The organism is Streptomyces sulfonofaciens (assembly GCF_014656295.1).
Classification (GTDB): domain Bacteria; phylum Actinomycetota; class Actinomycetes; order Streptomycetales; family Streptomycetaceae; genus Streptomyces; species Streptomyces sulfonofaciens.
In genome coordinates this window covers 1-115,343 of sequence record NZ_BNCD01000004.1, presented here as the reverse complement: position 1 = coordinate 115,343, position 115,343 = coordinate 1, and the positions used below count along the sequence as shown (strand labels likewise).

Here is a 115,343-nt window from a genome sequence, read left to right as displayed (position 1 = left end):
CCTGCCTTGAGCCCCGGACCACCGGTCGGTGATCGGTTCGAGGCGGGGTGGTGCAAGGGGGCCCGGGTCGCTCATCCAGTGCCTCGGCCACAGCGCGTCCCCCTCGACCGCTGCTGACCCGTCGAACCGCACCGAGCACGGCTCCGGGCAGGCCCCGGACAGCCCTAGACGTGGTTGCGCCAACTGTGCACCGGCGCGTAGCCGAGCAGGCGGCGGGCCCTGGCGGTGGACATCAGCGACTCGTTGCGGCCGAGTTCGCCCCTGATCTCGACGTCCGGGAACTCGGCGGCAGCCAGTTCCGCCGACGGCGTGGACATCACCGTGTCCGGGCTCGCGATGACGAAGACCTCCGCCCCGGTGGCGTCGTACTCCAGGCCCCGGCGAACGGCCTGGGCGCCGTCCCTGGCGTCGATGTACGACCACAGGTTCCAGCGCCGCAGCCGGGGGTCGGCGTCGAACGCGGGGAAGCGCGCGTAGTCCGGCACCTCCATCACGTTGGAGAACCGCAGTCCGACCATCTTCAGCTCCGGGTCCCACCGGCAGAGCTGCGCGGCCATCTGCTCTTCGAGGTGCTTGGCCAGCGAGTAGTTGGTCTCCGGCCGGCCCGGGTACTCCTCGTCCACCGGCAGGTAGGGCGGCGGCGTCTCGAAGGGCAGGCCGAGCACCGTCTCGCTCGACGCCCAGACCACGTTGCGGACGCCGGCCAGCCGGGCGGCGGAGAAGACGTGGTGGGTGGCCGTGATGTTGTTGTGGAACACGGCCGTGTTCGGCAGCAGTCCGGGCGCCGGCACGGCGGCGAGGTGCGCCACGGCGTCCACGCGGTCGTAGCGGTCGTCGACCGCCGTCAGGGCCCCCACGGTCTGCCCGTAGTCGGTGAGGTCCACCCTGACGAACGGGCACAGCCGTTCGTCCGGTGCCACCCGGTCGAGGTTGACCACGTCCCAGCCGTGGTCGAGCAGTTCCCTCACGACGGCGCGGCCGAGCTTGCCGCTCCCGCCGGTGACGACGACACGGGACACCGGATCACACACCTTTGCGCACGGGGGTTCACACCGGCATCAGACAATCACACCGGATCCGCCCCGGCACAGTGCCCCGCACGGGAAGCCGGCGCACACGCGCGCCGGAAGGCGGCACGGTGCCCCGCGCGGGAGCGGTGCGGGCGGCGCGGGCCGCGCCCCCGCGTCAGCCGGGCGGCGGCGAGGACTCCCCGCGCGGCACCGCGTAGCCGGGTATGGAAGGCCACCGGACGGTCAGCACCACCGACTCCTCCTCCGCGAACCAGGAGTGGTCGACCCCGCGCCCCCACACGACGTAGTCGCCCTGCCGTTCGAGCACGACGCTGCGACCGGGCAGCTCGACGCGGAACCTGCCGCTGACGAGCACCAGGAAGGCCGTCCTCGCCTCGCCCCGCACCCACTGCGCGCGCCGGTCGCCGCGCGGGTGCACGCTCCACTTGACCTCGACGTCCTCGCTGCGGCGGGGGTCGCCGGGGTCCCTGAAGTGCCCGAGGAGCCAGCCCCGGTCCAGTGCGCCGTCCCTGCCCGCGTTTCCCACGTACACGGTGTCGTCCACAGGCCGGGACGCTAGCAGCAGGGCGCGGCCGTGCTCTCAGGGGCGCCACAGGCGGTGCTCGCGCTCCGCCCAGGCACGGCTGACCCAGCCGGTGCGCATACCGCGGCGGGCCTCGGGGTCGGCGAAGGCCATGCCGATGTGGCCGGCGAGGACGATGCCCACCGCGAGCGCGAGCCAGTCGTGGACGAAGGTGGCGCCGACGCGCAGCACCAGGGGTGCGAGGCGGGTGAACCACATCAGCAGTCCGGTGCCGAGCATCACCAGCACGGCCCCGGCGATCCACGCCGCGTAGACCTTCTGCCCGGCGTTGAACTTCCCGGCCGGGCGTGCCTCGGGCCGGGAGTCCCGGCGCCGGGCCGCTCTGAGCCATCTGCGGTCGTAGGGGGCGAAGCGGTTGAGCCGCCGCAGATCGGCGCGCAGCGCGCGGGAGACCAGCCCGGCGAGCAGCGGCAGGGGCAGCAGCAGTCCCGACCACTCGTGGACGGTGACCACCAGGACCCGGCGTCCGACCAGCTCGGCGAGCTGCGGTATGTACAGGAAGGCCGCGGTGAGCACGCACACGCCCATCAGAGCGCCGGTGCTCCGGTGCACCCAGCGCTCGGCCCGGCTGAAGCGGCGCACCCGCGCGGGGCGCTGCGGGGCGGTGGCCGTGTCCGTCGCCACCGGGGCGTGCACCGCGCCCGCGGCCGGCGCACCACCCGTCGCGGCACCGCCGCCGGGCGCGTCCTCAGACCGTCGGCGCATCGTCGCGTCCGTTCGAGCGGCCCACCCAGCCGTCCACGTCGTAGCCGTAGTGCTCCCAGTAGCCCGGTTCCACCCGGTCGGTGACGGTGATGCCGGAGAGCCACTTCGCGGACTTGTAGAAGTACATGGGGGCCACGTACAGGCGCACCGGGCCGCCGTGCGCGTGGCTCACCGGCTTGTCCTGCATGCGCAGGGCGACGAGCACGTCGTCGCGGCGGGCCTGGGGGAGCGTGAGGCTCTCGCTGTACGCGCCGTCGAAGCAGGTGAACCGCACGGCCCTGGCCGAGGGCCGCACGCCGGCCGCGTCCAGCAGCCGGGACAGCCGCACGCCCTCGAACGGTGTGCCGGGCACCCGCCAGCCGGTGACGCACTGGACGTCCTTCACCAGCCGGGTCTGCGGCAGTCCGCGCAGGTCGGAGAGGCTGTAGGAGCCGGGGTGGTCCACCAGGCCGTCGACGGTGAGCCGGTAGTCGGTGGCGTCCTTGGTCGGCACGGACGCGGCGACCGAGTAGTAGCGGAACCCGCCGCCGTTGGGCAGCAGGCCGGTCAGGCCGGTCGGGTCCCTGTCCGCCGCCGCACCGAGGAACGATTCGAGGCCGTCCTGGAGCGGCCGGGCGGCCGCCACGCCCAGTGCGCCCAGCCCGACCATGCCGAGCACCAGGCGCCGCCCGACGGGTGTACCCCGGTGGTCGCGGTCGAAGGGTTGTTCTGAGGTCACCCCCCGATTCGACCACCCGGGCCGCCACGGCACCAGGGCGGGGTGCCATCCGTCAGCATTCCGTCATATGTCGCCCACGAGGTCGGCGACCCGCTCCAACTGGAACGCCTGGTTGCTCAGCCCGATCCGGGTGTAGACCTGCGGCCGCACCGAGCGCAGCACCAGCCCCTGCACCAGGCCGGCCACCGCGGCCGCGCCGATGATGCCGGGCAGCAGCCAGGTGAGCCCCGAGCCTGGCCCCGAGCCGACCAGGACGTCGAAGTCCCTGACCGTGAAGCCCACGATCACCAGCAGTGCGGCGCCTGCGACGCCCGAGGCGACCAGCCGTCCGAGCTGCGCGCGCCCCGCGCCGCGCCGTACGAAGAAGACGATGACGGCGAGGGAGGCGACGGCCATCAGCAGCAGCACGCCGAGCGCGCCGACGTTGGCCATCCAGGTGAACAGGTGCAGCACGGGGGCGGTCGGGTCGCCGGCCGGCCCGTCGTCGTGCAGGGCGAAGGCCCCCACGACCACCCCGGAGACCACGCTCTGCAGCAGCGAGCCCGCCGCGGGCGCACCGCTGGCGCTGCGGGTGCGCGCGAAGAAGCGGGGCAGCAGCCTCTCGCGGCCCATGGCGAAGGCGTAGCGCGCGACGACGTTGTGGAAGCTGAGGGTGGACGCGAAGATCCCGGTCACGAAGAGGACGTGCAGCACATCCGTGAAGGTGCCGCCGAGACCGGCCGTGGCGAGCGAGAACAGCAGACCGGCGCTCTCCCGGCGGGCGGCCGGCACGATCTGCGCGGGTCCCGCCGCGACCGTGAGCGCCCAGGAGCTGAACGCGAAGAACACCGCCACGCAACCGACCGCGAGGAACATCACCCGGGCCACCACGATCTGCGAGTGCCGGGTCTCCTCCGAGTAGACGGGCGCCTGCTCGAACCCGAGGAAGCCGGCGACGCAGAAGCACAGGGCGGTGCCGACTCCGGTGCCGGAGAGGGTGCGCGGGTCGAAGGCGCGCAGCGACAGGCCCCCACCGCCGGGGTGCGCCAGCGCGGAGACGTCGAAGACGACGACCACGAGCACCTCGGCCAGCAGCAGGGCGCCGAGCAGCCGGGCGTTGACGTCGACCTTCAGCCAGCCGAGCACGCCCACCGCGGCCACGGCCGCCAGCGCCGGTATCCACCAGGCCACGCGCGTGTCGAGATAGGTGGCGAACAGGCCGGAGACCTCGTAGCCGAAGATCCCGTACACCCCGCTCTGCAGCGCGCTGTAGGCGACGAGCGCGACCAGGGCCGCGCTGGAGCCTGCCGTGCCGCCGAGGCCGCGGGCGATGTAGGCGTAGAAGGCGCCGGCGTTGTGGACGTGGCGGCTCAGCTCCGCGTAGCCGAAGCTGAAGAGGGCGAGCACCACGCCGAGCAGGACGAAGAGCAGCGGCTGGCCGACGACGCCCATCACACCGAAGGTGGTGGGCATGACGCCGGCGACCACCATGAGCGGTGCGGTCGCCGCCAGGACCGACAGCAGCAGGCCCGCCGTGCCCAGCCGGCCGGCGAACAGCGCCCGCTCCCCGCCTCCCGTGCTGCCCTCGCCCACGGTGCCGGCGGCCCGGGGCGGTACGGCGCTGCTTCGTCTCGAATAGCCCGTCGACATGGGGGTCCTTTCACCAGGGCTTCTCCGCCTGCTCGCCCGTCCGGGCCCGGGGTGCGGGTCAGGACGGGCCGAGCGCGGCGTCACGGGCGGCACGGAAGGCCTCGTACGGGTCCCTGTCGGGGTACGACCAGGGGGCGGGCGTGGCGTGCGGTCCGATCCGGTGGAACAGCGCCGCGGCCTCGGCGGGTCTGCCCTCGCAGAACTTGGCGTGCGCGAGGAAGTTGAGGTCGACGCGGTTGCGGGGGTGGTCGTCGCGCTCCCACTCCAGCCACCAGTCGAAGGCCGCCTTCATCACCAGCCGGGCCCGGCGGCCGAGCCAGTGCGGGCAGCCGGCCGGATCCGGGGGTTCGCTGCCGACGGCGGCCAGCACCCGATAGCGCTCGGCGTGGGCGACGACCGGCAGGATCGCCAGCGGCGAGTGGGCCGGGGCCTGTTCCGCGGCCCAGGAGGCGAAGTCGTAGACCTCGTGCAGCGGGTCCTGGCCGACCTCGGCGCGGCGCTCGGCGAGCCGGGCGACCATCAGGTGGTGTGCGTGGTGGTGCTCCGGGTGGCGGTGGCGCACCTCGTCGAAGAGCCGCAGGACGTCCTCCTCGCGTCCCATGGTGCGTTCCAGGATGAGCAGCGCCAGCCAGGGGGTGGGGTCGGCGGGCGCCAGCACGGCGGCCTCGTGGCAGGCGTCGCGCGCGACGTCGGGGCGGGTCCTGCCGGCAAGCGCACGGTAGACGGTGGCGCAGGCGAGCAGAACGGCGGCGTCCCTGGAGTCCGGCTCGGTCAGCCGCCAGTCGCCGGCCCAGGCCGCGGTGCCAGGTTCCTGAGCCAGGACCGTCAGCCGGTGGCCCCTGCGGTCCCAGTCGTCGCCGGTGGCCGCGAGCAGCGCGCGCACGGCGGTCCAGCGGCCCCCGGCGAGCGCGCTGCGGGCGGCGACGAGTTCGGGGTCGTCGAGCGCGGCGTCGAAGGTGTGCGCGAGGCGCTTGCGCGAGCGACCGAGAGGCGGGGGTGGGGGCACCGCGGAACTTCCTCACGACGCGGCTAGCGAGCAGATGATCACGCACAGCAAACCGGTAGGGATGACTCCAGTCAAGGCCCGGGACGATGCCTACACGTGTCAGCCCGGCCACGCACAGCAAGAATTGACCGGTGCGATGCGTTCCGGTACGTGCCGGGAAGGGCCCCTCGTGCGGTACGGGTGCCGGGCCGCGAGCTGCCGAACGCGGGGCCGCCGCAGGGCCGGGGCGCCGTGGGGCCGGCCCGCCGTGGCCGGGCCGCCGTGGCCCGACCGGTTCGGGGACCGCGCATCGGGCCTGGCCTCGCACGTTAGGGTCCTCACCCCGGCCCCGTGCGCCCGGCCCCGCGCGCCCCGGCGCTCAGCCCACCGCGCGCGCCGCGGCCCGTCCTGCCGTGCGTCCCGAGAACAGGCAGCCGCCGAGGAAGGTGCCCTCCAGCGAGCGGTAGCCGTGTACCCCTCCGCCGCCGAAGCCCGCGGCCTCTCCGGCGGCGTAGACGCCGGGCAGCGGGTCCCCGCCGTCGGTGAGCACCCGCGAGGACAGGTCCGTCTCCAGGCCGCCGAGCGTCTTGCGGGTCAGGATGTGCAGCTTCACCGCGACCAGCGGGCCTGCCGCCGGATCGAGGATGCGGTGCGGCGCCGCGGCGCGGATCAGGCGGTCGCCGAGGAAGGCGCGGGCGCCGCGCAGGGCGGTGATCTGGAGGTCCTTGGTGTAGGGGTTGGCCACCTCGCGGTCCCGGGCGACGACGGTACTGCGCAGCTCCGCCTCGTCGATCAGGGGCTCCTCGGTGAGCGCGTTCATGCCGCGCACCAGTTCCGCAAGGCCGTCCTCGACGACGAAGTCGGCGCCGTTGTCCATGAACGCCCTGACGGGCCCGGGTACGTCGGCACGCGCGCGGTCGATCACACCGCGTATCGACCGACCGGTCAGGTCCGGGTTCTGCTCGGAGCCGCTGAGCGTGAACTCCTTGCCGATGATCCGTCTGTTGAGCACGAACCACGTGTGGTCATGGCCCGTGTGCATGATGTGGTCGAGGGTGCCGAGGGTGTCGAAGCCGGGGAACAGCGGGACGGGCAGCCGGTTGCCGCGGGCGTCCAGCCAGAGCGAGGAGGGCCCGGGCAGGATGCGGATGCCGTGCCCGTCCCAGATCGGGTTCCAGTTCTGCACGCCCTCCGTGTAGTGCCACATGCGGTCGCGGTTGACCACGCGCGCGCCGGCCTTCTCCGCGACGCCCAGCATCAGCCCGTCGACGTGCGCGGGCACTCCGGTGACCATCGTCCCGGGGGGTGTGCCGAGCCGCTTCGGCCAGTTCGCACGCACCAGGTCGTGGTTGCCGCCGATACCGCCGGAGGTGATGACCACGGCCTGGGCGCGCAGGTCGAAGGAACCGGTGACCGTGCGGCTGCTGGCCCGCCCGCGCTCGGCGTCCGAGGGTTCGAGTATCTCGCCGGTGACGGTGTCGACCGCGCCCGCGCTGCGTGCCAGTGCGGTGACCCGGTGCCTGAACCGCAGGTCGACCAGGCCGCGCGCGGCGCCCGCCACGACCCTGCGCACGAACGGCGCGAGCAGGCCGGGGCCCGTGCCCCAGGTGATGTGGAAGCGGGGCACCGAGTTGCCGTGGCCCGTGGCGTCGTAGCCGCCCCGCTCCGCCCAGCCGACCAGCGGGAAGAACCGCACGCCCTGCGCGCGGAGCCAGGCGCGCTTCTCGCCGGCCGCGAAGTCGACGTAGGCCCGCGCCCACTGCCGCGGCCAGTGATCCTCGTCACGGTCGAAGGCGGCGGTCCCCATCCAGTCCTGGAGCGCGAGCGCATGGCTGTCCTTGATGCGCAGGCGCCGCTGCTCGGGCGAGTCGACGAGGAAAAGCCCGCCGAACGACCAGTGCGCCTGGCCGCCGAGGGACTGCTCCGGCTCCTGGTCGAGCAGGATCACCCGGCGGCCCGCGTCGACGAGTTCGGCGGTCGCCGCGAGTCCGGCGAGACCCGCACCGATCACGATGACGTCTGCGTCATAGGCCATGGAAACATCCCTCTCGCCCCGGCGGCGGAGTGTCGTCCGTGCCGGTTACCGATCAGTCGGATGCTGGTAGATGCTCGATGAAACAGCGCGTCCACGTCAATGCGCCGCTCCCGTCACCGGGCGGGCGGTACGGCACCCGGGGCGCTATGGTCGGCTCAGGAACACATCCCCGCCGGGTCCTTGGACCCCGCCGGGCCCTTGGACCCCGCCGTCGTGAGGTGCGCCTCGTGTCCGCTCTCGAAGTCATCCTTGCCCTCTGTTCCGCCTGCTGCCTGGGCTTCGGATTCGTCCTCCAGCAGAACGCGGCGCAGCGGGCGCCGCTGCGCGACTTCCTGTCCTGGCGGCTGATCCTCGACCTGGCGCACTCCCCGCGCTGGCTCGGCGGCATCGGCCTGATGATCTGCGGTATGGCACTGGGCGCCGTCGCGCTGGGCCGCGGCGAGATCTCGCTGGTGGAGCCCCTGCTGGCGACGAACCTGCTGTTCGCCCTCGCGCTCTCCAGACACCAGACGAAGCAGCCGCTGGGCCGTCAGGGCTGGTCGGGCCTCGGCCTGCTGGCCGGCGGCGTCACGGCGTTCATCCTGGCGGGCCAGCCGCAGGGCGGCGACGCCGTCCCCGACCCGCTGCGGCACTGGCTGATCATAGGTCTGATGGTGGGCGGAGCACTGGCGCTCACGGCAGTGGCGAAACGCAAGCCGCTCGCGGCAGGCCCGGTTCTCCTGGCCGTCGCGGGCGGTCTGCTGTACGGCGTACAGGACGCTCTGACGCGGGTGTGCGGGGAGCGGCTCGCGCACGGCGGCTGGCCCGCGGTGTTCGGGAGCTGGCAGCCGTACGCCATGATCACGCTCGGGGTCGTCTCGCTGATCCTCGTGCAGAGCGCCTTCGAGACCGCGCCGCTGAGGATGTCGCTGCCCGCGCTGACGGCGACGCAGCCGCTGGCGGGCATCGCCTGCGGGGTGGGCTTCCTCGGTGACCGGCTGCACACCGACGTGGGCGCGCTGGCCTGGGAGGCCGGGGGCCTGGCCTCGATCGTGGCGGGGATCGTGCTGCTCGGCCTGCATCCGGCGATGCCCAGCGGCTGCGCGCCGGTGGAGCGCGTACCCGATCTGCAGTCCCACTGAGCGCCCCCGTGGACCCGGCGGAGGAGATCCTCGACGTCGTCGACGCACACGACCGTGTCGTCGGGCAGGCCCCGCGCGGCGAGGTGTACGCGCGCGGCCTGCGGCACCGCTGTGTGTTCGTCCAGGTCCGGGATGCCGAGGGACGGCTCTTCGTGCACCGCAGGACCCCCGGCAAGCTGGTGTTCCCCTCGATGTACGACATGTTCGTGGGCGGGGTCGTCGGCGCCGGCGAGTCGTACGACGACGCGGCGCTGCGGGAGGCCGAGGAGGAGCTGGGCGTGGCGGGCCTGCCACGGCCGGTGCCGCTCTTCAGGTTCCTCTACCCGCCCGGCGGCGACCCGGGGCCAGGCGGTCCCGGGTCGCCCCGCGGGGTACCGGAGGGAGGCGGCACCTGGTGGTCGGCGGTCTACGAGGTCCGCTGCGAGCTGCCGGTGCACCCGCAGGCCGAGGAGGTCGCCTGGCACGCGTTCCTCACCGAGGCCGAGGTCGAGCGGCGGCTCGGCGAATGGCCCTGGGTGCCGGACGGCCTGGCCGCGTACCGGCGGCTGAAGGACCTGCGCTCCGGGGGCCGCGAGTAGGGTGCGCATGTGATCGACCTCCGGCAGTCCGTTCGCCTCTGGTTCGCCCCGGCCCGCATCTCCGAGCAGGGCGAGACGCCCGACTACCGCTTCTCGCTGGCGAACGAGCGGACGTTCCTGGCCTGGTTGCGCACCGCGCTTGCGCTGGTCGGCGGGGGTTTCGCGGTCGACCAGTTCCTGCCGGGGCTGCGCTCCGGCTGGCGGCTGGGGCTGGCCCTCGCACTGCTGGCGGCCGGCGTGCTGTGCGCGCTGCGGGCCATCAACCACTGGGTTCGCTGCGAGCGTGCGATGCGGCGCGGCGAGGACCTTCCCGTCTCCCGCTTCCCGGCACTGATGAGCGTCGTGGTCGCCGCCGTCGCGGTGGCGATGGTCGTCGTGGTGGTCGGGGGCTGGGCCGGGTGAGGCGCTCGGGCCGCGACCCGGGACTCCAGCCGGAGCGCACCCGGCTCGCCTGGCGGCGCACCACCCTGGCCTGCACGGTCGCGGCCGTCCTCGCCGCCCGTGCGGCACTGCGCGGCGGGTCGCCCCTGGCCGGGGCGCTGCTCTGCGCACTCTGCCTGTCCGTCTGGCTGGCCTTCCTGGCCTTCGCCCACCGGCGCATCCGCGCCCTGAGCGCCTCCGCACCCCGGCTGCTCGCCCCCAGGCTGGCCCTGGCCGCCACGGCCTGCACCGTGGCACTCGCCCTGTGCGCGGCGGCCCTGGTGCTGTGAGGCCGCGCGACGGCGCCGCCGGGCGGGCCCCCGGCGCTGCCCGCCAAGGACGGGCGATCCGCCGCACTGGACGGCATACCGACTGGTCGGCATGATGTTCACGGCGCCGTCATCCCGGTGCCACTGCACGGTCGACCAACCGGGACAGGGCCACAGCGAGCACAAGGAGCGAAGCATGGGCGCAGACCATCCGCCGGGGCTCGATCCCCTGCGGCTGCGGGAGCTGCTGGACCGCGAGCGGCCGGAGCTGCTCGGGGGGCCGCTGACCGTCCGGCTGATCGAGGGCGGCAGATCCAACCTCACGTACGACGTCGGCGACGGGCACTCCCGCTGGGTGGTGCGCCGGCCGCCGCTCGGCCATGTGCTGGCCACCGCCCACGACATGCGGCGCGAGCACCGGGTGATCAGCGCCCTGCGGCCGACGCCGGTCCCGGTGCCCCGGACGGTGCTGCTGTGCGAGGACGAGACGGTGCTCGGGGCCCCGTTCTACGTCATGGAGCACATGCCGGGAACGCCCTACCGGACGGCAGGACAACTGGCGCGGCTGGGCCCCGCGCGCACCCGCGCCGTGCTCCTCGGCCTCGTCGACACCCTCGTCGACCTGCACGCCGTCGACCCGCAGGCGGTCGGCCTCGGCGACTTCGGCCGCCCGGAGGGCTTCCTCGACCGGCAACTGCGCCGCTGGGGCAAGCAACTGGCCGCCTCCCGCAGCCGCGACCTGCCCGGCGTCGACGAGTTGCAGGCGGCCCTCGCCCGGGCCCTGCCCCACTCCCCCGCGCCCGCCGTGGTGCACGGCGACTACCGGCTCGACAACGTCCTGATCGACGAGGACGACACCCTCACGGCGGTGCTCGACTGGGAGATGTCGACGCTCGGCGACCCGCTCACCGACCTCGGCCTGCTGGTGATGTACAGCACGCCGCTCGGCCTGCCGCACTCCCCGATCAGCACCACCGCCGCGGCGCCCGGCCACCCGGACCCGGCCGAGCTGGTGGAGCGGTACGCGGAGCGCTCCGGGCGCGATGTGTCGGCGGTCGGCTGGTACACGGCGTTCGCGTGGTTCAAGCTCGCCGTGATCCTGGAGGGCATCCACTACCGCTACACGCTCGGGCAGACCGTCGGCGCCGGCTTCGACCACATCGGCTCCCTGGTGCCGGTCTTCATCGAGCACGGTCTGACCACGCTGCGCGGCCGCCCCGCGCCCGCGGCGCCCCGCACCCCCCGCGACCCGCAGAAAGGCTGACCGGCCATGGACTTCGCGTTCGACGCGCGCACCGAGGAACTCCGCGAACGGCTGCTCGCCTTCCTGACCGAGCACGTGTACCCGGCGGAGGCCGTCGCGCAGGAGCAGCGCGCCGCGCTGGACTCCCCCTGGCAGACCCCGCCGGTGGTGGACGAGCTGAAGGCGCAGGCCCGCAGGCAGGGCCTGTGGAACCTCTTCCTGCCCGACGAGCGCTACGGCGCGGGCCTTGGCAACCTCCAGTACGCCCCGCTCGCCGAGCTGACCGGCCGCTCCCCGCAACTGGCCCCCACCGCCCTGAACTGCGCCGCGCCCGACACCGGCAACATGGAGGTGCTGGCGCAGTTCGGCGACGAGCAGCAGCGCAAGCAGTGGCTCGAACCGCTGCTCGCCGGTGAGATCCGCTCCGCCTTCGCGATGACCGAGCCGGAGGTGGCCTCCTCGGACGCCACCAACATCACCACACGTATCGAGCGGGACGGGGACTCGTACGTCATCACGGGCCGCAAGTGGTACATCTCCGGCGCGATGAACCCCGACTGCCGGATCTTCATCGTGATGGGCAAGACCGACCCCGGCCACGCCGACATCCGCCGCCAGCAGTCCATGGTGCTGGTGCCCCGGGACGCTCCCGGTCTGACGGTGCGCCGCGCCATGCGGGTGTACGGCTACGAGGACCACTACCACGGCGGGCACGCCGAGGTCGTCTTCGACGGGGTGCGGGTGCCGGTGGGCAATCTGGTCGGCGAGGAGGGCGGCGGCTTCGCCATCGCGCAGGCCCGCCTCGGCCCCGGCCGCATCCACCACTGCATGCGGCTGATCGGGATGGCCGAGCGCGCCATCGAGCTGATGTGCCGGCGGGCCGTGTCCCGTACCGCGTTCGGCAAGCCGCTGGCCGGGCAGGGCGTCGTCCAGGAGTGGATCGCGGACGCCCGGGTGGCGGTCGAGCAGTTGCGGCTGCTGGTGCTCAAGACAGCCTGGCTGATGGACACCGTCGGCAACAAGGGCGCGCACACCGAGATCCAGGCGATCAAGATCGCGACACCGCGCACCGTGGCCGACATCCTGGACCGCGCCGTGCAACTGCACGGCGCGGGCGGCGTCAGCCAGGACTTCCCGCTGGCCGAGCTGTGGGCGGCGGCGCGCACCCTGCGGCTCGCCGACGGCCCCGACGAGGTGCACCAGCGCTCCCTGGCCCGCCGCGAGCTGCGCGCCTACCGCTGACCCGCGGCCCCGCACGCCCCGGACCCGGCGCGCGCCGCTCCCCACCGTGCTGGGGAGCGGCGCGCGCCGGCCGTTCGAGCGGGTGCCGCGGGGCCTGCCGGGCGCCCTCAGGGCCGCAGCGCGCGCAGCAGCAGGTCGGCCAGGTGGTCGGCGACCTGCTGGGGGGTGAGCGGCCCGTCGGGGCGGTACCAGGTGGAGAGGTGGTGGACGGAGCCGAAGTGGTAGTCGACCACCAGATCGGCGGGGGTGGCGGTGGAGAAGACGCCGGTCTGCTGGCCCTCCTCGATCAGGGCCCTGAAGCGCTCGTGGTAGCGGCGGCGCTCGGCCCGCACCTGCCGGTTCTTCTCCGGGCTGAGGTGGTGCATGGAGCGAAAGAAGATCGCCGCGTCGTCCAGGTTGTCGATGGTGGTGACGACGACGTCCGCCGCGGCGTCCCGCACCCGCCGCTCCACCGGGGCGTCGGCGTCGGCGAAGGAGTCGAGGCGCTCCTGCTGGAGGCGCAGGACGCGCGCGTAGACCTCCTGGAGCAGATCCTCCTTGGACCCGAAGTAGTGGTACAGCGCGCCCTTGGTCACGCCGGCCGTCTCGACGATCTCCTGCACGGAGGTGCGGTCGTAGCCGCGGTCGGCGAACAGGCGGGTGGCGGCCGCCAGCAGACGTTGAGGGACGGGTTCGCCGTTGCCGTCCGTCGTTGTGGGCACTGCCGCCACCTGCCTTCCGTGTCGTCTCAAGCGTCCGGGCGCCGCTGTACCGCCCGCTCCGTCGCGCGCCCGTCCTGCGGCGTGCGGACGGCTGCGTCACGCAGTTCCCGCCGGAGGATCTTCCCACTAGTGGTCTTCGGCAGTTCGGGCAGGATCTCGACGCGCCGCGGGTACTTGAACGCGGCGAGCCGCTCGCGGCAGTGGGCGACCAGTTCGCCCGCGTCCGCAGCGGCGCCCGGACGCAGGCTCACGTAGGCCAGCACCGTCTCGCCGCGGTACCCGTCAGGCACGCCCACGACCGCGGCCTCGCGGACCGCGGGGTGGCCGTAGAGGACGTCCTCCACCTCGCGGGGCCAGACCTTGAACCCGGAGGCGTTGATCATGTCCTTCTTGCGGTCCACCACGTAGAGCCAGCCGTCGGCGTCCATGAAACCTATGTCACCGGTGCGCAGCTCCCCGTCCGGGAAGGTCTCGCCGGTGGCCTCGGGGCGGCGCCAGTAGCCGGGCACCACCTGCGGGCCGCGCACCAGGATCTCGCCGTGCTCGCCGAACGGCACCTCGCGTCCGGCGTCGTCGACGATCCGCACCACCGTGTCGGGCCCCGGCACACCGACGGCGAGCGTGCCGGAGACCGGGTCGACGGGGGCCTCGCGGCCGGGTGGCACGGACGCGCAGGGCGCGGTGCACTCGGTCAGCCCGTAGCCGTTGTGGAGGTAGGGGCCGAAGCGGCGGCGGAACGCCTCGACCAGGGCCGGCGGCAGGGGGGCGCCGCCGGAGGAGATGGTCGAGAACGACGCGAAGTGGTCGCGGCTGACGGCCGGGTGGGCGGCGAGCGCCATGAACGCGGTGGCGGGGCCCACGGTGTACGCGGGCCGGTGCTCGGCGAACGCGTCCAGGACGGTGCCCGGCTCGAACCGGTAGGTGAGGACCAGGGTCCCGGCGTTGGTGAGACCGGCGGCGAGTTCGCAGACCATGCCGGTGATGTGGAAGAGCGGGGCCAGCGCGAAGTACACCGAGCCGGCGGGCAGGCCCTGGCCGGTGCGCTGCCGCTCGACGTTGTACATGATGTTGCCGTGGGTGTTGGTGGCGCCCTTGGGGGTGCCGCTGGTGCCCGAGGTGTAGCTGATCAGGGCGGTGTCGCCGGGGCCGGGCAGGGGGGTGGCCGGAGGCCGGTGGCCTGCGCGTGCGACGGCCACCAGGTCGTCGGCGACGTCGGCCACCGGGCGCCGCTCGAAGGACAGCACCCGCGGGTCGTCGCGGCTCTGCAGGTCACGCTCGCAGGCGGTGAGCACGATGCGCACCGGTGTGCCCGCGGCGGCCTCGCGCAGATAGCCGTCGAAGGCCCGGTCGGCGCAGACCAGTGCCGTCACCTGCGCGTCGGTCAGCACGTGCCGGACCTCGGCCGCCTTGTACATCGGGTTGACGGGGACCACGACCGCTCCGGCCTTCCAGGCGCCGAGCAGGGCGATCACGAAGTGCGGGCTGTTCTGGAGCATCAGCGCGACCCGGTCGCCGGGCACCAGCCCGCGGGCCGCGAGGTGGCCGGCGACGGAGTCGCTCAGCTCGTCGGTCTCGCGGTAGCCGAGCCGTCCGTCGAAGTAGGCGAGCGCGGTGCGCTCGGGCGCCGCGCCGACGGCGGCGGCGAACGCGTGCAGCAGCGAGTCGGGCGGGTCGACCGGGGCGCGCTGTGCGGCGTTGAGGACGCCGAGCCAGGGCTTGGCGGCGTAGTGCGAGGAGGTCATGCGCCGTTCGCCTCCCACTTCTGGTGGAGCCGGTTCATACCGTCCAGCCAGCGATCCGGTTCGGCGGCGCGGGCCCGGACGTACTCGGCGACCTCCGGGTGCGGCAGGATCAGGAAGCGGTCCTCGGCGATGCCCGCGAAGAGCGCGTCGGCGACGTCCTGCGGGTCGACGGCGGTCGGTGCCAGCAGCAGCTCGCCCGCCGACCCGGCGGCGGTGAGCATGTCGGTGCGCACGCCCTGCGGGCAGATCGCGTGGACCTTGACGCCGCGGTGCCGGTAGGTCAGCGAGAGCCACTCCGCGAAGGCGAACGCGCCGTGCTTGGTGACGCTGTACGGGGCGGCGCCGACCATGGTGAGCAGGCCCGCCGCGGAGACCGTGGAGACGAAGCGGCCGCTGCCGCGGGCCAGCCAGTCCGGCAGCAGGACGTGGGCGGCGCGCACGTGCGCCATCACGTTCACGTCCCAGGCGTTGGCCCACACCTCCTCGGGGGCGGCCTCGCTGCCCTCGGAGCCGACGCCGGCGTTGGCGCAGTAGACGTCCACCGTCCCGCCCAGGGCGTCGCGCGCGTCGGTCACGGTGGCGGAGGCGTCGCCGGGCACCGGGATGCCGCCGCACTCTGCGGCGACGGCGGCTGCCTTGTCCGCGTCCAGGTCGTTGACGACCACCCGTGCGCCCGCGGCGGCGAAGGAGCGCGCCAGGGCGGCCCCGATACCGCCGCCCGCGCCCGTCACCACCACACGCGTCCCGTCCAGGCTCCCTTGCAGGGTGTCCACCATCGGTCTCCCTCGACTCGGCTGCGAGGTCAGACTAAGCGGTCGGTCAGGAGCTGGGGAAGGGGGGCGGTGCGATCGGGCCGCCCCGCCTCGTTCCCCCTGCGGAGCCGGCGCGCTAGCGTGCGGGCGGACCGGCTTGGCGATCACGTCCCCTCACGGTCCCGTACGGAGGTCACCTGATGAACCTGAACAGACGCAGCCTGCTCGCCGCCACCGCGGCATCCGTGGCCGCGACGGCGGCCGGCGCCGCACCCGCGGCGGCGGACGACGGCCCCGGCGGCCGGCGGCTGCGCACCGGCTTCGAGCGGCTGGCCGACGACGGCTTCGCGCTGCTCGACGGGCAGAAGGTCGGCATCGTCACCAACCCGACGGGGGTCACGCGCGACGTCCGGCACATCGTGGACGTGATGCACGCCGACCGGCGGGTGAACCTGGTCGCGGTCTTCGGCCCCGAGCACGGCTTCCGCGGCACCGCCCAGGCGGGCGGCTCCGAGGGCCGCTACGACGACCCGGCCACCGGGCTGCCGGTCTACGACACCTACCAGGTCAGCGGGCAGCCGCTGGCCGACATCTTCACCACGTCCGGCGTGGACACCGTCGTCTTCGACATCCAGGACGCGGGCGCCCGTTTCTACACGTACATCTGGACGCTGTACGACTGCATGGAGGCCGCCGCGCTGGCGGGTAAACGTTTCGTCGTGCTGGACAGGCCCAACCCGGCCACCGGCCGCGACGCGTACGGCCCCGTGCTGCACGAGGAGTTCGCCAGCTTCGTGGGCCGCAAGCCGATCGCGCAGCAGCACGGGATGACGGTGGCGGAGCTGGCTCGGCTGTACAACGGCGAGTTCCTGGCCAAGCCGGTGCCGCTGGAGACCGTGCTGATGACGGGCTGGAAGCGCACGGACTTCTACGAGGCGTCCGGCCTGCCGTGGGTGCTGCCGAGCCCGAACATGCCGACCACCGACACGGCCCTGGTCTACTCGGGGACCTGTATGTTCGAGGGCACCCTCCTCTCGGAGGGCCGCGGCACCACACGGCCCTTCGAACTGCTGGGCGCCGACGGCGTCGACCGCCACTGGGCCGAGGCCGCGAACGCGCTCGAACTGCCCGGCGTCCACTTCCGCGAGGCCTACTTCGCGCCCACGTTCAGCAAGTTCCAGGGCAAGACGGTGGGCGGTCTGCAGATCCACGTGCACGACCGCGCCGCGTACGACCCGGTGCGCACCGGGGTCGGCCTGCTGGTGACCGCCAAGCAGGTGTGGGACGGCTTCGGCTGGCGGGAGGACAACGCGATCGACCGGCTGACGGGCAGCACCCTGGTGCGCACGATGGTCGACGCGGGCGCCGGCACCGACGACATCGTGGCGGCCTGGCAGGACGAGCTGTCGGCGTTCCGCGCGGTGCGCAGGCACTACCTGCTGTACCGGTAGGAGCCCGGCGGCGCCGGTCGCACCGCGGACGGGGCCGGGACGCGGGACCGGGACGCGGCGGCGGACCGCCGCGGCCCCGGTCCCCGGGGCCGCGCTACCTGTGGTCCGGGAACTCCACCACCTGCTGGTACGTCGGCCGGTTCTGCCACTGGATCGGGTCGTGCTCGATGCCGCCCAGCGGCCGCTGGATGATCGCGTCCGAGCACCACTGGTCGCCGGCGTCACAGGAGTCATCGCCGGGGTACACGGTCGTCGCGGGCTCCGCGGCGGCCTCGGCGAGGCTGGTCAGCAGCGCGTCGCGGCAGGCGTCGAGCGCGCCGGCACCGCAGTAGGCCGTCCCGAGCGGTCCGTCCACGGGCTCTCCCAGCACCTTCCGGATGTCCTTGTCGACATATCCCCACCATCCGTACTGGAACGAGGAGCCCGCGTGCCCTCCGGTGGGCCCGTGGCTCGCCGACGGGGACTCGTCGACCGTGAGATCCCTGGTCAGCGCGTTCCATAGGGGGTCGCCGAGACCCGGCCTGAACTCCGCCTCCACCAGCTTCGGCCACCAGGCGTCCATGATCCGCACCGCGTCGGCGTGCGCGTAGCGGTGCGAGCCCGCGGAGGTCTCCCTGCGCTGTGCGCCGTCGTCCCGCCAGGACTCCAGCCGCTGCACGGCCGCGCCGAGGGCCGGATCGTCGATCGGCTTGCTGCGCAGCACCTTCAGCAGTGCGGGCAGCACCCGCTCACCGCGCAGGTCGGTGAGCGCGGCGTCCTCCATCGCCCGGGTCAGCGCGGCCCTGGTGACCCCGCCCTGCCGGGTGAGCCGCCGCACCCGTTCGTCGAGCAGGTCCGCGCGGTGCACGGCGCCGAAGCTGAAGGAGGCGGCGGAGTAGTCCTCGGCCTGCTTGTTGTTCCAGGAGATGTAGTAGTCCTGGTCGATGGAGTTCGGGTGCTGGGCGTCGGGCGTGCGGGCGGCGGTGTTGTCGGTCGGGTCGAAGTCCTTCCACTCGTAGGCCGGCTCCGCGTCGACCGGGAAGGACGGGTCGACGCCGGGGGCGCGCTGCGGGTTGGCGCCGCTGTTGAAGTACGCGATGTCGCGCGAGTCCGCGTAGAACCAGTTGAAGGTGTAGTTGATGTGCGCCGCGGCCTGCTCGAAGGTCCTGGCGTCGGTGACGTACGACGGGTCGTTGAGCATCTGGAAGCCGATGATCGAGTCGGCCTCGTGGCGGTAGGTGGAGCGCAGCAGGGTGTAGGCCACCGGCTTGCCCCCGACGGTGGCCCGGTGCGTCACGATGCCGTAGTTCGTCCGCAGGACCTGCATCCGGTAGGAGCCGGCGGCGGTGGAGTCCGCGAGCGTCGGCTTCCAGGAGTTGGTCCGCTCCAGCTTCTCCATCGGGGTGCAGGTGCCGTGGTAGAGGTAGCCGGTGGACTGCTTCGTGGGCGCTCTGCCGTCCGGCTCGCACAGCCGCACCGCATAGGTGTCGATGATGTCCTGGGCCGCCGTGGTCGCCGACCAGGCGTAGTCCTGGCCCCTGCCGAGCTCCACGTACATGCCGATGCCGGCGAACGACACGCCGTGCGCGCTGATCCCGGGGCCCTGCAGCTCCTGCATCATCAGCAGTTGCGGGGCGAAGTAGCCGGTCTGCGGTCCGAAGACGGCGACCGGGTGGCCGCTCGCGGTGTGCGCGCCGGAGACGAGCAGCGCGTTGGACATGCCCTTGACGGCACTGGCGTCGCCCTGCCGCGAGAACAGGTCGGCGGGCAGCACCCCGCGGTCGAAGAGGCCCCGCAGCGGTTTCAGCTCGGCGCTCGCCCCGACGGGGTCCTTCCTGTGCCGTGCGCCCTGCTCGGCGGAGCCCGTGCGGTCGTACACCAGCGGTTCCGCCTCGACGGAGCCGGGGTCGGGGAGCGCCTCGCCCCGCGGCTGGTCCGGCCTGCCCGCGTACGGGAAGGAGCTGCCGTCGTGGACGGTCAGCACGGCCTCGGGGTCGTTGCGCCCGCGGAACGACTCCCAGATGCGGGTGCCGTCCGTGACGCCGTACTTCTGCTGGGCGGCGAGCAGGGAGAGCGCCGCGTCGACCTCCCCGCCGCCGCCCCCGCCGAACAGGCTGCCGACCACCGAGGCGAGCGCGATCATGTCGGTGATCCTGAAGGGCTCGATCTCGCCTGCGTTGGTGATGGGGTCGATCTTGCCGGTGAGGTCGTACTCGCCGGGGAAGGTGCGGTCGTATCTGGCCTTGACCCGGTAGGCGTTCAGGCCGTCGATGTATGCCTGGGCGTCGGTCATGGCCTGCGCGCCGCGCGCGCCGCCGTGCTCCCTGATGTAGTCGACCTGCCTCTGCAGGTCCTGCTCGGTGTACGGGGCCTGCGGCCAGAACTGCTGCTCAAGGCCCTGGTTGGCCGCGGCGCCGCCCGCGAAGGAGGTCAGCTCGCCGCGCCCGATGTGCCGGAAGAGGTCGATCAGCCAGAGCCTGTCCTGCCCGGCCGCGTAGCCCGCCCCGAACTCCGTGCCGTAGCGGGTGGTGCCCCGGACGTGCGGGACGCCGAACTTCCTGTCCCGGGTGATCGTGACGTCGTCGCGCGGGCGGGTGACGGAGGCCACCTGGCCGTCCGGGACTCCGAAGGACGAGTCATTGAAGAACTGCGTGAGTGTGTCATCGGTCAGGGACGGGTAGCCGGAGGACAGGGCATCGTACGGCCCGAGCTCGTCGTCGGCATGTGCCGGCTGGGTGCCGAACACCCGGTTGGCCAGGATCTCGGCGAGCGTGGCGCTGCCGTTCGCGCCCGGCGGCAGGATGTCGGCGCACTGGCCGGCGCAGTAGTCGCCGTTCGCGGGACCGTCGGCGGCGGCCTGGCCTGCCGGGGCCCCGAGACACAGAGTGATCACAAGAACAGCGGTGGTGCCGAGCGATCCGAGGGGTCTTCCCGAGCGCAGTCGGCCTTTCCCACCGAATACGGCGCCGAGGGCGGTACGTGGGGTGCGGCGGCGCATGTGCGGCTCCTCCCGACGATGGTGAGCCGGAAGGTTACCGGTGGTATCCAGGGTGGTGAAGATGAGCACACGTCACGTTTTCGCCATCCCCGCGGTGCCGGCGGCGGGCGCCGCGGCGCGGTGCGGTGACCACCGGGAAACCGGAGGGAGCCGATACGCGTCGCGATACGTCTATTCGACGGCGTTCGACTGGTCGGCACGTCGGGCGTCGCCGTGGAACACAAGTGCAGGTGTGACGGAGGTGCAGGGCGATGGCCGGTTTCCGGAGTCTCGCGAGACAGGTGCGCGACCCGCAGTGCGACATGGCGCTGCGGCGGTACTCCCTACGGAAGTGCCTGGAGAGATTCGCCCCCTACGGGCATCGGGCGACATGGGACCACCTCTGCTCCCGCACGGGCATGGACCCTGAGGACAGGTCCCCCGATCCGGCCAGTCTGGTGGCCGCGCTCGACGAGTTGGAGGAGGCGCGTGCGGTGTGGCTGGCCTACGAGGCCAAGTTCGCCGAGCGCCGCAAGCGGGAGAAGCACGACGGGCTGCGCAGCCCGGGCAGCATCGACGACTGGCACCGGCTCACCTGGGGCGGTTGCGGAGTGGCCTGGTGCGACGACCCCGGGGTGCACCCCCACGAGCCGCTGGCCGAGGTGCTGCGGCGGTTGATAGCGGGACTGGAACGCAAGCCGGGCGCAGCCTGCCCGGTGTGCGAGGACACCCGTCTGACCTGGAAACACGGGCTCGCGCACGAACCCTCCTCGGGTCCGGTCTGCACCCACTGCGGCATCGTGGTGCCGCGGCCGGTCCTGACCCAGAGGGCGCTCGCGGAGGCCCGGAGGACACGTCTGCTGGTCTCGGCCTGACCCCCTGACCCCCAGACCCCATACCACAGACCCCGATCACAGACCCCCGATCCCAGGACCCGCCCGGCCCGGCACCCGAGCTGCCCGGCCGATCCCGCGGGTCCCGGAACGACGCCCGGCGCGTCCGGCCCGATCGTGTCCTGCGCGGTTGGCGACCCGCGACATCCGGCAGGGCCGCGGTCCCGGCCCGCCTGTGCTGCGGGCCACCCGGGGCCGGTCCGATCGCCCAGGGCCGCACGGTCACCGGCGCGACGGTGGGACCGCCGGCCCGTACCGGTGGGGGCCGCCGGCGCGTACCGGTGGCACGAGGAACGGGGCCCACCCGCCCTGGCCTTCCTCGCTTCCCGGTCCCTTCCCGGCCACGAGCCGGGACGCGGACCCGGACCCGCGCCCGCCGGAGGCGTCGTCCAAGTCCGGCACGTCCGCGCCGCTACGCGCGAAGAACCGCCCGCCGATGCGTCCACGGAACCTTCCTCGGGGGCCTTCGGCACTCCGGGGACCCCGCCGACGCCCGCCCGGCGGCCCGCGTTGACATCCTTCCGCCGCCCCAGCATGCTGAGCAAGCGCTTAGGCAAGTGCTGGACTGAACGGTGCCGGGAGGCCAGGGAACATGGCAGAGCCGAGGATCTTCACTTCCCCCGACGAGCTGCGGGCCGCGGTCGGCGAGCAGTTGGGGCACAGCGACTGGCTGGAGATCGACCAGAAGCGGATCGACCTGTTCGCGGAGGCGACGGGCGACCACCAGTGGATCCACGTCGACCCGGAGAAGGCCGCCGCGGGCCCGTTCGGCACCACCATCGCGCACGGCTATCTGACGCTGTCCCTGCTGCCGGTGCTCGTGCCGCAGATCATGGCGGTGCAGGGCGTGACCATGGGCATCAACTACGGCACGAACAAGGTCCGCTTCCCCGCCCCCGTCCCGGTGGGCTCGCGCGTGCGCGGCACGGCGGTGCTCAAGGAGGTCGCGGACGCGGGCGGCGGCGTGCAGGTGACCGCGCTCGTGACGGTGGAGCGGGAAGGACAGGACAAGCCGGTATGCGTGGCGGAGTCGGTGTCGCGCTACCACTTCTGAGGGCCGGCGGCCCGGACGCCGGGACGTCCGGGGCGGGGCGCCCTCGCGTGCCGGGGGCCGCGGGCGGGCGCTACCCCTTGGCCCCCACCATCCGCAGCACGAGGTCGGCGTAGAGCGCGCCGACCTCGTCGGGTGTCCGGCGGCCCGCGGCGTTGAACCAGCGGGCGACGTCGACACAGAGCGAGAGCACCGCGAGCGTGGTGCCCTCGACGTCGTGCACGTCGAACTCCCCGCCCCGGGCGCCGTCCTCGATGAGGTCGCGGATCACGGCGTCGGTCCTGCGGCGCAGCGCCATGATCTCGGCGCGCGCCTCGCCGCCCAGCGCGTCGAGCTCGTACTGCACCACGCGTGCGGTGGTGGTCTGCGCCGCGTGCCAGCGCACGAAGGAGCGGACGGCGTCGGCGAGCCGCTCGGCCGCGCTGCCCGGGCGGTCGGCGGCGGCCCGCAGGATCTCCAGGGCCTTCTCGTGGCCGATCCTGCTGATGCGGTGGAGCAGCTCCTCCTTGGTCCTGTAGTGGATGTAGAGCGCGGCCGGACTCATACCGGCCCGGCCGGCGATGTCGCGGGTGGTCGTCGCGTGGTAGCCGCGCTCGGCGAAGGCGTCGACGGCGGCGATCAGCAGTCGCCGGGCCGCGTCGGGGCCGACCTCCGCCCACGGCCCGCCCTCGTCGCCGGCCGTCCGCTCCACCGCGCCCATCGCAGCCCCTTCCCGTGGCAGGACGCACACGATACCGGAAGGCTGAGCGAGCGCTTAGATGGTCCACGGCCCGGGTGCGGCGGCCCCGGCGGGGGCGCCGGGGCCACGCCCGAGCGGCCCGCCGCCGCCCGCGGGCGGCGCCGTCGTGCTCCTCAGAACGCGGAGACTCCGGTGAGGGCGCGGCCGATCACCAGTTTCTGTATCTGGCTGGTGCCCTCGTACAGGGTCATGACACGGGCGTCGCGGAGCAGTTTGCCGACCGGGTACTCATCGATGTAGCCGTAGCCGCCGAAGACCTGGAGGGCGTTGTTGGCGGCGCGCACGGCCGCCTCCGAGGCGAAGAGCTTGGCCTTGGAGGACTCGGTGGCGAAGGGCTCGCCGCGGTCGATCAGGTCGGCGACACGCCAGGTCAGCAGCCGGGCGGCGTCGACGTCCACCGAGATGTCGCTGATCAGCTCCTGGACGAGCTGGTGCCGGGCGATGACCCCGCCGAACTGCTCGCGCTGGGTGGCGTAGCCGACGGCGGCGTCCAGGGCCGCCTGCGCGATGCCGACACAGCCCGCGGCCACCGACATCCGGCCCTTGGCCAGCGCGGACATGGCGACCGCGAAGCCCCGGCCCTCGGGAGCGAGCATCGCGGACGCGGGCACGCGGACGTCGTCGAGGACGAGTTCGGCGGTGGCCTGGCCGCGCAGGCCGAGCTTGCCGTGGATCGGCCGGCGGGCGAGGCCCGGGCTGTCGGCGGGAACGAGGAACGCCGAGACGCCCTTGTGCCCCGGCGCGTCACCGGTCCGCGCGAACAGCAGCACCACATCGGCCCAGGTGCCGTTGGTGATGAACATCTTGGTGCCGGTGATCCGGTAGTCGCCGCCGTCGCGCACCGCACGCGTGGCGAGGTTCCCCGCGTCGGAGCCGGTGCCCGGCTCGGTGAGGCCGAAGCAGCCGACCAGCGAGCCGGAGGTCAGCCCCGGCAGCCACCGCTGCTTCTGCTCCTCGCTCCCCCACTGCCCGATGCTCTTGGCGACGAGGCCGAGCGAGACGGAGACGATGCCGCGCACCGAGGAGTCCCCGCGCCCCAGCTCCTCCGTGACCAGGCAGTACGAAAGGTGGTCACCGCCCGAGCCGCCGTACGCCTCGTCCAGGGTCAGGCCCAGGAAGCCGACCTCGCCGAGCTTGCCCACCACCGACCTGTCCACGGCCTCGGCGCGGTCCCAGGCGGTGGCGTGCGGAGTGACCTCGCGGGCCACGAAGTCCTTCGCGAGCTGCCTCACGGCATGCTGCTCCTCGCTGAGTTCCAGGTTCACTGCACGGCACTCCTCGGCGCGGGGGGTTTAATTAGCACTGCTAGTTTGTTGTCGGCAGCCCTACTATGTGCCGCATGGCCCGACCGCGCAAGCCCCTCCTGAGCACCGACCGCATCGTCGCCACGGCCCGCGCGCTGGTGGACGCGGAAGGGCTCGCAGCGGTCTCGACCCGCCGGCTGGCCGCCGAACTGGGCGTCAGCGGGCCCTCGCTCTACAACCACTTCCGCACCAAGGACCAGATCCTGGAGGCGGTCGCGGACTCGGTGAGCGCCCAGGTCGACCTGTCGATGTTCGAGGACGGGCGCAACTGGCGGGACGCGCTGCGCGACTGGGCGGTCTCCTACCGCGCCGCCCTCAGCGAGCACCCGCACATCGTCCCGCTGCTGGCCTCGGGGCCCGGCCGCCGCCCGGCCGGCCTCCGGCTCGCGGACGCGGTCTTCGGGGCGATGGTGGACGCGGGCTGGCCGCCCGCGCACGCCACCTCCATCGGTGCCCTGATGCGTTACTTCGTGATGGGCTCCGCCATCGGGTCGTTCGCGCGGGGCTTCGTCGACGACGCCGCCGCGTACGACCCGGCCGACTACCCGCACCTCGGCCAGGCCCATCTGCTCGCCGAGCGCCGGCAGAAGATCGACGAGCGTGCCTTCGAGACCGGCCTCGACGCCCTGCTCGACGGGCTGTCCCTCCAGTACGAGAAGGTGGCGGACGGCGGGCGGCGGTAGCCGGTCCCCGCCGGGGTGCGTCCCCGCCGGCGTGCCCCCTTGCCGGGGTGCGGCGTTGCGGGAGGTGCGTCCCGGTGGCGTCCGTACGGCACGTGCTTGGGCACGGGCCGCCCACGGTGGGCCGGGTGCGGCGGCCGGGTGCGGCTCCCTCCGTCAGGCGCCCCTGCCGTCCGGGGCAGGGTCGGAGTCCGCCGGGCCGGGATCCGCCGGGGCAGGGTGCGCCGCGGCGGGGGGCGTGGGGCCCGGGGGCACCGGGCCGGGGACCGTCGCGGTCCGCCGCAGCGGGGTGGTGTGCCGCGGCGCCGCCATGTGGTGCGGGAAACCGACGCGCAGCACCGCGGCGGCCGCGGCGGCCGCGAGGACCACGGCGGCGGCGAGGGCCAGCGCCTGGTGGTAGCCGTGCCCGAGCAGCGGCGCGACGGCCAGGGGACCGAGGATCTGCCCGACGGAGTACCCGGCGGTCAGCAGGGCGACCGAGCGCTTGAACCGCAGGTGGGCCCCCGTGGCGAGGGCGAGCGTACTGACGCCGATGAACGTCGCGCCGAACAGTGCGGCGGAGAGCAGGGCGGCCGCCACTCCGCCGACCAGGGCGGGCAGCGCGATGCCCGCGGCCTGGATGACGAGTGCCGCAAGGAGCAGGTCGGGGCGGGACCGGCGGCGCCCGAGCCAGGCCCACAGGGCCGAGGACGGCACGGCCGCGAGGCCCACCAGCACCCAGGCTCCGCTGCCGAGCCGCCCCGGGGAACCCTGCTCGATCGCGGCGACCAGGAAGGTGCCGGCGACGATGTAGCCGACTCCCTCCAGCGTGTAGGACACGAACAGGGCGGTGAACCAGCGGTGCGTGCGCGGCGCCCTCGCGCCGGCCGCCGCGCTGCCGGAGTGCGGGCCTGCCGTGCCGGACGCCTCGGGGCGCAGGTGCCACGCGGCGGCGGCGAGGAGGGCGGCGAGTGCGGCCGAAGCCCACCAGGCGGCCCGCCAGTCGGCGGCCGAGCGCAGTGCGAGGACGAGCAGGCCGGACAGCGCGATCCCGGCACCGACTCCACCGAACGCCCAGCCGGGCAGGTGAGCGGGGTGCTCACGCAGGTGGCTGAGGAGGGAGCTGACCGCGATGACGAAGATCAGGGCACTGGCCGCCCCGGCGAGCAGCCGCAGCACGATCCAGACCGCCGTGCTGTGGGTGCCCGGCATCAGGGCCAGGCTGGCGGTCAGTACCAGCAGGCAGACGCGCAGGAGCGCGGAGGAGCGGACCAGCGCGGGGGCCAGCGTGCCCGCGAGCGCGCCGGCGAGATAGCCGACGTAGTTGGCCGTGGCCAGGTTCGCGCCGGCGCCCGCGGACAGTCCCGCCTGGGCGTGCATCAGCGGAAGGATGGGCGTGTAGACGAAGCGGCCGACCCCCATGCCCGCGGCCAGTGCGGCGGCGCCCCGGACGACATGGCCCCAGGGCGAGGGGGCCGGGGTGTCTGCGCGGGCCGAGGGGGCGTGCGGGGGGCGTGCGGTCATGGCGAGTTCCTTGCGGGGGCGTGTCGGGTCGAGAGGTGGCGCGTGCTCGTACCGGTGGGGCGGCGTCCCGTCGGCGGCTCCGGGGCCGCCCGGACCGCCGGTCCGCCGCGAGCGCCGACGGCACCGAGGACGCCGAAGGCGGCAACTGCCCGGCCGCGGGCCACCGGGTCCCGACCGGCGCCAGGGATCCGACCGGCACCGCAGGGCCGCGCACGAGCCGGATCGCGACCGTCCGCGGGCCCACCGGGCCACCGGCCGGCGGGCCACCGCCCGCCGTCCCGTGCCGGCTGCCGGGGCCCCGCGGAGCCGCGGTGCGCTCGCACGACGGCGTGCCGTCCTGCGCTCATCCTCCTCCCGCGACCGGGCGGGACGCCACGACCTGCGCCCTCCCTGCTGATAGGCGCAGCCTCCCACCGGACGTACCATGACGGGCGTGGAGCTGCGCCAACTGCGGTACTTCGTAGCGGTCGCCGAGGAGCTGCACTTCGGCCGGGCCGCACGGCGGCTCCTGATCGCGGGCCCGTCGCTGTCCCAGCAGATCAAGGCGCTCGAAGGCGACCTCGGCGTGCGGCTGTTCGACCGCGACCGCCGCTCGGTGTCCCTCACCTCGGCCGGTTCCGCCCTGCTCCCGCACGCACACGCCCTGCTGGAGGGGGCCGAGGACCTCCAGAACCGCGCCCGCCGGCTGTCCGGCTCTGAGCCGGTACGCCTCGGCTGCGTCAACTGGCTCCCTGCCGACCTGGCCGTCCGCGCCTCCGCGGTGGCCCGGCTCCACGTCGACACGTGGATCGCCCCCTCGCACGTCCAGGCCGCCCGGGTCGCCGACGGCAGCCTGGACCTCGCCGTGTGCTGGGTGCGGTCGAAGGACCTGGAACGGCACGGCCTGCGCGCCCGGCTCATCGGCGCCGACCGGCTGCACGCCCTCGCTCCCGCCGGCGGCACCGGCGACGTGGCCGCCCGGGACACCGCCGTCCTCCTCGACGACGACACCGCCTCCTGGTCGTCCTGGAACGCCTACGCCGAGCAACTGGCCCACGACACGGGGGCCCGTGCGATCCGCGTCTCGGACGGCGGCGTCACCGGCCCCGCGTTCTTCGACCACGTCCGCCGCTGCGGACGTCCGGTCGTCAACTCCCCCAAGGGCCAGACCGCCGCGCTCCCGCCCGACCTGGTCCGACGCCCGGTCGTGGCACCGGAGATCTACTGGACCTGGTCCCTGGTGCGGCGGCGCGGCGAGGTCCGCTCCGCGGTCCTCGCCGTCGTCGACGCCCTCTGCGACGGCGTGGGCGACCTCGGCATCCACGGCCCGGGCGCCTGGCTGCCGGACGGCGACCCCTACCGGCGCTGAAGTGTCACCCGGGCGCCGTCCCGCCGGCCCGCACTCGCCGTCGGACTGAGCGTGCCGGTGAAGCGCACAACAGGAGCACCGGTACATCAGCCACTACCGGGTCCCGCGCCTCGACCGACCCGCCAGGCTCCCTCGATTCGAACTCTTGCCCTAATAACGGTGCCGTGCCAGGCTGCTCGGCGTGGCGACGCCCTCCCTTCCCGCTCAGCTCGTCCGCACCGGGTGCTTCACGCACGGCGTGCCGGGACAGTTCACCCTCACCGAGGACGAGGCGTCGCTGCTGTTCCTGCGCGGCCGCACGGGAGACGATCCGGTGGCCTGCCTGTGGGCACTGGACCTCGACACGGCCACGGAGCGGCTGCTCGCGGATCCCGCCGGACTGACCCCCTCCCCCGCTGCCGGGATCGGGGCCTACGCCACCGACCGGGCCGCCCGGCTGGTCTCCTTCGCACTGGCCGGCGGGCTGTGGACGCTGGACGCCGCGGGCGCGGGCGCCACCCTGCTGCCCGCGAAGGCCCCGGTGAGCGATCCGCGCCCCGATCCCGCCGGTCGGCACCTCGCCTATGCGGGCGCCGGCGCGCTGCGGGTGATCGGGGCCGACGGCACCGGGGACCGCGCGCTCGCTGCGCCCGAAGGGCCCGGCATCGCCTTCGGTACCGGAGAGCACACGGACGCCACCTCCGCGGACGGTCCGCGCGGTTACTGGTGGGCTCCGGACGGCAGCCGCCTGCTGGTGGCCCGCGTGGACACCACGGCCGTACCGCTCTGGCACCTGGCGGACCCGGCGGAACCCGGCCGGCCGCCGAGCGCGCTGCGGTACGCGGCGGCCGGCACCGCCCATGCCGAGGTCTCGCTGTGGATCGCGGGGCTGGACGGGGCGCGCGCCGAGGTGCGCCTGGACCGGAGCGCGTTCGCGTACGTGGTGGGCGCGGGCTGGGACGGCCACGGCCCGTACGCCGTCGTGCAGTCGCGAGACCAGCGCACCGTCCGGTTCCTCGGCATCGACCCGGACAGCGGCCGCACCACCGTCCTGAGCGAGCAGCGCGACGCACGCTGGGTGCACCTGGTCCCGGGGCTGCCGGCGCGCACCGCCGCCGGCGCCCTGCTCGCCCACACCGACGCGGCGGGCACCCGGCGGCTGACGGTGGACGGGGTCCCGGTCACGCCGCACGGGCTCCAACTGCGTGCCGTGCTCGGCACGACCGGCCAGGACGTGCTGTTCACCGCGTCCGAGGACCCGGCCGAGACCCATCTGTGGGTGCTCGGGGCCGGGGGCGGCATCCGGCGGCTGAGCGCGGAGCCCGGCGTGCACACCGGGGTGCGCCGCAGCGGCAGCCTGGTGCACACCGCCCGCGGCGCGGACCGGCCCGGCGGGCGGACGGTGGTACTGCGCGAGGGGCGGCCGGCCGTCCCGGTCGCCTCCCGCGCCGCGCGGCCGGTGCTCGCCCTGCGCACCCGGCACCTCGTCCTCGGGCCGCGCCGCCTGCGGGCGGTGCTCCACCTCCCGTCCTGACACCGCCCGGGCGACGTGCCGCTGCCCGTCCTCGCGGACCCGTACGGCGGTGCCGGCAGCCAGCGGGTCACCGCGGAGCTGGACTGGCGCTGCCTCGTCTCGCAGTGGTTCGCCGAGCAGGGCTTCGCGGTCCTGGTGGCCGACGGACGCGGCACACCGGGCCGCGGCCCCGAGTGGGAGCGGGCCGTGCACGGCGACCTGTACACACCGGCGCTCGACGACCAGGTCAGCGCCCTGCACGAGACCGCCCGCCGGCACCCCGAACTGGACCTGGGCAGGGTCGGCATCCGCGGCTCGTCCTTCGGGGGCTCCCTCGCCGCACTGGCGGTACTGCGCCGCCCGGACGTCTTCCACGCCGCGGTGGCGTCCGCGCCGGTCACCGACCAGCGGCTGTACCACGCCCACTGGCGCGAGCGGTTCCTCGGCCACCCCGACGAGTTCCCCGAGCGCTACGACGCGGCATCGCTGGTGGCCGCGGCCCCGCGGCTGACCCGTCCACTGCTGCTGGTGCACGGCCTCGCCGACCGGAAGGTGCACCCGGCCCACACGGCACGGCTGTCCGGCGCACTGCTGGCCGCGGGTCGTCCGCACGAGGTGCTGTTCCTGCCCGGCGTGGGCCACCGCACGGTGGGCGGCCCGGTCACCGAGCAACTGCTCCACCACCAGGCGCGGTTCCTGCACCGGCACCTGGACGAGCGCCCCGCGGCGCCGGCCGGCGACCCCTCGCCGGCCGGCGACTCTTAAGACGGCGGACGGCGAACGGCGTCTAGAAGACCACCAGCGCACGGCCGCCCTTGCCCGCGAGCATGTTCTCGAAGGCCAGCGGGATGCCGTCGAGGCCGATACGGTCGGTGACGAGGAGGGCGGGGTCGAGCCGGCCGGCCCGGATGTGCTCGGCGATCACCGGCAGGTCGCGGGCCGGGTCGGAGTTGCCGTAGACGCATCCGGAGAGGGTGCGGGACCAGTGGAACAGCTCCAGCGCGTTGAAGGTGACATGCTGGTCCTTGCCGCCGATGCCGACGACCGTGGTCCTGCCGCCGCGCCGGGTGGACTCCCAGGCGCTGCGGATGGTGGCGGCACGCCCCACGCACTCCACGGCGACGTCGGCGCCATGGCCGCCGGTGAGCCCGCGGACGTCCCTGGGCGTGCTGTCGGAGGCGACCACGAACGCGGTGGCACCGGCCGCCAGGGCCAGCTCCTCCTTCGCCGGTGAGACGTCCACCGCGATGATCGTCCCCGCCCCCGCCGCCCGGGCCGCCTGGAGCGTCGCGAGCCCCACTCCGCCGGCCCCGAGGACCACCACCGACTCGCCCGCCCGTACCCGGGCGCAGTGGTGCACCGCGCCGTAGCCGGTGAGCACCGCGCAGCCGAGCAGTGCGGCGTCGGTCAGCGGCACGCCGTGCGGTGCGGGCAGCACGCAGCCGGCCGCGACGACGGTCTCCTCGGCGAAGGCGGCGACGTTCAGGCCCGGGTACAGCTCGCTGCCGTCGGCGCGGTGCGCGTGGACGCGGCGGGCGCCGGTGAGCGCGCTCTCGCAGAGCCACACCTCGCCGAGCGAGCAGGCGTGGCAGACGCCGCAGGACGGGGCCCAGTTGAGGATCACGTCGTCGCCGGGGCCGACATGGCCGACACCGTCCCCGACGGAGACGACGGTGCCCGCGCCCTCGTGCCCGAGCACGGCGGGCACCGGCACCCGCATGGTGCCGTTGGCCAGCGACAGGTCGGAGTGGCAGACCCCGGCCGCGGCGAGGCGCACCCGCACCTGGCCGGGGCCGGGTTCGGGCAGGTCTATCTCGGCCGTCTCCAACGGAGAGCCGACGGCTGGCAGGACAGCGGCGCGGACCACGATCACATACTCCTGGGGTGGGTGCTCGGAACTGGCGGGACCTGGTCGGGAGGGCATCGGCGGGCCCCGTGCGCCCCCGGCGCGCGGCCCGCCCCTGGGAGCCCTTGGCCGCGCGGGGGCGCGGGCACCGCAGCGCGGGCGAGAGCCGCCGCCGCGGGTGCCGGTCCGACGGGCGCCCGCGCGCCAGGCGGAGGCGGCCGCCTCCGTGTCGGCCCGGGCCCGTGCCCCGCCTCGGGGAGGCGCCGGACGGCCCGGCGGCGCGCGGGCGGCCGAGAGCCGCCGCCCCTCACCTCGGTCCCGTCTGCGTCGCCGGCGGCTGAGCGGCCGCCAGGTGCACGCGTACTCCGTTGAGCACCGCGGTTCCGGAGAGCGGGTCGAGGAGCGTGCCGTCCAGGAGCTGGTTGACGTTGGCGCCGGGGTCCTCGGCTGCGACGGACATCCGGGTGCCGGGGCGGTCGTGGCCCCAGCCGTGCGGCAGGCTCACCACGCCCCGGCGCACGGTGTCGGTGATCTCGGCGGGCGCGGTGATCTGCCCCCCGGCGCCCGTGATCCGCACCGGACCGCCGTCCGTGAGCCCGATCCTGGCAGCGTCCTCGGGATGGACCTGGAGGGTGCAGCGGTTGGAACCGCCGGTGAGGGGGCGGACGTTGTGCATCCAACTGTTGTTGGAGCGCAGGTGGCGGCGGCCCACGAGCAGCACGGTGCCGGGTTCCCCGCTGCCGTCGCCCGGTCCGCCGCCCGGTGCGTCGGCGAGTGCGTCCTTCAGCCGCGGCAGGTCCCGGGCGACGGGCTCGGGGAAGAGCTCGACGCGGCCGCTGCGGGTCCTGAGGATGCCGGGCAGCCGGGGCCGCAGGGGGCCGAGGTCGATGCCGTGCGGACGGGCGAGCAGCCGCTCAAGGCTCAGCCCTTCGGCGTCGGCACCGAAGCCGTCCCCGTACGGGCCGAGGCGCAGCATCATGTCGAGCCGCCGCTCGGGGCCGCCCGCTCCGGTCAGCCGGGCCGCGAGCGCCGCCGGGTCCTGGCCGTGCACCGGGGACGCGGGGTCCGCGACGGCCTTGGCGAGGGTCTGCTGGATCACCAGCTCGTCGACGGCGCCGGGATCGGAGCCGTGCATACCCGCCACCGCGGCCACCAGCCTGGCGTGGATCTCCGTCTCCGCCATCCGGCCCTCGTCGAGCGGGAGTGCGGCCGGCGTGTAACGGGCCTGGTTGCGCACCGCGAAGATGTTGAAGGCGAAGTCGTAGTGCGCGCTCTGCGCGGGCGGCGGCGGGGGCAGGACGACGTCGGCGTGCCGGGTGGTCTCGTTCAGGTACGGATCCACGGCGACCATGAAGTCAAGGGACCCCAGGGCCTTTTCGAGGCGCGCGCCGTCGGGCGCGGAGAGCACGGGGTTGGCGGCGATGGCGATCAGGGCCCGCAGCGGTCGGTCCGCGGGGCTGTCGGGGCCGCCTCCTCCCGGGGTGTCGATCTCCTCGGCGAGTGCGGCCAGGGGCAGCTCGCCCTTGGCCTCCGGGTGGCCGCTCACCCTGCTGCGCCAGCGGCCGAGCGCGAAGCCCCTGCCGGGGCCGGGCCGCCTGGGGGCGCGGTCGGTGGCGGACAGCGGGAAGAGCGCGCCGCCGACCCGGTCGAGGTTGCCGGTGAGCACGTTCAGCACGTCCACCAGCCAACTGGTGAGGGTGCCGAAGGCGACGGTGTTGCTGCCGATCCGGCCGTAGACGGCCGCGGTCGGCGCGGCGGCGAGGTCCCTGGCCAGCGCCCGGATGGTGTCGGCGGGTACGTCGCAGGCGGTGGCGACGGCGTCCGGCGTGATGTCGGCCAGCGCCTCCCGCAGGGCGTCGAGGCCGTCCAGGTGCTCGGCGAGCGCACCGGTGCGGACCAGGTCCTCGGCGAACAGGACCTGGACCATCGCGGCGAGCAGCAGGCCGTCCGTGCCGGGCCTGATCGCCACGTGCCGGTCGGCGAGGCGGGCGGTACGGGTGCGCCGGGGGTCGATCACCGTGAGGGTGCCGCCGCGGGCGCGCAGCGCCTTCAGCCGGCCCGGGAAGTCGGGTGCCGTGCACAGGCTGCCGTTGGACTCGACCGGGTTGGCGCCGATCAGCAGCAGGTGGTCGGTGCGGTCGAGGTCGGGCACCGGGATCGCGAAGGGGTCGCCGAACAGCAGTCCGCTGGAGACGTGCTTCGGCATCTGGTCGAGCGTGCTGGCCGTGAACAGGCTCCGGGTGCCGAGCGCGCCCAGCAGCACCGGCGGGTACAGCGCACCGGCCATGGTGTGCACGTTGGGATTGCCGAGGACGACGCCGACGCTGTGCGGGCCGTGGGCCGCGACGACGGGGGCGAGCCCGGCGGCCACCGCGTCGAACGCCTCCTCCCAGCCCGCCTCGCGGAGTTCGCCGTCCTTGCGCACCAGGGGCGCCCGGAGCCGGTCGGGGTCGGAGTCGAGTGCGGGGAAGGCCGCCCCCTTGGGGCAGATGAACCCCCGGCTGAACACGTCGTCGCGGTCGCCGCGCGCGCCGGTCACGCGGCCCTCCTCGATGGTGAGGGCCAGCCCGCAGGTGGCCTCGCACAGCGGGCAGATGCGCAGGGCGGTACGCGTCTTCGCCGGGGCCGGGGCGGATGCCGGGACGTGGTGGGCTACGGGCGTTGCGGGCATGGCTCTCCCCTGATCGGCGCACGGCTGCGAGACGCACGAGCGCCCCGAGCCTACCGACCGGTAGGAACGAACGGCAGCCCCGCCGCCGGGAGTTACGGACAGCGTCCGACCCGGTACGGGCGGTGGCGCCGTACGGCCGGGGCGACGTACGGCCTGGGGCACCGTAGGGGCGGGGGCGGGCCGGATGTGCCGGGCGCGTGCGGCTCAGTCCAGGACGCCCGCCAGATAGGCGCGCAGCAGCAGCCGGGTCTCCTCGATGATCTCCGGGTCGCCGTCCGCGTCCATCCGGAAGGCCAGCCGGACGAGGGCGTCGGCGGACTCCACGGCCACCAGCACGGCACGGCGCAGCGAGGCGTCCGGCAGGAGGCCGAGGTGCGGGCGGAGCAGTTCGGTGAGCCGGCCCGCCACCCGGAGGTTGGGGTCGGCGCCGGGCGAGCCCAGGGGGATCTGGTTGCCGAAGTCGACCAGGGTGAAGCCGGGCGCGGTGCGCTTCATGGCGAGGTACTCGTCGAGCACGGCGTCCATGGCGCCCGGCCAGTCACCCCGCCCGATCCCGGTGAGCCGCCGGGTGACGCGCTCGGCGTAGCGCTCCAGGTTCCGGGCGGCGAGCGCGTCGGCCATCGCGCGCTTGTTGCCGAAGAACCGGTAGACGGTCCCGATGGCGACCTCGGCGCGCTGCGCCACCGCCCGGGTGCTCAGGCGGTCGTAGCCCACCTCGTCGAGCAGTTCGGCGCAGGCGTCGAGGATCCTGCCGAGGCGCTCCACGCTGCGCCGCTGGAGAGGTGCGCGGCGCAGCGTGCCGTGTTCTCCGGGCCCCCTGGGCCGTCTCGGCTCCCCGGGTTCTCGCGGTTCTCCGGACGCACCGGGTGCCCTCCGTGCTCCCGGTGCTCCGGATCCGGGAGGCGCGCTGCTCACCGCGCACACCTCCGGCCGCGGGCCGTCGGCAGGAACCGGGCGGGCGGTGCCGGGCGGAACCGGGGCGGCGGGGACATGGAGGGGAGCGTAGACCCAGCCGCGCCGTCTTGCGCGGGAGATTCTCCAATCCTACGGTGAAGCATAGGATTCATGAGTGGCCTTCCGCGCGGGACCCGGTGGAAACCCCCTGGCGGGAGCCCCCGGTGGAAACCCCGGCGTGCATCCGGGAGGGCCCTCACAGGGAAAGGGAATGCGGCGCGCCGGGCCGGAAAGACCGCCGAGGACGACGCGCCGAGCCGGGCAGAGGAGCGGACATGCACGGGGACGACGCGCACAAGACGGCCGAGGGGCTGACCTACCTCTCCGGATTCGGCAACCAGCACAGCTCGGAGGCGGTGCCCGGGGCCCTGCCGCAGGGCCGCAACTCCCCGCAGCGCGCCCCGGCGGGGCTCTACGCGGAACAACTGAGCGGCACCGCGTTCACCGAGCCGCGCGCCCAGAACCGCCGCTCGTGGCTCTACCGCATCCGCCCCTCGGCCGCCCACCCGCGGTTCACCCGCACCGGCAACGGCGCGATCCGCACGGGCCCGTTCACGGAATCGGTGCCCGACCCCAACCGGCTGCGCTGGGACCCGCTCCCCGAGCCGCCGGCCGGCACGGACTTCCTCGCCGGCCTGTGGACCCTCGGCGGCAACGGCGACGCCACGCAGCGCACCGGTATGGCGGTGCACCTCTACCACGCCGACACCTCGATGACGGACCGCGTGTTCGGCGACGCCGACGGCGAGCTGCTGATCGTGCCCGAGCGGGGTGCGCTGCTGCTGCACACCGAGTTCGGGAGGCTGTACGCGGGTCCCGGCGAGGTCGCGCTGATTCCGCGCGGGGTGCGGTTCAGGGTCGAGCTGCCGCAGGCGGCCGACGGGCGGCCCGGTGCGGCCCGCGGCTACGTCTGCGAGAACTACGGCCGCCCCTTCGAGTTGCCCGAGCTCGGCCCGATCGGCGCGAACGGCCTGGCCAACGCCCGGGACTTCAGGGCCCCGGTCGCCGCCTTCGAGGACACCGACCGGCCGGTGCGGGTGATCAGCAAGTTCTGCGGCAACCTGTGGGAGGCCGTGTACGACCACTCGCCCCTGGACGTCGTCGCCTGGCACGGCAACCATCTGCCGTACGTCTACGACCTGCGCTGTTTCAATGTCATCGGAACGATCAGCTACGACCACCCGGACCCGTCGATCTTCACGGTGCTCACCTCGCCGTCCGACACGCCGGGGCTCGCGGGCGTCGACTTCGTCGTGTTCGCACCACGCTGGCTGGTGGGCGAGGACACCTTCCGGCCGCCGTACTTCCACCGCAACGTGATGAGCGAGTACATGGGCCTGATCGAGGGCGCCTACGACGCGAAGACCGGGGGCGGCTTCGTCCCTGGCGGCGGCTCGCTGCACAACATGATGTCGGCGCACGGCCCGGACCGCGAGACGTTCGAGCGGGCGAGCGCCACCGAACTCGCCCCGCAGAAGATCGAGGACGGCCTGGCCTTCATGTTCGAGACGCGCTGGCCGCTGGTCCTCACCGCCCAGGCGGCCGGGGCGGGGCATCTGCAGCGCGACTACGACGACGTGTGGCAGGGTCTGGAGCGCCACTTCAGGAACGGATGAGCCACCGCGGTGGAAGAGCCGCGGCGGGTCCCGCCGCCACGGCGCGCCCCGGCCGGACGGCTCGGCCGGGCCGTCCGGCGCAGGAACGGATGGAGCTGCCGTGACCGCCTTCACCCCGGACCCGGTCGCCTTGAACCGCAAGCTGCCGCTGTGGTACCAGGTGTCGCAGTCGCTGCGGGCCTCGATACTCGGCCGCGCTCCGGACGCACCGCTCAGGCTGCCCACCGAGGAACGGCTCGCCGGGCACTACGGGGTCAGCGTGCTCACCGTGCGGCAGGCCCTCAAGGAACTGGAGGAGGAGGGCCTGATCAGCCGGCACCGCAGGCGGGGCACCTTCATCGAGCCCGAAGCGCTGGTGCCCACCACCGATCTGCGGCACTGGGGCAGGGGCGCGCCGGTGCGGCTGCTCGGCTCGGTCGACGCGATCGTGGCCCAGCAGTCCGGCATGGTGTCCCGGCTGCTCGCGCACGGCCCCGGCCCGGTGCCCGCCGCGTACGCCCACCACTTCCCGGGCCTCTCCGAGGTGGCGACCTACCACCGGCTGCGCAGCGACGAGCGGACCGGCGAGCCCACCAACCACGCCCGCAACTACGTCCGTCCCGACGCCGCCCGCGGCATCGACCCCGCGGACCTGGAGCGGCAGCCGATGACCAAGGTGCTGCGTGACGGGGCGGGGGTGCGCATCGGGCGGATCACCGACACCGTGGAGGCTCGCCTGGCCGACCCGGAGACGGCACGGCTGCTGAACGTCCCGCTGCTCAGCCCGATCCTGCACTACACCGGCGTCACGCACGACGACGAGGGCCGGGTGCTGGACGTTGCGGTGATCCACTACCGGGGCGACCGGTTCTCGTTCACCGTCACCCTGGACGCGCGCTGAACGCGCCGCCGCGCCGTGCGACCGGCACCGCGCGCCGCCGTGCCCCGTCGTACCATGCCGGGCGTGACCCACGACGACGCGCCGCTGCTCGCGGATCTCCTGCCGTGGTCCGTCGCACCGCTGCGGCTGGGGCGCAGTTGGCCGCTGGCACCGGACGCGGCGTCCCTGAAGGCGCGGTGGGCGGCGCTCGTCAGCGCGGCGGAAGAGGAGCGCGCGGCGCTGTTCGTGCCGAGCCGGGCGCGTACGGTGCACTCCGCGCTGGCCCAGCTTCCGGGGCAGCGCACCGGTACCGGCCGGCTGTCCCGTGAGAGCGGCCCCTGCCCCGAGCCCGTACGGGTGCTGCACGGCCCCTTCGACGAACAGTGGCTGATACCCGACCACCGGCTGATCGACGCGGCACGGCCAGAGCTGTGGCGGGTCGCGGACGGGCACCAGCTCTTCGCCGTCGAACAGGGCCGGGTGCCCGGCGCGGACGGCCCCGCCGTGCTGGCCACCGCGCTGCTCCCGGACGGCCGCTCCCCGGCCGGCCGGCCCGGGCGGATCCGGCCGCTGTACCGCAGGCCCGGCGGGCGTGAGCCCAATCTGGCGCCGGGGCTGCTCGGCCATCTCGCCGCCCGGCTCGGGCGCCGCCCGGCACCTGAGGACGTGCTCGCCTGGGTCCTGGCCACCGCCCGTTCGGGCACCGCGGGACACCCCGTACCGCTCACCGCGGATCCGGACGCCTGGGCGCACGGCACCGCGCTCGGGCACCGGATGCTGCGCCTGATGGCGCGGCGCGGCACCGAACGGCCCAAGCTGCCCGGCGGCCGCCGCCCCTACGTCCGCGCTCCGCTGCCGCCGCGGCCCGCCGAACTGCGGTACGACCCCGACGAGGAGGCCCTGGAGCTGGACGAGGGTCGGATCGCGCCCGTCTCGCCGGCCGCGTGGGACTTCCGGGTGAGCGGGGTGCGGGTGCTGGAGCTGTGGCTGACCCGACGGATCCACCGGCCGCAGCCGGGCCCGCTGGAGGCGATCGGCCCCGCGGCCTGGCCGCAGTCCTGGACGTCCGAGCTGCTGGAGCTGATCACCGTGCTGACCCTGCTGGCCCGGCTCGGCGAGGAGCTGACGGCCTTCGCGGCGTTGCCGCGGGCGCCGCTCGGTGCCGCGGAGCTGCACGCCGCGGGGGTCCTTCCGGTGCCGGAACAGGCCCGTCGTCCGGCGTCGGTGCTCGACCACCCCGAGGAGGGCCCCGAGGGGCAGTTCGCCCTGATCTAGGGCGGTGGGGCCCAGGGCGGGGCATACGGGGCGGGGGCGGTTCGCCCTGATCCGGTGCCGTCCGCTCCTGGCTCCGTTCCTGGCTCCGTGCCGGTGCGGCGCACTGGTGCGCGGGAGGGCGCCGGGCGCGCGGGCCCGGGCGCGCGCAATCGGCGGGTGCGCCCTGGTGGTGGAGGGGTGACGGGGCTCTCGGGTGGGAGGGGGCGCCCGGAGGGCATCAGGTGGCACGCAGGCGCCCGGGCATGCGGGGAGCGCCAGGGGTGGACTGCACTCGGCGGGGCACCGTCGGCGGGCACGGCGGTGTGTGACGGGGCGCGCGGGCGAGGGCGCACGGTCAGGGCGACCGAGGGGTCGGCGGCGGACGGCCGGTGCCGGCGGGCGGGCACCGGCTGGTACCGCCGACCGGTCAGCGGCCGCCGAAGAGGGAGCGGCGCAGTCGCCTCAGGGGCGCGAAGAGCGAGACCCGCTTGACCCGGGCACGGCGGTCGTACGCGGCGTCGTGCGTGATGATCTCACGCATCAGGGACGTCGCCTCGGCCGTCTGGTGCGGCGAGACCGCGGGGCCGCCCAGCACCGCGAGGTGGCGGTCGAGCCGCGAGCTGGTCGCGCTGCTCCCGCACTTCACCGCGGGTACGCGCGCCCTGCTGGGCACCGTTATCTGTTCCATGTCACTCCCCACCGTCTCGTCGCCCACCGTCACTCGTGCACCGTACTGTCGCCCGCTCGTACGAGGCACCCGGCCCGGGCAGGTTAAACCCTATCGCCCCGTGAGGACACTCGTGTATCCCGGTCACACGATTCACCTGGTTCCCAAGGGTGTTGACTTTCGTTCGCATATCCCGTTCACGGCAGCGAAGACCTCTTCCTCTCCTGGGTAGGGACCGGGCCGGCGCGGCGTTCCGTCCTCAGACCGCGGAGGTCAGCACCGGCAGGTATCCGCCGGACTGCCCCCGGGCGGTGGGATGGTAGGACTGACCGGCGTCCAGCCAGTCGACGCTGTGCAGCCACTCGTTGCCCGAGCAGATCTCATGGCCGGTGAAGGCCGTGGTGACGTCGCCGAACGTGAAGCCGTGACCGGCCGCCCGCTCGGCCGTGACACCGTTCAGACGGTCGGCGGCCTTGTTGATCGCCGTCCGCTCCGTCTCGGAGAGCTCTGAGGCGCAGTCCCCGCCGAGCCGGTAGAGGCGCGGATAGCCGAGGACGACCACGTGCGCCGCGGGCGCCCTGGCGGCGATGGCCGCGTAGACCTCGTCCAGTCTGCCGGGCAGGGTCGAGCCGATGTAGGCGTCCGCCTCGTCGAGCCGCGCCAGGCAGGAGCTCTCCGGCTGGAGCACACAGGTCGTCATGACGTCGGCGAAGCCCGCGTCGTTCCCGCCGACGGTGATGCTGACGAGCCCGGTGCCGGGGCCGAGCGGGCCCAGTTGTCCGGCCACCACGTCATCCGTGCGGGCACCGGAGCAGGCGGTGAAGTCGAAGGAGGAGGGCGAGTGGGCCGAGGCCCACAGCCGCGGGTAGGCGACCGTGCTGCGCAGGCAGTCACCGCTCGCGCCGTCGTAGCCGCCCGCCCCCACGCCGGACGAGTACGAGTCGCCGAGGGCCACGTATCCGCCGGGTGCCACCGCGGTCGCGTCGGCCGCCGGCGCTCCGGTGAGGGTGAAGGCGAGGGCGAGGGCACAGAACAGCGAGGACGTACGGGCCGTGGCGCGGGTGTACCTCATCGGTCCTCCTGTTGGGGGACGGCTGTGCCGCAACTCGCGGCACACGGACCGCGGATGGCCCGCGAGTACATGTCAATCCTTTCCCCGCCGTGTGTCGGACCTATCCTCCGCACGCCGCCGACTCCCCCGAATCGGCGACTCCGTCGCGGCCGGCTGCCACACGGCGGCGAGCCGGGCCGGCACCGCGGCGCCGGCGGGCCGGGCCGGCGGGCGCCCGACGGAGCCGTGCGCCCCGGCCACTGGAGAAAGGCCCGCGAAAGGGTGACGGAGGGAACGACAGCGACATCAGGAAGGAATCAGCGTTTCACGGACGCACCTCGGAAACCCGGATGCACGGGACTCAGGTGTGGCGGATCATGGCGGCATGCCCCCGAACCCACACGACGCCCTGCCGATCCGGCTCACGGTCGACGACAGCGACTCCCCCACGGACGTCGTCGACGCGCTGTTCCTCGGCCGCTTCACCACGGGCGAGCAGCCGTACGCGCACGGCGTGAACATAGACCGCGTGCGCGCGGGCGCCACCCTGATCCCGCCGGACGGCACCGTGCTGCGCGCCTCCCGGGACGACGACCGCAGCGCCACGCTCGTCGCGGGCGACGGCTGGACCCTCCTCGTCTCGCGCTGGAACCGCGGCGCCGACGTGACCGTGACCGCGACCGCTCCCGAACTCGCCGAGCGCATCCTGAAGCAGGCCACGGACGGCGCGCAGGACGAGCCCGAGCCCCAGCCGGAGAACGTCACCATGGGGTTCTGGTACGTCTCGCCGCGGCGCGGCCCGCACCGCACCACCCGTCAGATCTCGGCGGGCACCTGGGAGGAGGTGCGGCAGAACTACACGGCGCCGGTCGCCGCGGCGATGGACGACCTGATGAAGACCACGCCCGAGGACATCGCGGGGCGCCTGCTGCTGCTGCACGGGCCGCCGGGCACCGGCAAGACCTCGGCGCTGCGCACGCTCGCGCGCTCCTGGCGCGACTGGTGCCAGGTGGACTGCGTGCTCGACCCGGAGCGGCTGTTCTCCGACGTCGGCTATCTGATGGACATCGCCATCGGCGAGGACGACGGCACGGCCAAGGGGCGCTGGCGGCTGCTGCTCCTGGAGGACTGCGACGAACTGATCCGCGGCGAGGCGAAGCACACGGCCGGACAGGCGCTGTCCCGCCTGCTGAACCTGACGGACGGTCTGCTCGGCCAGGGCCGCAACGTCCTCGTGGGCGTCACCACCAACGAGGACCTGGAGCGCCTGCATCCGGCGGTGGTGCGGCCCGGGCGCTGTCTCGCCCGTATCGAGGTGGGCCCCCTCACCCGGGCGGAGTCGGTGGCCTGGCTCGGCACGGAGGACGGCGTCGGCCGCGAGGGCGCCACCCTCGCCGAGCTGTACGCCCTGCGCCGCGGCACGGTGCCGCCCTCGGTCCCCGACCCCCGCGGCGGCACGGAGGCGGGCCTGTACCTGTAGGACCGCGGAGCGCCCACCGGCCGGTCGCCCCACGGCTTCGGCGGCGAACCGCGGGCCCGCGCGCCGCCGCATGCGCCCCCACGGCGGGAGAGCGCCGGACGGGGCTACCCCCCGCCATAGGAGGCACGCAGTGCATCGCGGACCAGGGCCAGCGCGTCGGCCTCGGCGAGCCCGAGCCGCCGCGCCCGTTCCGCGTACGACAGGGCCGCCGCCGCCCCCTCCTTCTGCGCCGCGCCACCGGCCGCCGCCACGAACGTCCCGTGCCGGCCGTGTGTCTCGATCACGCCGTCCGCCTCCAGGACGCGGTACGCCTTGGCCACGGTGTTCGCGGCGAGTCCCAGCGACTCGGCGAGCCCCCGGACCGTGGGCAGCTTGTAGCCCACGGGCAGCGCCCCGGAGCGGGCCTGCTCGGAGATCTGGGCGCGCAGTTGCTCGTACGGGGGCGCCCCGCCGTCCTCGATGCCGATCCTCAGTGTCACGGGGCGATTGTCCCGCACCGCGGAAAATAAGGAGGCACCCAGGCCCGCCGCACGCGTACCGTGCCGCTCCATGACTGTCATCGTCCGGGCCGTGCGGCCCGAGCACCGTTCGGACACCGAGGCCTTCGTCAGGGTCAGGCACGCGGCGATACCGCACATCATCTTCACTCCCGAGTCCGTCGCGTACGACGTGCTGCACGCCCACCCGGGCGCCCACTTCAAGGCACTGACGGCCGAGGTGGACGGCGAGGTCATCGGTTCGGCCACGGTCGGGGTCGCCTGGGACAGCCCGGAGCCGGGCATCGGAAACGCCAACGTCTACGTCCACCCGGACCAGCGGGGCCGCGGCGCGGGCTCCGCCCTGCTGCGGATGGCCGAGGAGCACCTGGCGGCCCGCGGCGTCGACACGCTCTACACCTGGGTGCTCGACGAGCCGGCCAACCGGGCGTTCGCGGAGCGGCGCGGCTACCGGGCCCGCCGCGCGTCGCGCTTCCTGAGCCTGGACCTCGGCGGCGGCGACCTGCCCCCGCGGGGGCCTCTCCCGCCCGGTGTGGAGCTGCGCCCGGGCACGGACTTCGGTGCCGACCCGCGCCCGGTCTTCGATCTGGACGCCGAGACGATCCTCGACGAGCCCAGTGACGTCGACATGCAGTTCACGCAGTACGAGCAGTGGCTCGCGGACACCTGGCGCCATCCCCTGAGCAGTCCCGAACTGACCACGGTCGCCGTGGTGGACGGCCGGCCCGCGGCCTTCACCCTGGGCCGCAGGGACGGCGCGCGCTACGGCACCATGATGACGGGCACCGCCCGCGATTTCCGCGGTCGCGGCCTCGCGAAGCTCTGCAAGAACGACGCCCTGCACCGCGCCCGGGCCGCCGGCTGCACCCAGGCGCTCACCGGCAACGACGCGGACAACGGCCCCATGCTGGCCGTCAACAAGTGGTGCGGCTACCGGATCGCGGCCACGGAGGTCAGGTACGTCCGCGAACTGCGCTGATCCCCGGGCCCGGGCCCGGGCCCCGGTCGCCCGCCGACCGCACCCGCCACGCCCGCCACGCCGTGAAGCAGCCGCACCAACCCGAGCGTCATCGGCAGCCGTCAGCCAGATCTGGCCACCTGGGTGAGTCTCGGTCAAAAAAGCCCCTGCCCGCACCTCCTCGGCACGGTCGGCACCCATGGATCCCCTGCGTCTGCCCAGCGTCGGACCCCCCTGGTCACACGGGAGTCGTCCAGGATGTGAGACGCGCCGTGAAACGTGATAGTCGCCACTGACAAAGCAGAGGCGATGAGGAAGCCTCCGTCCACGGGTCTACCTCCGTACGAACGCGGAACCCGGTAGACGCAAGGAGGCCGTCATGCGCCGTGTGAACCTACGCAAGACGCCCATCAGGCCGGGCGCACGCCGAACGAACGACGAAGCCGACGAGCCTGGCCAGGAACGCCCCGAGGTCCGCAGGGACATCCTCAGGACCTGGTGGCCCGACTCCGAGGTGCCGGGCGGTCCCGTGCGCGGCACCGGACACCGCTAGCAGACGGCCCGCCGCGGCACGCACCGCCCGCGGCGGGCCGCCGCGGGCCGGAGAGGCGCCCGGTTGCACCCGGGGGCGTGCGACCGCCCTTCCGATCAGGTGCCCGCGAGCCGCTTGCGGTAGTACACGCGGTCGTACGTCCCGTCGTCGCGCCGCTCCACCTGCTCGTAGCCGTAGCGCGGGTAGAACCGGCGGTTCTCCCACATCTTCGCGTGCGTGTAGAGCCTGATCTCACAACGGCCGAGGCCCCGGGCGTACGCCTCCACGAAGGCGAGCAGCCGGCGGCCGACGCCCCGGCCGTGTGCGTCCGGACGGACCGCGACGCTCTCCAGCAGGACGTGGTCCTCGAACGGGACGACGACCACGAGCCCCACGACCGGCTCACCGGTGACGAACACCCGCCCCGCGGCCACGTCCGCCGCGTGGTCGGCACGCATCGGGCCCGGCAGCAGTCCGATGCGTGGCACGTACGGGCGGTAGGCGGCCTCGGTGACGTCCCGCACGGCGCTCACGTCGTCGGGCGTGGCCCTGCGGATCTCGTCGGACTCGGTCATGACTGCACCGTACGGCCGCGGCGGGGCCGGCACGGCGGCGGGGCACGGCGGGGCCCGCCCTCCCGCGCCGACCGGGCCGACCGGGCCGACCGGGCCGACGGAAGGGATGCCACCCGGCGGCCGGGCCTCACGGCATCCGGCCGCCGGGGACGCTGTGCCACCGGCCCGCACCGCGCTCCCGCAGGTGCGCGGCGTCAGCCGCCCGGTCGGCAGCCGGGCGAGGAGCCGCCGGCGGTGGTCGGCGGGGGTGCCGCGAGCCCCCGCGCCCACCCCGAAGCGGCGCGCGGGGGACGCGGACCCTGTGCCGCCACCGGTCGGCTCATCGGCGAGGTGGCCCACATGTTGCCCGTGCGTTAACAAGCTGTCTCCCTTCCGCAAGCAAGGAACGTTGTGGTCGTTGTGGTCGCGCCCTAGCCTGGCGGCGATGACGAAAGTGCTGGTCGTGGACGACGACTTCATGGTCGCCAAGCTGCACGGCCGGTATGTGTCCGCCGTGGCCGGCTGCACGGTGGTCGGGGTGGCGCACAGCGGCGCGCAGGCGCTGCGCGCGGTGGAGCGGCTCCGGCCCGATCTGCTGCTGCTCGATGTGTACCTGCCCGACATGGACGGCATCCAGGTGCTGCGCGAACTGCGCGCGGCCGAGGAGCGCGACCCGTCGCGGCCGCCCGTGGACGCGCTGTTCATCACCGCGGCACGGGACGCGGGGATGGTGCGGGCGGCGGCGCGCGCGGGGGCGCTGCACTACCTGATCAAGCCGTTCAACCAGGCCGCGCTCCAGGAGCAGTTGCGGCACGTGGCCGCGCTGCGGGCCCGCCTCGAAGGGCTCCGAGAGGCGCGCCAGGAGGACGTGGACCAGATCTTCGGCCCGCGCCCACCCGGCTCGCAGGGCCTGCCGAAGGGCCTCGCCGCCCACACCGCCGGCCTGGTGGAGCGCACGCTGCGCAACCATCCCGCGGGCCTGTCCGCATCGGAGTGCGCCGAGCACGGCGCGCTGTCGCGGGTCAGCGCCCGGCGGTACCTGGAGTACTTCACGGACACCGGGCGGGCCGAGGTCACCCTCCGCTACGGCGGCACGGGCCGCCCGGAGCGACGGTACCGCTGGGTGGGCTGAGCCGGCACCGCCCGACGCCCGTCCGGCGTCCGCGGACCTCAGCCGGCCCGATCAGCAGGTGGTCGGCACGGCATGGGCGGGATCGAGCGCGTTGGCGACCTCGTGCGCGGCGACGAGGTCGACCGTACCGATCGCCACGTGCTCCGACGGATCGGCCGCGCACAGGTCCTGGAGCACCACGTTGTGGACGTCGGGCCCGGTCAGGAACTGGGAGCGGTAGGGCGTGACGACCTCGTCGTAGCGGGTGGCGATGACGGTGTAGTGGACGCCCGGCACGGTGTCGCCGCCCGCGTTGAGCCGGTTGAGGAAGTCGGAGCCGGCCATCTGGTCGGCCACCCCGGGCGTGGCCGTGTTCAGCAGGTCCCCGGCACCGGGGAAGTACGGCAGCAGTGCGGCGAGTCCGGAGAGCGTGGTGCCGTGGTTGCTGGGTGCGATGCCGACGAGAGCGTTCACCTTCTGCGCTCCGCCGAGGAACTTGAGGTAGTAGCGGGGCATCATGCCGCCCTGCGAGTGGCCGACGACATCGGCCTTGGCCGCGCCGGTCGCGGCGAGCACCTTGTCGACGAAGGCGGCGAGTTGCCCTGCCGAGCCGTCGACGGGGCCGAGACCGCCCAGGGCCGGTACACCGGGCAGCCTGCCGTAGTCGAACGAGTAGACGCAGTAGCCGCGGCCGGCCAGGTAGGGGGCGAGGACGAGCCAGTTGTCGACGGAGTTCGCGAAGGTGCCGTGCACCAGGACGACGGGCCTCGGGTGGGCGGCGGACGGCTTGCACGAGTAGTCGTTCCAGCCGCCGGCGGCTGCACCCGCGGCGGGTGCGGCCGCGGCGGGCTGTGCGGTGAGCGGGGCCAGGGGGGTGAACGCGGCGAGTGCGGCGGCCGGCAGCAGTGCCGCGGCCAGCGGCCGGAACAGCCTTTTCCAGGGCAGCATCGTGCGATCTCCTTGCGGCTCAGAGGGAGGTGCGTGGGGGGTGCCCTGTGATCCGGACCACGGGAGTAGCGACGCTTCAGTCAACTTACGCGCGAGTAGCAAAGGAACGGAAGTTACGCGTCAGTAAAAAATGTCGAGCTGCCGTCAGGAGTGGTACGGGAGCCGTACGGTGCTTCCCTGCATACGGAGACCGGGGCCCCCGGGACCCCGCGGGAACGGCGCCCGCGCGGACGGCACCTGCGGGACCGCGGTCCACGGGGCCGCCGGGGCCGGGATCCACCCGCCCCCGGCGGGTTACGCGGCCAGGGTCCCCCGGACGACCGCCTGCGGACCGAACCTCGCACGGGCCCGGTCGGCGGCCTCCTCAAGCCGGCGGGCCTTGTCGTCCGCGGGGTCGAAGGAGAGCTGACGAGCGGCGTGTCCGGCCGCGCCGAGGCCCTCGGCACGCAACGCGATCGCACGCACCCGGGCCCGTTGCAGGCCCAGTGCGTCGTACATCCGGTAGGCGGTGGCGGTCAGTGCCGGCGAGTGCGCGGTCGGCTCCGGAAGCGTCCGGCTCCGGGTGATCGCGCGTCCCGTCCGGTCCGCGCAGCGCACGGTGAGCGTCAGCGCACGGCACACCTGGCCCTCGGCGCGCAGCCGGGCGCCCAGCTCCGCGGTGAGCGAGAGCAGCGCGCGGCGGTGCAGATACCGGTCGAGCTCGTCCCGGTCGAAGGCGCGCTCCGCGCCCACCGAGCGGGCAGCGGCGTTCGGCACCACCCGGGTGCGGTCGATGCCCCGCGCCTTCTCATGCACCTCACGCCCGGCGCGCGCGCCGATGAGCCGTTGCACGGTCGGCAGCGGTGCGGCGGCGACACTGCCGACGGTGTGGAGTCCGTACGCGGCCAGGGTGCGCGCGGTCGCGGAGCCCACGCCGGGAACGGCCGTGACGGGCCGGTCGGCGAGGAACGCCGCGACGGCCTCCCGCCCTCCGGGCACGGCCAGGGTGGTACCCGGCGCAGCGGCACGTGCCGCGGCCCTGGCCGCCATCGGCCCGGACCCGACACCGATCGTGCAGTCCACGCCGTGCCGGGCGAGGGCGCGGACGCGCAGCACGGAGGCCAGCTCCACCGCGTCGCGCCCGAAGTAGCGGACCGCGCCGCCGAGATCGGCGAGGGCGCCGTCGGGCGGCACCGCCTGGACGACGGGCGTGAGCTCACCGAGCAGACCCAGCAGCCTGGACAGGGCGTCGGCCTCCGGTGCCACAAGGCGCACGCAGAGCACGTCGGCGCCGGTTTCCCCCACCGCGCCCCCACGCGCCCCGGCCGCCCGGGCCCCACCGGCCCCGGGCGCACCGCCCGCCCCCGGCGCACCGCCCTCCGAGCCGTCCGCCGCGGAGCTGCCGTGCCGACCGGCCGGCCGCCCGCCCGGCCGGTGCCCGCCACCCGGACCATGGGCCGACGCCGGGCCCTCTTCCTGCCCCGGGCCGCCGTGCTCCGCCCCGCCCGCTGTCATCCCGCGCTCCCCGGACTCTGGTGCCAGAGCTTCCTCCTCGGCTTGGTGCCCTCGCCCGCCGGACGGAGGTCCGCCCAGGGGTGCATCTCGTAGCCGGTGGCCATTCGGATGCGGCGGCCGCCCGCGCCGTCCGTGCCGCCGGACTCCTCGGCGCCGGCCCCCTCGGCGCCTGGTTCCCCGGTGCCGGCGCGGTCCTCCGCGGTGGCCCCGGCCGGCTCCGCAGGCTCGGCCAGCCGCGCCGCCACCGCGTCGAGGCCGCCCTCCGCCCGCAGCTCCACCAGCTCGGCGAGGTCCCAGGCCGCGGCGCCGACCACACTGAGGCTGCGCGGCCCGCGGCGCTGCACCACCCCGCGCACCAGCAGCAGCCAGGAGTGGAAGACGGTGTGGGCGCAGGCGGCGTGGGCGTCGTCGAAGAAGGCGAGGTCGACCAGGCCCGTACCGTCGTCCAGCGTGGTGAAGATGACCCGCTTGCCGGACCGGATCGGCGGCGTCTGGGTGGCCGCCTTCGCGCCCGCGACCAGGACCGTCTCACCGTGCCGCGCCGAGCGCAGCCGCCGCGCCGACAGGACGCCGAGCTCCGCGAGGAACCCGGCGTGGCCGTCCATCAGATGATGGGAGACGTCCATGCCGAGCACGCCCAGCTCGGCGCTGAGCCGTTCCGCGTCCCCCAGGTCGGGCAGGCCTGCCCCCGCGGTCCTCCGCCCGCCGGCGAGCGGGAGCTGCGCCCCGTACCCGCCGCGCGCGCCCCGGTGCAGCTCCGCCAGGTGCAGTTGCAGGTCACGGCGGTTGGCACCGAACGCGTCCAGCGCGCCGACCTGCGCAAGCCGTTCCGCGACCGGCTTGCTGGGCCTCGCGCGTTCCCAGAAGTCCAGCAGTGAGGCGTACGGCTGCCCGTCCGCGATCCGCGCCGCCTCGGCCTCGCTGATGCCGTGCACATCGCTGAACCCCAGCCTGAGCCCCCACCGTCCGGGCCCCGGGTCCGGGGCACCGTCCAACCCCTCGGAACCAGACACCAGTTCGATATGATGATCGACCGCCGAGTGGTTCACGTCCAGCGGCAGCACCGGCACCCCGCGCCGCCGCGCGTCCGCGAGCAGCAGCCGCTTCGGGTACATCCCCGGGTCATGGGTGAGCAGGCCCGCGTAGAAGGCGGCCGGGTGGTGAGCCTTCAGCCAGGCGGACTGGTAGGTCGGCACGGCGAAGGCGACGGCGTGCGCCTTGCAGAAGCCGTACGAGCCGAAGGCCTCGATGATCTCCCAGGCCCGGGCGACGGTCTCGGCGCCGTATCCCTTCGCGGCCGCCTGCCCGGCGAACCACACCCGGATCCTCGCCTGCGACTCGGGGTCGGAGAGCCCCCTGCGCACCCGGTCGGCCTCGTCGCGGCCGCAGCCGGTCATGATGTGCACCATCTCGATGATCTGCTCGTGGAAGACCACCACCCCGCAGGTCTCCTCCAGCGGTGCCGCCAGATCCGGGTGGGGGTAGCGGACCGGGGTGCGGCCGTGCCTGGCCTCGATGAACGGGCGGACCATGTCGGCCGCGACCGGACCGGGGCGGAAGAGCGAGATGTCGACGACGAGATCGTGGAACGTCGCGGGCTGCAGCCGCCCGACGAGGTCGCGCTGGCCCGGGGACTCGATCTGGAAGCAGCCCAGCGTCTCCGCCGAACGGATGAGACGATACGTTTCTTCATCGCCCGGGCCGCGCGCTCCCTCCGCGGCGACCGCGTCCAGGTCGACCCGCTCGCCGGTGGTGCGCTCGACCTCCGCGACCGCGTGCGCCATCGCCGACTGCATCCGCACGCCCAGCACGTCGAGCTTGAGCAGGCCCAGCTCCTCCACGTCGTCCTTGTCGAACTGGGACATCGGGAAGCCCTCGCCGCTGGTCGGCACCACCGGCGTGCGGGAGAGCAGCGAGGCGTCCGAGAGGAGCACCCCGCACGGATGCATGGCGATCCCGCGGGGCAGCGCGTCCAGCGCCTCGACCAGCTCCCAGAACCGCCCGTACCGCCCACCGCCTCCGCGGCGTTCGCCGTCGTGGCGCTGCTCCTCGGCCAGCCCGTGCAGCTCGGGCAGCTCCGCCAGGGCGGCGCGCGCGTCGCGGGCGCGGATGTGCGGGAAGGACTTGGCGATCCGGTCGATGTCCGCGGGGTCCATCGAGAGCGCCGCGCCCACGTCGCGGATCGCATGGCGCACCCGGTAGGTCTCGGGCATGGAGACGGTCGCCACCCGCTCGGTGCCGAACCGGTCGATGATCCTGCGGTAGACCTCCAGGCGGCGCGCGGACTCCACGTCGATGTCGATGTCGGGCAGCACGGACCTCCGTTTGGACAGGAACCGCTCCATCAGCAGGTGCTGCTCGACCGGGTCGGCGCCCGCGATGCCGAGCAGGTGGTTGACGAGCGAGCCCGCGCCGGACCCCCGTGCCGCCACCCGGATGCCCATCTGGCGCACGTCGTCGACGACCTGCGCCACGGTGAGGAAGTACGAGGCGAAGCCGTGGTGGGCGATGATGTCCAGCTCGTGGTGCATGCGCTCCCAGTAGGCGCGGGCGTCGGGACGGCGGTCGTAGCCGCGCAGCACCATGCCCGCGGCGGCGCGGGAGGCCAGCACGCGCTGGGCGGTGCGCCGCCCGGCGCCGACGAGCCGGGGCTCGGGAAAGTGCACGGAGCCGATGCCGAGGTCCGCCTCGGGATCGACCCGGCACGCCGCGGCCACCGCCCGAGTCTGTTCGAGCAGATGCCGCGCGGCCTCGGGGCGGTAGCCCGCGGCCGTGACGACGCGTTCAGCGGCGGCCAGCATCTCCGCGGGGCCCTTGAGCCAGCGTTCCCCGCCGTCCAGTTCCCTGCGCGGGTCGATCGGGACCAGCCGGCGGGCCGCGTCGAGCACGTCCGCGACCGGGCCCGTACCCGGGTCGGCGTAGCGCACGGCGTTGCTCAGCACGGGGCGCACGCCCTGCTCCGCGGCGAAGCCGACGGTACGGGCGGCGAGCCGCAGGGACCCGGGGCCCGCGCCGTCCCTGCCGTGCCAGACGGCTTCCAGGCGCAGCGCGTCGCCGTAGACCTCCCGCCAGGGGCCGAGGAGGCGGGCGGCGCGGTCGGGGCGGCCGGCGGCCAGTGCGCGGCCCACGTCGGAGGCGGGTCCGAGCAGCACGGTCAGACCCTCGGCGGGCAGCTCGGACCAGTCGAGCACGGGTTCACCGCCGGAGCGGTGCGCGGCGGTGACCAGCCGGCACAGTTCGCCCCAGCCGAGGGCACCCGCGCGGGCGAGGAAGGTGACCCGGGGCGCCGACTCGTCGAGGAAGGCGCCGCCCCGCACCGGGGCGCGCCGCACCCCCGCTCCCCCTTGGCCCTGGCCCCGGCCCCTGGCCGTATCACCGCCACGCAATGCCCCAGGATGGGAAATATGCCGGTAATCAGGCTTGGATGTACCGCTCTGCCCGATACTGGTCTGTTCCATGCGGTCCTGTTCGGCCACCGCGAGCTCCACCCCGAAGAGCGGGCGCACCCCGGCCGCCTCGCACGCCCGCCCGAAGCGGACCGCACCCGCGAGGGTGTCCCGGTCGGTGAGGGCGAGGGCGTCCATGCCCCGCTCCGCGGCACGCTCGGCCAGCCGCTCCGGGTGCGAGGCCCCGTATCGCTGGGAGAAACCGGACGCGACATGCAGATGCGTGAAGCCCGGCACACGCACCTCCGATCCGATCCACTCGCTCCCCCTCGTCCCCACCATAGACCAACATCGAACGTACGTACGATCCGGCGGGAGTGACGTCAGCTACCCGGGCGAGCGGTGACATACGCAGGTCAGGGCAGCAAAAAGGGCCGGTCCGTCACAGACGGACCGGCCCCTTCAGGGTTCGGCAGGTGGTCGCCGTGCGCGCCCGGCGGCCTCAGCCGGTTCAGCCGATCTCGGCCCCGAAGGTGGACAGCGCCTCGGGCACCGGCTGGAAGAAGGTCTCCCCGCCGGAGGTGCAGTCGCCGCTGCCGCCCGAGGTCAGGCCCAGCGCGGTCTCACCGTCGAAGAGCGAGCCGCCGCTGTCGCCGGGCTCGGCGCACACATCGGTCTGGATCAGGCCCTCCACGACGTCACCGTTGCCGTAGTCGACCGTGGCGTCCAGACCGGTGACCGTGCCGTCGTGCACCTGGGTGGTCGAGCCGCTGCGCTGGACCTTCTCCCCGACGGTGGCGTCGCCGGCCTTGGTGATGGCCTGCGAGCTGCCGTTGTAGAGGTCGACCTCGCTCGGGTGGTCGACGTCCGCCGTGTACTTCACCAGGCCGAAGTCGTTGCCCGGGAAGTCGGAGTCGGCGTTCTCCCCGATCACGTTGCCGTCGGAGTCCGACCAGGTGGTGATCTCCTCGGTGCAGTGACCGGCGGTGATGAAGTACGGCTCACCGTCCTTGACGACGTTGAAGCCGAGGGAGCAGCGGCCGATGGACGGGTCGCTGATGGCGTCGCCGCCCGCGATGAAGGGCTTGAACTCACCCTTGGTGCGCTTGAGCTCGGCGGTGCCACCGAGGCTCTTGACCGTCTGGGTGAGCTTGTCCAGCTTGTCGCCCGTGACCGTGCGGTCCGCCGTGACGACGAGCTTGTTGGTGGTCGGGTCGATCACCCAGGAGGTGCCGGCGGTGCTGTGCGCCTTGAGGGTGTCGCCCGCGCTCCTCAGCTCGGCGAGGGAGTACTTGACTATCTTCGCCTTGGCGCCTGCCGACTCGACGGCGCGGGCCGCGGACTCGTTCAGGACGTTGACAACGAGGTTCTTGCCGCTGGCGTCGTAGTACGTGCCGGCGGCGTCCTTGCCGAGGTCCGAGGTCAGCGACGAGGCGAGCTTTCCGGCCTTGGCCACCGAGAGGATGTCGGGGGTTGCAGTGGGGGTGTTCGTGCTTGCGTTCGCAGTCTGGAAGGAGACTCCCGCGATCACCAGTGCGGCGACACCCGCGCCGGCGATGGCGGCACGCCGCCCTGATATGCGTCGGTGGTTCAACTCACGTCCTCCTGTGGGGGGTCGGTCAGGGAAGTGGGGTCCCAAGACCTGAAGGCGTTCGGGTACAGACCCGACAAACGGCTTGAAGCCGCGTCCGCACCCTGGGTGACACCCACTATTCCGAGGGGTACAGCCGGCACACAAGGTCGACTTCAGGACTGCTGTACGGCGGGTGAACCATGAGGGCGAGCCGCTGACCCACCGTGGTCACACCACGTCGATTCCCGTTGCAAACACCACGGTCGGCCGTGCGCCTGGCGAGAGACGATACATGTGCCTGTCTGAAAATCGACTATCTGCGGCCAAACAATGGAGCCAACTCGACCCGGCGGAGGTCCAAGACAGAGATGGGCCCCCGCACGCAACGCGCGTAGCGGGGGCCCATCGTGGAATCAAGGTGCATCAGTGGAGCAGATCAGGCAGACAGCGCAGATCAGGCAGACCGGTGAGGATCCGGTCAGTAGATCGAGACGCCGTAGGCGCTCAGCGCCTCCGTGACCGGCTGGAAGAAGGTCTCGCCGCCGGAGGTGCAGTTGCCGCTGCCGCCGGAGGTCAGGCCGTACGCCGTGGTGCCGCCGTACAGCGGGCCGCCGGAGTCGCCGGGCTCGGCGCAGACGTTGGTGTCGATCAGGCCGCTCACGATGCCGTCGGCGCCGTAGTTGACCGTGGCGTTGAGCGCGAGCACGCGACCGGTGTGGATGCCGGTGGTGGAGCCGCGACGGGTGACCGTCGTACCCACGGCGGGGGTGGCCGCGCTGGTGATGTCCTGGCTTCCCACGGTGCCGTCGTGCGTCACGCCGGAGGCGTACTTGACGATGCCGTAGTCGTTGCCCGGGAAGCTGGAGCCCGCGGTGCTGCCGATCGCGCTGCCGGCGGAGTTGTACCAGGTGCCGGCACCGTCGGTGCAGTGGCCCGCGGTCAGGAAGTAGTACGTGGTGCCGCTGCGGACGTTGAAGCCGAGCGAGCAGCGCCACTGCGTGGTCTGGATGGTGTCGCCACCGGACAGCAGGGGCTTGAACGTCCCCGAGGTGTGCTTGATGTGGAGGGCCGCCGCGTTGCCGCCGGCGGACTCCTTGATCTTTGCGATGTCCGCGTCGCTGACCCGGCTGTCAACGGTGACGTTGACCTGCTTGGTGGTCGGGTCGACCGACCAGGCGGTACCGGCGACGTCGGCCTTCAGCACGGTGTCGCTCACCGCGGCGAGCTCCGAGGCGCTGAAGGTGCGGCCCTCGTCGGCGCTCGCCGCGGGGACGGCGAAGGCGGCGGCGGCCGTGATGCCAGTGGCGATGGCGAGGAGGCGGGTACGTCTCGCGATACCACTGCGGGGGGTGGTGCGCTTGATCCTCACTGGTCGTTCCCTCCTGGGGGAAGTCGGGGGCCCGCGTGGGGTCGGGGCCCGTGAGGCGCAGCCAGGAGCTGGTCCGGATTCCGAACACGCCGTGCTCCTGACAAGCGCTCATCGGAGTATTTGTTCGTGTGGGATCCGGCACAAGGGCGCCTTTCGGCCGTCTGCGCGCACACGACGAGCCGCCCCGGTGGCCTGCCTGCGTTTTTCGCGCGCCACCGGGGTTTTCGCGATCAGCCCTGCGTGTGACGGAGCAGAGCCCAATGGGGTTCCCCCGGGGCGAACGCGGGACAGGGGCGTCGGACACCTCGTCAGGACCGTTTCCGGCGGGCGCCGCTCTGCGCCGGCCGCCGGTCCGCGCCGCCTGCGGGCCTGCACTCCCCCGCCGCGACGAGCGCATCGGGGGCGTCGCCGGGCAGCGGGCACGGGCAGGGTGTCCTGCCAGGGCGAAGAGGGTCCGCCGTCGAGGCCGGGCCCGCGCTGCCGGCCGCCGGCGTCGCCGTCCCGCACCGTGCGGCTCTCCCGTAGGGGGTGCAGCGTCCGGGCACGGAGCAGCAGGCCGCGTACGCACCGGTGTCGACGCCGGTGGGGGAAGTACGCGCGAGGGCGCCGGGGCCGGCCGCCCGCACCGCCCAGGACCCCCCTCCCACCAGCACGGACAACCGCCGCGCGACGTGCGCCACCCCGCGCCGCGGAAGGGCCGCGGTCGGCCGCCGGCGGCAGTTCGCCGGCGAACGGCGCCCCGTCGACCGCGAGGCCGTCGACCGCGGTGGCCCCCAGCGCCGGGGCGGAGCCGTCCGGCGTGGCCGACCAACCCCCTGGAATGGCCGGAAGTCGACCCTCTGGATGATCCACGGTCCAGCGGGTTCCGGTCATCGGGAGCGGCCCGTGCGGCCCGTGGCCGTCCCGGTGCGCCGGGCCCGCCGTGCCTGCCGGTCCCAGGGGCCCGTTGGGGTGCGGGTGGTCACGGGGGCGTTCCTGCCTGCTCCTGCTCGGTGCGGCCAGCGCCCGCGGCGGGCAGGGCGGTGCCGGGTGCGGGCTCGGGCAGACCGAGGTGCGAGCGCAGGGTCGTACCGGTGTACCGCGTGCGCAGGACGCCGCGTTCCCGGAGCAGTGGGACCACCCGCTCGACGAACTCGTCGAGCCCGCCGGGCGCGAGGTGCGGCACCAGGACGAAGCCGTCGCAGGCGCGTTGCCGCACGTAGGCGTCCAGTTCGGCGGCGACCGCCTCCGGGGTGCCGACGAACGCCGGGCGGTCGGCCGTCTCGATCACGGTCTCCCGGATGGACAGGCCCTTCTCGCGGGAGACGGCACGCCACCGGTGCGCGACGGCGGCCGGGTCGGCGCTCCCGCACCTCTCCCACGACACGGCCCCGGCGGGCTCCGGGTCGAAGTCGGGCAGCGGTCCGTCGGGGTCCCACGAGGAGAGGTCCACGCCCCAGACCCGCTCCATGGCGACGATCGCCGCCCGCGGGGAGATCTGCCGGCGCCGGATCCCGGCGGCCCGCTCCCGCGCCTCGGCCGCCGTCGCGCCCAGTACGAACGTCACGCCGGACAGCACCTTGAGGTCCTCGTGCGTCCTGCCGTACCGGGCGAGGCGGTCCTTGACGTCGGCGTAGCGCTCCCGACCCGCCGCGAGCGGTCCGTGCGGGGTCAGGAGCACATCGGCGGTGCAGGCCGCCGACTCGCGGCTCTCGGGCGAGTCCCCCGCCTGGATGACGACCGGGCTGCCCTGCGGACAGCGGGGCACGGTGAACCCGCCCGCGATGTCGAAGTGCCGGCCCCGGTGCGCGAACGGCCGCTGGCGGCCGTCCGGCGTCCAGGAGTCCCACAGCCGGCGGGCGGCCCGGACGAACTCGGCGGCGCGGGCGAGGGGTGTGTCCCCCGTCCGAGCGGGGTCGGGGACCCGCGGAAGGCCGGTCCGGTCCAGGAAGCCGCCGCGCCGGAAGTTCTCACCGGTGAAGGAGTCCGCACAGGTGGCCACGTGCCACGCCGCCCGGCCCCCGCTGAGGTGGTCGAGCGAGGCGAGGCGGCGGGCCAGCTCGTAGGGCTCGTTGAAGGTGGTGCCGGCCGTGGCCGCGAGGCCGATCCGGTCGGTGACGGCGGCCAGCGCGGCCAGCACCGTGAGGGGGTCCGGGCGGCCCACCGCGTCCGGGTCGTGGATGCGGCCCCGGTGCTCGCGCAGCCGCAGCCCCTCCGCGAGGAGGAGGAAGTCGAACAGGCCGCGCTCGGCGGTACGGGCGAAGTGCTCGAAGGAGGCGAAGTCCACCGGGGACCCGGCGAGGGGGTCCGACCACACCGTGGTGCCGGCGCCGGGGAAGCGGGCGGCGAGATGCATGCGCCGCCTCGCGCCACCGGCTCCGCACCCCTCCCCGCCGCGTACGGCGCCGGGGGTGCTCCGCTGCCGTTCCTGCGCACCGCAGGTCATGTGCCGCTCCTGGCACGGGCGTACCGGTTGGCGGGGCGGGGCAGCCCGAGGTGGTCCCTGAGCGTGCTGCCCGGGTAGAAGGTGCGGAACAGGCCGCGGTGCTGGAGCAGGGCCACCGTGCCGTTGACCAGGCGCTCCAGGTCGCGGCCCGGTTCGACGGGCCGGAGGTGGAAGCCGTCGACGGCGCCGGTGGCGTACCAGGCGGCGATCAGCTCCGCCAGGTCGACGGGGCCGCCGCGGTAGAGCGGACCGTGCGGGCCGGGGCGCGGCCCGCCGCCGCCGTGGCCGCGCTCCGCGGCGTGCTCCCCGCCGCCCAGGTCGACCGCCAGCGACGCCAGCACGCGCAGCGCGCCGGGGTCGCGGCCCTGGGCGCCGGCGGCGTTGCGCAGTTCGGTGCGCAGGGCGTCGGCCTCGGTGCGGGACGCGACGCCCAGCAGGGCCACGTCGGCGTACCGTGCGGCGGTGTCGCGGGCGGCCGGGAGCGTGGCGTCGACGACGACCACGGGACGGCCCTGCGGGGGGCGGGGCACGGTCGAGGGGCCCTTCACCGAGAAGGTGCTGCCCTCGAAGTCGACGTGGTGCAGCTTTTCCCGGTCGATGAAGCGGCCCGTCGCGGTGTCACGGATCTCCGCGTCGTCCTCCCAACTGTCCCAGAGCCGGCCCGCCACGTCCGCGACCTCGCCCGCCTCCTGCCAGAGGCGGTCGGCGGGCGCGGCGGTCCGGCGGCCGAACAGCCGTGCCTGGGCCTCGGTCGCGGACACCTCGACCTGCCAGCCCGCCCGGCCCCTGCTGACCCAGTCCAGCGTGGCCACGGCCGCCTGGACGTGGAACGGCTCGGTGTGCGTGGTCGTCACGGTCGGCACCAGACCGATCCTCTGCGTGGCGGGGGCGGCCCTGGCGAGCACCTGGAGGGCGTCGAGGCCGGGCCCGGCGAAGCAGTCGCCGAGCGTCACGAAGTCGAGGGTGCCGCGCTCGGCGAGCCGGGCCAGGGCCACGCAGGCGGCCGCGTCGTACGCCCGAGGGCGGTCGACGGCGGCCGCCAGGTGCAGCAGCCGTCCCCTGCCGGTCGTTGCGGTCATGGTGTGTGCTTCCCTTCTTCTTGCCTCACGGGCCTGGAGCCGGGCGCCGGTTCCGGCCGGGCGCGCCGGGGCGCGGACCGCAGTGCCACCGGCCCCGGTGCGCCCGCCGCCCGGTGCGGCGGTGGGCCGGGGGAGCCGACCCGCGCGGCGGGCCGTCCTGGGCCACGGGCGGTGGTCACGGCTTCGGCAGGCCCCGCGGGTTGACCTCCGAGTGGCGCACCGCCTCGCTGCTCAGGCCCCAGCGCTCGAGCACGCGCGCGTACGAGCCGTCCGCGATGATGCGGTCGACGGCGGCGGCGTACGCGTCGACGAGACCGTTGCCCTTCCTCGTGGCGACCGCGATCTTGCCCTGCACCCGGGGGCCGCCGCCGGAGAGCGTGCCGATGATCCGTGTGCCGCCCGCGGTCGCGACGTGGTAGGCGAGGGAGGGGCTGGGCCCCAGGTAGGCGTCGATGCGGCCGGACTGGAGGGCCAGGTAGTAGTCGGTCTCCTTCTGGAAGTACCGGATGTCGACCGGCTTGTGGCCCGCCTTCTCGTTCTCCTCGCTCCAGTCGACCAGGATCTTCTCCTGGTTGGTGCCGGAGCTGACCGCGATGGTCCTGCCCGCGACGTCCCGCGGCCCGCGCACCCGCCAGGCGGTGTCCTTGTCCGCCTCGAAGGCGATGTTGTCCAGCCGGTAGGTGGCGAAGTCGTACTTCTCCTTGCGCTCCTCGGTGACGGTGACGTTCGCGAGCGCCCCGTCGAACTTTCCGCTGTCCAGGCCGACGAAGAGGTTCTCCCAGGAGACCTGCTCGAAGCGCGGTGCCAGGCCGAGCGTGTCCGCCACCAGTGTCGCCAGGTCGATCTCGGAGCCGATCCGGGTCCTGTCGTCGGTGGCGTAGAAGCCGAGCGGCGGCAGTGCGCTCGCGCTGTCGCCCAGCCGCAGCGTGCCACGGGCGCGGATCGGGGCCGGCACCAGCGCGGCCGCGCGGGCGTCCCTGCGGCCCCGGATGCGGTGCTGCCCCGGGCCGATGTCGATGCCGCCGACCCGTTCGGCGCCCTTGCCACCACCGCCAGCCGCGTCGCCGTCGCCACAGGCGGCAAGGACGGGTCCGATGGCGAGCGCGGCGGCACAGACGGCGAGAAGGCGGCGACGGGTCGGCACGGGGAGGCTCCTTGCTGGGCGGGACGGGGGGCGGGTGGGGCCGGAGCGCCGCCGCGGCCCGGACTCACGGGACTCACGGGACGGGCGGGACGGGCCCGACAGGCGGTACGGGCGGGGCGTGGTGTCACAGCACTTTGGAGAGGAAGGCCCTCGTGCGGTCGTGCCGGGGCCTGTCGAGCACCTCCGCCGGGCTGCCCTGCTCGACGATGCGGCCGTCGTCCATGAAGACCACGGTGTCGGCCACCTCCCGGGCGAAGCCGATCTCGTGGGTGACGACGATCATCGTGGTGCCCTGGTGCGCCAGGTCCTTGATGACGTCGAGGACCTCCCCGACCAGCTCGGGATCGAGCGCGGATGTGGGCTCGTCGAAGAGCAGCAGCTTCGGCTCCAGGGCCAGCGCGCGGGCGATGGCGACGCGCTGCTGCTGGCCGCCGGAGAGCTGCCTGGGGTAGGAGGCGGCGCGGTCGGCGAGCCCGACGCGGGCGAGCAGCCTCTCGGCGGCGGCCACCGCCTGCCTGCGGGGCCGCTTCAGCGCGGAGACCGGGGCCTCGACGATGTTGTCCAGCACGGTCAGGTGCGGGAAGAGGTGGAAGTTCTGGAAGACGAAGCCGATCCGGGTGCGCTGCTTGAGGATCTCCCGTTCGCGCAGCTCGTAGAGCCTGTCGCCACAGCGCCGGTAGCCGACGAGGGCGCCGTCCACGCTGATCCGGCCGCTGTCCACCTTCTCCAGGTGGTTGATGGTGCGCAGCAGCGTCGACTTGCCCGATCCCGACGGGCCGAGTACCACGGCGACCTCGCCGGCGCGCACCCGCAGGTCGATGCCGCGCAGCACCTCGTGCGCGCCGAAACTCTTGTGCACGGACCTGACGTCCACCATGGCGGGCGCCCCGCCGGCCGGTGTGCGGTGTTCCCGTGCGGTCGCCCCGTCGGGCAGCGGGGGGCCCGCCTGGCCCGGCGCCGGATCAGCGGCGTCCCGCACGGCCCGCACCGCCCCCGCCGCGTTGCCCTCGGACGGAGCGCCGCCCTCGGCCGTGGTGCCGTGTTCGCCCAGGTCCGCACTCATCGCACGGCTCCCTTCGAGAAGCGTCGTTCGACGTAGTGCTGGAGGACGGAGAGGACGGTGGTCAGGAGGATGTACCAGACGGTCGCGACCATCAGCAGCGGCACCACCCGGCCGTTGCGGCCGTAGACGACCTGCACCTGGTAGAACAGCTCCCCGATCGCCATCACGGAGACGATCGAGGTGCCCTTGAAGAGCGAGATGACCTCGTTGGCGGCGTTCGGGAGGATGGAGCGCATCGCCTGCGGGAGCACGATCCGGCGGATCTGCCGGAGCTTTGGGATGCCCAGCGCGGCGGCCGCCTGCAACTGCCCCTCGTCGACGGCCAGCACACCCCCGCGGACGATCTCCGCCGCGTACGCGGCCTGGTGCAGCGCGAGCCCGAGCACCGCGGCACTCATCGCGCCGACCAGCCCCATCGTGTCGAACGAGAAGAAGCCGGGCCCGAACGGGATGCCGAACTGCAACCGCCTGTACAGATACGCGAGGTTGAACCAGAACAGCAGTTGCACGATGAGCGGGATGGACCGGAACGCCCAGATGTAGGTGAACGCCACGCCCTTGAGGAACGGGCTCGCGGAGAGCCGCATGAAGGCGAGCACCAGCCCCAGGCCGAACCCGAGGGCCGTCCCGTAGAAGGTGAGCTGGAGCGTGATCCAGACGGCCCTGAGGATGGTCTCGGTGGCGAAGAAGCGGGCGAACACCTCCCACTCCCAGCCGGGGTTGGTGACGAGGCCGTGCAGGAACTGGGCCACCAGCACGGCGGTCACGGCGACCGCGGCCCACCGCCAGGGGTGGCGCACGGGCACGACCGCAAGGGCCGCGTGGGCGTCGTGGCCGCCGTCGGGTGCACGGCTGCCGCCATCGGCTGGGGAGGTCGCTTTGCCGACAGGTGGATCACTGGTCAGGGACATGGGTTCCTCGGGTCCGGCGGGGCGGGGCTGGGCGGCGGGGGCGCGCGGGTACGGGAAGGGCCGGTCCCGGGTGCGGGACCGCTCGGGGCCGCCGGTCAGGCGGCGGTCGGACAGCTCAGGTGGCGCAGGAAGCCGAGGACGGCGCGGGCCACGGCGTCGTCCCCCGGACCGCAGGCGCGCCGCGGGTGGTGGTGGACGGTGATGCCGGCCGGCAGCGCCGCCACCGCCTGGTCGTGGACCCGGCGCGGGTAGGCGCCCCGCAACCGCCGGCCGGCGAAGGTGCGGCCGTCGATGCCCGCCCACTCGTGCGGGGTGGGCCCCGGACGCACCGGACCGGCCAGTTCCACCGTCTCGTCGGTGACCATCGTGATGTCCTCGGCCTGCGGGTTCATCCACAGCAGCGGCGACCGGTCCCGGCGCCGGATGCGTCCCGCGCCGGGCGGGCAGGGGTCGACGAGGTGGATGTCGAGCGGGGCGGCCGGATGCCCGTACGACCGCGGGGCATTGGCCGCGATGCGCTCCACCGTGCCCGTGGCCCGCGGCCCCGCGCCCACGATCACCGGCGAGTTCCTCGTCATCGGCGCTCCGAGCCGCGTGCGAAGTGCCGCTCGACGTAGTGCTGGCCGACGCCGAGCACCGAGGTGACGGCCACGTACCAGAGTGTGGCGACCATCAGCAGCGGGATGACCTGGTAGGTGCGGTGGTACACGAGCTGCGCCGAGTAGAGCAGGTCCTGGACGGCGATCACACTGACGATGGAGGTGCCCTTGAGGGTGCCGATCAGCATGTTGCCGGCCGGCGGCACGATGGCGCGCATGGCCTGCGGCGCCACGATGCGCCTGCTGCGGCGCCACCGGCCGAGGCCGAGCGCCTGTGCGGCCTCGATCTGCCCTCGGTCCACGGAGAGGATGCCGCCGCGCACCACTTCGGCCGCGTAGGCGGCCTCGTGCAGGGTGAGCCCGACGACGGCCACGGTCACGGGACCGAGCAGGTTCACCGTCCGCACGCCCAGGATCTGCGGGTACAGGGCACCGATGTTGAACCAGAACAGCAGTTGCACCAGAATCGGCACCGACCGGAAGAGCCATACGTAGCCCCAGCTCACAGCCCGTAGCACCGGGTTGCCTGACAGCCGCATGGCGGCGAGCAGGGCGCCGAGTGCGAAGCCGAGGGCCATGACGACCGCGGTCAGCCAGAGGGTGAGGCCAAGGCCGCGCAGTACGGCGGTGGACGTGAAGTAGTGTGCGACCACGTCCCATTGGAAGGCCCTGTTGCGCAGTACGGAGCGGATCGCGAGGGCGAGGAGGACCAGCAGGACGACGGCGGCGGCCCACTGGCCCGGGCGCCGGCGCGGCACGATGCGCGGTGCGGGTGCGGACGGACGGTCCTGCTCGGTGGGCGGGGTGCTCGGGGTGAGGGTGCTGGAGGACATGCGAAGGCTCCGTGGACACAGGGATCCCGCAGGGATGGTGCCTTCACACGGCAGCGCACGGTACCGAGCCCCTCAGCAGCGGTCCGTTCCCAAGAGACTACGGGGGGTGGCGCAGCGCTTGTCAACGGTTGTCCGGACTCTGGTCCGGCTGTCTGAGGATCGGTTGACGCGCAAACGGATGCCTGTTCCACTTGTGCTCATGCATCCGCAGCCATGGCTGGTCTCGCGCTCCCACATCGACTTCGGTCGAGTGTGGTCCGCGTCGTGTTGTTGATGCCCGGCGAGCCGACCGTCCGCGCCGTCTGAACCGGACCCCTGCGTCTTTCCGGTCCTGCCGGTCGCCGAAGCGGTCGTGCGGTGCTCCCCCGCCGCGGTCCCTCGCGTTCCTGTGAGTTCCGGCGCCCGTGTGCGGCGCCGTCGCCCCGGCCTTCACACGCCAGCCCGTCCGTCCGCCGTCGTACCTGCCGTACGACGGCGGCCGTGCCGGTCAGCACCACCCCTTCACCTGCCGTGCTCCCCTCAAGCCACGGCAGGTACTCCACGCAGCCCAGCCCAGCCTTGGAGCATGCACGCCATGAGTACGTTCCCGGCGCCCGGCCGGCGCCTCGTTGCCGCCTTCGCCCTGTGCACCGCCGCCGCCCTGGCGTTCACCGCGTGCGGATTCGGCGGCGCGGGTGCTCCCGGTGCCGGGCCGGCCGCCCGCGGCAGCCGGGTGCCGACCGCCGATGTGGTGTCCTCGGTCCACGAGGACGAGGCCGCCGCGCGGCTGCTGCCCGCGGACGTCCGCAGGCGGGGCACGCTCACCATCGCCACCTCCGTGGGCAGCGCGCCCGGCGCGACCTATCTGGACGACGGCAGGACGATCGCCGGCCAGGACGTCGACTTCGCGGACGCCGCCGCCAGGGTGCTCGGGCTGCGGCTGAAGCGCCAGGCGGCGAGCTTCGAGGCGATCCTGCCGGCCCTGGAGAGCGGCAAGTTCGACCTGGGCACCGGGAACTTCGGGGTGACCGACGAGCGCCGCAGGACCATCGACTTCGTCACCTACATCAACGACGGCCAGGGCTTCGCAGCGCGCGCGGACAGCGGGCTGGAGCGGATCACGAACCTGGACCAGCTCTGCGGCCTGACCGTCTCCACCGGTGCGGGCACCACCTTCGAGGCCACGTTGGAGGACGGCAGGAAGGTCTGCGAGAGCGAGGGCAGGAAGCCCTACACCGTGCAGACGTACGCGGACTCCAGCGCCATCTGGTCGTCTCTCCAGCAGGGGCGTACCGATGTCACGATGGGCACCATCAACGGCCTGCGGTACGCGATCGCGGAGCAGCAGGGCTTCAGGTTCCTCGGCGAGTACCGCCGGCTCGACGTCGGTTTCGCCTTCAGGAAGGGCACGCCGCTGGCGCCGGCGTTCCAGGCCGCGGTGGACCGGCTGCTGACGACCGGCACGTACCGGCGGATCCTGAGGAAGTGGGGGACGACGGGCTCCGCGATCGAGCGGTCGCGGATCTCACCGCCGGAGGTCGGGGGCTGACCCGGCGGCGCCGCGGCACGCGTCCGCCCGGTGCACGGGCCGCGGTCGCGGCACCCACCGGGCCCACCCGTGCGACGCACTCCCCGCACCCGGCGCCCCCACCCCGTTCGGCTCGTTCACCGGCAGCCGGGCTGAGTCGCCGTCAGAACGAATGCGGAAAGCCCGTCCTGGTGCGCCACGCGCACGAGCGGCGGTGATCGTGCGCTGCGCCGGGCGGCGGCCCCGGGGAGGGGCCGGGGCGCCCGGGCCCTGCTGCGGCCGCCGGGCCCGCGTCCGGACGGCCCGGCCGTTGCCCGCCCATGCTCCGCCGGAATGTCTCCGCTCTGTAACACCACCACGCCGTGCCGGATTCGATCCGCGCCGCGGCTCCGGCGTGCGCGCCCTATCCGCCGCCTATGGTGGTGACATGGCGTATGGGGTGGTGCAGGACGGTGCGTCCGCTCTGTGCACCGCCGCGACCTGCGGCATCGTACCGACCGCCGTGTTCACCCGGACGCTCCGGCCGTCACCCGGACGCCGCGAAGAATATTATTTCACTCTCAGTCAGCAGGCATGCACCACAAGAGCCTTGAGTATCAAGGCGTCAAGGGGGAATGTGTGTGCACCAGTACCGTCACGAACACCCCGCGCGGCGACTATCCCCTTGGCGCCGCATCCGCATCATGGACAACGATAGGGATGATGCGGATCGGAGAATGACCGCGGTGAGAGGAGGCGTCCATGGGATCGGTGCGTAAGGCGAGTGCCTGGCTTGGCCTCGTCGACGACAACGATGACGAGCGTTACTACGACGGCTACGAGGAAGACGGATCCGAGCGCGGATCGGGCGACGCCTGGGTGACCGACCCGCGGGTGCGGGTGGCGACCGACACGGCCGAGGACCAGGGCAACAGAATCGGCACCGTCACCCCGGACAGCTTCCGAGACGCACGCATCATCGGCGAGCTCTTCCGCGACGGCGTGCCCGTGATCATGAACCTGACGGCGATGGAGCCCTCCGACGCCAAACGCGTGGTGGACTTCGCCGCGGGGCTGATCTTCGGGCTGCGCGGCTCCATCGACCGGGTGGCCAGCCGGGTCTTCCTGCTGACCCCCGCGCACACCGAGATCGTCAGCGGGACGACGGCCGGTCGCCCCACGGACGGGTTCTTCAACCAGAGCTGAGGCAGGGACGCTCGCCGGGGCACCACACCCGTGGGCCGATCCGACACCGCGCCACCCCCGACCGCCTGACCGCCGCCGGCTCCTCCGGTCCCGCTCACCGGGCCGGTGGCTAACGGAAGGCGTCGAGCCCGGTGAGTGCCTTGCCCAGCACGAGCTGGTGCATCTCGACGGTGCCCTCGTACGTCAGTACGGACTCCAGATTGGTGGCGTGCCGCATCACGGGGTATTCGAGCGAGATGCCGTTGGCTCCCAGGATCGTCCTGGCGGTACGGCAGATCTCCAGGGCCTCGCGGGTGTTGTTGAGTTTTCCGAAACTGATCTGCTCGGGCCTGATCCGGCCGGCGTCCATCCGGCGGCCGAGGTGGTGGGCGAGCAGGATCCCCTTGTGCAGTTCGAGCGCCATGTCGGCGAGCTTGGCCTGGGTGAGCTGGAAGCCTCCGATCGGCCGGTCGAACTGCTCCCGCTGCTTCGCGTAGTCGAGGGCCGTCTCGAAACAGGTGCGGGCGGCGCCCATGGCGCCCCAGACGATGCCGTAGCGGGCGTGGCTCAGGCAACTGAGCGGGCCGCGCAGCCCGGTGGCGCCGGGCAGCACCGCGTCGGCCGGCAGCCGGACGTCGTCGAGGACTAGTTCGCTGGTGATCGAGGCGCGCAGGGACCACTTGTGCCTGATCTCGGGCGCGGAGAAGCCGGGCGCGTCCGTCGGGACGAGGAAGCCGCGCACGCCCTCCTCGGTACGGGCCCAGACGACGGCGACCGAGGCCACCGAGCCGTTGGTGATCCACATCTTGCGGCCGCTGAGCAGCCAGTCCGTGCCGTCGCGGCGGGCGCGGGTGCGCATGGCGGACGGATCCGAGCCGTGGTCCGGCTCGGTCAGACCGAAGCAGCCGATGGCCTCGCCCGCGGCCATCCTCGGCAGCCACTGCCGCTTCTGCTCCTCGGAGCCGAACCGGTGGATCGCGTACATGGCGAGTGAGCCCTGCACGGACACCAGCGAGCGGATGCCGGAGTCCGCGGCCTCCAGTTCCAGGCAGGCGAGCCCGTACTGGACGGCACTCGCGCCGGCGCAGCCGTAACCGGTGAGCGACATGCCCAGCGCGCCGAGCGCCCCCAGTTCCCGTGCCAGCTCCCTGACCTCGGGCAGCTCTCCGGCCTCGTACCACTCGGCCACCCTGGGCAGCACCCGGTCCGCGGTCCAGGCGCGCACCGTCGTGCGGATCGCCAGGTCGTCCTCGCTCAGGAGGTCGTCGATCCCCAGGGGGTCGGCCGGGTCGAAGACCGGAGGCTTCTGTGCTTCGGGCATGGCCTTCTCCGCAGAAACTAGCAACGGTAACCTGCTGCGCCGACCGTACGGTCAGCGCCCGGTGTTCCGCAACGTGGCGGCGGCTCGGTGGGCCGGGCCCCGCGTCCTGTTCGTGCGAGGGGCGGGGCCTCGGGCCCGGGTGTCAGCGGCGGGCCTCGTCGAGAGCCGGCGCGCCCCGGCTCCTGCGGTCCTCCTCCGGCGCACGCGGCGCCGGCACCCCGCCGGTGCCCCCGTCGCACACCATCACCCTCGGCAACCGCAGCGCCGCCACCGCTCCCAGCAGCAACAGCACCGCGCTGACCAGCAGCGTCACATGGAGGCCGTGGACGAACGAGGTCCGGGCCGCGGCACGCAGCGCGGCCCCCGCATGGCCCCCGAGCCGGCCGGAGACCTCGTATGCCTCGCCGAGCGAGTGGCCGGCGTCCCGCCGGTCGGCTGCCGGCACCCCGCGCACCGAGGAGAGCCCGGGCGCGTACGCGGCGTTCATCACACTGCCCAGCAGGGCGATGCCCATCCCTGCACCCAGTTGGTACGACGTCTCGCCGATCGCCGCCGCGCCGCCCGACTGCGCCGACGGCGCCTCGTTGAGCATCGACTCGTAGGCGCCGAAGAGCGTCGTCTCCAGGCCGAAGCCGAGCAGGACGAACGCGCCGAGCATCAGGCGGGCGTTGTCGTGCCCGCCCATCAGCGTGAGGAGGCCCACCGCCGCCGCGGTGAGGCAGAACCCGAACACGACCATGACGCGCGGCCCGAAGCGGTGCAGCATCTTCGACCCCGCAAGGCCGGCCGCCATGGCCGCCACGGTCAGCGGCAGCAGCCGCAGGCCGGTCTCCAGCGGGGAGAGCCCGAGGACCAGTTGCAGATACTGCGCGGCGATCAGTTCGAGGCCGACCAGGGCGAGCATCGCCAGCACGATGCAGCCGACGGAGGTGGTGAACGCGGCCCTGGCGAACATGCGCAGGTCCACCAGCGGCTGCGGCCTGCGGCGCTGCCGGCGCACGAAGGCGGTGATCAGGGCCCCGCCCACGACCAGCGGCAGCAGGGTCTCGGGACCGAGCGGCGCACCGCCGCTGCCCAGGCACTTCACGCCGAACACCACGCCGAAGAGCCCGCCCGCGGCCATCAGCGCCCCGAGGACGTCCCAGGGGCCGTTGCGCTCGCCCGTCGACTCGGGCAGCAGCCAGCGCCCCACGGGGAGGCTGACCAGCATCAGCGGGATGTTGACCAGGAAGACCGAACCCCACCAGAAGTGTTCGAGCAGGAAGCCGCCGAGCAGCGGCCCGACGGCCGCGCCGACCGCGGCGACCGCGCTCCAGATGCCGATGGCAAGCGCCCGCTCCCGCCGGTCGGGGAAGACCTGGCGCAGGATCGACAGCGTGGCCGGCATGATCATCGAACCGCCGACGCCCAGCAGCGCACGGGCCGCGATCAGCACCTGGGCGCTGTCGGCGAAGGCCGCCACGGCGGACGCGACGCCGAAGAGCGCGTACCCGATCAGAAGGATCCGTCTGCGGCCGACGCGGTCACCGAGCGTGCCGAAGAGGATCAGCAGCGAGGCGCACACGAGCGGATAGGCGTCGACGATCCAGAGCAGCTCCATGGCACCGGGCCGCAGGTCCTCGGTGACGGCGGGCACCGCGACGTGCAGCACGGTGGCGTCCACCGCGACGAGCAGCAGGCTGACGCAGAGCACGACGAGGACGAGCCACCGGTTGGCCTGCCGGCCCGCGACCACGCGGTCGAGACGGTGGCGATGCCGGGTGGCGCCCGGGGTTCGCCCCGCGGCCGTGGTCGTCCCGGACATGTAGGTACCTCCCAGATGGTCCCGCGCACTCGGCGGGCCCGCGGGGCGCTTTCTGCTGCCTCGGCGCAGGAGGCTGGTGCTGTCGTCCGGACCGGCGGCTCCCGCGGCGAAAGGCGAGTGAGCGGCCAGCGTACGCGAGATCCCCGGGAAGTCATGTGGTGCACCCCGCTCCGATGCCGGGACATGATGTGGCGTACACCACTCTCCACCGGCCCCCGCACCGGCCCGGAGACCGCCGGGAGAGCCGGTCCGCACCGGCCGCCGTCGCGGGGACACGGCTGCCGAGACATGCCTGCGCCCGCCGCGCGACCCCTGATAATCGAGCACGTGGCCGAACTTGATCATCGCACGCCGTCGCCGCGGGCAGCCGTCCCGCGCCGTGCGGGCCGCCTGCCGGCACGCGCGGCGGACGCCCTGCGGCACGCAGCGCCCGCCCTCCTGGGGTACGCGGCGGTCCGTGCGCTGGGGGTCCTGCTGCTGGCGCTGTGGAGTGCGCCGGCGGGCAAGAGCGCGCACCAGTTGCTCTCCGGGCGCTGGGACTCCCTCTGGTACATGCGGGTGGCCGCGTACGGCTACGGCTGGCGGGTGCGGCTGCCGGACGGCACCGTCCACACCGACCTGGCGTTCTTCCCGCTGCTGCCCTGGCTGGAGCGGCTGGGCGCCGCGGTGAGCCCGCTGCCGTACGCGGACGCCGGCCTCCTCACGTCCTGGTCGGCCTCGCTCGCCGCCGCCTGGGGCGTCTTCGCGGTGGCCGACCGGCTGTACGGGCGGCGCGCCGCGGTCTGTGCGGCACTGCTGTGGGCGGTGCTCCCGGTGGGCGTCGTGCAGTCGATGGCGTACAGCGAGTCGCTGTTCACGGCGCTCGCCGCCTGGTCGCTGTACGCGGCGCTGACCAGGCGCTGGGTCACGGCCGGTGCGCTGGCCTGCCTCGCGGGGCTCACCCGGCCGGTCGGCATGGCCGTGGCCGCCGCCGTCTGGGCGGCCGCCTGGTGCTCCGGGCGGGAGCGATGGTCCTGGCGCGCGGTCCTCGGGGCGCTGCTGGCCCCGCTGGGCGCCGCGGGCTACGTGCTGTGGGTGGGCCGGCGCACGGGAGGGGGCCTGGGCGGCTATCTGGATGTGCAGGGGCAATGGGGCAACGGCTTCGACGGGGGGCTGGCCTTCGCCCGGTTCGCGGCCGCGCGGCTGACGGGCTTCCCCTCGGTGTTCGCGGGGCTCGGCCTGCTGGTGGGTGTGGCGCTCGTGGTGTGGCTGTACGTGCGGTGCGTACGTGAGCGGCAACCGCTGCCCCTGCTGGTGTACTCCGGCGTCGTCGTGGCGCTCGCCCTGGGCGCCGAGAGCTACTTCGGTTCCAAGCCGAGGCTGCTGATGCCCGCCTTCCCGCTCCTGCTGCCGCTCGCGGTGGCCCTGGCGCGGCTGCGAACACCGAGGTCCGCACTGGTGCTCGGGTGTGCGGCGGTGGGCTCGGCGGTGTACGGGGCCTTCTGGCTGAACGGTTCGGGCCCACCCTGACGGCGCTGCGGCCCCGCCGGGACGCGGTGAGCGCCCGGAAAATTCCGAACAAGCAGTCGGTGAACGGAATTCGGCCGGCCCATAAAGCACCCATAAGAATGAGCAGGGCAATGGCACGACAAGGAGTTCAGCAGATTGCGAATACCCCAAGAATAAGCCACCAGTTGAGAGCAATCCCACATCACATCGTCATCACAAAGCCGTGGTTTCGAGCTGCTCTTCAGCTCACTCGCTGTAACGTCGATTGAGTGCGTACCGAACGATGCCTCACCCGTCTGGACCGGGTCTTCGCCCGTCTTGACCGTGAGCCGGAACGACCGGCCAACCTCGACGTACCGAGGATGAGCCGGCACAGGATCGTGCTCCTGGGCGCGACCCTGGCCTTCTACCTGGCCATCGTGTGGGCCGTGGTCACCACGTCGTGGCTGGTCCGCTTCGACTGGCAGGTCATGTTCTTCAGGCCCTACCAGCAGTGGCCCCAGGTGCACGCCTTCCTGGACTACTACGTCGTACTCGGCCAGCGCGGTCCCACGGCGGTCATGGTGGCGGCCTGGCTGGGCTGGCGCTCGTGGCGGCAGCACACGCTGCGCCCGCTGCTGACGCTGGGTGCGGCGCTGCTCCTGCTCAACGCCACGGTGGGCGCGGCCAAGCTCGGCATGGGCCGCCTCGGTCCGCACTACGCCACCGTGATCGGCTCCAACGAGATGTGGCGCGGCGGCGATATATTTCCTTCCGGGCACACCGCCAACGCCGTGGTGACCTGGGGCATCCTGGCGTATCTGGCCTCCACGCCGCGGGCCCGCCGCTATCTGTCCGCCACCTCCGCGGTGGTGGCGCTGGGCGTCGGCCTCACCACGGTCTACCTGGGCACGCACTGGCTGAGCGACGTGCTGCTCGGCTGGGCCGCAGGACTGCTGATCCTGCTGGCGCTGCCGTGGTGCGAGCCGCTCATCGCCAGGGCCGAGGGCTGGCTGCTGGCCCGCCGGGACGCGCTGCGCAACCGCCGCGCCTCCGCCCCGGCGACGCCGTCCCCGGCCGTCGGCGCGCCCGCGTTCTTCCCACCGCACGTCGCCGAGGCCGACACGGCGCCGGCCCGTGAACCGGTGGCCGAGCCGGTCGCCGCGGTACGCCCGGGCAGGGCCGCGGCCCACCTGGCGCAGGGCCCGCACACCACACGTGCGGAGCGGAGCCCGGTCACCCCCGCGGGCAGCCGCCGTCCGCCGAACTCGGAGCACCGTCCGCCGCGCACCACGGCACGCCCCCTGACGGGCGCCTGAGCGGCGGGTGCGCGCCGGGCCCCCGGGGAGGCGGGGGATGCGGTGCGCACCGCTGCCGACCCCGCGCACGGGTGGCGCCCGGACCGGTACGCACCCGGCCCGGGCGGGCTCACCCCTTCCAGCTACGGCGTACGGTGCCGCCCTCGACCTCGAAGTTCAGCCGCCCGTAGCGGTACTCCATGGTGATGACGGAGCCCGGCGCCAGCGACCTGACCGTGGACCAGCCACGCTCGCGTGCCCGCTCCTCGGCCTCGTCCACCGGGAGTCCGACGTAGCTCTGGAGGTCGTCCTCTGGTTCCGCGGGGGGCGGTGGTATGGGTGCCATGCAGGCCACCGTATGCGCCGCCGCCGGACCGGGAAAGCCGATCAGGCCGGCCGCGCCGGACGAGCCGCATGCGACTCAAGCGACTCGCACCGCTCACATCACTCACGCCGCGCACAGTCACGCCGCTCACCCGACTCACGCCACTCACGCGGCCCACAAGTCCGCGGCCGGGCACCGGGCAGCCGCCGGCCCGGTCGCCAAGGCCCGCCGGGCGGCCCGCCGTCGGGCACGTGCGCGCCGTACCTCGGCATCCGCCAGGGCCGCGACCTTCCGTCACCGGTCCCCGGGGGGTCACACTTCTGTCACAGGATCACGACACCGCTCTCCTCGAATGCGCGCCCGCCGTTCGAGTGGTTCCTGAATTCCCGCGGCATGCGGAAAGGCGCCGTGGACGCATATGCGGGCGCTCTGCCCCGGCTCCGCGAAACACCCCGGTAATGGACGTCGCGCCGCCCGGCAGGTGCGCTGATACGGTCGGTGCGACGGCGTTTCCGGGACAGCGGGACACGACGTCATTCGTTCTTTTCCTTTCGAGCCCGCGAAAATCCTTTCCGGACACCGGTCCTGACACGTCGAGGCGTCGGTCCCCGGCCGGCCCGTACCCGACGGCGAGGGGGCACAGATGGACACGCGCACCGGGCGGACGGCCACTGACGAGGCCGAACCCCAAGCGCCCGCCAGGCGGCCCGGCGCGATCATCGTCGACTGGCTGACCACCACCGACCACAAGAAGATCGGCCACCTGTACCTGATCACGTCTTTCGGGTTCTTCCTGGCCGCCGGTTTCATGGCACTGGTGATGCGGGCGGAACTGGCCAGGCCCGGGCTCCAGATCGTCTCGAGCGACCAGTACAACCAGTTGTTCACCATGCACGGCACGATCATGCTGCTGCTGTTTGCCACCCCCACGTTCGCCGGATTCGCGAACGAGATCATGCCGCTTCAGATCGGCGCGCCCGATGTCGCTTTTCCGCGTCTGAACATGCTGTCGTACTGGCTCTTCCTGTTCGGGGGCCTGATCGTGCTCGGCGCCTTTCTGCTGCCGGACGGCGCGCCGGGTTTCGGCTGGTTCGCCTACGCGCCGCTCAACAGCGACGTGCGCACGCCCACCGTCGGCGCCGACATGTGGATCATGGGCCTGGCACTGTCCGGCTTCGGCACGATCCTCGGCGCGGTGAACTTCCTGACCACCGTGATCGGTATGCGCGCCCCCGGCATGACGATGTTCCGGATGCCCATCTTCACCTGGAACGTGCTGTTCACCTCGATCCTGGTGCTGCTCGCCTTCCCGGTGCTGGCCGCGGAACTGCTGGCGCTGGAGGTGGACCGGACCTTCGGCGCGCACATCTTCGACCCGGCCAACGGCGGGTCGCTGCTGTGGCAGCACCTCTTCTGGTTCTTCGGCCATCCGGAGGTGTACATCATCGCGCTGCCGTTCTTCGGCATCGTCACGGAGATCCTGCCGGTCTTCAGCCGGAAGCCGATCTTCGGGTACGTGATGCTCATCGGCGCGACGATGGCGATCACCGGCCTCTCGATCATGGTGTGGGCGCACCACATGTTCGCCACCGGCGGGGTGCTGCTGCCCTACTTCTCCCTGATGTCGTTCCTGATCGCGGTGCCGACCGGGGTGAAGTTCTTCAACTGGACGGGCACCATGCTGAGCGGCTCGCTCTCCTTCGAGACACCGATGCTGTGGTCCATCGGCTTCCTGGTGACGTTCCTCTTCGGTGGTCTGACCGGCGTCATCCTGGCCTCGCCACCGCTCGACTTCGAGGTCACGGACTCGTACTTCGTGGTGGCCCACTTCCACTACGTGGTCTTCGGCACCGTGGTGTTCGCCACCTTCGCCGGGTTCTACTTCTGGTGGCCGAAGTTCACCGGCACGATGCTCGACGAACGGCTCGGCAAGATCCACTTCTGGACGCTCTTCGTCGGATTCCACACCACGTTCCTGGTGCAGCACTGGCTCGGCGCCGCCGGCATGCCGCGCCGCTACGTCGACTACCTGGCCGCGGACGGCTTCACTCCGCTCAACACGGTCTCGACGATCGGCTCCTTCCTGCTCGGCGCGTCCACGCTGCCGTTCTTCTACAACGTCTGGCACACGAAGAGGTACGGCAAGCGGGTCACGACGGACGATCCCTGGGGCTACGGCCGCTCCCTGGAGTGGGCGACGTCCTGCCCGCCACCGCGGCACAACTTCGTCACGCTCCCCCTGGTCCGCTCGGAGTCGCCGGCGTTCGACCTGCACTATCCGCGCTACGCGCCGGAGCAGGTGCGGCGCTCCGAAGGAGAGCCCGGCCCAGGCGGTCCCGGGACGCCCTGAGCGCGTCCAGGAGCTCGACGGGCTCGATCACCTCGAACTCGAAGCCGGTGCTCGCCACATGGATCGCGAGCACCTCCAGGTTCGCCGCGCCGGTGCGCAGCAGGCAGCTTTCCGGGCCCTCCGGCGCCAGGGAGCCGGCCGACGGTGTGATCCGCCGGGCCGCCACGTCGACGGGCACCAGCAGGCGCAGCACGGCCCGGGCCGCGTACACCTGCGTGGAGACGCCGCGCGAGACGTAGGCGGCCAGGTCCTCGGCGGGCGGTGCGCGGCGCGCAGCGCGGGCCGTGCGGCGGGCGCGGGGTGATGCGGTCCGCGCGGAAGGTCCGCCAGCCCTCGCGCCGCACGTCCCAGGCGACGAGGTACCAGAGGCGCTCGGTGCAGACCAGGCGGTACGGTTCCGCGGCCCTGCGGGATGTGGTGCCGCCGTGGTCGCGGTAGTCGAAGTGCAGCCGCTCACCGTCCCGGCAGGCGTGCGCCAGTTCGGTGAGGACGGCGGGGTCGACGGCGGCGGCGCCGGGGCGGGTGCCCGCCGCCGCTCACCCGGACGGTTCGGCGCCCTCCGCCACCTCGACGCGCACCGCGAGGTCGTTGTCGACGGTGTAGTACGGCTGTGCCGCGAGCGGGGCCCTGCCGCCCGTCACGGGGACCGCGGGGAAGGTGAAGATGTGCTTCTTGTCGGCGATGTCGTCGAGCAGCCGTGCGATCCGCACCCGGGGCCCGTGCTCGCCAGCGGGGCGCAGCCACAGGTCCCAGATGCCCGGCGGCGCGGCGTCGGCCAGTGCCCGGTACGGCACGGTGCAGGTGAACCGGGGCCCGTCTGTGGCGGTTTCGGCGCGCACGGTGTGCCCGGTCCCCCGGCGGCGCAGTTCCCCGTGGGCCCCCGGGGCCGGCGTGGCGCCGTACAGCAGGCCGTGCACGGTCAGCACGCCGCCCGTGATGTGCAGTTCACCGGCCTCCGCGTGCGGGGCGCGCCGCCAGCAGCGCACGGCGAGGTCGCCGCCCTTGGTGGTGTAGGGGATGCGCACGGCGACGGGGCCGGGCCCACCGGCCGGGTCGCGGTCGACCAGCGCGCGCAGATCGTGGACTCCGGGTGCCACGGGCGGCCGTGCCCCGTCCGCGTCCTCCAGGTACGCGTCCCAGCGGCCCTCGGCGAGTGCGTCACCCGGGTCGAGGGAGGCGCCCAGGCGTCCGTCGTCCAGCGGGACGAGGGGCAGCCGCACCTCTTCCGCGGGGTCCTTGCCGCGGCGGCGCAGCAGCAGGTGCGGCGGGCCGTCGGCGGGCCGCCGCGGGACCGGCCCGGCGATGCGGAAGCTCAGACGGCCCGTGGCGTCGGCCGTGCAGTCCCCGCGCGGCGGGGTGCTCTCCGCTTCAGCGGTGCCGGCCGTGCGCGGTCCGCTCACGGGGGCGGCCGGGCCGCCGGCGGCGCCTGTCCCTTCGCGGTCCGCCGCGGGGGCCGGAGAGGGCGTGCTCATGCGGTGTGCCCCTTCTGCTTCTGCTGTGCGCCGCGGGCGACGGCGCGTGCCGTGAGCGCGACACCGGCGAGGGCGCCGGTGGCACGGTGCAGCGGGGCGCGCCAGCCAGCGCTGCGGGGGCCGCCGCCCCGGGCGACGAGCGTGGTGAACAGCGTCGTGTAGCGCTCCGCGATCCGTGCCGGGTCGAACCGCTCGGCGTCCCTGACCGCGGCGGCGCCCATCCGCAGCCGCAGCCCGTCGTCGTCGATCAGCTCCAGCAGGCCGCGGGCGACGGCGTCGGCGTTGCCCACCTCGACGAGCCGGCCGTCCACACCGTCCGCGATGATCTCGCCGGGGCCGTGCGGGCAGTCGGTGGAGACCACGGGCAGCCCGCAGCGCATCGCCTCCACGATCGTCATGCCGAACGACTCGAGCGAGGAGGTCACGGCGGCGATCGAGCCCTTCACCCACTCGGACTCGATGGGGTGCGCGACGCCCATCAGGAAGACGTGGTTGTAGAGGCCGAGACGGTCGATCAGGGTGCGCAGCCGCTGCTTCTGGTCGCCGCCGCCGTAAATCCGCAGCCGCCAGTCCGGACGCTGGGTGCGGACCGTGTCGAAGGCCCTGATCAGCAGGTCGTACCGTTTGACGCGGGTGAGCCGGCCGGCCGCCACGACCCATTTCCCGAGACCGTCGGCGGGCTGCACCGCGGGCCGGGGCACCGGGTTCGCGATGGCCTCCAGGTGCACACCGGGCAGCCGCATCCGCGCCCGGTAGGCCCGCGCGTCGGCCTCGGTGGTGGTGGTGAGCGCGTCGAGCCGCGGGTACACGGCGCGCAGTTGCGCGCGCAGGGTGCGCGGATGGCTGTCCAGGGTCAGGTGCTCCTGCCCGACCCGTACCGGCCCCGGCCTGGTGTGCCGGGCGAGGTGCACGTTCAGGCCCGGCCGGGTGGCGACTACGACGTCGGCCTCCGTGGTCCCCAGGTGCCCGGCGATACGCAGGTCGGTGAGCGCGCTGTACTGCACGTGGCGGCCGTCGGCGCGCGGGAACACACGTGTCGGCCGCTGGTGGGCGGGGTGGCCCAGGTCGGAGTCCGGGGAGTTCTTGCGGGTGTCGACGAGGTGTCTCAGCCGCACTCCCGGGCCGGGCGGCAGCAGTGGCCTGTCGCGGTGCCGGAAGACGGAGACGACCTCGACGTCGTGCTGCTGGGCCAGCGTGGCCGCCAGATTGTAGGTCGTCCGGATCGTTCCCCCGATCCCGTAGCCGTTGTGGATGAGGAAGGAGATGTGCATGCGTCCCCGTATCTCGTGCGCCCCGCGGACGACCGTCACGCCCGCCTGCCACGGGGTCCGACCCCCGGGCGAAGGGGAGGGTTGGACGCCACCACTGTCTTGTTCCGCAAGAGTTGTGCCATTGGTAGCTGCCGCCGGGAACCGGAAGCAGGACCTCCGGACCGGGGTTCCACGAGGCCCGTACGGAGGCCGGCGAGGAGCCGCGCCGAGGCCCGTGCGGGGGAGCCGTGCGAGGGGCCTGCCCCCTGCACGAACCGCCACTCCTACTGGTATAAGTAATGATTTGTACGCTTTTCCGGACTCTAACACGCCGCGAGGCGGTGCACCCGTCGACGAGGGCGCGCCTCGGACAGGAGTTCCCGTCTCTTTTCGGACACCCCCTTCATAACGTGATGTCAGGATTTGTCGGCCCGCCCCCAGGCCCTCGCCCGCTCCGGCGGCATGCGCAACTCCCCCTGGCCCGCACCGCGTTGACGCCAGGCTGACGCCGGGTCCACGACGGCCCCCTCGCCCCACGGGACGGTTCGATTCCCGGCGCCTTCGGGCGTGACTCCGCCACGCATCGTCCGTTGTCCTGGTCATGAGCCGGGCCCACCGGCCCGCCGGGACCGAAGCACCGACCGCACCAACCGCACCGACCGCACCGACCGACCGCCGAGGAGCCACCGTGCCGCGCATGCTCGACGTCAGCGACGACGTACGCGCCGAGATCGGCGACGAAGAAGCCGACCGGCTGCTCGCCGGGGAGAACGCCCCCGGCAGTTACGACTGCACGTCCTGCCGCACCCCGGGCCACCCGGACCGCGAGCACACCAGCACCGTCCTGTTCGTCGGCGACGAGACGGCCGTACTGGCCTTCGCCCACGCCGGCTGTCTGCCCTCCCAGGTCGTCCAGGTCACCGAGGAGCAGTTGCGGGGCGCCGTGCGCTCGATCTCCGGCGAGGACGGGGGCCCTCCCGCCCCGAGCGTGCCGGGCCAGGCGGTGCTCGGGGTCACCAGCGGGCTCGTCCTCGTCGCCGGTGAGCTGCATCCTGCGCTGGTGGTCGAGCCGACCGGCCCCATCAGGCGCCCGGGCTCCTCCGGCCCCGGCGACGACTTCCTGCCGCTCCTCGTCGAGCAGGGCTTCTCCCGGGCGAGCAGCGTGGACCGGCTGCCGCCGGTGCTGCACGGCTGGTCGGTGCTGCTGGCCATGGGACAACTGCACGCGGTGCTCCAGCCGGGTCCCGCCGGCACGCCGGTCGCCTGGTGGCAGGCGCACCACCCCCTCCAGGTCACCGACGGCTGGCGCACCGCCGCCGCGACGCTCCGACACGTCCTGCTCTTCGCGGCGCCGGTGGGATCGATCGGCCGCCAGCCGCGCGAGGACCTGCTGCGCGAGGCGCTCGACCACGCCGCCGCCGGCGGCCTGCTGGTGGCCGCCGCCCTGCCGGTCAGCGGTAGCTGATCGCAGCCGAACGGGCGGGGAGCACCGGCCGCAGCCCCCGGCCACCTGCGAAAGCGGCACGGCGACCGCATCCGTCGGGCCCTGACGTCGTTGGCACGTACGTGCAGACATACGACCCCGCCCGCCGCCCCCCGTACCCGATTCCCGCCATGCGCCACGCGCCGGAGCGCACCGCAGGCCGTTCGGTCACACCGATCTACGACAGGCTCTACGCCGAGTACCGCATGGCGTTCAGGACGCTGCCCGGCGACCGCAGCGGTGAGGAGGACCTGGGGTTCAAGACCTTCGCGGCCCTCTCCGGTCCCGCCACCGGGCTGCACGGCACCGGCCAGGCCCATGTGGACGCCCCCGGCTACCCGGGCCCTCCCGTCGGCGGCCATCCGGTCGACCGGACCGGCCTGTACCAGACGGGCATCTGGCGGCCGGCCGGCCGCTCCCACGGGCCCCAGGAACTGCTGCCCGCCGTCCTGCCCACCCGGCAGCGCGGCGCCGACCACTGAGCGCACCGCTCCTGCCGCCCCCACGCACCGGTCCGCCGCTCCCCCGCACAGCAGGCGGCACAGGAGCCCGCCGGCCCAGGAGCCGGCATCAGGACAGCGAGCGCAGATGGGTGCGCTGCCCTTCCGGGTCGAAGACGCCCAGGATCTCCGCGGGGCCGTCCAGTGCGCCGAAGGCGTGCGGGACCATGGTGGAGAACTCCGCCGCCTGGCCGCTCTCGATCCTGATGGCCCGCTCCCCCAGCAGCAGCACGACGGTCCCCGACAGCACGGTGAACCAGTCCCGGCCGGGGTGGACCCGCAGCACCTCGGCACCCTGCCGGGCAGGCTTGGTGAGACGCATCTTCGCCACGCTCACGCCGTGCGGCCCTGACTGCCGGTTGAGCATCCAGGTGGTCACCCCGCGGCCGGCGTCGTGCTGCGGCCTGATCACCACGTCCTCGTCGTCGACGGACTCCACCAACTGGTCGAGCGTGGTCCCCAGGGCCCGGGCGAGCACGGTGAGCTGGTCGAGGCTGATCCGGCGGTGCCCCGTCTCGATACGGCTCAGCGTGGAGGGGCTCAGGAAGCAGCGGCCGGCGAGGTCGTCGAGCGACCAGCCCCTGGCCACCCGCAACCCTCTGATCCGTTTGCGGACCAGAGCGTCCAGCCCACCGTCTTCTTGCGTCATGAGCAAGATGTTATGCCAGCAACGCAAGGCCCTCGTACAGTCGGCTCCATGACGAACCATTCTCATCCGCACCCGGACGCAACCGACGAATCGGCCCTGGCCGAGATGCTGGACCTCGATGCTGAGGTGCTGGACGGCCACCTGGCGGAGGTGGCCGACTGGCTGGGCGAGCTGACCGCCGACCGTCCGCCGCGCCGGATCCTCGACCTCGGCTGCGGCACCGGTACCGGCACCTTCACGCTGCTGAGGCGTTTCGAGGAGGCCGAGGCGACCGCCGTGGACAGGTCCCCGCACATGCTCCACCATCTGCGGGCGCGGGCCGAGGAGGCCGGAGTGGCGTACCGGGTGCGCACCGTCCAGGCCGATCTGGACGACACCTGGCCGGCCGTCGGAACCCCCGACCTCGTGTGGGCGTCCGCGTCCCTGCACCACACGGCCGATCCCGACCGTGTGCTGAGCGAGGTCCTCACCGCGCTCAGGCCCGGCGGACTGCTCGCCCTGGTCGAGGCGGAATCCTTCCTGCCGCACTTCCTGCCGGACACCGACGACGGCCCCGCGCACCCCGGCGGGGACCATGGCGCCGGCGGCACGGCCCCGGTCCCCCCGGGGCTGGAAGCGCGCTGCCACGCCGCACTGGCCGAGGTGCACGAGCGCGATGTGCCGCTCCTCGGCTCCGACTGGGGCGCCCTGCTGGCCCGGGCCGGTTTCACCGTCGCCGCGGAACGGCACTTCGCCATCGACCTGAGGCCGCCGCTGCCCGCCTCCGCCGGCCGCTACGCCCAGGCGACCCTGCGCCGCCTGCGCTCGCACCTCGGCGACCGGCTGAGCGAGGACGACCTGGCCGCCCTCGACGCGCTCGCCGACGACACGGGCCCGCTCAGTGTCCTTTGCCGCGGCGATCTGACCGTTCGCACCGCGCGGACCGTATGGGCGGCCCGTCGGCCGGAGCCGGGCACCGCCCCCCGGTAGGCACACCGCCCACCGGACACACCCTGGAGGCCGCCGGCCCCACGGCCGCGCAGCCTGACGGACACCCGGGCAGCCACGCGCCACGACGGGGCGCGGGAAACCGCGCGGACCGCCCGGCACGCGCGCGGCGGGCCGGCTCGTGGCACCCGCGGCAGGCCCCCGTGGTGCCGGAGCGCACCGGGTCACGTGCACTCGGCGGCGAGGTGCGGGCCCACCCCCCGGCTCCCGGCGCCGGGGCGGGGGCGGGCCCGAACCCGCGTCACTTCTTGCGGCCGCGCTTCTCCCGCACCCGCACCGAGACGTGGATCGGCGTCCCCTCGAAACCGAACTCCTCGCGCAGCCGCCGCTCGATGTACCTGCGGTAGCCGTGCTCGATGAAGCCGGATGCGAAGAGGACGAAACGCGGCGGCTTGGTGCCCGCCTGGGTGCCGAAGAGGATCCGCGGCTGCTTGCCGCCGCGCACCGGGTGCGGGTGGGAGGCGACGAGCTCGCCGAGGAAGGCGTTCAGCCGACCGGTCGGGACCCGGGTCTCCCAGCCCGCGAGGGCCGTCTCGATGGCGGGGACCAGCTTCTCCATGTGCCTGCCGGTGCGCGCCGACACGTTGACCCGCGGGGCCCATGCCACCTGGCCCAGCTCGGACTCGATCTCGCGCTCCAGGTAGTAGCGGCGCTCCTCGTCGAGCGTGTCCCACTTGTTGTAGGCGAGGACGAGTGCGCGGCCCGCGTCCACCGCCATGGTGATGATGCGCTGGTCCTGCACGCTGATGCTGTCGGCCGCGTCGAGGAGGACGACCGCGACCTCCGCCTTCTCCACGGCGGCGGCGGTTCGCAGCGAGGCGTAGTAGTCGGCGCCCTGCTGGAGGTGGACGCGCTTGCGGATGCCCGCGGTGTCGACGAACCGCCAGGTCTTCCCGCCGAGTTCGATGATCTCGTCGACCGGGTCCCTGGTGGTGCCCGCGAGCGCGTCGACGACGACGCGCTCCTCCCGCGCCACCTTGTTCAGCAGTGACGACTTGCCGACATTGGGACGGCCGATGAGGGCGACCCGCCGGGGCCCGCCGCCCTGGCCGCCGAAGCTCTCCCGCGGTGCGTCCGGCAGCACCTCCAGGACGGCGTCCAGCATGTCACCGGTGCCGCGGCCGTGCAGTGCCGAGACGGGATGGGGCTCGCCGAGGCCGAGGGACCACAGCATGGCGGCGTCGGACTCGCCGCTCGGACCGTCCACCTTGTTGGCGCAGAGCACCACGGGCTTGCCCGCCTTGCGCAGCAGCCGGACCACCGCCTCGTCGGTGTCCGTGGCGCCGACGGTGGCGTCCACCACGAAGACCACCGCGTCGGCGGCCTCGATGGCGTACTCGGCCTGGGCCGCCACGGAGGCGTCGATCCCGAGGACGTCCTGCTCCCAGCCGCCGGTGTCGACGACCTTGAAGCGGCGCCCCGACCACTCGGCGTCGTAGGTGACGCGGTCGCGGGTGACTCCGGGGGTGTCCTCGACGACGGCCTCGCGACGCCCGATGAAGCGGTTCACCAGTGTCGACTTGCCGACGTTGGGACGGCCGACGACGGCGAGCACCGGCAGCGGCCCGTGCCCTGCCTCCTCGATGGCGCCCTCGACGTCCTCCAGGTCGAAGCCCTCTTCCCGCGCGAGCTCCATGAACCGGGCGAACTCGGCGTCGCCGAGCGCGCCGTGCTCATCTCCGCCGAGTCCGGGGCCCTCGCTCATGGGGCCGTCGGGCTGGATCTGGTCGTTCATGAAGTCCGTACCTCGTTCATCGTGGTGGCCGGTGGATCTCAGCGTGCCGCCGGCTCTGCCGACGTGTCCACCGGCTCAGGGTGTGGCCTGCCGCCCGGTGGTGCGCCTGGCGTTCTCCAGGTGGGCGGTCAGGCACTGCTGGATGCGCACGGTCGCCTCGTCGAGCGCCTTGCGGGTGCGCCGGCCGCTGCCGTCGCCGGCTTCGAAGGGGTCTCCGAAGACGACGTCGACACGGGCGCGCAGCGGTGGCAGCGCGGGCACCAGTCGGCCGCGCGCCGCGGTGCTGCCCAGGACCGCGACCGGCACGATCGGCGCCCCGCTGCGCACCGCGAAGTAGGAGAGCCCCGCGCGCAGCGACGCGAAGTCGCCGTCGCCGCGGGTGCCCTCCGGGAAGATCCCGAGCACCCCGCCGCGCGCCAGGACGCCCAGCGCCCGGGTGACGGCGGTGCGGTCCGCCACCTCGCGGTCCACCTTGAGCTGGCCGATGCCGCGCAGGAACGGGTCGAGCGGGCCGACGAACGCCTCCTTCTTGATCAGGAAGTGCACGGGCCGGGGCGCGGTGCCCATCAGCATCGGGCCGTCCAGGTTGTGCGCGTGGTTGACGGCCAGGATCACGGGGCCGGCGGCCGGCACCTTCCACGCCCCGAGCACCCGCGGCCGCCACAGCCCGTACATCAGGCCGACGCCGATCCGGCGGCCGACCTCGGCGCCGAGCAACGACGGCCCCTCAGCCGCGGCCCGGCCGGCCGCGGCGGACGCCTGGTGGGTTCCGCCCGTGCCCGGCGCGGCGGGTGCTCCGGTCACTTCGCGGCCCGCTTCTCCTCGACGAGGGTGACGACGCACTCGATGACCTGCAGGAGGGTGAGCTCGGTGGTGTCGACCTCGACGGCGTCGCCCGCCTTGGCGAGCGGGGACGCCTTGCGGGTGGAGTCGGCCGCGTCCCGCTTGATCAGGGCCTCGCGGGTGGTGTGCACGTCGGCGCCCTTCAGCTCGCCGCTGCGGCGCGCGGCACGGGCCTCGGGCGACGCCGTCAGGAAGACCTTCAGGTCGGCGTCGGGCAGCACGGTCGTGCCGATGTCGCGGCCCTCGACGACGATGCCCTGCGCCGCTGCGGCCGCGAGCGCCCGCTGCAGCCCGGTGATCCGGGCCCGCACCTCTGGCACCGCGCTGACCGCGCTGACCTTGGCGGTGACCTCGGGCGTCCGGATGGGGCCCGAGACGTCCACGCCGTCGACGGTGATGGTGGGCGCGCTGGGGTCGGTTCCGGAGACGATCTCGGGCTTGTCGACGACGGCGGCCACCGCGGCCGGGTCGGAGACGTCGACGCCGTTGTGCACCATCCACCAGGTCATCGCGCGGTACTGCGCCCCGGTGTCGAGGTAGCTCAGCCCCATCTGCTCCGCAACGGCCCGTGACGTGCTCGACTTGCCGGTGCCGGAGGGGCCGTCGATGGCGACGATCACAGCCGGGACGGTCCGGGCGGCGGTGGCTGCGGTGGCTGCGTTTTCCACAGGAGACGGGCACCTTCCTGGTACGGGCGTACGCGTTCGGCATCGGATCGTACGCGTACGTGCCTGGGGGACGGGACGTGGCAGTGCGGCTGGTTCGGGCACGAGTGCGCCCAGCACAAGGTTACTGGCTCGTCCGAGCGCCTCCGACGGGGCCGAGGGGCCCGACCGCGGCGCCCGCCGCGCCCCGCCGTCCGCTGCGCTACTGCCGGATGGCCCAGCCCCGCTCCCGCAGCGCCGCCGTCAGCACGGGCACCGACTGCGGGACCACCATGAGCTGCACCAAGCCCGCCTGCTGTCCTGTGGCGTGCTCGATGCGGACGTCCTCGATGTTCACCCCGGCCCGGCCCGCGTCCGCGAAGATCCGGGCGAGCTGGCCCGGCTGGTCGTCGATGAGCACGATGACGCTCTCGTAGCTCGTGGGTGCGGCGCCGTGCTTGCCGGGCACCCTGGTCTGCCCCGCGTTGCCGCGCCGCAGCACCTCCTGGATGCCGCCCGCGCCGCCGAGGCGCTTGTCCTCGTCGGCGGACTGCAGGGCACGCAGGGCCCGGACCGTCTCGTCGAGGTCGGCGGCGACGTCGGAGAGCAGGTCGGCGACCGGGCCCGGGTTGGCGGAGAGGATGTCGATCCACATCGCGGGCTCGGAGGCCGCGATCCTGGTCACGTCGCGGATGCCCTGCCCGCAGAGCCGCACCGCGCTCTCCTCGGCGTGCTCGAGCCGGGCCGCGACCAGGTTGGAGACCAGGTGCGGCATGTGGGAGACGAGGGCCACGGCGCGGTCGTGGGCGTCCGCGTCCATCACCACCGGCACGGCCCGGCAGAACGCGATCAGCTCCAGGGCGAGGTTCAGCACCTCGGTGTCGGTGTCCCGGCCCGGGGTGAGCACCCAGGGCCGGCCCTCGAACAGGTCGGCGGTGGCCGCCAGCGGCCCGGACTTCTCGCGCCCCGACATGGGGTGGGTGCCGATGTACGACGCCAGGGCGGCGGCGTCCAGGCCCAGTGCCTCCAGGTCGCGGCGGGGGCCGCCCTTGACGCTCGCCACGTCGATGTAGCCGCGGGCGGCGCCGCGCCGCATGGCGCCGGCCAGGGTGGCGGCGACGTGCGCGGGCGGCACGGCGACCACGGCGAGGTCGACGGTGCCCGCCGGCTCCGTGTCGGTTCCGGCGCCGAGCGCCGCGGCGGTACGGGCCTGCTCCGGGTCGTGGTCGGCCAGGTGCACCCGCACGCCGCGGCTCGCGAGGGCCAGTGCGGCCGAGGTGCCGATCAGTCCGGTGCCGATGACGAGCGCGGTCCTCATTGGGCGATGTCCTTGCGGAGTGCGGCGGCCGCACCCAGGTAGACGTGGGCCACGTCGGCGCGGGGGCGGTCGGTCTCGACGTGCGCGAGGATCCGGACGACGCGCGGCATGGCGCCCTTGATGTCGAGCTCCTGCGCGCAGATCAGCGGCACGTCGGTGATGCCGAGCTTGCGGGCCGCCGCGGCCGGGAAGTCGCTGTGCAGATCGGGGGTGGCCGTGAACCAGATGCTGATCAGGTCGTCCGTGCCCAGCTCGTTGCGCTCGAGGACCGCGGTGATCAGTCGGCCGACCTGCTCGGCCATGTGGTCCGCCTCGTCCCTGTCGAGCTGGACGGCACCCCGGACCGCTCGTACCGCCACGTCGTGCTCCTCACCTGCGAGATCTCTCCATGGTGCGGCACCGCGCACCATCGTGCTCCGGACAGCGTAGTCAGCCTTCGGCCGCCGGGCCGGTCGTGCCCGGCTGCCGAGACGGCCGGTCCCGCCCGCGCCGACTGCCCCTTTCGCCTGCGGAAAGGGGCCCCAGGTAATCAATAGGCGGGAAGCACGGTCGTGGGCGGTGCGCGGTCGTGGCCGGGGCGCACGGTCGTGGTGGGCGTACGCGGTCGTGGGCGGGGGGGGCGCGGTCGTGGGCGGGGGCGAGGCGGCCGCAACCGCGTACCGGCTCACGCGTCCCGGAGCGCGCCCGGCCCCAGCGGCTCTTCCCGGTGCCCGAGGCGGTACGTCCGGTCCGTCCACCCCCTGGGCCGCACCGCGCCTGCCGGGTACCCGCTACCGGACGCCCCTGCCGGACGCGGTCCCGCCCTCGGCGGGCGCTCGGTCCTCGCCGGCGGGTGCGCGCCTCGCCCCACCGGCCGGTGGGGCGACGGGCGTGCGGTGGCGGAGTGCCGCGGCAGCGGGCCGCGGCACATGTCGCGCACCCGCTACAGCTCCACCTCGCGCATCAGCATCCCGACCTCCGTGTTCGACAGCCTGCGCAGCCAGCCCGACTTCTGGTCGCCCAGCGTGATCGGTCCGAAGGCGGTCCGCACCAGCTTGTCGACGGGGAAGCCCGCCTCGGCGAGCATCCGGCGCACGATGTGCTTGCGGCCCTCGTGGAGGACGACCTCGACCAGGTAGTTCTTCCCGGTCTGCTCCACGACCCGGAAGTGGTCCGCACGCGCGTACCCGTCCTCCAGTTGGATGCCGTCCTTGAGGCGCTTGCCCAGGTCGCGCGGGATCGGGCCCTGGATCGCGGCCAGGTAGGTCTTCTTGACGCCGTAGCGCGGGTGGGTGAGGCGGTGGGCGAGCTCACCGTGGTTGGTGAGCAGGATGACGCCCTCGGTCTCCGTGTCCAGCCGGCCGACGTGGAAGAGCCGGGTCTCGCGGTTGGTGACGTAGTCGCCGAGGCACTGCCGGCCCTCGGGGTCCTCCATCGTGGAGACCACGCCCGCGGGCTTGTTCAGCGAGAAGAACTGGTACGACTGCGTGGCCACGGTCAGTCCGTCGACCCTGATCTCGTCCTTCGCCGGGTCGACCCTGAGGCCCTGCTCCACGACGATCTCGCCGTTGACCTCGACCCTGGCCCGCTCGATCAGCTCCTCGCAGGCGCGCCGCGAACCGTATCCGGCGCGGGCCAGCACCTTCTGCAACCGCTCGCCCTCCTGCTCGGCGCCCGGCAGACCGCGGGCCAGGGTGCGCTTCCTGTCGGCCTTCTCGGCGTACCGGTCGCGGTTGCGCTGCTCGATCTGGGCCTCGTACTCGCGGGAGCGGGCCGGGGTGCTCCTGCCCTCGCGGCCCTTGCCCGCGCCGGCCTTGCCGGCGCCGGTCCTGGGGCCGCCGGCCCTGGGCCCGCCCGACTTGGGCCCGCCGGACTTGGCGCCTCCGGTGCGGGCGCCACCGGCCCGCGCGCCGCCCGCGCCGCCTGACCCACCCGTACCACCCGCGGAGCCGCTGCCGCCCTGTCGGTCGTAGCGGCGCTCCTCGGGGCGTGGGCGGCCCGAGTCCTGCTGCCTGCGGTCGCGGTTGCCGCCCGCGCCGCGGTTGTCCTGCCGGCCGCCGTCACGGCCGCCGCTGCGGCTTGCGCCGCTGTTCCTGCCACTGCTTCGCATCACAGTTCCGTCTTGTCGTGTGTGTCGTCGGGGTCCGGTGCATCCGGGTCGAACGACGGCACGCCTTCCTGCGTGTCGGCCTCGATCGCCTCCGCCTCCGGGAGGAAGGGTGCGAGCTCGGGGAGCTCGTCCAGGCCGCGCAGGCCCATGCGCTCCAGAAAGTAGTTCGTCGTCCTGTACAGGATCGCACCTGTCTCGGGTTCCGTGCCCGCCTCTTCGACCAGCCCGCGCTGGAGCAGGGTGCGCATGACCCCGTCGCAGTTCACCCCGCGCACCGCCGAGACCCGGGAACGGCTGACCGGCTGGCGGTAGGCGACCACAGCGAGCGTCTCCAGGGCGGCCTGGGTGAGCCGGGCGTGCTGGCCGTCCAGGACGAACCCCTCGACGGCCGCCGCGTACTCGGGCCGGGTGTAGAACCGCCAGCCGCCGGCCACCAGCCTCAGTTCGAAGCCGCGGCCCTGGACGGTGTACTCGTCGGCGAGCTCCTGGAGCGCATCCGCGATCTGCCGCCGGGGCCGCTGGAGGATCTTCGCCAGGTGCTCCTCGGCGGCCGGTTCGTCGACGACCATGAGGACGGCCTCCAGGGCGGGTTTGAGGTCGAGCCGCGCCACGGGGCCAAGGCCCGCGGGGGGCGTCCCGGCACTCTCGGCGTGCTCGGCGTGCTCGGCGTGCTGGGCCCCCTCGCCGCCGGCGGCGCCCTGCCCGGTGTCGGTGTGCGTGCTCATGTCCTGTCCTCGGCCTCCTCGCCCTCGCCACGGGCCGTGTCCCCGGCCGGCTCCGGGGCCCTGTCGAACTCGTCGGTGACCCGGGGCCGGGCGGCGCCGTCGCCGCCGGTCCAGCGCACCAGCAGCTCGCCGAGCGCCTCCTCCTGGTCGAGCGCCACCGCCTTCTCACGGTAGAGCTCCAGCAGCGCGAGGAACCGGGCGACCACGGTGAGGGTGTCGGCCGCGTCCGCGACCAGCGCCCGGAAGCTCGCCTCGCCCTCGGCGCGCAGCCGGGCCACCACCACCTCGGCCTGCTCGACGACGCTCACCAGCGGGGCGTGGATGTGGTCGACGTAGACCTGTGGCTCCGGCTTGGGCTGCATCGCCTTGACGGCGAGCCTGGCGAAGCCCTCCGGGCCGATGCTGATGACGACCTCGGGCAGCAGCTCGGCGTGGTGCGGTTCGAGGCCGACGGTGCGCGGGTAGCGGCGGGCCTCGGCGTCGAGCCGCTGGACGAAGATGTCGGCGATCCGCTTGTAGGCGCGGTACTGGAGCAGTCGCGCGAACAGCAGGTCGCGCGCTTCGAGCAGGGCGAGGTCCGCCTCGTCCTCGATCTCCGCGGCGGGCAGCAGCCGGGCCGCCTTGAGGTCCAGCAACGTGGCGGCGACCACCAGGAACTCGGTGGTCTGGTCGAGGTCCCAGTCGGGTCCCATGGCCCTGATGTGTGCCATGAACTCGTCGGTGACCTTCGACAGCGCGACCTCGGTCACATCGAGCTTGTGCTTGGAGATGAGCTGCAACAGCAGGTCGAAGGGGCCCTCGAAGTTCGCCAGCCTGACCTTGAAGACCCCGTCGGCGACGGGGTCTTCGGCACTTCCCGCGAGGGCCGGTGCCGCCGCCGCGGCCGCGCCACCGGCCCCCGGGGCGGGCCCGTCACCCCTGCCCGGGCCACCGTCCCCGTCTGCGCTCCCGCCTGCCATTGCGTCTGCGTCTGCGTCTGCGTCTGCGTCAGGATCCGCCGCGGGCGTGCGTGCGGCGACGAAATCCGGTTCCGTCCGCGCTTCCTGCTCCGGCTCGGGCTCCGGCTCCGGCTCGGACGCGGGCCACTCGGCGCCTTCCACCCCGGCTTCGGGCAAGGCGTTGCCGCCCTGTGCGGGAGACTGCGCTCTGTCCATTGGAACGGCCCCGGGCCCCCTGCCAAGCGCCCGCCTCGGTCTGCCCTGACGCCCCGCACCCGAAGGCGTCGGCTCAACATCATCCGAGGTCATCAACGTTCCAAACGGGCGGAAGGGGGCGCAAGCCCCATACGGTACCGCCTACCGGCCGCGGAGCCGCCGCACGAGAATGCTCGCGTCGCCGCGTGACTCCAGGTCCGCGAGGACCACCGCGACGGCCTCCCGCACGATCCGCCCGCGGTCCACCGCGAGCCCGTGCTCACCCCGCAGCACCAGGCGGGCGTGTTCGAGGTCCATCAGTTCCTCGGCCGACACATAGACGGTGATCTTCTCGTCGTGCCGCTCGCGCCCGCTCGGCCTGCGCCCGGACGTGCGTCCCCGCTTGCGCCCCTGGACCGACGCCGGCGCGTCCGCGGCGCGCCCCTGCGCTCCGGCCGCCGAGGCCGGTGCGTCCGCCGTCCGGCTGCGCGCGCCGGACTGCTCGTCGTCCACGGGGTCCGCCCCGCGGGCCCGCGGGACGCCTCCGCCCTGGTCCGCCTCCGCCGGACGGCGCTCGGCGCCCTCGGCCGCCGTGCTCCCGGTGTCCGGGACGCCCTCGGCATGTTCGGCGTCCGCCTGCCGTGCTCCGTCCCGCGGCTGGACGTCGGCAGCCGCGGCCTCGTCGCTCTCGCCCGCGGGCGGCGGTACTCGTGGTTCGCCGTTGGTCTGACGCCTCGGGGTGGACGCCTGGAGCGCCATCCCGCCGGTGGTACGGAACAGTTCGTCGGCCCCCGGCAGACTCACTCGGCGTGACACCGGGCGAGCACCTCCCTGGCGAGCTGGCGGTAGGCGGCGGCACCGACGGAGTTGGAGGCGTAGGTGGTGATGGGCTCGCCGGCGACCGTGGTCTCCGGGAAGCGGACCGTGCGGCCGATCACCGTGTGGTAGACGTGGTCGTCGAACGCCTCGACGACACGCGCGAGCACCTCGCGGCTGTGCACCGTGCGCGAGTCGTACATCGTGGCGAGGATGCCGTCGAGTTCGAGCTCCGGGTTCAGCCGCTCCTGGACCTTCTCGATGGTCTCGGTGAGCAGCGCGACACCGCGCAGGGCGAAGAACTCGCACTCCAGGGGCACGATCACCTTGTGCGCCGCGGTGAGGGCGTTCACGGTCAGCAGGCCGAGCGAGGGCTGGCAGTCGATGACGATGTAGTCGTAGTCGGCCATCAGCGGCTTGAGGGCGCGCTGAAGCGTCGACTCGCGGGCGACCTCGGACACCAACTGCACTTCCGCGGCCGACAGGTCGATGTTGCTCGGCAGCAGGTCCATGTTGGGCACGGCCGTCTTCAGGAGCACCTCGTCGGCCGCCATGCCCCGCTCCATGAGCAGGTTGTAGACGGTGAGGTCCAGCTCCATCGGGTTGACGCCGAGGCCGACCGAGAGCGCGCCCTGCGGATCGAAGTCGACGAGCAGGACACGCCGTCCGTACTCGGCGAGCGCCGCGCCCAGGTTGATGGTCGACGTGGTCTTGCCGACGCCGCCCTTCTGGTTGCACATCGCGATGATCTTGGCAGGACCGTGGTCGGTCAGCGGTCCTGGGATGGGGAAGTACGGCAGCGGGCGCCCGGTCGGACCGACCCGCTCACGGCGCTGGCGGGCCGCGTCGGGCGCGAGCGTGGCCGCGTACTCGGGATCGGGCTCGTACTCGGCGTCCGGGTCGTAGAAGTGCCCTTCGGGCAGGTCATCGTAGTCGGCGAAGTGGCCGCGGTTGTCACCACTCCGGTCGCCGGCCATGGCGTTCACGTGATGGCCATCCATGCTCTGGTGTGCTGTCTTTGCCCGCGGCCGGATCGCCTGCGGGCTCTGGTGGGCTGCGAAGGTGCGGACTGCGACGGAGCCGACAGCATCGAGACCCGTGGGGCCCTGGACCCGCACAGGCATTCCTGGTTGCCCACCCCCGGGAGAAAATGTCGACTCATTCACAAGTCGTCTTACCTCCTTGGTGACCAGGAAACTTCTCTATAGGTCAGCGTGGCACCATGCCGACGGTTGGCGACTCTATGGCGTGTCACCGGTCCGCAGCAACACAATCCGCCGGACCCGGCGCGATGTGTCGGCAACCGAACACCCCGCTGTCAAGGGCGCACAGCAGGCGTTCACCAGCTTTCGCCGGTGTGCGAATCGGTTAAAGGGTTACGTTCGAGGCGAGTTGAAAGAGCCGGGAACGACCGTCGGCGGGCCGCCCGCACAGTGGCGCGAGACACATCCACACGAAAACCGCCGGATCTCAGCCAGGAGATCCGGCGGTTACCGGGGTCGGCCCGGCGTGTCGACATCGCCGGGGCGTGCGTCAGTCGAGAAGTTCGCGCAGGTCGGTGTGGTCGAGCCCGTGCGCCTGTGCGACCTCCCGGTAGACGACCTTGCCGTCGTGCGTGTTGAGGCCCTTGGCCAGCGCGGGGTCACGGCGCAGCGCCTCGATCCAGCCACGGTTGGCCAGCTCCACGATGTACGGGAGCGTGGCGTTGGTCAGGGCGTACGTCGAGGTGTTCGGAACGGCGCCGGGCATGTTCGCGACGCAGTAGAGAAGCGATTCGTGGACACCGAACGTCGGTTCGGCATGCGTGGTGGGACGGGAGTCCTCGAAGCAGCCGCCCTGATCGATGGCGATGTCGACAAGGACACTTCCCGGCTTCATCCGGGAGACCAGCTCGTTGCTGACCAGTTTCGGCGCCTTGGCCCCCGGGATGAGCACCGCGCCGATCACGAGGTCGGCGGCCAGGCACGCCTTCTCCAGCTCCAGGGCGTTGGAGACCACGGTCTGGATCCTCGTGCCGAAGACCCGGTCCGCCTCCTTGAGCTTGTGGATGTCCTTGTCGAGCAGCGTCACGTGGAAGCCCATGCCGACGGCGATCTGCGCGGCGTTCCACCCGGAGACGCCGCCGCCGATGACGACGGCCCGGCCCGCGAGCACACCCGGGACACCGCCCGGCAGCACTCCGCGCCCGCCGCCATGCCGCATCAGGTGGTAGGCGCCGACCTGGGGCGCGAGCCGGCCGGCCACCTCCGACATCGGGGCGAGCAGCGGCAGCGCCCGGCCGGGCAGCTCCACGGTCTCGTAGGCGATGGCAGTGGTGCCGGACTCCAGCAGGGCGTCCGTGCACTCCTTGGAGGCGGCCAGGTGCAGATAGGTGAAGAGCGTCTGGTCCTTGCGGAGCCGGTGGTACTCCTCAGCGACCGGCTCCTTGACCTTGAGCAGCAGGTCGGTGGTGGCCCACACCTCGTCGGCGGTGTCCACGATCCGGGCACCCGCGGCGACGTACTCGTCGTCCGTGATCGAGGAGCCGACGCCGGCCTCCCGCTCGACGAGGACCTGGTGTCCGTGGCGCACGAGCTCATGCGCTCCGGCGGGGGTGAGGGCCACACGGAACTCGTTGTTCTTGACCTCGCGGGGGATGCCGACCTTCATCGTCGATCACGGTCCTTGGCTCAAGGGTTGTTGGGGACAACGCACAACACACCCGGACGTATCGGGGCGTCACGGGCGAGTCCGCAAAACGCTACGGCGGAGCCAGTCTAATGAAGGATTTCTTGGTGTCTATCCTTTCAATACCTTAATCCATGGCGGACAAGCCACGGATTTCTTAGGTAGAAGGTGGCGTGTCGGAGCTGATGGCCTCCCGATCTCCCGCGGCCGGGGCCGGCACGTGCGGAACGCCCGCCGCCCCGGCCCCGGAGCCGGGCGGCACCGTGTCGGCCCCCGAGTCCGGCGGCAGCGTGTCGGCCCCGGTGCCCGCGGGAGCCCCGGTGCTCTCGGCGGCCCCCGCGTCCGCGGCGGTCCCGTCGTCCGGAACCGCCCCGTCCGCCGGGGCACCCGGGCCAATGGGACGCGCGGGCTGCCGGTCGCAGTCCGGTGCCTCCGCCTCCCCCGGGGACGGCACGGGCGCACCGGGTGCCCCAACGCCCGCATCCGGGGTGCCGTCCGCGCTGTGGGCGCCGTCCGCGCCGGCCCCGGGCACGACGGCTTCCTCGGCGTCCCCGGCGTTGGCGGCGTTGGGGGCGTTGGCGGCGTCGGCGGCGTCGGCGGCGTCTTCCGCGTTCGCGCCGCGCTCCCGCCGCCGTGCGTCCCCGCTTCCCGTTCCGCTCCCCGCTTCCGCCCCCGGGCCCCGGCCGTCCGCGCCGTCACCCGTGCCGCGGTCGCCCTCGGCCCCGGGGGTGCCGCCGGGGGCCCCGGCGGCGCCGCCGGGGTCCCGCGCGAGCAGCCGCTCGGCCGCCACCCGGTGCAGTCGGGCCGCCGCCGGGTCGCCGAGCCGTTCGAAGGTGTCGGCGAGCCTCAACTGCAACGCGGCCTGCAACCGCTCGTCCCGGGCCTGGCGGGCCCACCCCACCGCCGCGCGGCAGGTGCCCAGCGACTCCTCGTACTGTCCCGCGTACTCCTGCACCCGGGCCAGCTCGCTCATCGCGCGCGCCTGCCCCGCCAGGTCGCCGGCCTTGCGGTAGCCGGCCACCGCTGCCCGCCAGCTCCGCAGCGCCTCGGCATGGCGCCCCCCGTGGCTCTGTGCGCCCGCGATGCGCCCGTACAGGCGTGCCGCCTCCTCGCGTTCGTCGCGGGCCAGCCGCTGGGCCAGGGCGCGCCCGAACCAGTCGGCGGCCCGCTGCCAGTCCCCCAGCTCCTGGTAGGCACCGCCGATGGACTCCATGGCGCGTCCGGTGGCGTACGGATCGTCGGCCCTGCGCCCGGCGTCCAGCGCCGACCGGTAGCGCGACAGGGCGTCGCGGGTGCGGCCGGTGCGCGCGTCGAGGTCCGCGAGGTTCAGCAGGGCCGCGGCCTGCTCGCGGTGCAGGTGCTGCCGCTCGGCGACGTTCAGGACGAGTTCGTGGATGCCGTAGAGCTCGGCGGCGGCCGCCTCGGTGCCGTGGTGCGCCACGAGCGCCCGCACGAGGGCCGCCATGAGCCGGCGGGCCAGGGTGTCCAGCTCGCCGTCCTCGACGGCCGTCTCGGCCGCGGCGAGCAGGGCGGTCTGCCGGATGGCCAGCCAGCGCCGGGCTGCGGTGCGGCTGGGGAAGCGCAGGGCGGCGGGCAGCTCGGCGAGCTTCCCGCGGGCCGGCGAGCCCTCCGGTTCGGTGGCGGCGCGGCAGGACTGCAGCAGGCGTACGGTGCGCTCCAGCATCCGGGCCCTGGCGAGCTGGAGCTCGGAGGGCCGGTCCTGCTCCTCGGTGCGGCGGCGGAGCAGGGGCAGCAGGCAGCCCGGCGCCATGTACTGCGGAAGCGGCGAGTCCAGGCGGCGCACCAGGCCGAGTGCGGTGAGGTCGTCCAGCGTGCTGTGGGCATCGGGCACCGAGCAGCCGGCCAGCGCGGAAGCGGTCTGCGGGTCGGCGAGGCCGGCCGGTACGAGGCTGAGCAGCCGGAGCAGGCGTGCCACCGGTCCCCGCAGATCCGCGTAGACCAGCGCGAAGACACGCGAGAGCGGGGACCCGTCGGCCGCCTGCGGCGCGGCCACCAGCCGTTTGACCAGGTCGGCGACGGCGGCCGAGGGCCGGGCGGCGAGCCAGCCGCCGGCGAGCACCAGCGCGGCGGGCAGCCGCCCGCACTCCTCGACGAGCTGCTCCGCGGCCCGCGGGTCGCAGGTGATGCGCACCGAACCGGTGAAGCAGGTGAGGAGCCGCACGGCGGATGTGGTGTCGAGTCCGCCGAGCGTGCAGGGACGTACGTCGGGCAGACCGGTCAGCGGGCGTTCGGAGACGGCGACGAGCAGGCTGTCCGGGGCGTCGGGCAGCAACATGTCGACCTGCTCGGCATCGGCGGCGCCGTCCAGCAGGAGCAGCACCCGGCGGGCGGCGAGGCCGTCGCGCAGCTCGCCGGCCAGGTCGTCCTCGTCGGCGCCGGGCGGTGCGGGCAGCCGGAGCGCGGCCAGCAGGTCGCGGGCGACGCGGGCGGTCGGCACCGGGGCGCCGTCCGCCCCGGTCAGCCGGGCCCGCAGCACGCCGTCGGGGTAACGGTCCGCGACCTGCCGCACGAACTCCTCGGCGAGCGCGGTACGCCCGGAGCCCGGCCGGCCGGCGATGAGCAGGACCCGGGCGCGGGGCGCCTTCCGGCCGGCCAGCGTGTTCAGACCCGCGCCCTCGGTGTCGGCCCGGAGGGCCTTCAACTCCTGTACACGCCCGAAGAACTGACGTCCCGTCGACGACTCCCCGGGAGCGGAGCGCTGGCCCTGTCCCGGCACCTCGATACCGCTGGTGTCCACCGTCTGATGTGACACGGGCCACGCTCCCGTCGAACTGCGCGCACTTGCCCGCCGGAAGGCCGGCATGGGCTGCCTAAGAGCCTAGTTCACTCTCTGCGACGGTCGGTGCGGCGCGCGACGTGCCGGTCCCCCGATCGGATCAGGCGATCGTCGCACCGGTGGGAGCGGGCCCGCACCGGTGCGGCACCGTGGACGACCACCCTCCTGGACGGTCGGTCCCCGGTGCCGCGCCGGCCGGGCCCGGGCAGTGCGGCGTCAGACCTCGAAGGGGCGGGCGGGCCAGGGGGCCAGGGCCGGCCGGAGCGCGTCGAGGCCGTCGCCCCGGCGGGCCGCCACCAGCGAAAGGACTCCGACCACCAGACAGGTGTTGTGCAGCTCGCCGTTGAGGAGGCCGCGCACGAGTTCGTCGACGGGCACGCGCGCGTGCTCCATGTCGGCTTCCTCGTTCTCGACGGCGAACCGCTCGCCCTTGGCCTCCGAGAGGTCGCGGGCGAGGAAGATCCTCACCGCCTCGTCGCAGCCGCCGGGCGTGGGGTACACATCGGTCAGCACCCGCCAGTCCTCCGCCTTGACGTGTGCCTCCTCGTAGAGCTCGCGCTGTGCGGCGTGCAGCGGGTTCTCCCCCGGTACGTCCAGCAGGCCCGCGGGGATCTCCCAGAGCTTCTGCCGGACCGGGTGGCGGTACTGCCGGATGAGCAGGACGCGGTCCTCGTCGTCCAGGGCGAGGACGGCGACCGAACCGGGGTGGACCTGGTAGTCGCGGCGGGCGACGGAGCCGTCGGGCATGACCACGTCATCTGTGCGGACCGAGGTCTTGTTGCCCCTGAAGGGCGTCTCGCTGGCCCTGATCTGCCATTCCTCGGGGGTGTCCTTGATCGTCATATGCCCTGTCCTCCCACACATACGCAACCGGAAACCAGGGCAGGCCCCGCAAATGGAGCGTACCCCGGTCACCGTATCGCCCCGGTGTGATCTGCCCACCGCACGGCATGGCAATGCCCCAGGAGGCGCGGACGCGCGCCCGGCGTCCCGGAACGCATCCGATGGCCGCTCGCCTTCCGGGTCACGCGCCCCGGCGCCCGGCCCACCGCGCGCGTCAACCGCGCCGACTCGCCGGTTGCGGCGACGGCGGTCCGCGGGACCCCCTGCCGTCACCCGCGGCCACGGTGCCGAGCCCCGAAGGGGCCCGGGGCCGCGCGAAGGGCCACCACGCGCGCGACCGCCCCACCTGGCCCGGCCGGCGCCCGCGGCAGCCCCCGGGTCGGCGACCGGCGGGGACGACTCGCGCAGTCCACCGCCGCCGCTTCCGGGGCAGGAGCCGCAGCCCTGTCCGAGCGCGAGGTCGCCGTGCGGCCCGGCCCACGGCGGCCGAACCGACCGCGGGGTCGCCGTTGCCGCGGGCGCCGTGCGACCACCCCGCCCGCGGATCCGGCCCCCGCGCCTACTTCCCGTTGCTCCCGTTGCTCCCGGCATTCCCGTCGTTCCCGTTCTTGCGCCGCACCGCGGCCTTCACCAGCCCGGCGAAGAGCGGGTGCGGACGGGTGGGGCGGGAGCGGAGCTCGGGGTGGGCCTGGGTGGCGACCAGATAGGGGTGGACGTCGCGCGGGTACTCGACGTACTCGACGAGCTTGCCGTCCGGGGAGGTGCCGGAGAACTGCAGGCCCGCCTTCTTCTCCAGCTCGGCGCGGTAGGCGTTGTTCACCTCGTAGCGGTGCCGGTGGCGCTCCTCCACGTACTCCCTGCCGTCGTAGACCTCGCGCACGACCGAGCCCTCGGCAAGCTTGGCCGGGTACATGCCGAGCCGCATGGTGCCGCCCATGTCGCCCTCGCCGGCCACGATGTCCAGTTGCTCGGCCATGGTGGAGATCACCGGATGCGGGGTCGCGGAGTCGAACTCGGTGGAGTTGGCGTCGCCGATGTCCGCGAGGTGGCGGGCGGCCTCGATCACGATGCACTGCAGGCCCAGGCAGAGGCCGAGCAGCGGGATGCGCTGCTCGCGCGCGTACTGGATCGCGCCGACCTTGCCGCTCACCCCGCGGTCGCCGAAGCCGCCCGGGATGCAGACCGCATCGACGTCGCGGAGCTGCTGGTGCGCGCCCGCCGGGGTCCTGCAGTCGTCCGAGGCCACCCACTTGATCTTGACGCGGGCCTTGTTGGCGAAGCCCCCGGCACGCAGCGCCTCGATGACCGAGAGGTAGGCGTCCGGGAGGTCGATGTACTTGCCGACCAGGGCGATGCCGACCTCGTGGTCAGGCCGGTGGACACGGTCGAGCAGGTCGTCCCAGACCGTCCAGTCGACGTCGCGGAAGGGCAGGTCGAGCTTGCGGACGACGTAGGCGTCCAGGCCCTCGGTGTGCAGCACCTTGGGGATGTCGTAGATCGACTTGGCGTCGATGGCGGCGACCACCGCGGCCTCGTCGACGTCGCACATGAGGGAGACCTTCCGCTTGATCGCGGTGGGTACCTCACGGTCGGCGCGCAGCACGATGGCGTCGGGCTGGATGCCGATGTTGCGCAGCGCTGCGACGGAGTGCTGGGTCGGCTTGGTCTTCAGCTCGCCGGACGGCCCGATGTAGGGCAGCAGGGAGATGTGCACGACGAAGACGTTGTCGCGGCCGACCTCGTGCCGCACCTGGCGGACGGTCTCCAGGAACGGCAGCGACTCGATGTCTCCGACGGTGCCGCCCACCTCGGTGATCACGACGTCCACGTCCTCGGTCGCCATGCGCCGGATGCGGTGCTTGATCTCGTTGGTGATGTGCGGAATGACCTGGACCGTGTCGCCCAGGTACTCCCCGCGTCGCTCCTTGGCGATCACCTGGGAGTAGACCTGGCCGGTGGTGACGTTGGCCGAGCCGTCCAGGTCGACGTCGAGGAAGCGCTCGTAGTGCCCGATGTCCAGGTCGGTCTCGGCGCCGTCGTTGGTGACGAACACCTCGCCGTGCTGGAAGGGGTTCATGGTGCCCGGGTCGACGTTCAGGTACGGGTCGAGCTTCTGCATGGTGACCCGCAGCCCACGCGCCTTGAGGAGCGCACCCAGGCTGGAGGCTGTCAGGCCCTTGCCGAGGGAGGAGGCGACACCCCCCGTGACGAAGATGTGCTTGGTCGTCGGAGAGGGCGGCAAACGATTCGGCATGGCCAAGACGGGGCTCCCGTGTCGCGGTCTGAGTGGCTGGCGACGGCCTGGACCGGAGAGGGTCCTCCAGAAGTGCCTTCGCTGCGGCTCGGGGGTCTCGTACCGCCGCAGTGTCGTCGGCGCTGGCGACGGCGCCGGCTATGCCGAGGATGAGCCCACCGGTCCACGGGCTACCAGGGTATCAGCGCTGGGAAGGGGCTGCTTCCGGCCACGCTCCGTCCAGGATCGGACACGGCCTCGACGCGCTCCCCCTATCGGGGGTATCGGGTTCTCAAGTGAGGTGCACGGATCACCGACGAGCGTCGTATCCTGCTCGGACACTTGCTGCAGAGCCGCCGGCAGAGGGCATCACCCCGCCTGTGTCCCGGTATGGAAGCGCGACGGCAGGCCTTTCTATATTTGATGCTTTGACCGCAGAGCGAACGTCCCCTTGGATGGGGGGCGACCGTGGCCGTTTGACTGGAGACGCACGTGGCCGGGCGCATCGAGGACTACGCACTAATCGGAGACATGCAGACCGCCGCCCTGGTCTGCCGGGACGGCACGGTCGACTGGCTGTGCCTGCCCCGCTTCGATTCGCACGCCATCTTCGCGGGCCTCATCGGCACCGAAGAACACGGATTCTGGCGGCTGGGCCCGGCCCACGCCGCTGGTGCCGAGCCCCCCGCGGCGTCCCGCCGCGGATATCGGGGAGACTCCCTGATCCTGGAGTCGGAATGGGACACTCCGCGTGGCACGGTCCGGGTGACCGACTTCATGCCGCCGCGTGACGGTGCCCCTCAGCTCACCCGCATCGTCGAGGGGATCAGCGGACGCGTGCCCATGCGCTCCGCCCTGCGGATGCGCTTCTCCTACGGGCGGATCGTCCCGTGGGTGCACCGGGTCGACAATCGCACGGTCGCCGTGGCCGGCCCCGACGCCGTCTGGCTGGACACCTCGGCCGAGACCTACGGCAAGGACCTGACGACCTACTCCGACTTCACCGTCGCCCCCGGCGACCGCATCGCCTTCACGATCTCCTGGCAGCCATCGCACAAGTCGGAGCCGCCGCTTCCCGATACGGAGCAGGCGCTGGAGGCCACCGAGGACTTCTGGCGGGAATGGGTCGGCCAGTGCACCTACCACGGCCCCTACCGCGAGGCCGTGGTCCGCTCCCTGATCACGCTCAAGGCCCTCACCTACGCCCCGACGGGCGGCATCGTCGCCGCGCCCACCACCTCGCTGCCCGAGGAACTCGGCGGCGTGCGGAACTGGGACTACCGCTACACCTGGCTGCGCGACGCGGCGATCACACTCTCCTCCCTGCTGCGCACCGGCTACCGCGACGAGGCCCGCGCCTGGCGCGAGTGGCTGCTGCGGGCCGTGGCGGGGGACCCGGAGAACCTGCAGATCATGTACGGCATCGCCGGCGAGCGCGAGCTGGGCGAGGCCGAGCTCGACTGGCTGCCCGGCTACGAGGGCTCCCGCCCGGTCCGGGTCGGCAACAGCGCGGCCCAGCAGCTCCAGCTCGACGTCTACGGCGAGGTCACCGAGGCCCTGCATCTCGGGCACATGACCGGTCTGGCCCGCAGCGACTACGCCTCCCTGCTCCAACTGAAGCTGATCCACTACCTGGAGGACCACTGGGACGAGCCGGACGAGGGCATCTGGGAGGTGCGCGGCCCGCGCCGGCACTTCGTGCACTCCAAGGTGATGGCCTGGGTCGCGGTGGACCGCACCATCAAGCTCATCGAGTCCGGCGACGCGGACGGCCCGCTGGAGAGGTGGCGCCAACTGCGTGAGGACATCCACCGCGATGTCTGTGAACGCGGCTACGACAAGGGGCGCAACACCTTCACACAGTCCTACGGCTCCAAGGAGCTGGACGCCTCCCTGCTGCTGATCCCGCAGATGGGCTTCCTGCCGCCCGACGACAAGCGGGTGATCGGCACCATCGAGGCCATCCAGCGGGAGCTGTCCACGCCCGACGGGTTCGTCCTGCGCTACCCGACCACCGGCGTCGACATCGGTGTGGACGGCCTCGAGGGCGACGAGGGCGCCTTCCTCGCGTGCTCCTTCTGGCTCGCCGACGACCTCGCCATGATCGGCCGGGTCGGCGAGGCCCGCAAGCTCTTCGAGAAGCTGCTCGCCCTGCGCAACGACCTGGGTCTCCTCGCGGAGGAGTGGGACCCGCGCCGCCAGCGCCAGGTCGGCAACTTCCCGCAGGCGTTCAGCCATGTGCCGCTGATCGACACCGCGCTGCGGCTCACCGCGGCCGGCGCCTACGGCGGCTAGCGGAACCAGGTCGCCCCGCGCAGGCGTCCGTCTCCCGGCACCCGGGGACGGACGCCTGCGCGGGGAGCCTGTCATACCGCTCTCATTCCCAGGGTCCCGTGGGCGGCAGTGGACGGGTCAACTCGTCGTAGACGCTGAGGACCTGTGCCACCGTCTCGTCCTCGGTGGGCCAACTCGCCGCCCGGGACTCGCCGCGGTCCCTGAGGAGCTTTCTGCGTGCCGGATCGGCGAGCAGGCGCACCACCACCGCGGCAAGCGCGTCGGAGTCGCCGGCCGGGACGAGATCGGCGGCGTCGCCGACGAGTTCCGGGATGCCCCCGTCGTCCGGGCCGACCAGCGGCACGCGTGCGTGCAGGGCCTCCTGCGCCAGGACCGGGGACGAGCGCGTGCCGGACGGCAGTACGGCGAGGTCCGCCGCGGCCAGCAGGTCCCGTGCGTCCTCGCGTTCGCCCAGCAGCCGTACCGGCAGGTCCTCGTCGTCGATCCGCCGCTGCAACGCCTCCCGCAGCGGGCCTTCCCCGGCGATGACGAGCAGCGGCGCCGGATCGAGGTCCCGCCACACCCGTGCGGCGTCCAGCAGGGTGCCGTAGCCGCGGTGCGCTTCGAGGGCGCCCACGGTGATCAGCATCGGGCGGTCGACGGCGCCGAGTTCGGCGCGGGCCTTGTGCTCGGGGCCGACCGCGGACACCGGAGTGCGGCGCGGCGCGGCCAGGGACACGGCGCCCAGCCGGGCATCCCGCGCTCCCCTCGCGCGCGCCCGGTCGACCAGGCTGGCCGAGGTGCCGAGCACCACGGCGGCGGCCCGCACGACACGTCGCTCCAGTATCCGCAGCAACCCGGCCCGGGAACCCTCTGTCCGGGGGTGCGCGTGCCAGGTGACGACGAGCGGGGTACGGCGGCCGCCGAGGGCCAGCGCGGTGCGCAGACCGGCGTTCAGGCCGTGCGCGTGCACCACGTCCGCCCCTCGGCAGGCGGCACGCAGCGCCGCGACGCTCGCCGGGTCGCCGCGGTGCGGGACGGCGATGTGCTGGGCGCCGACGGATGTGTACCGATAGATGCGTTCCGCCTCCGGGGGAGCGCAGATGGTGACGCGCACGCCCCGTGCCACCAGGCCCGCGGCCAGCGCGCGCACATGGCTGCTGACACCCGCGCTTCTGCCGCTCAGCACCTGCACAGTGCGCAGCGGCGGCCGGCCGTGCGGTGCGTGGCTGCTCACGTGGCAGGGCTCCTGGTTCGGCTGCGGGCGGGCGCGAAGGAAGTTACAGCAAGGCGAACGGCGCCACGGCGTGCGGCACGGAATGCGGCGCCCGTCGTGCCCCGGCCCCCGGACGCTGCGGTATCGCTTCTGCACCGCCCCCGCCGATACCGGCCCCGCGCCATGCGCGTTCACCCACACGAGTGAGACACCCCGATGGCTGCCTGGGATTCACCGGGTGAGGATGGCGTCTCACATGAGAATGCATGCGATCAGCACAAATATATACGGCTTTACATCAGCACGAAACGCAACCCGGGGACCGACAACGGCATTTGAGACAGGCACCGTTGCCCGTCTGCCGCGCGGGGTTCGACGCCCACCACCGTCTGCGCTCCCAGGCCGCCCCGCACGCTCCTCTCCCCCGGATCGAGCGCCCGTACGCGCCGGCCGGCCCGCGCGCCGTTTGCCCTTCCGGCCGCAGGACCGGCCGTGAGCGCCCCGCCACCGGGTCCGGCCCCGTCGCCCCGCCTTCGTCCTCACGGCCAGGACGGGCACCCGGGCGCCCCCGCCCGCACGACGGCACCTGCACGCTCCCGGCCCGCACACCGCCACCGCACACCTCCGGCCACCGGTCCCGGCGCCCGCACGCTGGTGCCCGCGCGCCGGTGCCCGCCCGGACGATCGGGCGGGCATACGCGAACCCCGGCCGCGCTCCTGTGCCCGGCCGGGTGTCCATGCCCGCGGGACGGCGCTCCCGCCCGCCGGCGGGCGTCCCGGCCGCCTTGGCCCGCGCCGTCAGGCACGGTCCCGCGCCGTCAGGCGCAGGTCCGTACCGAAGGCCGGCTCGTACCGAAGGCCGGCTCGTACCGTCAGGCGTCCGCCCGGGCCGTGGCGAGCAGTTCCTCGGCGTGGGCGCGCGCCGTCTGCGAGTCCTCCTGGCCTGCGAGCATGCGGGACAGTTCGCGGATGCGGTCCTCGCCCTCAAGCACCTTGACGCCGGAGCTGGTCACCGAACCGTCGTTGGTCTTCTCGACCAGCAACTGCCGGTCCGCGAAGGCCGCCACCTGGGGAAGGTGGGTCACGACGACGACCTGGGCGGACTTGGCGAGCTTCGCGAGCCTTCGGCCGATCTCGACCGCCGCCTTGCCTCCGACGCCCGCGTCGACCTCGTCGAAGAGGTAGGTGGGCACCGGGTCCGTCCCCGCGAAGACCACCTCCACGGCGAGCATGACCCGGGACAGCTCGCCGCCCGAGGCGCCCTTGGCGATCGGCCGGGGCGGAGCGCCGGGGTGCGGGGCCAGCAGCAGCTCGACCTCGTCGGCGCCGTACGGGCCGTAGGCGACGGTGCGGCCGTTCACCTCGACGCCTTCGGGGTCGTCGCTCTGGCGGAGGTCGATGGTCACCCGTGCGTGCGGCATGGCCAGCGAGGCCAGTTCCTCGGTGACGGCCGCCCCGAACCGCGCCGCGGCCTCGCTGCGTGCGTCGGTCAGTGCCTGTGCGAACTGGCCCAGCTCGGCCCGGAGTGCATCGCGTTCCGCGGTGAGCTCGCCGATGCGGTCGTCGTCGGAATCCAGCTCGGTCAGCCGCGCGGCACCCTTGGCGGCCCAGTCCAGCACCGCCGCGATCCCCTCGCCGGCCGTGCCGTACTTCCTCGTCAACTGGGTGAGGGCGGCACGGCGCTCCTCGACGGCCGCGAGCCGCAGCGGATCGGCGTCGAGGTCGTCGGCGTAGCCGGCCAGCTCACCGGAGACGTCGCCGAGCAGGATGGCGATCTCGCCGAGCCGCTCGGCGAGCGCGGACAGCGCCGGGTCGTGCGCCCGCACGGCCTCCAGCGCCCGGTGCGCGCCCGCGACCAGCGTGGTGGCATCGACGCCCTCGGGGTCCTCCGGGTTGCCGGCGAGCGCGGTGTGCGCGGCGGTGGCCGCTGACGCGAGGGCCTCGGCGTGGCCGAGCCGCTCCGCCTCCGCGGCCAGCTCGGTGTCCTCGTCCGGCCGGGGTTCGACGGCGGCGATCTCGTCCAGGCCGAAACGGAGCAGATCGGCCTCCTGGGCGCGTTCCCTCGCGCGCGTGGTGATCTCGTCCAGCTCGGCGACCACGGTCCGCAGCCTGCGGTACGCGGCGCTGTACTTGGCCAGTGGCACGCCGATCGCGTCACCCGCGTACCGGTCGAGCGCCTGGCGCTGCCGGGTGAGCTTCAGCAGGCCCTGCTGGTCGGTCTGGCCGTGCACCGCGACGAGGTCGTCGGCGAGTTCGGACAGCAGGCCGACGGGCACGCTGCGGCCGCCGAGGTGGGCACGGGAGCGTCCTTCGGCGGAGACGGTGCGGCTGATCAGCAGCGCACCGTCGTCGAGTTCGGCGCCTGCCTCCTCGGCCCGGACGGCGGCGGAGGCGTCCGCGGGCACGGCGATGCGCCCCTCGACGACCGCCGACTTGGCGCCGATCCGTACCAGGGCCGGGTCCGCGCGCCCACCGAGCAGCAGGCCCAGGCTGGTGACGACCATCGTCTTGCCCGCGCCGGTCTCCCCGGTGACGGCGGTGAACCCGGGTGACAGCTCGACGACAGCGTCGTCGATGACTCCGAGCGACCGTATCCGCATCTCCTCCAACACGGACACGACCTTACGAGGTCGGGGACCGCCTGTGCGACGGACCCCGCGGCGGAACTGTGAAGACGCAGGTGGCGGCGGCACCACGGCGGCTGCTGTCACCCGCGGGGGTGGGCGCCTTCGATACCGCGCCGCGCTCCCGGCCGGGCCGGGCCGGCCCGGCCGGGAGCGCGGTGCTCAGCCCGGCGCGCCCCGCCAGCCCGAGACCGGCAGGGCGAACTTGGCGACGAGCCGGTCCGTGAACGAGGCGTGGTGCAGCCGGGCCAGCCGCACCGGCACGGCACCGCGCCTGACCTCCACGCGCGCGCCGGCCGGCAGCCCGACCGTCCGGCGGCCGTCGCACCAGAGCACTCCGTGCGGGGTGTGCGGCTGCACCTCCACGGCGAGCACCGACGTCGGCGATGTCACCAGCGGCTTGGCGAACAGCGCATGGGCGCTGATCGGCACCATCAGCAGCGCCTCCACCTCCGGCCACACCACGGGCCCGCCGGCCGAGAAGGCGTAGGCGGTGGAGCCGGTCGGCGTCGCACAGACGATGCCGTCGCAGCCGAAGCCGGTGACGGGCCGGCCGTCCACCTCCAGGACGACCTCAAGCATCCGCTCGGGCGACACCTTCTGCACGGCGGCCTCGTTGAGCGCCCAGTCGGTGTGCACGACCTCGCCGTTGCTGTGCACGAGCACGTCGACGGTCATCCGCTCCTCGACCTCGTAGGACCGGGTCACCACCCGGTCGACCACCTTGTCCAGGTCGTCCCGCTCGGCCTCGGCGAGGAAGCCGACGCGGCCGAGGTTGACGCCGAGCATGGGCACGCCGGAGGCGCGCGCGAGTTCCGCGCCGCGCAGCAGCGTGCCGTCACCGCCGAGCACGATCAGCAGCTCGCAGCCGTTCAGGCACTCGGGGGTGGCCTCAGGCAGCAGCTCCACCGAGGACGGCAGCGGCAGGTCGAACGCCTCCGACTCCAGGGCCCGCACGATCAGGCCGGCCCGCAGCAGCCCCTGCACCACCAGTTCGGCGCTGCGCACCGCAGCGGGCCTCCCGGTGTGCGCGAGGAGGAAAACAGTACGAGTTCGGGTCTCGGTCAACGCGGCCCCTCCGCCACTGCACGGTCAACTTCTGCCGGGTCCAGGTCGGGTGCGCCGGCACGCAGCCACAGAAAATACTCGACATTTCCGGAGGGCCCCGGCAGCGGGCTCGCCGTGACGCCCCGCACCCCGAGGCCGACCGCCCCGGCCTGCCGCGCCACCGTGCACACGGCCTCCGCCCGCAACTGCGGGCTGCGCACCACGCCCCCGCTGCCCAGGCGCTCCCTGCCGACCTCGAACTGCGGCTTGACCATCAGCACCAGGTCGGCCTCGGGCACCGCGCACCGCACGAGGGCGGGCAGCACCAGGCCGAGCGGGATGAAGGAGAGGTCGCCGACGACCAGCTCCACCAGGTGCCCGTCGATGGCCTCCGGCGTCAGCTCGCGGACGTTGGTGCGGTCCTTGACGGTGACCCGTGCGTCGCTCTGCAGCGACCACGCGAGCTGGCCGTAGCCGACGTCGACGGCGACGACGTGCGCGGCACCGGCGCGCAGCAGCACGTCGGTGAAGCCGCCCGTCGACGCACCCGCGTCCAGTGCGCGCCGGCCCTGCACCCGCAGCCCGCGCGGCACGAAGGCCGCGAGGGCGCCCGCGAGCTTGTGCCCGCCGCGCGAGACGTAGTCGGGGTCGTCGGCGTCCTGGGCGATCTCGATGGCGGCGCTCGTGGCCACCTGGGTGGCGGACTTGAGCGCGGTGCTCCCGCCGACGCTCACCCGTCCCGCCGCGATCAACTGTCCCGCGTGCTCGCGCGAGCGGGCGAGCCTGCGGCGGACCAGCTCGGCGTCGAGACGGCGGCGTGCGACTCCTGCCACGTTCGGTTCAGCTCCTATCGTCGGATCTCGCCGGGTCCTGGCGGGGCGGCGGTCCCGGCCGCGCATCGAGCGCCGTCAGTGCGTCGCGCAGCCCCCGGTGCACATCCTCGTACACCTCCAGGTGCCCATCGACGCCGAGGTGGTCGGCATCGGCCAGCCGCTGCAACCCGGCGTCGACCTCTGCGTGCCCGGTGGGTGTCCGGTCGACGCCGAGGGGCGCCGGATCGGGCTCCGGTCCGCGGGGCGGGGCCGCGGCGGACGGTTCGGAGGCGGTCACGGTCGCGGTACCCGCACGGCCGTCCTCTCGGCCGTCCTCCCGGCCGTCCTCGCGCGGCGCCCTCCCGCCGGCGGGTGCCCCGGCCGGCGGTGCCGGCGCGGGTACGGGCACGGGTCCTGGCGGGGGTGCGAGACCCGGTCCGGGGCGCGGTGCGGAACCGGGATGCGGGACGGAACCGGGGTGCGGGGCCGGGCGAGGGGGCGGGAAGGGCCGTGGCACCTGCGGGGCCGCCGGAACATCGGGTCCCGGCTCACCCTCGGGAAGCCCCGGACCTGCCGTGGAGTCGCTCATGACCCGACGCTACCGCGTGGAGCTGGGGTACGGTCGGTCGCGATGGCGACGATTCAGGAGTGCCGTGCCGCGCTCGACAAGCTCGCGGAGCGACTGGACTCCGCCGACGGCGAGGTACGCAGGGCCACGGCCGTGGAACGCTCGGTGAGCTGCCACATCACCGACCTCGACACCACCTTCTCGGGCTGCCTCACGGACGGCCGGATCGAGGTGCAGCAGACCGCGCCCGGTCCCCCGGTGCAGCGGGCGCAGATCCGGCTGGCGATGACCGGCGACGACCTGGTGGCACTGGTGGCCGGCGAGCTGGGCTTCCCCGGGGCCTGGGCGTCCGGCCGGGTCCGTCTCGAGGCCGGCATCCTTGATCTGCTGCGCCTCAAGAGCCTGCTCTGACCGGCGGGTGCGCCCGTGCGGCATGCGCCCCTGCGCCCGTGCGTCCCGCGCCCGTGCGTCCCCGCGCCTTGGCCACCCGGGCGGGCTCCGGGCCGCCGCCGGGGGCCGAGGGTGTCCGGGGAGCGAGGCCGGCCGTGGAGCGAGGTCGTCCGGAGACCGCGCGTGCGGGGCCTGCCCGCGGGGGCCTTGGCCGTCGGGGTTTCGGTGGTCCGGGTTCCGGACTCGGTCGCCGGGGTTCGGTCGTCCGGGCTTCGGTCGCCCGGGGGTTCGGTCGTCCGGGCCTCGATCGCCGGGGCCTCGATCGCCTGGGCCTCGATCGCCTGGGGTTGATCGCCGGTTGGCGGGTGCTCAGTTCGTTCCGGCGGGTCGCCGGGCACCGGGCGCCCGGCGTGCTCCACCCGGCCTGCGCGCTGCCGGGACGACCAGCGGGGTGCCCGTCTCGGGATCGTCGATGACCTGGCAGTCGAGACCGAAGACAGCGCGGACCAGGTCTGCGGTGACGATGTCGGACGGCGCGCCCTCGGCGATGACGCGCCCCTCGCGCAGTGCGATCAGATGGGTGGCGTACCGGGCGGCGTGGTTGAGGTCGTGCAGCACCGCGACCAGTGTCCTGCCCTGTACCTCGTGCAGGTCGGCACAGAGGTCGAGCACATCGATCTGGTGCTGGATGTCCAGGTAGGTGGTGGGCTCGTCGAGCAGCAGCAGCGGCGTCTGCTGGGCCAGCGCCATGGCGATCCAGACACGCTGGCGCTGGCCGCCGGAGAGCTCGTCCACATGGCGGTCGGCCAGCTCGGCCACCCCGGTGCAGGCCATGGCCTCGGCGACGACGCGCTCGTCCTCGGGCGACCACTGGCGCAGCAGTCCCTGGTGCGGGTAGCGGCCGCGCGCGACCAGGTCGCCCACGGTGATGCCCTCCGGCGCGGTGGACGTCTGCGGCAGCAGCCCCAGGATCCTCGCGACCTTCTTCGCCGGCATCGACTGGATGACCTGCCCGTCGAGCAGCACACGGCCCGCGGCGGGCCTGAGCATCCGCGAGAGCGCCCGCAGCAGTGTGGACTTGCCGCAGGCGTTGGGCCCCACGATCACGGTGAAGGAGCGGTCGGGTATCTCGACGGACAGGTTCTCCGCGATGACGCGCTGGTCGTAGGCGAGGGTCACATCGTCGGCGGTGAGCCGGTTCACGGGGGCACGCTCCTGACGGGGGTCGGTGGGCGGCGGCACTGCGGCGTCCTTCGCCTCCGCCGCGCCGGTGGGACGTCCCGGACCCCGGGCGTCCCGCTGCGGACGGGGTCTCATGTGCGGCCCGTATGGCGCATTCGGCCCGCGTTTCCCGTACGACCCGCGCTTCATATGCGGCCCGCCCTCCGTTCGGCGACCAGCAGCCACAGCAGGTAGACCCCGCCGAGCACGCCGGTGACCACGCCGACGGGCAACTGGTCCGCGCCGAACGCCCGCTGGGAGAGCCAGTCGGCGGTGACCAGCAGTGCGGCGCCCATGACCAGGGCTGGCAGCAGGTTGGGACCCGGCGAGCGGGTGAGCCGCCGGGCCAGTTGGGGGGCGGTGAGGGCGACGAACCCGACCGGGCCGGCCGCGGCCGTGGCGGCGGCGGTGAGCAGGACGGCGGCCAGCATCAGCAGCAGCCTCGTGCGTTCGACGCGCACGCCCAGCGCGGACGCGATGTCGTCGCCCATCTCCAGCATGCGCAGTGGCCGGGCGTGCGCGAGGGCGAGCGGCACGAGGACGGCGCACAGCCCGAGCAGCGGCCAGACCTGGTCCCAGTCGCTGCCGCCGAGCGAGCCGGTCATCCAGACGACGGCACGGGCCGCGTCGACGAGGTCGGCCTCGGTGAGCAGATAGCCGTTGACGGCGGTGGCCACCGCGGCGACGCCGATGCCGACCAGCACCAGCCGGTAGCCGTGCACACCCCGCTTCCAGGCGAGCAGGTAGATCACCAGACCGGTCAGCAGCCCCCCGGCAAGCGCCCCGAGCGCGACCTCCGCGGCACTCCCGGAGAAGAGCACGATCACCACCAGCGCACCGGCCGTCGAGCCCTGCCCCAGGCCGAGCACGTCCGGACTGCCCAGCGGGTTGCGGGACACGGCCTGGAAGAGCGCGCCGCCGAGCCCGAGCGCACCGCCCACCAGCAGACCCACCAGCACCCGCGGCAGCCGTAGCTCGCGGACGACGAACTCCTGCCCGGCGTCGCCGCCGCCGGCGAGGGTGCGCAGCACGTCGGGGACCGGGATGGCGAAGTCTCCGGTGCCGACCAGCAGGACGCTCGCGGCCAGCGCGGCGAGCGCCAGCAGCAGGACGACGCCCAGCGCCCGGACGTCGAACCGCACGGACAGCCGGCCGCTGCGGACCCACCGGCTACGGGAAGCTCTCACGGCTGTGCCATCCTCCGCCACCGGACGAGGTAGATGAAGACGGGGCCGCCGATGACCGCGGTGACGACACCGACCTGGAGCTCCGCGGGCCGTGCGACCATCCGCCCGATGACGTCGGAGCCGAGCAGCACGACGGGGGCGAGCGCGGTGGCGTACGGCAGGATCCAGCGCAGGTCGGGGCCCGTGAAGGAGCGCACCGCGTGCGGCACCGTCAAGCCCACGAAGGCGATCGGACCGCAGGCCGCGGTGGCCGCCCCGCACAGCAGCGTCGCCGCGAGCATCGACAGCGCACGGGTACGGGTGAGGTGCGCCCCCAGCGCGCGGGCCGTGTCGTCGCCCATGGCCACGGCGTTCAGCGGCCGTGCGAGGCCGAGCGCGAGGACCGTGCCGACCGCGAGGAACGGCAGCACCTGGCCGATGGTGGTGGAGTTGGCGGACGCCAGCGAGCCGACGGTCCAGAACCGCATCTTGCCGAGCGCCGCGTCGTCCGTGATCATCACGGCCTGCAGATAGCCGTACAGGGCCGCGTTGACCGCGGTGCCGGCCAGCGCAAGGCGTACGGGAGTGGCGCCGCGGCTGCCGCCGAGCACGTAGACGAGCACACCCACGGCCGCCGCTCCGGCGAACGCGAACCACACGTACCCCGTGAGCGAGTCGGCTCCGAAGAAGGTGAGACCGGTGACGACGGCCGCGGCGGCACCGGTGTTGATGCCGAGCAGCCCGGGATCGGCGAGCGGGTTGCGGGTGAGCGCCTGCAGGACCGCGCCCGACAGCCCGAGCGCCGCCCCGGCCAGCAGCCCGAGGAGGGTACGCCACAGGCGCTCGCCGACCACCACGTCCCCGTAGCTGCCGGAGTTCTGGAACAGCCCGTGCCACACCTGCTCCACGGACAGCGGCTTCGCCCCGACGGCGAGGCTGACGACGGCGACGAGGGCCAGCACGCCCACGGCGGCGAGGAGTCCGACACCGCGCAGCGCCCGCCGGCCCCGGCGCAGGGGTGCGGCGTCCGTGTGCTTCTCCCGTGGGCTGTCGACCAACACGGAAGTTAGGTTAGCCTAACCGACCTTCGTTCATGACCCGGTCCCCGCGAAACCGGCACCGTGCCCTCGCCGCACGGGTGTCACAGCCCCAGCCGGGCCACCGCCTTGCCTCCGTCGAGGCGGCAGATGCCTTCGCCCGCCGCCGTCCAGGCGGCCGCGCACAGCGCGCGCAGACCGTCGAGCGCGGCGCCCTCGCCCTGCAGGTCGAGCCGCTCCCGGCCCGCCGCGGCACGCCAGCCTCCGCACCCGAAGGCCGCTTCCCCGCCGCCGCCCTCCCGGACGACCTCGGGCTGTGCCGTCAGCAGCCCGCGCAGGTCGGCGTCCACATAGGTCGGGCGGTGCTGCGGGGGCGCCGCGAGGAGCTGCGGCACGTCGGTCACCCCGGTCAGCACGAGCAGGGAGTCCACACCGCCCTTGAAGGCACCCTCGATGTCCGTGTCGAGCCGGTCGCCGACCACGAGGGGCCGCTCGGCGCCGGTACGCAGGATGGTCTCCCGGTGCATCGGGGGCAGCGGCTTGCCGGCCACCTGCGGCTCCGCGCCGGTGGCGATCCTGACGACCTCGACCGCCGCGCCGTTCCCGGGGGCGATGCCCCGGCCGCTGGGGATCGTCAGATCAGTGTTGGACGCGTACCAGGGCACCCCGCGCCGGATGGCGTAGGCGGCCTCCGCGAACCTGCCCCACGCCAGGTCGGGCCCGCCGTATCCCTGGACGACCGCGGCCGGGTCGTCGTCCGCGGACTCCACCGGCACCAGGCCGCGTTCGCGCAGCGCGACCCGCAGTCCCTCGCCGCCGATCACCAGGACCCGCGCCCCCTGCGGGATCTGATCACTGATCAACCGGGCCACGGCCTGCGCCGAGGTGATCACGTCCGACGCGTCCGCGGGTACGCCGAGCTCGGTGAGGTGCCCTGCCACGGCCTCGGGCGGCCGCAGGGCGTTGTTCGTCACATAGGCGAGGTGCATGCCTGCCTCGCGGGCGGTCCCGAGCGACCGCACGGCGTGCGGGATGGCCCTGCCACCCGCGTACACCACCCCGTCCAGGTCGAGCAGCGCCGTGTCATAGGCCCGGCTCAGCTCCCGCTCGCTGCCCGCGGGCCGCGTCCTGACCTTCTGGCTCATCACGCCTTCTCTCCCCGATCGCTCGTCTCCAGGACACCGCATCACCGCCGAAGGGCACCCGTGGTGGCCTCGGCGGCCGCGCACCCCCGATCATCCCGCATGCCTCCGACAGCGCGCCGCACACTTACGATGCACCAATGAACTCTGCAGGTCCCGCTGAAGATCCAGCCCAGGACCCGGCCGGCGACGGGCTCGACCTGATCCCGTTCCGCGGCGTGCGCTACCACCCCGACCGGGTCCGCAGCCTCGCCGCCGTCACCTCGCCCCCGTACGACGTGGTGGTACGCCCGGACGGCCTGCACCACCTGGAGTCCGCCGATCCGTACAACATCGTCCGCCTGATCCTCCCTCAGGCCCGCACGTCCGGCACCCGCAGCCGGCAGGCCGCCGACACCCTCCGCGAGTGGCTCACCGAGGGCGTCCTCACGACCGATCCCGAACCCGCCCTCTACGTCTACGAGCAGCACACCGGCGACCTCCTGCAACGCGGCCTCATCGGCGCGCTGCGGCTCTCCGAGGCGTCCCGGGGCGTCGTCCTGCCGCATGAGGACGTCATGCCCGGGATCGTCGCGGAGCGCGCCGACCTGATGCGCACCACGTCCGCGAACCTGGAGCCCCTGCTCCTGACGTACCGGGGCGACGGGGGCGGTGCTCTGCGGGACATCCTGGGGACGTCCGGCGGGCCGGCCGCCATCGACCCGGTGCCGACCGACCGGACGGGCATCGACCGGGAGGGCGCCCAGGCGCCGCCGGGGGCGGGCCGGCGGGGTGCGGCAGCTCCGTCCGGCGGACCGCCCGTCCGGGACGCCGCCGCGGTCATCGCCGACGCGATCCGGCACCCGCCGCTGCTCGCCACCACCACGGAGGACGGTGTCCACCACCGGCTGTGGTCCGTCACCGACCCCGGCGAGATCGCCGCGGTCCGCGCGGACCTCGGCCGCCACCAGGCCCTGATCGCCGACGGCCACCACCGCTGGGCCACGTACCTGACTCTACGCGCGGAGCACGACGCGCCGGGCCCCTGGGACCACGGCCTCGTCCTCCTCGTGGACACGGCGCGCTATCCCCTGCGGGTGCGCGCGATCCACCGCCTGCTGCACCGGCTGCCGGTCCCCGAGGCGCTCGCCGCGGTTGCGGGCAGGTTCCGGGTGCGCAGGGTGGACGGCCCTCTGGACGGTGCCATGGACGTGCTCGCCAAGGCCCGGGGCGGGGGCAACGCCTTCCTGCTGGCCGGCGACGGCGCCTTCCACCTGCTCGACCGGCCCTCTCCCGGCCTGCTGGACGACCTGCTCCCCACCGGCGGCCCGGCGGCCTGGCGGACCCTGGACGCCACCGTCCTGCACGCGGTCCTGCTCGACCGCATCTGGCAGGTCCCGGACACCCCGGAGCACATCGCCTACATCCATGACGCCGCGTCCACCGTCGCCAAGGCGGAACGCGAGGGCGGCACCGCCGTCCTGATGCACCCGGTCCGTGAGGACGTGGTGCGGGACCTGGCCCGGCAGGGCGTGATGATGCCGCGCAAGTCGACGTCCTTCGGCCCGAAACCGGCGACGGGCCTCGTCCTTCGCGTTCTCGACGGCTGAGCTGTCGAGCGTGTGCTCGGCGTGCTCATAGGGCGAACGCGGGTGGCGTTCGCCCTGTGAGCACGGAAGGGGCGTTCACCTCGGAGCACGGTGGCGGTGCACTCCGGGTGGGCGACGTGCTCCTAGGCGTCCTCGCCCCGCCCGTCGTGCGAGCCGTCGGCGCCGTCGTGGGCCTCGTCCGAGTCATCGGCCTCATGGGTCGCGTCTGTCTCGTCGGCGGCGCCGGCGGCGTCGGCGTCGATCTCGACAGCCCCGTCAGTGGCCTCTGTCTCGGCGCCGGCGTCGATCTCGACAGCCCCGTCGGCGGCTTCTGTCTCGGCGACGGCGTCGATCTCGACAGCCTCCTCAGTGGCTTCTGTCTCGGCGACGGCGTCGATGTCGTCTGCGGCGTCGATGTCGTCGTCGGTGTTGTGCACGTCGCCAGGCTCGTCCGACGCCTGCGGGCCGTGGGCGTCGCGGGGCCCGGACCCCTCCGGCCGCACGGCTGCGGACGTCGCGCGTGCCTCTTCGGCCTCGGCTTCCTCGTCGAGGGCATCCATGAACTCGATGCCGTCCAGCTCGGCGAGCCGGTCGGATGCGTCCGTGCTGCCGTCCCGATCGGACTCGACGGCCTTGGCGAACCACTCGCGCGCCTCGCCGTCCCGGCCGGCGGCGAGCAGCGCGTCGGCGTAGGCGTACCGCAGGCGCGCGGTCCACGGCTGTACGGAGTTGGAGGCCAGCTCCGGGCTCTGCAGGGTCACGATGGCGGCGTCGAGCTGCCCCAGGTCTCGCCGTGCGCCGGCGACGACCAGCCGCATCTCGACCTGCCCGGCCTTGTCCAGCTTGCCCACTTCGGGCGCACCGGCCATGTCGAGCGTCTTCTCGGGCCGCCCCAGGCCGCGCTCGCAGTCGGCCATGAGCGGCCAGAGTTCCACGTTCCCGGTCATCCGCCGGGCCGCACGGAACTCGGCGAGCGCCTCACCGTAGATCTGGTTCGCATACGCGGCGAACCCGGCGGCCTCCCGCACCGCGGCGACCCTGGACGCGAGCCGCAGCGCGACCTTGGAGTAGCCGTAGGCGCTCTCGGGGTCCTCGTCGATGAGCCGTGCGACCATCACGAGGTTCTTGGCGACCTCGTCGGCGAGTGTCTTCGGCAGGCTCTGCAACTCCTGCCGTACACCCTTGTCGATCTCCTCACCCGTGACGTCCTCGGGGATCGGCAGCCGCCTGACGGGCTCGCGGTCCCGCTCACGTCCACGGTCCCTGTCGCGGTCGTCGCGGAACCGGCCACCGCCGCGCCGGTCGTCCCGGCGCTCTCCGCGCCAGTCGCCGCCTCGGCCGTCGCGGCCGTCCCGGCCGCGGAAGCCACCGGGTCGGCCACGGCCGTCTTCGCGCCGGTCGTCGCGGCGCGGGCCCCTCGGACGGTCGTCGCCCCGCGGACGCTCGTCGCGCCCGCGGTGATCGACGGTACGGCCACTCCGTGCCTCGTCGCGGCGGAAGCCACCGCGGTCGTCGCGCCGGTACTCGTCCCTGCGGCCGTCGTCCCTGCGCTGTTCGCCACGGCGGAAGTCCTCGCGCCGCTCGTCACGGTGGCCGTCCCGGCGGTCATCGTGCCGGGGGCCTCCGCGGTATCCCTGGTACCCCTCGCGGTGGCCTTCCCTGCGGGGTCCGCCGCGGTCGTCGCGGCGTGCGTCCCGGTCGTCATGACGATCGTCACGACGGAACCCACCACGGTCATCACGCCGGGCGTCTCCCCGGAACCCACCGCGGTCGTCACGCCGGTCATCACGACGGAATCCACCGCGGTCATCACGCCGGGCGTCTCCCCGGAAGCCACCGCGATCGTCACGACGGAACCCACCACGTTCATCACGCCGGTCATCACGACGGAACCCACCGCGGTCATCACGCCGGGCGTCTCCCCGGAAGCCGCCGCGATCGTCACGGTGGTCGTCTCCCCGGAACCCACCGCGGTCGTCACGCCGGTCATCACGACGGAACCCACCGCGATCGTCACGGTGGTCGTCCCGGTGGAAGCCACCGCGGTCCTCGCGCCGTTCGGGACGACGGTCATCCCTGCGCTCGGTGTCCCGCTCGTCACGGCGGTAGCCGCCGCGTGCACCGTGGTCGCCGTCGCGCCGGTATCCTCCACGGTCGTCCCTGCGATGGGCGGGACGGTCTCCGTCCCTGCGGAAGCCGCGGTCGCCGCCCTGGCCGTCGCGGCGCTCCGCTCCGTACCGGTCGCCCTGGCGTCCGCCGCTGGGCCGGTCATCACGGCGCGGCCCGCCGAAGCGGTCGTCCCGACGGAACGGCGGGCGGCCACCGTGGTCCCGGGGGCCCCGGTCGCGGTCGTCCCGACCTCGGAAGTCGCCGCGGCCGTCTCGTCGGGCGTCGCCGTGGTCCCTGCGGTCACCTCGGTCGCCGCGGTCGGCTTCCCTGCGGTGGTCATGTCGCTCGCCGCGCTGACCGTCCCGGCCACGGTCGGCACGCTGCCCGAAGCCGCCTCGTTCACCATCGCGTCGGGGGCCACTTCGGTAACCGTCACGGTCACCGCCGTCCCGGCGGCGCTGCTCGCGCTCCGGACGCTCGTCGGGGGAGTTGGCGGACATTGGCTTGGCTCCTGTCGTTGCTACCACAGACATTCTTACGCAGCCGAGCACACCGGCGGCGTCCGAGAAAACAAAAAGGACCTCTGGTCCCAGCGTGAACGCTGGGACCAGAGGTCCTCCAAAGATTGTTCGGCGGCGTCCTACTCTCCCACAGGGTCCCCCCTGCAGTACCATCGGCGCTGAAAGGCTTAGCTTCCGGGTTCG

The 115,343-nt window shown here is 73.7% G+C and carries 93 protein-coding genes, 1 rRNA gene and 4 pseudogenes (1 of these 98 running past the window's edge); 32 read left to right on the top strand and 66 right to left on the bottom strand.

Translation table 11 applies throughout. The features are described 5' to 3' along the window. Nucleotides 1–10: the final stretch of an AraC family transcriptional regulator gene (locus IE313_RS08600; RefSeq protein ID WP_189930379.1), read on the top strand. It extends 896 nt beyond the left edge of the window; the window shows 10 of its 906 coding nt (coding positions 897–906); the start codon falls outside the window, past its left edge; it ends in the stop codon at nt 8–10. 154 nt (nt 11–164) lie between these two features. Here IE313_RS08600 and IE313_RS08595 read toward each other — a convergent pair whose 3' ends face one another. The 7 genes from IE313_RS08595 to IE313_RS08565 all read right to left on the bottom strand — a co-directional run bounded on the left by IE313_RS08595 (nt 165) and on the right by IE313_RS08565 (nt 7,686). Next, a complete protein-coding gene (locus tag IE313_RS08595) occupies nt 165–1,019 on the bottom strand; it encodes an NAD-dependent epimerase/dehydratase family protein (protein ID WP_189930378.1) in 855 nt (284 codons plus the stop codon). A 166-nt stretch (nt 1,020–1,185) separates the two neighbouring features. Continuing rightward, nucleotides 1,186–1,575 (bottom strand): cupin domain-containing protein, encoded by a 390-nt coding sequence (locus tag IE313_RS08590; RefSeq protein WP_189930377.1) that lies wholly within the window; start codon nt 1,573–1,575, stop codon nt 1,186–1,188. Nucleotides 1,576–1,611: 36 nt separating this feature from the next. Next, the gene (locus IE313_RS08585; RefSeq protein ID WP_189930376.1) at nt 1,612–2,319 is read right to left on the bottom strand and encodes a cytochrome b/b6 domain-containing protein; all 708 of its coding nucleotides are present in this window, start codon (nt 2,317–2,319) and stop codon (nt 1,612–1,614) included. Further along, nucleotides 2,303–3,037 carry a molybdopterin-dependent oxidoreductase gene (locus tag IE313_RS08580; protein ID WP_373316950.1) on the bottom strand — a complete coding sequence of 245 codons (735 nt, stop codon included), beginning with the start codon at nt 3,035–3,037 and terminating at the stop codon, nt 2,303–2,305. Before IE313_RS08580 ends, IE313_RS08585 begins: the two co-directional genes overlap by 17 nt. A gap of 63 nt (nt 3,038–3,100) precedes the next feature. Then, nucleotides 3,101–4,666 (bottom strand): APC family permease, encoded by a 1,566-nt coding sequence (locus tag IE313_RS08575; RefSeq protein ID WP_189930375.1) that lies wholly within the window; start codon nt 4,664–4,666, stop codon nt 3,101–3,103. A 58-nt stretch (nt 4,667–4,724) separates the two neighbouring features. Then, the gene (locus IE313_RS08570) at nt 4,725–5,672 is read right to left on the bottom strand and encodes a hypothetical protein (RefSeq protein ID WP_189930374.1); all 948 of its coding nucleotides are present in this window, start codon (nt 5,670–5,672) and stop codon (nt 4,725–4,727) included. Between the two features lie 358 nt (nt 5,673–6,030). Next, a complete protein-coding gene (locus tag IE313_RS08565; RefSeq protein WP_189930373.1) occupies nt 6,031–7,686 on the bottom strand; it encodes an FAD-binding dehydrogenase in 1,656 nt (551 codons plus the stop codon). A 227-nt stretch (nt 7,687–7,913) separates the two neighbouring features. Here IE313_RS08565 and IE313_RS08560 point away from each other — a divergent pair, with 227 nt between their 5' ends. The 6 genes from IE313_RS08560 (at nt 7,914) to IE313_RS08535 (ending at nt 12,559) form a co-directional block, all read left to right on the top strand. Then, a complete protein-coding gene (locus IE313_RS08560) occupies nt 7,914–8,807 on the top strand; it encodes a DMT family transporter (protein WP_189930372.1) in 894 nt (297 codons plus the stop codon). Next, the gene (locus IE313_RS08555) at nt 8,765–9,385 is read left to right on the top strand and encodes an NUDIX hydrolase (protein ID WP_373316956.1); all 621 of its coding nucleotides are present in this window, start codon (nt 8,765–8,767) and stop codon (nt 9,383–9,385) included. Before IE313_RS08560 ends, IE313_RS08555 begins: the two co-directional genes overlap by 43 nt. 12 nt (nt 9,386–9,397) lie before the next feature. Next, nucleotides 9,398–9,787 carry a YidH family protein gene (locus IE313_RS08550; protein WP_373316955.1) on the top strand — a complete coding sequence of 130 codons (390 nt, stop codon included), beginning with the start codon at nt 9,398–9,400 and terminating at the stop codon, nt 9,785–9,787. Continuing rightward, nucleotides 9,784–10,095: a DUF202 domain-containing protein gene (locus tag IE313_RS08545; protein ID WP_229924480.1), complete on the top strand. Its 312-nt coding sequence runs from the start codon at nt 9,784–9,786 to the stop codon at nt 10,093–10,095. Before IE313_RS08550 ends, IE313_RS08545 begins: the two co-directional genes overlap by 4 nt. A gap of 175 nt (nt 10,096–10,270) precedes the next feature. After that, a complete protein-coding gene (locus IE313_RS08540; protein ID WP_189930369.1) occupies nt 10,271–11,338 on the top strand; it encodes a phosphotransferase family protein in 1,068 nt (355 codons plus the stop codon). A 6-nt stretch (nt 11,339–11,344) separates the two neighbouring features. Next, nucleotides 11,345–12,559, top strand: coding sequence for an acyl-CoA dehydrogenase family protein (locus IE313_RS08535; RefSeq protein WP_189930368.1), 1,215 nt, complete (start codon nt 11,345–11,347; stop codon nt 12,557–12,559). Between the two features lie 107 nt (nt 12,560–12,666). Here IE313_RS08535 and IE313_RS08530 read toward each other — a convergent pair whose 3' ends face one another. From IE313_RS08530 to IE313_RS08520, 3 genes are read right to left on the bottom strand one after another with little or no spacing between them, the layout of a single operon-like run. Next, nucleotides 12,667–13,260 (bottom strand): TetR/AcrR family transcriptional regulator, encoded by a 594-nt coding sequence (locus tag IE313_RS08530; protein WP_189930367.1) that lies wholly within the window; start codon nt 13,258–13,260, stop codon nt 12,667–12,669. Nucleotides 13,261–13,286: 26 nt separating this feature from the next. Beyond that, complete coding sequence (locus IE313_RS08525) at nt 13,287–15,002, bottom strand: class I adenylate-forming enzyme family protein (protein WP_189930366.1); 1,716 nt, start codon at nt 15,000–15,002, stop codon at nt 13,287–13,289. Then, the gene (locus tag IE313_RS08520) at nt 14,999–15,778 is read right to left on the bottom strand and encodes an SDR family NAD(P)-dependent oxidoreductase (RefSeq protein ID WP_189930365.1); all 780 of its coding nucleotides are present in this window, start codon (nt 15,776–15,778) and stop codon (nt 14,999–15,001) included. Before IE313_RS08520 ends, IE313_RS08525 begins: the two co-directional genes overlap by 4 nt. Before the next feature lie 176 nt (nt 15,779–15,954). Between IE313_RS08520 and IE313_RS08515 the strand changes: the two genes are divergently transcribed. Beyond that, nucleotides 15,955–17,205, top strand: a complete 1,251-nt coding sequence (locus tag IE313_RS08515; RefSeq protein WP_189930364.1) for an exo-beta-N-acetylmuramidase NamZ family protein — start codon at nt 15,955–15,957, stop codon at nt 17,203–17,205. A 94-nt stretch (nt 17,206–17,299) separates the two neighbouring features. On the opposite strand, the gene IE313_RS08510 is transcribed toward IE313_RS08515, so the two are convergent. After that, entirely contained in the window at nt 17,300–20,182 is a 2,883-nt protein-coding gene (locus IE313_RS08510) for a penicillin acylase family protein (RefSeq protein ID WP_189930363.1), read from the bottom strand. A gap of 251 nt (nt 20,183–20,433) precedes the next feature. On the opposite strand from IE313_RS08510, the gene IE313_RS08505 reads away from it, so the two are divergent. Next, nucleotides 20,434–21,036, top strand: coding sequence for a hypothetical protein (locus tag IE313_RS08505; RefSeq protein WP_189930362.1), 603 nt, complete (start codon nt 20,434–20,436; stop codon nt 21,034–21,036). A gap of 610 nt (nt 21,037–21,646) precedes the next feature. Then, nucleotides 21,647–22,108, top strand: coding sequence for a MaoC family dehydratase (locus tag IE313_RS08500; RefSeq protein WP_189930361.1), 462 nt, complete (start codon nt 21,647–21,649; stop codon nt 22,106–22,108). 70 nt (nt 22,109–22,178) lie between these two features. On the opposite strand, the gene IE313_RS08495 is transcribed toward IE313_RS08500, so the two are convergent. Further along, a complete protein-coding gene (locus IE313_RS08495; protein WP_189930360.1) occupies nt 22,179–22,805 on the bottom strand; it encodes a TetR/AcrR family transcriptional regulator in 627 nt (208 codons plus the stop codon). A 152-nt stretch (nt 22,806–22,957) separates the two neighbouring features. Beyond that, nucleotides 22,958–24,109: an acyl-CoA dehydrogenase family protein gene (locus tag IE313_RS08490; protein WP_189930359.1), complete on the bottom strand. Its 1,152-nt coding sequence runs from the start codon at nt 24,107–24,109 to the stop codon at nt 22,958–22,960. Nucleotides 24,110–24,183: 74 nt separating this feature from the next. Here IE313_RS08490 and IE313_RS08485 point away from each other — a divergent pair, with 74 nt between their 5' ends. Continuing rightward, entirely contained in the window at nt 24,184–24,831 is a 648-nt protein-coding gene (locus IE313_RS08485; RefSeq protein WP_189930358.1) for a TetR/AcrR family transcriptional regulator, read from the top strand. Nucleotides 24,832–24,984: 153 nt separating this feature from the next. Here the strand turns inward: IE313_RS08485 and IE313_RS08480 are convergent, their stop codons facing one another. Continuing rightward, nucleotides 24,985–26,331, bottom strand: a complete 1,347-nt coding sequence (locus IE313_RS08480) for a YbfB/YjiJ family MFS transporter (protein ID WP_189930357.1) — start codon at nt 26,329–26,331, stop codon at nt 24,985–24,987. A 424-nt stretch (nt 26,332–26,755) separates the two neighbouring features. On the opposite strand from IE313_RS08480, the gene IE313_RS08475 reads away from it, so the two are divergent. The 3 genes from IE313_RS08475 to IE313_RS36170 all read left to right on the top strand — a co-directional run bounded on the left by IE313_RS08475 (nt 26,756) and on the right by IE313_RS36170 (nt 29,936). Beyond that, nucleotides 26,756–27,679, top strand: a complete 924-nt coding sequence (locus tag IE313_RS08475) for a LysR family transcriptional regulator (RefSeq protein WP_189930356.1) — start codon at nt 26,756–26,758, stop codon at nt 27,677–27,679. A gap of 181 nt (nt 27,680–27,860) precedes the next feature. Beyond that, nucleotides 27,861–29,192 carry a DPP IV N-terminal domain-containing protein gene (locus IE313_RS36175; RefSeq protein WP_308439153.1) on the top strand — a complete coding sequence of 444 codons (1,332 nt, stop codon included), beginning with the start codon at nt 27,861–27,863 and terminating at the stop codon, nt 29,190–29,192. A gap of 15 nt (nt 29,193–29,207) precedes the next feature. After that, entirely contained in the window at nt 29,208–29,936 is a 729-nt protein-coding gene (locus IE313_RS36170; protein WP_308439152.1) for an alpha/beta hydrolase family protein, read from the top strand. Between the two features lie 22 nt (nt 29,937–29,958). Here IE313_RS36170 and IE313_RS08465 read toward each other — a convergent pair whose 3' ends face one another. From IE313_RS08465 to IE313_RS08455, 3 genes are all read right to left on the bottom strand, one after another. Continuing rightward, nucleotides 29,959–31,038: a zinc-binding dehydrogenase gene (locus tag IE313_RS08465; protein WP_189930355.1), complete on the bottom strand. Its 1,080-nt coding sequence runs from the start codon at nt 31,036–31,038 to the stop codon at nt 29,959–29,961. A 286-nt stretch (nt 31,039–31,324) separates the two neighbouring features. After that, nucleotides 31,325–33,688: a molybdopterin-dependent oxidoreductase gene (locus IE313_RS08460; RefSeq protein ID WP_189930354.1), complete on the bottom strand. Its 2,364-nt coding sequence runs from the start codon at nt 33,686–33,688 to the stop codon at nt 31,325–31,327. A 204-nt stretch (nt 33,689–33,892) separates the two neighbouring features. Next, complete coding sequence (locus IE313_RS08455; protein ID WP_229924478.1) at nt 33,893–34,453, bottom strand: TetR/AcrR family transcriptional regulator; 561 nt, start codon at nt 34,451–34,453, stop codon at nt 33,893–33,895. A gap of 464 nt (nt 34,454–34,917) precedes the next feature. On the opposite strand from IE313_RS08455, the gene hmgA reads away from it, so the two are divergent. The 3 genes from hmgA to IE313_RS08440 all read left to right on the top strand — a co-directional run bounded on the left by hmgA (nt 34,918) and on the right by IE313_RS08440 (nt 38,392). Next, the gene (hmgA, locus tag IE313_RS08450) at nt 34,918–36,258 is read left to right on the top strand and encodes a homogentisate 1,2-dioxygenase (RefSeq protein WP_189930353.1); all 1,341 of its coding nucleotides are present in this window, start codon (nt 34,918–34,920) and stop codon (nt 36,256–36,258) included. A 100-nt stretch (nt 36,259–36,358) separates the two neighbouring features. Continuing rightward, on the top strand, nt 36,359–37,138 hold the full coding sequence (locus IE313_RS08445; protein WP_189930352.1) for a GntR family transcriptional regulator: 780 nt from the start codon (nt 36,359–36,361) through the stop codon (nt 37,136–37,138). Between the two features lie 54 nt (nt 37,139–37,192). Beyond that, a complete protein-coding gene (locus IE313_RS08440; RefSeq protein ID WP_189930351.1) occupies nt 37,193–38,392 on the top strand; it encodes a type ISP restriction/modification enzyme in 1,200 nt (399 codons plus the stop codon). Nucleotides 38,393–38,798: 406 nt separating this feature from the next. Here IE313_RS08440 and IE313_RS08435 read toward each other — a convergent pair whose 3' ends face one another. Both IE313_RS08435 and IE313_RS08430 read right to left on the bottom strand, forming a co-directional pair. After that, nucleotides 38,799–39,059 carry a hypothetical protein gene (locus IE313_RS08435; protein WP_189930350.1) on the bottom strand — a complete coding sequence of 87 codons (261 nt, stop codon included), beginning with the start codon at nt 39,057–39,059 and terminating at the stop codon, nt 38,799–38,801. A 238-nt stretch (nt 39,060–39,297) separates the two neighbouring features. Then, a complete protein-coding gene (locus IE313_RS08430; protein WP_189930349.1) occupies nt 39,298–40,110 on the bottom strand; it encodes an SGNH/GDSL hydrolase family protein in 813 nt (270 codons plus the stop codon). Between the two features lie 364 nt (nt 40,111–40,474). Here IE313_RS08430 and IE313_RS08425 point away from each other — a divergent pair, with 364 nt between their 5' ends. Then, nucleotides 40,475–41,569 (top strand): DUF5925 domain-containing protein, encoded by a 1,095-nt coding sequence (locus IE313_RS08425; protein WP_189930348.1) that lies wholly within the window; start codon nt 40,475–40,477, stop codon nt 41,567–41,569. Nucleotides 41,570–41,673: 104 nt separating this feature from the next. Here the strand turns inward: IE313_RS08425 and IE313_RS08420 are convergent, their stop codons facing one another. Next, nucleotides 41,674–42,048, bottom strand: a complete 375-nt coding sequence (locus IE313_RS08420) for a GntR family transcriptional regulator (RefSeq protein ID WP_189930347.1) — start codon at nt 42,046–42,048, stop codon at nt 41,674–41,676. A gap of 70 nt (nt 42,049–42,118) precedes the next feature. Between IE313_RS08420 and IE313_RS08415 the strand changes: the two genes are divergently transcribed. After that, complete coding sequence (locus tag IE313_RS08415) at nt 42,119–43,045, top strand: GNAT family N-acetyltransferase (protein ID WP_189930346.1); 927 nt, start codon at nt 42,119–42,121, stop codon at nt 43,043–43,045. 358 nt (nt 43,046–43,403) lie between these two features. Beyond that, nucleotides 43,404–43,577, top strand: coding sequence for a hypothetical protein (locus IE313_RS08410; RefSeq protein WP_189930345.1), 174 nt, complete (start codon nt 43,404–43,406; stop codon nt 43,575–43,577). Nucleotides 43,578–43,672: 95 nt separating this feature from the next. Here IE313_RS08410 and IE313_RS08405 read toward each other — a convergent pair whose 3' ends face one another. Then, nucleotides 43,673–44,131 carry a GNAT family N-acetyltransferase gene (locus IE313_RS08405; RefSeq protein WP_189930344.1) on the bottom strand — a complete coding sequence of 153 codons (459 nt, stop codon included), beginning with the start codon at nt 44,129–44,131 and terminating at the stop codon, nt 43,673–43,675. 424 nt (nt 44,132–44,555) lie between these two features. On the opposite strand from IE313_RS08405, the gene IE313_RS08400 reads away from it, so the two are divergent. Further along, nucleotides 44,556–45,242, top strand: coding sequence for a response regulator (locus IE313_RS08400; protein WP_189930343.1), 687 nt, complete (start codon nt 44,556–44,558; stop codon nt 45,240–45,242). A gap of 51 nt (nt 45,243–45,293) precedes the next feature. Here IE313_RS08400 and IE313_RS08395 read toward each other — a convergent pair whose 3' ends face one another. The 12 genes from IE313_RS08395 to IE313_RS08340 form a co-directional block, all read right to left on the bottom strand. Continuing rightward, the gene (locus IE313_RS08395; protein WP_189930342.1) at nt 45,294–46,169 is read right to left on the bottom strand and encodes an esterase/lipase family protein; all 876 of its coding nucleotides are present in this window, start codon (nt 46,167–46,169) and stop codon (nt 45,294–45,296) included. 294 nt (nt 46,170–46,463) lie between these two features. Next, entirely contained in the window at nt 46,464–47,453 is a 990-nt protein-coding gene (locus IE313_RS08390) for a DNA polymerase Y family protein (protein WP_308439151.1), read from the bottom strand. A 206-nt stretch (nt 47,454–47,659) separates the two neighbouring features. Next, nucleotides 47,660–51,346: a DNA polymerase III subunit alpha gene (locus IE313_RS08385; protein WP_189930340.1), complete on the bottom strand. Its 3,687-nt coding sequence runs from the start codon at nt 51,344–51,346 to the stop codon at nt 47,660–47,662. 214 nt (nt 51,347–51,560) lie between these two features. Then, nucleotides 51,561–52,643 (bottom strand): S1 family peptidase, encoded by a 1,083-nt coding sequence (locus tag IE313_RS08380; protein WP_189930339.1) that lies wholly within the window; start codon nt 52,641–52,643, stop codon nt 51,561–51,563. Between the two features lie 457 nt (nt 52,644–53,100). After that, complete coding sequence (locus IE313_RS08375) at nt 53,101–53,991, bottom strand: S1 family peptidase (RefSeq protein WP_189930338.1); 891 nt, start codon at nt 53,989–53,991, stop codon at nt 53,101–53,103. A gap of 961 nt (nt 53,992–54,952) precedes the next feature. Continuing rightward, nucleotides 54,953–56,326, bottom strand: coding sequence for an NtaA/DmoA family FMN-dependent monooxygenase (locus IE313_RS08370; protein WP_229924477.1), 1,374 nt, complete (start codon nt 56,324–56,326; stop codon nt 54,953–54,955). 86 nt (nt 56,327–56,412) lie between these two features. Continuing rightward, nucleotides 56,413–57,495, bottom strand: a complete 1,083-nt coding sequence (locus tag IE313_RS08365) for an LLM class flavin-dependent oxidoreductase (RefSeq protein ID WP_189930336.1) — start codon at nt 57,493–57,495, stop codon at nt 56,413–56,415. A 175-nt stretch (nt 57,496–57,670) separates the two neighbouring features. Continuing rightward, nucleotides 57,671–58,639, bottom strand: a complete 969-nt coding sequence (locus IE313_RS08360; protein WP_189930335.1) for an ABC transporter substrate-binding protein — start codon at nt 58,637–58,639, stop codon at nt 57,671–57,673. A gap of 124 nt (nt 58,640–58,763) precedes the next feature. Next, nucleotides 58,764–59,516 carry an amino acid ABC transporter ATP-binding protein gene (locus IE313_RS08355; RefSeq protein ID WP_189930677.1) on the bottom strand — a complete coding sequence of 251 codons (753 nt, stop codon included), beginning with the start codon at nt 59,514–59,516 and terminating at the stop codon, nt 58,764–58,766. Between the two features lie 182 nt (nt 59,517–59,698). Further along, nucleotides 59,699–60,613 (bottom strand): amino acid ABC transporter permease, encoded by a 915-nt coding sequence (locus tag IE313_RS08350; protein ID WP_189930334.1) that lies wholly within the window; start codon nt 60,611–60,613, stop codon nt 59,699–59,701. A gap of 95 nt (nt 60,614–60,708) precedes the next feature. After that, a complete protein-coding gene (locus tag IE313_RS08345) occupies nt 60,709–61,191 on the bottom strand; it encodes an FAD/NAD(P)-binding protein (RefSeq protein WP_189930333.1) in 483 nt (160 codons plus the stop codon). Continuing rightward, nucleotides 61,188–62,045 carry an amino acid ABC transporter permease gene (locus tag IE313_RS08340; protein WP_189930332.1) on the bottom strand — a complete coding sequence of 286 codons (858 nt, stop codon included), beginning with the start codon at nt 62,043–62,045 and terminating at the stop codon, nt 61,188–61,190. The genes IE313_RS08345 and IE313_RS08340 overlap by 4 nt, the downstream gene beginning before the upstream one ends. 574 nt (nt 62,046–62,619) lie before the next feature. Here IE313_RS08340 and IE313_RS08335 point away from each other — a divergent pair. Further along, a complete protein-coding gene (locus IE313_RS08335; RefSeq protein ID WP_189930331.1) occupies nt 62,620–63,573 on the top strand; it encodes an ABC transporter substrate-binding protein in 954 nt (317 codons plus the stop codon). 720 nt (nt 63,574–64,293) lie between these two features. After that, nucleotides 64,294–64,737, top strand: a complete 444-nt coding sequence (locus IE313_RS08330; protein ID WP_189930330.1) for a cell division protein SepF — start codon at nt 64,294–64,296, stop codon at nt 64,735–64,737. 109 nt (nt 64,738–64,846) lie between these two features. Here the strand turns inward: IE313_RS08330 and IE313_RS08325 are convergent, their stop codons facing one another. Continuing rightward, a complete protein-coding gene (locus IE313_RS08325; protein ID WP_189930329.1) occupies nt 64,847–66,037 on the bottom strand; it encodes an acyl-CoA dehydrogenase family protein in 1,191 nt (396 codons plus the stop codon). Nucleotides 66,038–66,179: 142 nt separating this feature from the next. Continuing rightward, complete coding sequence (locus IE313_RS08320) at nt 66,180–67,841, bottom strand: MFS transporter (protein ID WP_189930328.1); 1,662 nt, start codon at nt 67,839–67,841, stop codon at nt 66,180–66,182. Between the two features lie 327 nt (nt 67,842–68,168). Here IE313_RS08320 and IE313_RS08315 point away from each other — a divergent pair, with 327 nt between their 5' ends. Continuing rightward, a complete protein-coding gene (locus IE313_RS08315; RefSeq protein ID WP_373316949.1) occupies nt 68,169–69,350 on the top strand; it encodes a glycosyltransferase family 39 protein in 1,182 nt (393 codons plus the stop codon). Between the two features lie 248 nt (nt 69,351–69,598). Then, a complete protein-coding gene (locus IE313_RS08310; protein WP_189930326.1) occupies nt 69,599–70,627 on the top strand; it encodes a phosphatase PAP2 family protein in 1,029 nt (342 codons plus the stop codon). Between the two features lie 109 nt (nt 70,628–70,736). Here IE313_RS08310 and IE313_RS08305 read toward each other — a convergent pair whose 3' ends face one another. Beyond that, the gene (locus IE313_RS08305) at nt 70,737–70,952 is read right to left on the bottom strand and encodes an I78 family peptidase inhibitor (RefSeq protein WP_189930325.1); all 216 of its coding nucleotides are present in this window, start codon (nt 70,950–70,952) and stop codon (nt 70,737–70,739) included. A 622-nt stretch (nt 70,953–71,574) separates the two neighbouring features. On the opposite strand from IE313_RS08305, the gene ctaD reads away from it, so the two are divergent. Beyond that, complete coding sequence (gene ctaD, locus IE313_RS08300) at nt 71,575–73,281, top strand: aa3-type cytochrome oxidase subunit I (protein ID WP_189930324.1); 1,707 nt, start codon at nt 71,575–71,577, stop codon at nt 73,279–73,281. Here ctaD and IE313_RS08295 read toward each other — a convergent pair. The 3 genes and pseudogenes from IE313_RS08295 to IE313_RS08285 all read right to left on the bottom strand — a co-directional run. Continuing rightward, nucleotides 73,232–73,793: pseudogene (locus IE313_RS08295) on the bottom strand (helix-turn-helix transcriptional regulator); the annotation flags it as partial. The gene ctaD and the pseudogene IE313_RS08295 overlap by 50 nt on opposite strands. A 24-nt stretch (nt 73,794–73,817) precedes the next feature. Then, entirely contained in the window at nt 73,818–74,753 is a 936-nt protein-coding gene (locus IE313_RS08290) for a hypothetical protein (protein ID WP_229924476.1), read from the bottom strand. Further along, a complete protein-coding gene (locus IE313_RS08285) occupies nt 74,750–76,024 on the bottom strand; it encodes a glycosyltransferase family 4 protein (RefSeq protein ID WP_189930323.1) in 1,275 nt (424 codons plus the stop codon). Before IE313_RS08285 ends, IE313_RS08290 begins: the two co-directional genes overlap by 4 nt. A 667-nt stretch (nt 76,025–76,691) precedes the next feature. On the opposite strand from IE313_RS08285, the gene IE313_RS08280 reads away from it, so the two are divergent. Both IE313_RS08280 and IE313_RS08275 read left to right on the top strand, forming a co-directional pair. Then, entirely contained in the window at nt 76,692–77,468 is a 777-nt protein-coding gene (locus IE313_RS08280) for a DUF8842 C-terminal domain-containing protein (protein WP_189930322.1), read from the top strand. Nucleotides 77,469–77,617: 149 nt separating this feature from the next. Next, a complete protein-coding gene (locus IE313_RS08275; RefSeq protein ID WP_189930321.1) occupies nt 77,618–77,968 on the top strand; it encodes a hypothetical protein in 351 nt (116 codons plus the stop codon). An 88-nt stretch (nt 77,969–78,056) separates the two neighbouring features. Here IE313_RS08275 and IE313_RS08270 read toward each other — a convergent pair whose 3' ends face one another. Beyond that, complete coding sequence (locus tag IE313_RS08270) at nt 78,057–78,635, bottom strand: helix-turn-helix domain-containing protein (protein WP_189930320.1); 579 nt, start codon at nt 78,633–78,635, stop codon at nt 78,057–78,059. 48 nt (nt 78,636–78,683) lie between these two features. Here IE313_RS08270 and IE313_RS08265 point away from each other — a divergent pair, with 48 nt between their 5' ends. Further along, on the top strand, nt 78,684–79,604 hold the full coding sequence (locus IE313_RS08265) for a class I SAM-dependent methyltransferase (RefSeq protein WP_189930319.1): 921 nt from the start codon (nt 78,684–78,686) through the stop codon (nt 79,602–79,604). 259 nt (nt 79,605–79,863) lie between these two features. Here the strand turns inward: IE313_RS08265 and der are convergent, their stop codons facing one another. From der to pyrG, 14 genes and pseudogenes are all read right to left on the bottom strand, one after another. Continuing rightward, nucleotides 79,864–81,357: a ribosome biogenesis GTPase Der gene (gene der, locus IE313_RS08260; RefSeq protein WP_189930318.1), complete on the bottom strand. Its 1,494-nt coding sequence runs from the start codon at nt 81,355–81,357 to the stop codon at nt 79,864–79,866. 75 nt (nt 81,358–81,432) lie between these two features. Then, nucleotides 81,433–82,200 (bottom strand): lysophospholipid acyltransferase family protein, encoded by a 768-nt coding sequence (locus IE313_RS08255; protein ID WP_189930317.1) that lies wholly within the window; start codon nt 82,198–82,200, stop codon nt 81,433–81,435. After that, nucleotides 82,158–82,820: a (d)CMP kinase gene (gene cmk / locus IE313_RS08250; protein WP_189930675.1), complete on the bottom strand. Its 663-nt coding sequence runs from the start codon at nt 82,818–82,820 to the stop codon at nt 82,158–82,160. The genes IE313_RS08255 and cmk overlap by 43 nt, the downstream gene beginning before the upstream one ends. Nucleotides 82,821–83,067: 247 nt before the next feature. Further along, on the bottom strand, nt 83,068–84,162 hold the full coding sequence (locus IE313_RS08245) for a prephenate dehydrogenase (protein WP_189930316.1): 1,095 nt from the start codon (nt 84,160–84,162) through the stop codon (nt 83,068–83,070). Beyond that, entirely contained in the window at nt 84,159–84,521 is a 363-nt protein-coding gene (gene aroH / locus IE313_RS08240; protein ID WP_189930315.1) for a chorismate mutase, read from the bottom strand. Before aroH ends, IE313_RS08245 begins: the two co-directional genes overlap by 4 nt. 563 nt (nt 84,522–85,084) lie before the next feature. Continuing rightward, entirely contained in the window at nt 85,085–86,251 is a 1,167-nt protein-coding gene (locus tag IE313_RS08235; protein WP_189930314.1) for a pseudouridine synthase, read from the bottom strand. Beyond that, a complete protein-coding gene (gene scpB, locus IE313_RS08230; RefSeq protein ID WP_229924474.1) occupies nt 86,251–86,976 on the bottom strand; it encodes an SMC-Scp complex subunit ScpB in 726 nt (241 codons plus the stop codon). Before scpB ends, IE313_RS08235 begins: the two co-directional genes overlap by 1 nt. Continuing rightward, nucleotides 86,973–88,223 carry a segregation and condensation protein A gene (locus IE313_RS08225; RefSeq protein WP_189930313.1) on the bottom strand — a complete coding sequence of 417 codons (1,251 nt, stop codon included), beginning with the start codon at nt 88,221–88,223 and terminating at the stop codon, nt 86,973–86,975. The genes scpB and IE313_RS08225 overlap by 4 nt, the downstream gene beginning before the upstream one ends. Nucleotides 88,224–88,271: 48 nt before the next feature. Then, complete coding sequence (locus IE313_RS08220; RefSeq protein WP_189930312.1) at nt 88,272–88,925, bottom strand: hypothetical protein; 654 nt, start codon at nt 88,923–88,925, stop codon at nt 88,272–88,274. Continuing rightward, nucleotides 88,910–90,049 (bottom strand): ParA family protein, encoded by a 1,140-nt coding sequence (locus IE313_RS08215; protein WP_189930311.1) that lies wholly within the window; start codon nt 90,047–90,049, stop codon nt 88,910–88,912. Before IE313_RS08215 ends, IE313_RS08220 begins: the two co-directional genes overlap by 16 nt. A 409-nt stretch (nt 90,050–90,458) precedes the next feature. Further along, on the bottom strand, nt 90,459–91,574 hold the full coding sequence (gene ald / locus IE313_RS08210; RefSeq protein WP_189930310.1) for an alanine dehydrogenase: 1,116 nt from the start codon (nt 91,572–91,574) through the stop codon (nt 90,459–90,461). A gap of 775 nt (nt 91,575–92,349) precedes the next feature. After that, nucleotides 92,350–94,365: pseudogene (locus tag IE313_RS08205) on the bottom strand (tetratricopeptide repeat protein); the annotation flags it as partial. Nucleotides 94,366–94,605: 240 nt separating this feature from the next. Continuing rightward, nucleotides 94,606–95,232, bottom strand: coding sequence for an NUDIX domain-containing protein (locus IE313_RS08200; protein ID WP_189930309.1), 627 nt, complete (start codon nt 95,230–95,232; stop codon nt 94,606–94,608). A gap of 559 nt (nt 95,233–95,791) precedes the next feature. Then, nucleotides 95,792–97,486 carry a CTP synthase gene (gene pyrG / locus IE313_RS08195; protein WP_189930308.1) on the bottom strand — a complete coding sequence of 565 codons (1,695 nt, stop codon included), beginning with the start codon at nt 97,484–97,486 and terminating at the stop codon, nt 95,792–95,794. A 471-nt stretch (nt 97,487–97,957) separates the two neighbouring features. On the opposite strand from pyrG, the gene IE313_RS08190 reads away from it, so the two are divergent. Continuing rightward, nucleotides 97,958–99,760 (top strand): glycoside hydrolase family 15 protein, encoded by a 1,803-nt coding sequence (locus IE313_RS08190; RefSeq protein ID WP_189930307.1) that lies wholly within the window; start codon nt 97,958–97,960, stop codon nt 99,758–99,760. Between the two features lie 82 nt (nt 99,761–99,842). On the opposite strand, the gene IE313_RS08185 is transcribed toward IE313_RS08190, so the two are convergent. From IE313_RS08185 to IE313_RS08165, 5 genes are all read right to left on the bottom strand, one after another. Beyond that, nucleotides 99,843–100,976 (bottom strand): glycosyltransferase family 4 protein, encoded by a 1,134-nt coding sequence (locus IE313_RS08185; protein WP_189930306.1) that lies wholly within the window; start codon nt 100,974–100,976, stop codon nt 99,843–99,845. Nucleotides 100,977–101,827: 851 nt separating this feature from the next. Next, on the bottom strand, nt 101,828–103,555 hold the full coding sequence (gene recN / locus IE313_RS08180; RefSeq protein ID WP_189930673.1) for a DNA repair protein RecN: 1,728 nt from the start codon (nt 103,553–103,555) through the stop codon (nt 101,828–101,830). 186 nt (nt 103,556–103,741) lie between these two features. Then, nucleotides 103,742–104,647: an NAD kinase gene (locus IE313_RS08175; RefSeq protein WP_189930305.1), complete on the bottom strand. Its 906-nt coding sequence runs from the start codon at nt 104,645–104,647 to the stop codon at nt 103,742–103,744. Further along, nucleotides 104,644–105,459 (bottom strand): TlyA family RNA methyltransferase, encoded by an 816-nt coding sequence (locus IE313_RS08170; RefSeq protein WP_189930304.1) that lies wholly within the window; start codon nt 105,457–105,459, stop codon nt 104,644–104,646. The genes IE313_RS08175 and IE313_RS08170 overlap by 4 nt, the downstream gene beginning before the upstream one ends. A 7-nt stretch (nt 105,460–105,466) precedes the next feature. Further along, complete coding sequence (locus tag IE313_RS08165) at nt 105,467–105,736, bottom strand: hypothetical protein (RefSeq protein WP_189930303.1); 270 nt, start codon at nt 105,734–105,736, stop codon at nt 105,467–105,469. Nucleotides 105,737–106,069: 333 nt separating this feature from the next. Between IE313_RS08165 and IE313_RS08160 the strand changes: the two genes are divergently transcribed. After that, nucleotides 106,070–106,417 (top strand): sterol-binding protein, encoded by a 348-nt coding sequence (locus IE313_RS08160; protein ID WP_189930302.1) that lies wholly within the window; start codon nt 106,070–106,072, stop codon nt 106,415–106,417. 348 nt (nt 106,418–106,765) lie between these two features. Here the strand turns inward: IE313_RS08160 and IE313_RS08155 are convergent, their stop codons facing one another. From IE313_RS08155 to IE313_RS08140, 4 genes are all read right to left on the bottom strand, one after another. Beyond that, nucleotides 106,766–107,599: an ABC transporter ATP-binding protein gene (locus IE313_RS08155; protein ID WP_373316948.1), complete on the bottom strand. Its 834-nt coding sequence runs from the start codon at nt 107,597–107,599 to the stop codon at nt 106,766–106,768. 164 nt (nt 107,600–107,763) lie between these two features. Next, nucleotides 107,764–108,804, bottom strand: a complete 1,041-nt coding sequence (locus tag IE313_RS08150) for a FecCD family ABC transporter permease (protein WP_308439150.1) — start codon at nt 108,802–108,804, stop codon at nt 107,764–107,766. Beyond that, on the bottom strand, nt 108,801–109,844 hold the full coding sequence (locus IE313_RS08145; protein ID WP_189930299.1) for a FecCD family ABC transporter permease: 1,044 nt from the start codon (nt 109,842–109,844) through the stop codon (nt 108,801–108,803). The genes IE313_RS08150 and IE313_RS08145 overlap by 4 nt, the downstream gene beginning before the upstream one ends. 80 nt (nt 109,845–109,924) lie before the next feature. Further along, nucleotides 109,925–110,965 (bottom strand): HAD-IIA family hydrolase, encoded by a 1,041-nt coding sequence (locus IE313_RS08140; protein ID WP_189930298.1) that lies wholly within the window; start codon nt 110,963–110,965, stop codon nt 109,925–109,927. 137 nt (nt 110,966–111,102) lie between these two features. On the opposite strand from IE313_RS08140, the gene IE313_RS08135 reads away from it, so the two are divergent. Next, a complete protein-coding gene (locus IE313_RS08135) occupies nt 111,103–112,551 on the top strand; it encodes a DUF1015 family protein (protein WP_189930297.1) in 1,449 nt (482 codons plus the stop codon). 484 nt (nt 112,552–113,035) lie between these two features. Here the strand turns inward: IE313_RS08135 and IE313_RS08130 are convergent. The 3 genes and pseudogenes from IE313_RS08130 to rrf all read right to left on the bottom strand — a co-directional run. Beyond that, nucleotides 113,036–113,753 (bottom strand): annotated as a pseudogene (locus IE313_RS08130) (tetratricopeptide repeat protein); the annotation flags it as partial. Nucleotides 113,754–114,170: 417 nt separating this feature from the next. Continuing rightward, nucleotides 114,171–114,710, bottom strand: a pseudogene (locus tag IE313_RS36340) (hypothetical protein); the annotation flags it as partial. A 556-nt stretch (nt 114,711–115,266) separates the two neighbouring features. Then, nucleotides 115,267–115,343 (bottom strand): 5S ribosomal RNA (gene rrf, locus IE313_RS08120); the annotation flags it as partial.

Bases quoted from the DNA above. Each gene is read 5' to 3' on its own strand.
- IE313_RS08405 (WP_189930344.1), bottom strand. From the start codon at position 44,131: ATGACCGAGTCCGACGAGATCCGCAGGGCCACGCCCGACGACGTGAGC.
- IE313_RS08245 (WP_189930316.1), bottom strand. From the start codon at position 84,162: ATGAGGACCGCGCTCGTCATCGGCACCGGACTGATCGGCACCTCGGCC.
- IE313_RS08290 (WP_229924476.1), bottom strand. From the start codon at position 74,753: ATGAGCACGCCCTCTCCGGCCCCCGCGGCGGACCGCGAAGGGACAGGC.
- IE313_RS08275 (WP_189930321.1), top strand. From the start codon at position 77,618: ATGCGCCACGCGCCGGAGCGCACCGCAGGCCGTTCGGTCACACCGATC.
- IE313_RS08305 (WP_189930325.1), bottom strand. From the start codon at position 70,952: ATGGCACCCATACCACCGCCCCCCGCGGAACCAGAGGACGACCTCCAG.
- IE313_RS08585 (WP_189930376.1), bottom strand. From the start codon at position 2,319: ATGCGCCGACGGTCTGAGGACGCGCCCGGCGGCGGTGCCGCGACGGGT.
- IE313_RS08475 (WP_189930356.1), top strand. From the start codon at position 26,756: ATGACGGGCGTGGAGCTGCGCCAACTGCGGTACTTCGTAGCGGTCGCC.
- IE313_RS08400 (WP_189930343.1), top strand. From the start codon at position 44,556: ATGACGAAAGTGCTGGTCGTGGACGACGACTTCATGGTCGCCAAGCTG.
- der (WP_189930318.1), bottom strand. From the start codon at position 81,357: ATGAACGACCAGATCCAGCCCGACGGCCCCATGAGCGAGGGCCCCGGA.
- IE313_RS08270 (WP_189930320.1), bottom strand. From the start codon at position 78,635: ATGACGCAAGAAGACGGTGGGCTGGACGCTCTGGTCCGCAAACGGATC.
- IE313_RS08320 (WP_189930328.1), bottom strand. From the start codon at position 67,841: ATGTCCGGGACGACCACGGCCGCGGGGCGAACCCCGGGCGCCACCCGG.
- IE313_RS08410 (WP_189930345.1), top strand. From the start codon at position 43,404: ATGCGCCGTGTGAACCTACGCAAGACGCCCATCAGGCCGGGCGCACGC.
- IE313_RS08460 (WP_189930354.1), bottom strand. From the start codon at position 33,688: ATGCCCGCAACGCCCGTAGCCCACCACGTCCCGGCATCCGCCCCGGCC.
- IE313_RS08265 (WP_189930319.1), top strand. From the start codon at position 78,684: ATGACGAACCATTCTCATCCGCACCCGGACGCAACCGACGAATCGGCC.
- IE313_RS08285 (WP_189930323.1), bottom strand. From the start codon at position 76,024: ATGCACATCTCCTTCCTCATCCACAACGGCTACGGGATCGGGGGAACG.
- scpB (WP_229924474.1), bottom strand. From the start codon at position 86,976: ATGAGCACGCACACCGACACCGGGCAGGGCGCCGCCGGCGGCGAGGGG.
- IE313_RS08500 (WP_189930361.1), top strand. From the start codon at position 21,647: ATGGCAGAGCCGAGGATCTTCACTTCCCCCGACGAGCTGCGGGCCGCG.
- IE313_RS08350 (WP_189930334.1), bottom strand. From the start codon at position 60,613: ATGTCCCTGACCAGTGATCCACCTGTCGGCAAAGCGACCTCCCCAGCC.
- IE313_RS08430 (WP_189930349.1), bottom strand. From the start codon at position 40,110: ATGAGGTACACCCGCGCCACGGCCCGTACGTCCTCGCTGTTCTGTGCC.
- IE313_RS08575 (WP_189930375.1), bottom strand. From the start codon at position 4,666: ATGTCGACGGGCTATTCGAGACGAAGCAGCGCCGTACCGCCCCGGGCC.
- IE313_RS08515 (WP_189930364.1), top strand. From the start codon at position 15,955: ATGAACCTGAACAGACGCAGCCTGCTCGCCGCCACCGCGGCATCCGTG.
- IE313_RS08485 (WP_189930358.1), top strand. From the start codon at position 24,184: ATGGCCCGACCGCGCAAGCCCCTCCTGAGCACCGACCGCATCGTCGCC.
- recN (WP_189930673.1), bottom strand. From the start codon at position 103,555: ATGCGGATACGGTCGCTCGGAGTCATCGACGACGCTGTCGTCGAGCTG.
- IE313_RS08565 (WP_189930373.1), bottom strand. From the start codon at position 7,686: ATGGCCTATGACGCAGACGTCATCGTGATCGGTGCGGGTCTCGCCGGA.
- IE313_RS08540 (WP_189930369.1), top strand. From the start codon at position 10,271: ATGGGCGCAGACCATCCGCCGGGGCTCGATCCCCTGCGGCTGCGGGAG.
- hmgA (WP_189930353.1), top strand. From the start codon at position 34,918: ATGCACGGGGACGACGCGCACAAGACGGCCGAGGGGCTGACCTACCTC.
- ald (WP_189930310.1), bottom strand. From the start codon at position 91,574: ATGAAGGTCGGCATCCCCCGCGAGGTCAAGAACAACGAGTTCCGTGTG.
- IE313_RS08225 (WP_189930313.1), bottom strand. From the start codon at position 88,223: ATGACCTCGGATGATGTTGAGCCGACGCCTTCGGGTGCGGGGCGTCAG.
- IE313_RS08355 (WP_189930677.1), bottom strand. From the start codon at position 59,516: ATGGTGGACGTCAGGTCCGTGCACAAGAGTTTCGGCGCGCACGAGGTG.
- IE313_RS08370 (WP_229924477.1), bottom strand. From the start codon at position 56,326: ATGCATCTCGCCGCCCGCTTCCCCGGCGCCGGCACCACGGTGTGGTCG.
- IE313_RS08345 (WP_189930333.1), bottom strand. From the start codon at position 61,191: ATGACGAGGAACTCGCCGGTGATCGTGGGCGCGGGGCCGCGGGCCACG.
- IE313_RS08140 (WP_189930298.1), bottom strand. From the start codon at position 110,965: ATGAGCCAGAAGGTCAGGACGCGGCCCGCGGGCAGCGAGCGGGAGCTG.
- ctaD (WP_189930324.1), top strand. From the start codon at position 71,575: ATGGACACGCGCACCGGGCGGACGGCCACTGACGAGGCCGAACCCCAA.
- IE313_RS08135 (WP_189930297.1), top strand. From the start codon at position 111,103: ATGAACTCTGCAGGTCCCGCTGAAGATCCAGCCCAGGACCCGGCCGGC.
- IE313_RS08535 (WP_189930368.1), top strand. From the start codon at position 11,345: ATGGACTTCGCGTTCGACGCGCGCACCGAGGAACTCCGCGAACGGCTG.
- IE313_RS08440 (WP_189930351.1), top strand. From the start codon at position 37,193: ATGCCGGGCGTGACCCACGACGACGCGCCGCTGCTCGCGGATCTCCTG.
- IE313_RS08425 (WP_189930348.1), top strand. From the start codon at position 40,475: ATGCCCCCGAACCCACACGACGCCCTGCCGATCCGGCTCACGGTCGAC.
- IE313_RS08365 (WP_189930336.1), bottom strand. From the start codon at position 57,495: ATGACCGCAACGACCGGCAGGGGACGGCTGCTGCACCTGGCGGCCGCC.
- IE313_RS08330 (WP_189930330.1), top strand. From the start codon at position 64,294: ATGGGATCGGTGCGTAAGGCGAGTGCCTGGCTTGGCCTCGTCGACGAC.
- IE313_RS08200 (WP_189930309.1), bottom strand. From the start codon at position 95,232: ATGACGATCAAGGACACCCCCGAGGAATGGCAGATCAGGGCCAGCGAG.
- IE313_RS08335 (WP_189930331.1), top strand. From the start codon at position 62,620: ATGAGTACGTTCCCGGCGCCCGGCCGGCGCCTCGTTGCCGCCTTCGCC.
- IE313_RS08340 (WP_189930332.1), bottom strand. From the start codon at position 62,045: ATGTCCTCCAGCACCCTCACCCCGAGCACCCCGCCCACCGAGCAGGAC.
- IE313_RS08235 (WP_189930314.1), bottom strand. From the start codon at position 86,251: ATGCGAAGCAGTGGCAGGAACAGCGGCGCAAGCCGCAGCGGCGGCCGT.
- pyrG (WP_189930308.1), bottom strand. From the start codon at position 97,486: ATGCCGAATCGTTTGCCGCCCTCTCCGACGACCAAGCACATCTTCGTC.
- IE313_RS08395 (WP_189930342.1), bottom strand. From the start codon at position 46,169: ATGCTGCCCTGGAAAAGGCTGTTCCGGCCGCTGGCCGCGGCACTGCTG.
- IE313_RS08415 (WP_189930346.1), top strand. From the start codon at position 42,119: ATGACTGTCATCGTCCGGGCCGTGCGGCCCGAGCACCGTTCGGACACC.
- IE313_RS08525 (WP_189930366.1), bottom strand. From the start codon at position 15,002: ATGACCTCCTCGCACTACGCCGCCAAGCCCTGGCTCGGCGTCCTCAAC.
- IE313_RS08495 (WP_189930360.1), bottom strand. From the start codon at position 22,805: ATGGGCGCGGTGGAGCGGACGGCCGGCGACGAGGGCGGGCCGTGGGCG.
- IE313_RS08325 (WP_189930329.1), bottom strand. From the start codon at position 66,037: ATGCCCGAAGCACAGAAGCCTCCGGTCTTCGACCCGGCCGACCCCCTG.
- IE313_RS08160 (WP_189930302.1), top strand. From the start codon at position 106,070: ATGGCGACGATTCAGGAGTGCCGTGCCGCGCTCGACAAGCTCGCGGAG.
- IE313_RS08520 (WP_189930365.1), bottom strand. From the start codon at position 15,778: ATGGTGGACACCCTGCAAGGGAGCCTGGACGGGACGCGTGTGGTGGTG.
- IE313_RS08435 (WP_189930350.1), bottom strand. From the start codon at position 39,059: ATGGAACAGATAACGGTGCCCAGCAGGGCGCGCGTACCCGCGGTGAAG.
- IE313_RS08505 (WP_189930362.1), top strand. From the start codon at position 20,434: ATGGCCGGTTTCCGGAGTCTCGCGAGACAGGTGCGCGACCCGCAGTGC.
- IE313_RS08480 (WP_189930357.1), bottom strand. From the start codon at position 26,331: ATGACCGCACGCCCCCCGCACGCCCCCTCGGCCCGCGCAGACACCCCG.
- IE313_RS08215 (WP_189930311.1), bottom strand. From the start codon at position 90,049: ATGCCTGTGCGGGTCCAGGGCCCCACGGGTCTCGATGCTGTCGGCTCC.
- IE313_RS08510 (WP_189930363.1), bottom strand. From the start codon at position 20,182: ATGCGCCGCCGCACCCCACGTACCGCCCTCGGCGCCGTATTCGGTGGG.